Origin of the sequence: Microcoleus sp. AT9b-C3, assembly GCF_036705485.1 — a bacterium.
GTDB lineage: Bacteria > Cyanobacteriota > Cyanobacteriia > Cyanobacteriales > Microcoleaceae > Microcoleus.
On sequence record NZ_JAUBUR010000006.1, the window covers coordinates 70,161 to 175,350 of the forward strand.

Here is a 105,190-nt window from a genome sequence, read left to right on the forward strand (position 1 = left end):
TGGGATAGACGAATTTCTCTTCTGTTTCAGCGAATTCAAAGTTAGAGATTAGTTTTTCGGTGTTCTCAAATAAGATAAAGTCGGTGATGGTTAAAGCAATCACTGGATTTAACTTTAAATAACCTTCTCCGGCTTTGAGTTGAGTAGAATAGGTTTTGGCTGCATTGTACACTACCCGTTTTTCAAAGGCGGCGACGTTGAGTACCTGCATTTCCACAATCACGGTTTTGTTTCCGGTAATCTTGGCTTTGACATCTAGGTAAGTGTCTTTCAATCCTGTAACGCTTCCTGCTGAATAAGGGTCAATTATTTCTAATTCTTGGATGGTTGGTTCTCCGTTATACAGCATTGCATTTAGGAAGCTGATGAGAATTTCTGGATGTTCGGAAGAAGCGAATATTTTTTTGAATGCAAAGTCTGTTTTGGGGCTGATGAAACGCATAGATTTTATAGAAATTTTTTATGAACCGCAGAGGGCGCTGAGGACACAGAGGAGGAGAAAAGAGAGGAAGGTGGATATTGACAAATATTGGAAGGGTTGGGTTTTGTTGTCTCAACCCAACCTGTTATCTGAATGCTTTTATCAGCCTGTGGCTTGAGTAGTAGGTGCAGCGGACATCACTAGCTTTCCAGTAGTTATATCCATCGTCGCTACCTTCAGCACTTCATTAAAAGCTAAACCCCGAATTTTGAGTTCCCACCGAATGCCTTTTGCTTTCATTCGCTTGGCTTTCCGCATATCGACATCAGCAGCTTTTTGATGCAAGAGCAAATATTTCATTGCTGCTGTAGCTTCTACTTTTGTGGGAAATGCAATATAGGTGATAAATCCGCCGTCCCAATGATTGGCGTTGCGGACACTGCTGATAGTCGCAACTCTCGGACTAAAGCGGTTCCAGTACAAGTCGCTGTAGCCGATCGACTCTGTTTTTACTTGGAGTTTGTTTGCCATTTGACTTAACTCCTATAACCTTGTGTGTGGGGTTAGCAGCACCAATTTGCTGCTATTAACTATTATAGCAAATTACTGAGAAATTGGTAACTGTTGGCTGTGGGCTGTTGGCTGATGCCTAAAACCTCAATTCATATTCAGCAGTTACGCGATTGTCTCCTTGAAAATTACTCGAACCTCTGAGTAAAATTTTATCGCTCAATCGATAGCGCACAGTAAATTCTGTCGGTTGATTGGCTGACAGAACTCGAATGATTGATGCTGAAATATTGCGCGTGATGTCAAACCCAACTTCTAAACCTAAACCGAGAGAACCCGCACCTGAACTGGAACTAGCACTTTGTGCTTCGTTGCCTCTAATTCGAGTGGGAAATAAGCGAAATTCGCTCAATCCTGTGGCGTTTGTAACCGCAGATTGAAGGTTGTTTAATAAACCCGCACCGGCTAAATTTGCGATCGCCAGTGTACTGTCTCCCTGCCCCAAAGTCTGCACGAAACTGCCGCCTAATAGCGCTACAATCTCTGTTTCCGATCGACTCGGAGAACTCCTCAACTCCAGACTTTCCGCCAACTGAGAAGCCCTTCCCTGCACTAACGCTTGAATTCGGACACTCCGCACATTGCCGAAAGTTGTCGGTTCGTCTGCTATTTCAGAGGCTACAGATGTGCCGGGAGTGCGGAACCGCGTTACTTCCTGCACCGAAGTTGCTAATCTCACATCTAGCGTCGGATCGAGTCCTTGTGTTGGTACAAAGGTAGCAGTCTGCGGGTATCCTCGATCGAGTCTAAACTGCGTTGTAAACAAATTCACAGACCCGGAAGTCAACCGAATCGTACCCTCCGGGCGAAGGTCATCTAAAGTTCCATTCACCGTCAAACCCCCAGTCGCCTGAAAACTCAATATCGGCGCACTTGTTACCCGAATTCCCCGGCCCAAATTCAGCCGCAAATCGTTCAATCCAACTTCAAAGGAAGGGGAAGTAGCAGTTGCAGGAGAAGCAGAAACCTCAGTTGTAGGGGAATCAGAAACCTCAGTCGCAGGGGAAGGGGAAGATGTGGAATCAGAATCAGAAGAGGAAGAAGCTAACTCAGTTACGCCGCCGGCGCCGGGACTCCGCAGAAATACTTCACCGTTATACAGTTCAATATTACCGCTCAACTGCGGGCGTCTAGCCGTGCCCCTTGCCTGCACTTGACCGACTACGCCGCCACTGTACAATCCTCTGAGATTCACTGCCAACTTGTCGAGATTCACAGTCAGGGGATTAGCCACATCGACATCGCCCTCAGCAAAAGGCACAGACAGCGGAATTACACCCTGGGCCACAACTTGTCCCTGACTCAACTGTCCCCGAATTCCTTCTACCCGAATACGATCGCCCTCAAAGCGCACCGTTCCAGTTAGCCCTGTCAGCGGTTCTGGGAAGGCTTGCGCGCGGACGGTTGCATTTTCAAAATTCGCAATTCCTTGCGCTACAGGGTCTTGCAGCGTTCCTCCCACGCGAATTTGCACCTGTCCCTGGCCACTGACCCACGCAACTTGCGGAGTCAATACATTAATAATTGCCAAACCTTCATTTTGCAAATTCGCCCTCAAATCAATTTGATTGCTGTCAGCTTTCACGGCTGCAAACGGCAACTCAAAAGGCAAACTTCCCTGCACTTCAATTGGTTCGGTTTGAGTTACCAAAGCGCTGCCGCCAAAATTCAGGCGGGCATTGCTGTAACTGAAACTGGCGTCGGCTTGTTTAATCGGTTCTCCGTTTAGCGTACCCTCAACCAAACTCAATTCCCCGGTGGCTTGCGGGTTTTCCAAACTGCCGGCCAAATTCGCCCGCAAATTCAAATTTCCTGTGACATCCACAAAAGGCAATTCCACCAGTTCTGCTAACTCTTCCACGGGGACATTTTCTACCCGCAACTGCCCGGATTGAGCTTTTTGTCCGAGTTGTCCCGAAAAGCCGATCGCACTTTCGCCCGATCGAATTTCAAGAGGCAAAACAGTTAAAATCCCGTCCTGAAAACTGCCTTCAAGGTTGAACTTTTCAGCGACATATTCTCCCCACTGCCAGTTATCACCTTCCACATCAAATTGAGCTTCCACACCCGTTTCCAAAGAACCGGCGACAGCAATTTCCGCGTCAAAAGTGCCTTGCAATTGAGATAAGGGAGGCAATTTTTCTGATTTTTCCACTGCCTGCTGCCGCTGCTGCAAAAGTATTTCAATTTCTGCCAAACGGCGCAACTGTTCGATTAGCGGGGCTTCGGGTTCTCCCACTGCTACAGTTTGCACGTCGCCACTGTCACCGTAAACGGGAGGTTTTAGACCTCTAGCCAAGTCGCCTAAATTGAAATATTGCAAAGCGGCTAAAACCTGCTGCAACTTGCCTTCCTGTACCTTAACTTTCCCGGCAAATTTCGGGTTTTCGCCTGTTTCAACCTTGCCGGAAATTAAGTATTGACCGCTGCCTTGGCGGAATATCCCATCTGTGAGAGTAGCGACGCCGTTAGCGTAGCTGAATTCGGCTTGGAAACTGTCACCTTTAATGTAGCCGATCGCCGGTTGGGCGATCGCAATTTGTCCGCTTGCTTGCAAAGTCGCCGGATTTAACGGCATCTTCCAATCGAGCACATTTACTTGTCCCGAAACCGTACCAGTTATCGGCCCCAAACCCGCATCTTTACCGGGTGATAGATTCAAAGCAGCGAGGGGAAAATCGCTTAAATTAACTCGCAAAGTTTCTCCCTCGGTTTGGCCCCTAGCGACCGATTCCCCGCGTTGAATTAAGAAAGATGTCGGCAGAAAAGATTGATTTAAAGCTACTTCAATTTTGTCGCCCTCTCCGGCCAAACGCAAATCTACACTTTTCCCAGCATCCGCAGTCACACTCCCCGCCAGTACCGGATCAAAAGCGATTTGATTTACTGCTAAATTCCGCACTTCCACGTCGCCAACTAAGTTGAGGGCGGCGGGGGTTCCCGTGAGGCTGCCGATAAAATCGACATTGCCGCGCAGGGGTAGGTTTTGCTGTGAGGAATTTTTGTCCGCAATTGTAGACAAAAATCCTAGTTGTTCTGCTGGTAAGGCTGCCAGGTTAAAGTTGGCGAGTTTGACATCCAAATCTACGTTGGAAATTGAGGGCCCTCCTTTACCTTCGAGTTCGACGTTAACAAAGCCGTTTGCTGTCAAACCGGGAGTTGTGGCGTTCTCAATTTCCACCCGTTTGCCGTCCCAATTAAATACTGCCTCAAAAGGTTGTTTCAAAAACGGCAATTCCGAGATGCGGAAACTGCCACCGGCGCGAACTGTTTGCGGGGAAGCGGCAATCGGGCCGGATAAATTGATATTGCCGTTAAACAGTCCTCCAAGCTGGGGGAGATTTTGGGAACCAGAGACTACACCTTGGGCTTGCAAGCTTTGTCGCTGCGACTCAAAGGCTTGCTGGAAGCGACTTAGAGCAATTTGCTCCCCCTCGATTGAGGCGCGCCAATTCCCCGATGCGGCGCTGCCTTTAGCATTAACAATTCCTCCGCCGTTGGCGAGTCGAATTTGTCCGTCGCCGGTGGCGGTGATGCCGTTGGCGGTTAGATTATCTATTGTTCCCAAAATGCGAACTTGGCCGTCGAGGGTGCCCTCAATTTCTGGCGGTAAATCCGCTGTCAGCAAACCTGTTTGTTTGAGGGTTTGTTCTAAATTATTGACGGCAATTCCGTTTGTTTCCAGGAATGCTTGCAAGTTGCCGTTTTCTAATTTGGCCGTAGTATCGATCGCCCCTAGTCGATCGACCACAATCACTCCTTCTCCACTAGCACTAATTCCCTTGGCTGTCAAGTTATCCAAACTACCCGCTGCTTGGAATTCGCCGTTAATTCTGCCGTCTAATCCTTCAGGCAAAGTCGCCGCTAGGGTAATGAGTTGGGTATTGCGGATTGTTTGTTCTAAGCGACTGAGAATAACTCGATCGGCATCGGCGAAAGCTTGCCAGCGTCTGTCTTCTAATTTACCTCTAAAATCAATAGTACCGTCCGCTATATTGAGTTGGCCGCTGCTGTTGACGGCTATGTCGGGGGCGGTTGAATTATCAAGATTGCCGCTGGCTTGAATTTGATTAGATATTTGTCCGTCTAACGATTTGAGATTTTGGATTTGGGATTTTAGATTGTTGAGATTGGCGACTGTTTGGGGATTGTCAGCAGTGAAAGCTAAACCAACATCTAACAGCGGCAATCCTAAATTTACTAAGCGGTTGATGGAAGTGCGATCGGTTTCTGCTGTTGCTTGCCAGTTTCCCGCTGCCAATTCTCCTTTAAAATTAACATCACTGCCGGCAAGATTGAGTCTGCCGCTGCCACTGGCATTGATGCTGCTAGCAGTCAAATTGTCAAGACTTCCCGATGCTGTAAATTGACTCGATAGCTGTCCGTCAATCGATTTTAGATTTTGGATTTTAGATTTTAGATTGTTGAGATTGGCAGATTGCTGATTTTCGGGATTGAATGCTGAAGCCACATCTAAAATTGGCAGTGTCAAATCTACCAAGCGGTTGATGGAAGTGCCATCGGTTTCTGCTGTTGCTTGCCAGTTTCCCGCTACCAATTCTGCTTGTAAATTGACATTGCTGTCGGCAAAGTTGAGCCTACCGTTGGCATTAACATTGATTCCGCCAGCAGTCAAATTGTCAACATTTCCCGCGACTTGAAATTCACCTGCTAGTTGTCCGCCGAGCGATTTTAGATTTTGGATTTTTGATTTGAGATTGTCTAGATTTGCGGTCGTTTCCCGTGTTAAAAACGGCAAACCAATATCAATTAATTGATTGACAGCTACTTTTTCAGTGTTGCCAACAACTTGCCAATTCCCCGATTCTAGTTCGCCATTAACGTCAACTATACTGTCAGCAATATTCAGCGTTCCTTTACCCGTCGCAGCGATCGCATTTAAACTTAACTCGTCCAGAGTTCCCGCAGCTTCGGCAGTTCCGCTGAACAAACCCGCTAGTTCAGGAGGCAAATTAAGGTCTGGCAGGAGTTGCTCCAAACTGTTGAGATCCACGCCATTGCCCTCTATCATAGCTTGCCATTGACTGCCTGTTAACGCAGCATCCACGTTAACAGAAGCGTCGCCAATTTTCACAACCGTATTTTGCAAATCTGCCGAATTCCTTGCGGCTCGAATGGAGCCCGCAGCGGGGAAAGTTGCTTGCGGTGCTTGCCATTGAACTCTCGCTTGAATGTTGTCTAACGGGCCGAAAATTTGAGCTTTTGCGGAGACAGTGCCAATAGTAACAGTAGCAGGAATTGGGAGATCGTAAATTTGGGCGATCGCATCTGCGGGTACATTTTCAACTTGGAAGTCAAACACTAAACCAGATCGCGAATTCTTACTCGATAAAGCAATATCAACTTCACCTTGGCCGACAATTTTACCCCCCGCAGCCGGCACTACCAAAATATCGCTCAAAGTCAAAGCTAAAGAGGAAAACGGGGGAATAGAAGATTGAGAATTGGGAGGTGGGGTTTGAGCCATTCTCCCGCGTTCCAATTTAAAATTAGTGCTAATATTGTTTAATTGCAGTCGATCGACTATAGCGGGTTTTGTCGAGGCGATCGTACCTGTCAGCACCGGCATAGCAACTGTTCCAGTCAGCTTGGCATCCGCCTTCACTTCCCCCGCCACAGGCACGGGTAATACTACTTTCTGCCCTAACTCTGTCTCCACCGCACTGACAACACTTGCAAAAGCCACTGGTTGCACGTTAGTTGTCAGATTGAAGCTAGCGTTCTCCAAATTAAAATTATTTCCAGTGGCAACTGTTCCTGCTATTCTCAGCGGAATTAAACCGTAATTAGCTGCCAGACTATCGACAATCAAATTAGTTCCCTGAAACCGCAATTGACCGCTGCTATTTTGTATGATTTGTTTCAGCGGGGAAATACTCGCTTGCACTCCCCCAAAACTAGCCGCTCCGGTAATTCCCGATACTTTATTGTCTCGCAATTGCACGGTTAAATTGCCATTAGCCAGACCTTTTTGCAAATAAATGCCGGGAAGTTTCAGCAAGCGAGAGAGGTCGGGCAAAGGCAAATTTTGACCTTGCAACTGCACGTTAGTTTGAGCAGCAGGTAACAGAGAATCTGCTTTTACTATAAAATTATCGCTATTAGTAAACTGACCGTTTAGTTCGTAGAGAACTCGCTGATTTTGGTCGCGAAATAGAACACTGCCATTTCTCAGACTTACAGAAATCGGAGCCGAAGTTTTCTGTCCGACTGCGGGACTGGGTACCAAAACTGCGGCGACATTTTCAGCTCGAATTGCCTCAACTTCAGTTTTAAATAAACCAGGAGATTTCTCCTCCGCAGTTGGAAGATTAACCCAGCGGCCTTGAGCATCCTGTTCGATATAAGCGTTGGCTTTAACTAAGGTAATATCTAATTTGAGAGTGCGGGTGAACAGCAGTTGCAAAACCGAAAACTTTACTTCAACTGCTTCTGTAGAAGCATAATCGGGATCGGTAGGAGTTGCAGGTAAAGTCGATCGGCCAAACCGCAAACTTGTCGGAGAAAATCTCTCCAAACGTCCGAGTTGCACAGGCCGCTTCAGCAACTGACTGACTTCAGTTTCCACCAAAGGAGCTAACTTTTCCCGCACCCACTGGTATCCTAGCGCCGCCCCAACCAAGGCGATAATGCCCAATCCCGTACCGCTAAGCAGCAGCAGACGCCACCAGCGGCGGTGGGGACGGGGTGCGAGTTGATTTTTGTTATCGTCCGAGTTAGTCATGGGTGTTTCTCAAAAATCCGAGAATTCAGGAATTATAGGGAATCAGCCGATTTTAGACAGGTATAATCTCTGTGATTCGCCAGAGTGCCTTCTGCCTTTGGTAGACTCAGAACAGAGGCTGAAAGTGCCGATCGCGCGTTAGCAGAGTCCTCGCAAAGGCTCGAATTTCAAGATTCACGTCCTACTCCGGGGCAGAGTCCAATAACCTTTACTAAACTTAATCAAAACACGCAACACGACCTAACACCAAGTCCTCCAACTCCCCTAAATCCTCTCGATCCCGCTAGTGCTGGATCGATGGTCAATCTAAAATCTAAAATCTAAAATCTAAACACGTCCCCCTCCAGAGTAGACTCTAGAAACCTTTACCGAACTTAATCAAAACACGCAACACCACCTAAAATCGACAGTCAATCTAAAATCTAAAATCTAAAATCTAAAATCGCACGATCGCTTCTAAGATAAAAAAACGGTGGTTAAGAAGGTCTTTAAAACTTATGCGAGTGTTCGTCTTACTCTTCAATGCCCGCACCGAGAATGAGGGAATTCATACCATTCAACTCGGCGATCGCAATAAAGTTCTGATGTTTGAGTCAGAAGACGACGCCACCCGCTTTGGCGTGATGTTGGAAGCTCAGGATTTTCCCGAACCCGCTGTCGAGGCGATCGACGATGAGGAAATTAAGGAGTTCTGCGACAGTGTTGATTATGATTGGGAACTTGTGCCTGCGGGGGCGCTGGCGATCCCGCCCGAAGACAATGTAACACAGACTCAGTGGCAGCCGGAGCTTGAGCCGGAGTCGGAGCCGGATTCTGACGTTTCCCAAAACGAACTGGATTCTATTCGTCGCCGACTCGAAGGACTTTTATGAGAGTCAGCAGTCATTAGTCAGCAGTCATTAGTAGACTCCAATTGCAAAAATTGCTCTCCAATCTTGAAAAGCATCTGCGTTTATCTGCGTTTATCTGCGGTTTTCCTCTAAATCAATGACCAATGACCAATGACCAATGACCAATGACCAATGACCAATAACGCAGAAAAAATTATGAAGAATTTGGAAGAACGGGGCCATCTGCTGACTGAACAGGTGAATGCCAACAGCGAGAAATTAGACCAACTCAGTTCGATCGAATTAGTGGACTTGTTCAACCGCGAAGACGCCCAAACCTTAAGCGCGATCGCCCGTGCCCGCGAAGAGTTAGCCCAAGCGATCGACTTCGCAGCCGAGTCTCTGCGTCAAGGAGGTCGCCTGTTTTACGTCGGTGCGGGTACTTCCGGGCGTTTGGGGGTGCTCGATGCGGCCGAGTGTCCCCCCACCTTCTGTACACCGCCAGAACTCGTACAGGGCATAATTGCCGGGGGTGCGGGGGCTTTGGTGCGGAGTTCGGAGGATTTGGAGGATCGGGCTGAAGATGGGGCTGAGGCGATCGCCCACCGTCACATTACCAACTTAGATGTGGTTGTCGGCATTACGGCTGGAGGTACGACGCCGTTTGTCGCGGGCGCTTTGCAGGCGGCACGCCAGCGGGGGGCGAAGACTGTGTTTATGGCCTGCGTACCCGTCGAACAGGTGAATTTTGAGGCTGATGTTGATATTCGGTTGTTGGTTGGCCCGGAGGTAGTGGCGGGTTCGACGCGCTTGAAAGCCGGTACAGTCACAAAAATGGCTTTGAATATCCTTTCGACTGGGGTAATGGTGAAGCTGGGGAAGGTTTACGGCAATCGGATGGTTGATGTGGCGGTGACTAATAAGAAATTGCGCGATCGGGCTGTGCGGATGTTGCAGGATTTGACTGATTTAAGCCGGGAGGAGGCGGGTTTTTTGCTGGAAAAAAGCGGCAAGTCGGTTAAATTAGCTTTGATGATGCACTGGACTAATTTGGAGAAGGAAGAGTGCGATCGAATTTTGGGCGAGTTTCAAGGCAATTTGCGATCGGCTGTAGCATCAATTCGTCAGTAGTCATTAGTCATTAGTCAGTTGTTATTTGTTATTCCCCATTCCCCATTCCCCATTCCCCATTCCCCATTCCCCATTCCCCCTATGATTACCCTAACAAACTACAAAATCACCGCCCAAATCCATGAAAGCTTTAACTCCCTTGTTTATCGGGGAATTCAGCTTGAGGGTGAGACACCAGTTATCCTTAAGGTTCTCAAAGCGGACTATCCCACCCCAGCCCAACTCACTCGCTACAAACAAGAATATGAAATCAACCGCAGCTTAAATATTGATGGAGTCGCCAAAGTTTACAGTTTAGAAAATTATCAGAATACCCTGGTAATGAGTTTAGAAGATTTTGGCGGATCGTCACTCAGTATATTAATCAATGAACATAAATTTTCCCTGCTTCAATTTTTGGAAATGGCAGTCAATATCACCGCTATTTTAGGTGAAATCCATGCGACCAATATTATTCATAAAGACATCAACCCTTCTAATATTGTTCTTAACCCAGAAACGGGTCAAGTCAAAATCATAGATTTTGGTCTATCAACAGTTTTAACCCGCGAAAGCACCACTCTGAAAAATCCCAATGTCTTAGAAGGCACTCTTGCCTATATGTCACCAGAACAAACTGGCAGAATGAACCGCAGTTTAGATTACCGGACAGACTTTTATTCCCTCGGTGCAACCTTCTACGAACTCCTTACCCATCAACTGCCATTTGAGAGCACAGATGCACTAGAATTAGTTCACTACCACATTGCCAAACAGCCAACTCCACCCCATCAAATTAATCCAGAAATACCTAAAGTTGTCTCAGACCTCGTAATGAAATTGTTAGCCAAAACTGCGGAGCAAAGATACCAAAGTGCTTGGGGAATTAAAGCTGATTTAGAAGAATGTCTCACGCAACTACAATCTTTCGGTAGCATATCAGAATTTCCTTTAGGTCGTCAAGATATTTTAGATAAATTTCAAATTTCCCAAAAACTCTACGGCAGAGAACAAGAAGTTGAAACCTTACTAGCAGCTTTTGAGCGCGTAGCAGGAGAAAATATTGAGGTCGCGAGTTCAGGGAAAGGGGCGGTTGAAATGATGCTTGTAGCGGGTTATTCCGGTATCGGCAAGTCATCTCTAGTGCAAGAAATTTATAAACCAATTACCAAACAAAAGGGTTATTTTATTTCAGGCAAATTCGAGCAATACCAGCGCAATATTCCCTACAGGGCTGCGATCAAAGCCTTTCAGGAATTAGTGCGGCAACTATTAACTGAAACGGAATCTCAACTGGAACAGTGGAAAGAAAAAATCAACGCAGCTTTAGGGGAAAATGGCGGCATTATTGTCGAAGTTATTCCCGAAGTAGAAATGATTGCAGGCAAGCAACCTGAAGTAGTATCCTTGCCGCCTGCCGAAGCCCAAAACCGCTTCAATTTTGTCTTTCAAAAATTCATCCGAGTATTTGCTCAAAAAGAGCATCCCCTAGTAATGTTCATTGATGATTTGCAGTGGGCTGATGGGGCTTCCCTAAAACTTATGCAGCTTTTAATGACAGCAGCAGAAAGCGAATATCTATTTTTTTTAGGAGCTTATCGGGATAATGAAGTTAGTCCGAGTCACCCATTAATGATAACTATTGATGAAATTAGGAAAAGCGGTACGACAGTTAATTCTATCAGGATCTCGGCATTGAAAGAAGTTCATATCAATCAATTAATTGTTGATACTCTTAAATGCGAGCGCGAGCGCAGCCTACCCCTGACTGAATTAGTTATTGCCAAAACCCAGGGAAATCCCTTTTTTGTTAATGAATTTTTGAAGTCTATGTATGCTGAAAAATTATTGACATTTAATATCCAACAAGTTAGTTGGGAATGGAACTTAGAACAAATTAAAGAGCGAGGTTTTACCGATAACGTTGTTGAATTGATGGCAGGAAAAATTACAAAATTACCGGAAGCAACCCAAGAAGTTTTGAAAGTAGCTGCTTGCATTGGCAACCAATTTGACCTGAAGATTTTAGCTAACAGCATTGAAAATTCGCTAACAGAAGTGGCTTTATCTTTGCGGAATGCCACAGTCGAAGGGCTAATTGTACCTCTGAGCGATACCTACAAGTCAGTAGAATTAGAGGTAACACCTTTCGATTTAAAAGCAGAGTTAGTTGTGGAATACAAATTTATTCACGACCGAGTTCAACAAGCAGCTTATTCCTTAATTCCCGATCGGCAAAAATCCCTTGTTCACCAACAAGTAGGACGAACTTTATTACAAAATACCCCTCTTTCTCAAAGAGAAGAAAAAATATTTGATATCGTCAATCAACTCAACTTCGCTCCTCAATTAATTGATAACCAATCAGAAAAAAATGAACTAGCCGAGTTAAATGCGATCGCAGGTCAAAAAGCCTTAGCATCAGCCGCCTACGAATCAGCTTTCAAATATTTAACCTTTGGCATTGAACTGTTAGCCGAAGCAAGTTGGCAAACCGACTATAATCTGACAGTAAAATTGTATGCAGAAGCGGCAAAAGCTGCACAGCTAGTTGGCGAATTTGACCGCATGGAAAATTTAGCTGCGATCGCCTTGCAACAAGCTAAAACAATGCTAGATATTGCCGGAATCTATGAAACAAAAATTGCAGCGCTCACGACACAATCAAGACGATTAGAATTAGTTAAACTCGGTATAGATGTGCTAAAACTTTTAGGGGTTGATTTGCCAGAATCCCCTCATTTATCAGACATTCAACAAGCAATGGCAACTACAAATGCTGCCTTAAGTGGACGAAAAATAGAAGATTTAATTGACCTACCTTTGATGGTAGAACCTGTTCCGCAAGCAGCCATGCGGATATTATCATCTCTCTTCGCCCCTTCTTATCAAGTTGCTCCGGCGCTGCTGCCCTTAATAGCCTGCGAAATGGTAAATTTATCTATTAAGTATGGCAACACAACTAACTCTCCTTTTGGCTACGCTGGCTTAGGCACAATCTTAAACGGTGGATTCCAAGATATGGAGAGTTCTTATCAATACGGCCAACTAGCTATGCGTGTATTACAGCAGTTAAATGCCCTAGAAGTTAAAGCTAAGACATTTCATTTGGTGGCTGGATTCACAATTCACGTAAAGGCTCATATTAGGGAGTGTTTTGATATTTTCTTAGCCGGATATCAAAGCGGGATTGTCATGGGAGATTTTTCTTTTGCAGGCGAAGCGGCTAATGTAAGATGTCAATATTTATATTTCAGTGGCATGGAATTAGTATCCGCCGAAAGGGAGATTGCTATCTACGACAAAGCAATGGCGGACATCAAGCAAAAAACATCAATTAAATATAATCGCATGACTTGGCAAGCGGTGCTTAACTTGCTTTCTCCCTGCGAAAATCCTTGTAGTTTAGAGGGTGAAGTTTGCAAGGAGGAAGCATTTCTTGCTGAATGTTTAGAAATGGGCGATCGCGCTGGTACTGCCTACGTCCATATTATGAAACTCATTCTGTGTTATGTGTTTAAAAATTACCAGCAAGCTTTAGACAATGCGACCAGAGGGGAACCTTATTTAGATGGATTAACGGGAATTTTTGCCGTGATAAGTTTTTATTTTTACGACTCTTTAACGCGACTATCACTTTATCCAATGGCAGCGAATGCAGAAAGAGAAGAGCATCTTTTGAAAGTGGCTAGCAATCAAGAAAAAATGAAAGTATGGGCCGATAATGCCCCGATGAATTTTCAGCATAAATATGACTTAGTAGCAGCAGAAACAGCGCGAGTTACAGGCGATATCTCCAAAGCTATGGCAGATTATGACGGCGCTATTAAAGGAGCTCGAAAATCCTCATATACCCAGGAAGAAGCAATCTCTTACGAACGAGCAGCCGAATTTTATCTGGCTTTGGGAAGAGAAGAGATTGGCGAAATTTACATTAAAAAAGCTCATTATTGCTATCAACTATGGGGCGCCCAACACAAGCTTAAACATTTAGAAAAAACCTACCCATACTTGAAGGCGAGAACCTCTGAAGCCGCAACCACGAGAACTACTATAGCTAGCCGCACTACCAGTGAAAGCAACAGTTATGAGGTATTAGATTTTGCTACAGTAATGAGAGCGGCTCAAGCGATTTCTGGTGAAATTGTGCTAGAAAAGTTGCTATCAAAGCTGATTAAACTTGCTATTGAAAATGCCGGCGCGCAAAAAGGTTTTCTTTTATTGTTCGATCGCGGTGAATTAAAAATAGAAGCGGCTTTAGAAATTGCAAATAATGAAGTTAGCGTCCTGCAATCTGTGCCCATTAGCCATAGTAATTTGTTGCCAATAACTGTAGTCAACTATGTGACTAGAACTCAGTTAGATGTGGTTTTAAATGATGCTGTTAATGAGGGATTATTTACGAAAGATCCTTATGTATTAGAAAATAGCCCCAAGTCAATTTCGTGCAATGCGATCCTCAATCAAGGTAAATTAATCGGCATTCTATATTTAGAAAATAATCTAGCAACAAGTGCTTTTACTACAGACAGGTTAGAAGTTTTGAAAATCATTTCTTCCCAAGCTGCTATTTCTCTGGAAAATGCACTACTTTATCAAACTTTGGAACAAAAAGTAGAGGAACGCACGGCTCAATTAGCTGAAGCTAACTCTCACCTTGCGGAAGCCAATCAGCAAATTACTGTACTCAACGAACGACTGAAAGCAGATAATATTCGCATGAGTGCAGAACTAGACGTGACGCGCCGCCTACAGAAAATGCTGTTGCCAAGGGAACAGGAACTCAGCCAAGTTGAAGGGTTAGAAATTGCTGGTTTTATGGAACCAGCCGATGAAGTAGGAGGCGATTATTATGACGTGCTGCAACACAATGGTAGCGTCAAGATTGGCATTGGTGACGTAACGGGACACGGGTTAGAAAGTGGCGTGTTAATGATTATGGCACAAACGGCTATCCGTACTTTATTAACTAATAATGAAGCCGATCCTGTGAATTTTTTAAATATTGTGAATCGGACGCTTTTTGACAACGCAACTCGGATGAATTGTGAGAAAAATATGACGCTAGCTTTGCTGGATTATCAAGATAATATCCTGCGTTTGAGCGGACAGCATGAGGAAGTAATTATCGTGCGCGCTGATGGCGAAGTGGAGCAAATTGATACAATGGATTTGGGATTTATCATTGCGTTAGAACCGGATATAGCTGATTTTGTGAGTTCGACAGATATTGAGTTGCATTCAGGAGATGTTGTGGTTCTCTATACCGATGGGATTACAGAAGCGTTTGATATGGATCGCGAACAATACGGTTTAGAACGACTTATTGAAGTTGTCTGCGAGTGTAGGGAAGAATCGGCCGAAGCTATTAAAGAAGCTGCGATCGCAGATGTGCGGCGACATATTGGCAAGCAAAAGGTTTACGATGATATCACCATAGTCGTGATTAAACAGAAGTAGCGATCGGTAAGTTGTTTACGTTTAGGGTTAATTATAAATAAAAAATAATCTTTGGAAATTTTTGAGCCTCTGCCCTACAAACTATAAATACCCAGGAAGAAAAAGAGTAAATGTAATGTTGAAAGACGAAATACTCGACGTGGCGATCGTTGGCGGCGGTGTATCAGGAGTTTACAGCGCTTGGCGACTAATGACTAGCCAAACTCAAAAATCCGAACGACTCGAACAACTGCTCTCAAAGCGAGGAGAAGATCGGCTGAAAATTGCCGTGTTTGAAGGTAGCCACCGCATCGGTGGGCGATTGCTATCGGTAACTCCGCCGGGAATGCCAAACACCCGCTGCGAATTGGGCGGGATGCGTTATATGTCATCGCAAAAACTGGTGCGATCGCTAGTTGAAAATAAACTTAAACTAGAAACCCGCCCTTTATACGTCAGCGAACCTGAAAACATTGCTTATTTGCGAGGCCAACACCTACGCCTTTCTCAACTTACCGATCCGAAATTGGTGCCCTATGCCCTCAAAAGTGCCGAACAAGGGATAGATCCCAGCAATTTTATTGGTTTTGCCCTCGAACAGCTTATGCCCGGAATTAGCAAACTACATGGGGAAGAATTGCGGCATTTTGTGAGAACTCATAAATTTGAGGGCAAACATCTCTACAATTGGGGCTTCTGGAATTTGTTGGCACGATCGCTCTCCCACGAAGCTTACACCTTAGCCTACCAAGCAGGCGGCTACGATACCACCGCCTTAAACTGGAACGCCGCCGACACCATCTTATTAAACTGCGACTTCACACCGGATGTGACTTACAAAGCGATAGTTAAAGGTTACGAACAAATACCTTTAGAAATCTGCCAACAATTCGTCCAATCAGGCGGAGAAGTTTATCTGGAACACCGACTCAAATCCTTTGCAGCAGCAGAGTTGCCCGATGGTAGCAGCGGTGTCAAAATGAGTCTCATCTGGCAAAATCAACCAGGTGAAACCATAGAAATCTTCGCTCGCGCCTTAATCTTAGCGATGCCACGACGCTCCCTGGAACTACTAGATCCGACAGGCGAGGTTTTAGATCCACGAAACCGTAAAGTTCAAACACTGATCCGCACGGTGACACCAGTGCCTATGTTTAAAATGTTTGTCTCCTACCACACACCTTGGTGGGAAAAGGTTGAAGTCACGAAAGGGCGATCTGTTACCGACCTACCAGTGCGGCAATGTTACTATTGGGGCACAGAAGGAGAACAGCTCAAAGCCGATCGACAAAACCAGAATTCAGTGCTGTTGGCAAGTTACGACGATACCCTCAATGTCACTTTTTGGGAAGGACTGCGGGACAAAAAAGAAGAACCGCCCTTTGAGACGAAAGCAGGTTACTATGGCTCAGACTACTCCGGTTCCCCCGACTGGCATCATTACAAAGCGCCAGCGGCAATGGTGAGAGAAATCCAGCGCCAGCTCAAAGAAATGCACGGATTAAGTGAAATTCCAGAACCTTATAGCGCTGTCTACATGGACTGGGGCGACGATCCCTATGGCGGTGCGGTTAATTTCTGGAATATCCACGCCAAAAGTTGGGAAGTTATCCCGCAAATCGTCCATCCGCAAGAGAATGTCCCGGTGTATATTTGCGGTGAAGCTTATTCAGATGGTCAGGGGTGGGTGGAAGGAGCCCTATCTACAGCCGAAATTTTACTGCAAGACCACTTCGGCCTGCAACCGCCCGATTGGGTGACAGAAGAGGGTTGAACTATGGCTAACTATGATGGCATTGGTATCATCGGTACAGGCTATGCGGTACCGTCGCAGATTCGGACTAATGATGACCCGATTTTTGACTGGCTCAAACAACATCCTGTGCCGGGTCAGGATTTGTTTAAAGGCTACAAGGAGCGCCGTGTCTTGTCATCAGGGGAAAGTGTGACGGAGCTTATGGTACAGGCTGCCTTGGTAGCTATAAAGGATGCAGGATTGAACATCGGCGAGATTGACGCGCTACTAGGCTATGATTCGGTTTCTGAGTATCTCACACCCAATGGACTAGCTAAAGTTCACCAACAACTGGGTTTGTCGCCCACAACTTGGATATTTCCGATTAACGATGAATACACGAATTTTAATACAGGGCTGTTGATGGCAAATGCCCTAGTACGGGCGAGGCAAGTGAGAAACGCACTGGTTGTATGTGGCTGCAACTGGACTCGCTATGTGAGCTATCATACCCCCCAAAGTATTAGTGCCTCAGATGGAGCGGGGGCGGCAGTGGTGGGTGAGCTCAGAGATCCATCGCAATTTACTTTAGTGGACGCTGAAAACTCGGTGTATACAAAAGTATATGGCTGTATGTATATGCAACCAGATGCGATCGCGCGTGATGCCTTCGATTTTCAAAACAACCCCGAACAAATTTACACCAGACCGTACTTTCACATTACACCAACTGGTCAGCAAGCGTTTGTAGAATTTATAGAAAAAGAGCCACCGAGATTAATCCATCGGCTGTTAGAACGTCATGGTATTCGGGGTGCTGACATTGCCTTGATTACCCATCAAGCTTCGACTGTACTAATGGATGCTTGGGCGAGTGCGATCGCGCCTGCTCAATACTTACAAACCTTAGAAACATTTGCCAACATGACACTGGCAAGCATTCCCGTAAATCTTGCCTATTTCTATCGCGAGATTAAAACGGAGTACCTAGTATTGCTGGGTTTAGGAACTGAACTCAAGACAGCCGCACTATTGCTGAAGCGCAAGTAGTAGACGGGGCGGGTTTTTGAATTTTTACTACACATAATTAAAGCAGAGGTAGGGACACTCCAAGAGCCCATAGGTGCCAACTTAACTTCAAGCCCAGTCACAGAATGCTGTTTGACCATTAAACTTAGATCTCCCTGGCGCCCCCCTTAAGAAAGGGGGGACAAGAGCCTTCTCAAAGTCCCCCTTCTTAAGGGGGATTTAGGGAGATCTCAACTCGGGTATGAGCGAGATTTTTCAAGGGTTTTAGTCTTAAGTTGACACCAATGGGAGTGTCCCTACTACTAGGATCGCGAGCGATCGCAGTGTACTTCATAAACGTGGAATCTGCTGTAAATTGGGGAACTTACAACCAGATTTTCCTATCGCTCAGCTTTGTGAAGGTGGATAATAAGGTGGCACCTCATCGTTATTAATGTGAGCAACTATTACCTGCGGTTTGTTATTTTCTAGTGCATTTTTCATGGCTCTGGGAAATACTTCTCTCATCTCAGTAGGACTGTAAATATCAAAAGCATCAGCACCCAAAGCTGCTGCAAACTGCGCCAAATTGGGCTTACCAATTTTATAATAATCTTTCCAAAATCCCGGATTTCCAGGTTTAGGACAAAACTGGTTCATGTACTGGCTAATCATCCCCAAGTCGTTATTGTCCATGACCACCCAAATTGCGCCAACGCCGTATTGCGCGGCTGTTGAAATTTCGTTTCCGTGCATCATAAACGCACCATCGCCAACAATCGCAACGCAGGTTTTATACGGCGCTCCCATTTTACCGCCGATTACCGCAGCAGTACCAAAACCCATCGGCCCCATTGCCAGCGAATTGTGCATTTGCAAAGGCGGATTGGCAACAATATAATGCACCGACCAACCAACGCAGTTAGCACAATCTATAAACAAATGTCCGTCTTCTGGCATCATCTCATTGATGCACTTCATCAACGCTTGAGGAAAAATAGGGGAAGCTTCCGAGTCTCGTTTTTCTGGGTTGCGGAACGGAGATTTTGTACTTTTAATTTCGTCGATCAACCGCCTGCGGAAATCAATTCCTTTTTCATCAGCTTTTACTTGCTGACCTAACTCGCACAAGTAGTCGATCGCGCGGCCAACTTCCGACACAATTCCCAATTCAATCGGAAAAGAACGGGCGATCGCATTTTGATTCAAGTCAACTTGAATAAAAGGCCCGTTGGGAATCAAAATCGAGTCCCATTTGGAAGTAGCCAGTTGACCCAAAGTCGATCCCAAAACCATCAGTGCATCGTAGTGTGGTGGTAATTTAGGATTGAGAAGTTGTGGGTTTAAATAATACTTAGGCCACTCGCAACCCGCCAAACCGTAATTTCGCAGCGATAACTGGATATTTTCTGGAAAAATGCTCTTTGCGTCGGGAGTTGTCATCACCGGAATGGCAAATTTGTTAACAAACTCTACAAATTTTCGCAGGCGATCGCCATCTTGCAAAGCGCGGCGACAGCCATTTCCCAAGAAAAATAACGGCAGTTGCGCTGACAACAGCAACTTAAAAGCTTGCTCTATTTTCCCTGGGCTAAAAGCATCGGGAATGGCGCGATAATTATCAGGGCTATTGGGAATTTGGACATTGCTAACCGTACTCCCAGCAACATCGTCGGGAAGGCTAATGTGAGCGGCGCGGTTAGGAATTGAAAGCGCATCCCGTAAAGCTTGGGAAAACAGCGTTTGGAAATTGGTCGCATTAGTAATTACAGCACTGTACTGCGAGGCGCTGCGATAAATATTATCAATGTCTAGATTGGCATCAATTCCTTCTTGAAGATAACCTTTACCAAAATAAACTTCTGGCACTTCCCCAGTAATAGTCAACAGCGCCGAGTTACTATTGTGAGCGTTCACCGTTCCCGTCAAAGCATTGGTGGCACCAGGGCCAGAAGTTACCAAAACCACCCCTAAGTTTCCCGTTACCCGTGCATAACCATCAGCGATAAAAGCCGCCCCAGTTTCGTGGCGACAAATGATATACTCAAATTTATCTTGTTGCTCGCTTAGTTCGTCTAATAGGTGCGTGAGTGCGCCGCCTGGAAGACCGAATAGTTTATTTACTTGCTCAAGTTCGAGGTACTTGAGTAGAAGCTGGGCAACAGTTTTGTCTTGTACAGTTGTGTAGTATGTAGTCTGATTTTGAATCACAAGCGTGTCCTCTCCCGATGTGATATACCTAACTGCGTATAAATTATACAGTAAAATATATTTTACATCACTGCTTCGGCCTTGCTACATAGATTATTTCTAGAAGAAATGGTTATTAAATCAGTAGCGGACTAAAAGCTGAAGACAGAGCGAATTTGTAGCTTTAAAAAAAGTAAATTTCGGTGATTTTTGGCGCGCTCGTTGACGTTTTTGAGAAAGGCGATTAGAGTCAGTATATAAATTTGTTGTTGGGCGATCGCTCATTAGTTAGGAAAGCAGTTTCAGAAGCCAACGCACCTAGTACCAGACTGCTGGATAGCCTACCAACTTTGAATTTTCAAACCGAGTCCTATGAAACTAAAGCCTAACCTTAACCTATACTCATCCTTGGGGCATCTACCCTGACTGTCAACAGTCAACAGTCATTAGTCCTTTGCAATATCGATTCAAAAAATTGTGAAATCTCTTCAGTGGATCTGATGTGATAAACACTTTTTGTTTTTTGGGCGCGATCGACATACTCGCGATATCTGGGAGTCAAATACTTGTGACACAACCAAAGAGCACGGTAACTATTAATTGAACTCTTCAAGATCGGACTGTTTTGGGGCCAGCCTTCTGGCGGTATAAACTTACCTGTAATCAGCCGTTTAGTCACCCAGCCGAAATGCACGTATAGGGGCAGATCGACAAAAACCAGAGTATCTGCCTCGTTGAGTCGAAGCCAGACGGTTTCCATACAACCAAAACCGTCTATAATCCATCGGTCAGTAGCCAAAATTTTCTCATGGGTACGCTTATATTCTTCATTTGGAACCTCAGCGCCCCCCGATTGATATTGAATCTTATCCAAGGCGTAAAGTGGCAAACCAGTGATTTCTGATAATCTCTTGCTTAGAGTTGATTTACCGCCTCCAGCGTTGCCAAACACGGCTACTTTTTTCATAGTTACCCCTCTTAGTAATGATGCAGTTTGTAGCAAGATTTTGGAGAATTGCTATAACAACTGAAGTAGTAGGGTGCGTCAGCTTCGACAATCTGGGCTACCCATCGAATCCCTACGAACTGACGCACCTTACACGCTGCATAAGTGAAATTTTACACTACCCATTCCCCGTTAGGCATTCACAAAAACGCTCGATGTAAGTTGACTTTGACTTACACCCTGGACGATTCCTAAATAAGTGTTGCCCGACTTAAGCGCCCAAGAAGCGACACTTGCCCCTCCATCCAACTGCAAACTCACAGCTTCAAAAGTCAAGTTTGCAAACCCGATACCGTCCGTCAAACCAATTTTATCCCCAGCCCCAAAATCGACAATTACATCCGCACTTATTAAAGTAGCCGCAGCAGACAAACCTCCTGCTAAGATAAACGTATCATTTCCAGCACCGCCCGTCAGCATATCTTGCCCGCGATCGCCCGCCAACAAATCATCGCCGTTACCGCCAATCAAGACATCATCTTCTTTGCCGCCGCGAATAGTATTGTTACCGTCAGATCCGATTAGTCGATCGTTATCGTTGTTGCCGCTGATAAAATCATTGCCAACACCGCCATCAATTACATCGGATTCTTTGCCGCCGGATAAGCTGTCATTGCCGCCTGCGCCATTAATTGTATCCGCACCTTGCATTCCATTAATGCTATCAGCACCTTCTCCCCCGGTGAGATTGTCTTTGCCGGAAAGGGCAAAAATTGGCAATCCCGCAGCATTTGTCGGTATTTGAGTATCGGCACTATCTGATAGGAAATAATTGCCGTCGCTGGCTGTATTTTTGGGTGCTGTCGTCGGGCTGCCGTCCCCTGTAGCATTGGGTATTGGCGAAGTAATAGATATAGTGTTTGGTGTGGGAGTCGGTGTGGGAGTCGGTGTGGGATTGACACTACCGTCAAGAGAAGTCGCAAAAACTTGCGTCCAATAGTGATTCCAATTTTCTGTGCCAGTATCGTCGGCTAAGAAATAGTAACCAATGCCAATTTCTTTGAGATTGGGGTTAAGAATGTTAGTCCGGTGGCCGCTGCTGTTCATCCACGATGATACAACTTGTTCGGGTGTAGAAGATCCCGCAGCAATGTTTTCTGCCGCCGCTGAGAATTGATAGCCCGTTGCACTAATCCGGCTTCCTAATGACGAACCATCTTTTCCGGTATGCGAAAAGAAGTCTTGCAGTGCCATGTTTTGGGTGTGATTTGCGGCCGCATTTAGTAACTGAGTATTTAAAACTAGCGGGGACAAACCTAATTTGCTGCGTTCGATGTTGGTAAGTTCTAAAACTCTATTAATAAAGTTTTGATTAGTTGGGCTTGGTGCTACTTGAGAGGCCGATCGCTCTCCTGTTAAAATGTCCGAGGACTGAGAACCGGAATTTTCTAGTTGTTCAAGCATGGGGATGATAAACAGTTTTAAGACTTGGTTTTGCTGGTAGATTGCTTACCGTCTTAACGATAGTTTCCCCGATCGCTAGCTGGTTGGACACAATTCAATAATTATGTTAATCCCTGCCGCTACTGTATTTATTTTCATTATAGCTTTTGTCAAAGTGGGGATGTCAAGAGGGAGAATCTGGTTTGGATCTGGAAGAGTGCGATCGACTTTGAGGAGAGTTTTCAAGGAATTCGCGATCGCCCGTGGCATCAATACAATTTTAGATTTTAGATTTTAGATTTTAGATTTTTCCTGATGAGTAAGGTTGGCGCTACGCAACCAGCCCCCTGGCTGGCTAGAAACCCGGTTTCTACGAGTTTTGCAGACAGGAAAAAGAAATATAGGAAGAAACCGGGTTTCTGAATTATGTGTGCGATCGCGAACAGAGTTTTTAGTAGAATCTTCACAAAAAATTCTAAATTAATTCAAAATTCACAAGCGTGCAGGGTTGTTCGCGATCGCCAAAGCAATCTCAAGATTTCAAACTATTTTCTTGTCCGGCTTTCGCCTCCTGAGCAACTTGTTCAACCTCATCTTTGGCGAGAATTTCCAAAGCCGCCTCTGCTTCTTTACCGCCCAACCGCCCGAGAGCTTGGGCGACTCTATAACGGATTTGCCAATCAGCATTGGAAGCGTAGGGAAGCAGCAGCGGCAGCGCCCGTTTATCTCCCAATTCACCTAATGCGCTGATCGCAATGGTTTGGATCAATTCGTTTTCAGAGGTCAGGGCATTTTCTAACATGGGAAAGGCTTTCGGATCTCCCATTTCTCCCAAAGCAGCAACGATGCTCATTTGCACCAGCCATTCAGATGTACTGCTATAAACTTGCTGCAAATCTTCTAAAGCATCGGTTAATTTCAATGCGCCCAAAGCATCGGCTGCTGCTGCTTGCACGTCGGGTTCGGGGTCGTTGTTCAAGCTGTTTAGCAGTACCTCTAAAGCGTTCGGCAGATTCTGCGTACCGAGGGTTGATATCTGGCTGACTGCTGCGTAGCGAACCCGGACGTTTTTATCGCCGATCGCAATTTGAATCAGTTTATAGGCAATCGCGGGTTCTAGTTGCCGCAGTTGGTTAACTGCTCGCAGTCTTTCGCCAAAATCCTCGGAATTCAGCAATTGTTCGACAGACTCAGGGGTAATGCTCATCGGATTTTAGATTTTAGATTTTAGATTTGGTAATTGGTAATTGGTAATTGCCAAAAGTCAGGGAGATTGAAAGAGCGATCGGCTCATTTTCTGATACAGTCCTGGAACTGCAACAGTTAATTAAGATTCGGCAGCCATCGATCGGATAATATCTCCCCTAGTGAGGATGCCGATTACTTTGCCCGCAGAATCGACCACTGGCAATCGGTGGATGCTGCGATCGTGCATCAGTTTGGCAGCTTCTTGGAGAGATTTGTCGGGTTCGATGGTAACTGGCTCTGTACTCATCGCTTCTCCTACTGTTTGTCCTAAAGCCTTGTGGAGTTCTCGCTCGTAACGAGATGGATTTTCCAAATAAATTACGCTGTCGAGCACCATAATGTAAGCGGGCGGAGTTACGCCGGTTTCCCGCCACATCAAGTCGGTTTCGGAGATGACTCCTACCAACAAGTCATTCTCATCTACGACGGGAAGACCGCTAATGCGTCGATCGGCTAAAATTTTAATCGCTTCGTTCAAGGGCATTTCGGGTCGCGCCAAAATCGGCTCGCGGCTCATTACATCGGCTACTGTTTTTGGCATGATTAGCGGTTGATTGAGTTGTTGCTCTAAATCGATCATATAGGGAAATCGTGACACAGACTGAAGAAAGGCAGCTCTGCTGAAGGGATTCGTTAGAAGGTAGAAGGAAGGAAAAAGTTTGAATGCCAGAATTTTGCTGTTTTTGTCGATCGCACTATAAAATTCTGCCGTTTGCCTCCCTCCAGCGGGCGATCGACCTGACAAGATTGTTAAGATATCTTAAAGAGCGGATAAATCCTTACCAATGCCAGAATCTCCAACCTCAGAACCAGACTCCCAACCAGAAGCGCGCTGTGTATTGGTTTGCCAGTATGTATCTTGCCTGAAAAATGGTTCAGCAGCAGTGCTAGCTGCTTTTGAAGCTCAACAAGTTGCCGGGGTGAAAGTGGAAGCCTGTAGCTGTCAGGGACAGTGCACCACTGGCCCGACTGTACGAGTTACCCCGGACGAAATTTGGTATTGTCGAGTTAAACCGAGTGATGTACCGTTAATTGTGGAAGAGCACCTCAAAGAGGGAAAACCTGTAGAGGCGCTGTTCAATCCGAGAATTCATGCGCGTTATTATTATTAATATTGACTTGATTCGGTGAAACTTCCAAGCTGTCGGACATCTAATAGACCTTTTGCTTTCATTCGCTTTCCTATATTGAAATTATCTGCGTTTATCTGTGTTTATCTGCCTTAACTCTGCGGTTTTTGTATTTCAAAAATTCATGAAATCTTATCTATTATGGAAATTGAGCTTTGAGAATCAAAAAAATTGCGGTTAGTTTGTTAACCTTGCTGCTGGGGAATTCGCCGCAGGTGGTAGCTCAAATGCCGACGGTTGCTGGGGATATTTGTCCTGGGGAATTGGGGGCGCAAGTAGATGCGATCGCCAACCGTCCCGAATTTAGCCGATCGCGCTGGGGCATTTTGATTCAACCTCTATCTTCTACTACTACTCTCTACAGCCGCGACGCCACCAAATATTTTATTCCAGCATCAAATGCCAAGCTGCTAACTACAGCCGCTGCTTTGCAGAAACTCGGTGCAGATTTTCGGATTAAGACATCGGTTTACAGTGGCGAAAATGGGAATTTGTACGTTGCCGGCAGGGGAGATCCGAGCATTGCTGAGGCTCAGTTGAAATCCTTGGCGCAGCAGTTGAAGCAGCGGGGAATCAGTCAAGTTAACCAGTTGATTGGCGATGACAGCTATTTTCAAGGCAGTGCAGTCAATCCGAATTGGGAATGGGAAGACGCGCAAGCTGGCTACGGAGCGCCGATTAACAGTTTAATTTTCAATCAAAACGCGATCGACCTTCTCTTGTCCCCCCAGGCAATCGGGCAACCTCTGAAAGTTACTTTTGCCGAACCAAAGCTGGCAAATCAGTGGCAAATTCAGAACAATTCAGTAACAGTCGCTCAAAGCGAATCTGAGTTTATTGAAGTTGGCCGGGAGTTCGATCGACCTCTAATTCGAGTGAGCGGACAGTTGAAAGTTGGTGGCGAACCTGAATCAGCTTATGTCGCAGTTGTCAACCCCGCTAATAATTTTTTGCAGCAGTTTCAGCAAGTTCTGGCGGCTGAAGGAATTCCTGTTAAACAGGCTTTAGTTGCATCGGCTTCGCGCAATTTAAACCAAGAATTAGCCACCGTTGAATCGCCGCCGCTGGCGGAATTGGTGAGAGAAACTAATCGCGAAAGCAACAATCTCTATGCAGAAGTTTTATTGAGATTGCTGGGAAAAGTTACAGACAAGATGCCCCAGCAGCAAGAGGATACAGGTGAAAGCGGTTTGAAAGAGTTAAAAACCGCTTTAACTCAATTAGGAGTAAATCCAAACAGCTACATATTAGCCGACGGTTCGGGACTTTCCCGCCACAATTTAATTAGCCCAGAAGCCTTGGTGCAAACTTTGAGATTTATGGCCACTTCACCTGCTGCATCGATTTACCGCCAGTCACTGCCGATCGCTGGCGAGAACGGCACTTTGAAAAATCGCTTCAATAATACACCAAATCGCGTAATTATGCAAGCAAAAACAGGAACTCTGAGCGGAGTTTCCGCGCTGTCGGGATATATCGAAGTTCCGAATTACGAGCCGCTGGTGTTTAGCATTATCGTCAATCAATCTGACCTATCGGCTGCAAAAATGCGATCGGCAACGGACGAAATTGTGCTATTATTGAATCGCCTGCGTCGCTGTTAAAACAACAGATTTAAGGTGACAAAGTTAACCTCAGTAGTTACACCTAAAACACAGGACACCCAAAAACCCTACAAGTTTTAAGTTTCATTAGATTGGAGCGGCGGGGATCGAAAAGCAGCTACAATAAAAGTAGAAAAATTAACACCATTGGGACGTTTTAGCCTGCTACCAGTCGGCGGGTTCTGTACTTCCCGAAAATAAGTCTAACTTTCCAACTATGAATTCTTTCGATTCCGAACAGCAACACATCTTTGTCGAAACCAATAACATCCGCCTGCACTGCGTTTCTCAAGGAGAAGGCGAGCTTGTTCTTCTCCTGCATGGGTTTCCAGAGTTTTGGTACTCTTGGCGTCATCAAATCCCTGCTTTAGCGCGTCATTTCAAGGTAGTAGTCCCGGATTTGCGGGGCTACAACGATTCCGACAAGCCGGAAAGCGGCTATGATTTAGATACGCTGAGCGCCGATATTCGCGGTTTGATTGCGAGCCTCGGTTATACAAAAGCTCACGTTGTAGGTCATGATTGGGGAGGGGCGATTGCGTGGCACTTAGCTCAAAAATTCCCCGAACAACTCAACCGCTTGGCAATTTTAAACGCTCCGCACCCGCAGCGATTCATGCAGGAAATGGCGAGCAATTTAGATCAAATCCGCCGCAGTTGGTACGTTTTGGCATTTCAGGTTCCCGGCATTCCCGAATTGTTGATCCGGCAAAACTTGAAAGATTTTGTACACAATGTTTTCCAAGGACAAGCTGTTCGCAAAGGATCTTTTAGCGCGGAGGAAACTAAGATTTATCAGACTGCTTTAGAAAAGCCGGGAGTATTAGCCGCCGCTATCAATTATTATCGGCAGATGTTTCATCCGCAGAGGCTTTGGAATTTGGGGCAGAAATTAGAACCTGTGACAGTGCCTACTTTGGTGCTTTGGGGAGAAGAAGATGCGTTTTTGAGCCACAAACTTGTAGAAGGTTTAGACAGATTTATTACGGCTCCGTTTAAGTTGAAATTAGTTCCTCACTGCGGTCACTGGATTCAGCAGGAAGCGCCACAAACGGTGAATCGAGAATTGCTGAGTTTTCTGAGAAATTCTTCTCCTTCTGTGGCTTTGGCATAGAAGGTTTTAAACATTGCAAATTAAAACCCGGTTTTACAGCTAAACCGGGTTTTCATCTGTCTAGGGATAGGTTTTTTTTAGGGTGCGTCGTGCCTAGAGTTTCTCGATTACCAGAGAATTCAAGCTAGCTGAGGCACCCTAGTTATTTATTAGTCCCAGAGCAAATTTTCTTGGATCAGCAGTGCAATCATCGCAGTTCTGGAACAAACACCGAGTTTGATAAAAATCCGCCTCACGTAAGTAGCAACCGTCCAGTGACTGATATTTAAATTTTTGGCAATACATTTGTTTGGCAGGCCTTGGGCTACTAATTGTGCGATCGCTCTTTCCCGTGGGCTCAGGCTAATTTCCGGTTTATAACTTTGGCTTTGCATACTTTTGCAATGAGGTAATGAGTTAATATCTAATCAATGAATGGTTGAATTCCGAGTTTTTCTCGAACTTCAGATAAAGGAGTTTCCCAATCAGATGCAACGTCCCAATTAATTAGCCCAGTGGCTAATTTTCCGTGTTTTAAGCCTTTGATAATGTGTCCGATCGCGCAACTTGACCCGCTGATCAGTCCAACTAACACTAAAATCGCATAAGAAGGAGGAAATACTTGAGCGCGAGTAAACGCTTGAAGTACCAATTCATCTTCTGTTGAAGCTGAAAAACCGGTCAGCACGTGCCAAACGTCGTGGTTTCGCTGAATCCAGTCTCCCGATGCGATCGGCTCAAAGCCTTGTTCGTCTAGAAATCGCGCCACTTCGCACCCTAATGTTCCTGCTGGCAGTTGGCGCAATTTTGCCAAGTCTATTTCAAAGTGTCGATCGCTCTCAATTTGAGGATTAATTGTTTGAGCCATCTTTAATATAACTCCTAATTGACCGTCAGCCATAATTTATTCTCCCTTCAACAATGATTTAAGTTTCGAGCAAATTAATTTATGTTGGTCAAGTTCATTTTTGGGCTGAATCAATACGATTTTTTTACTGGCTGAACTTAGAAATCGTATTTTCTGTCTAAGCCATCGGCTGTCAGGAGCTTTTACATTTCTTTACAAGCATTCTTAGATTTGAAATCTGCTACCTGTAAAAATCGCCCTAGTGTTTGGAATCCCAACTTGACGCACCGGGAAGTACCAGTAAAATCCACAGTATTTAGCGGTGATTGGAACCCCCTTACTTACGTATATAAATTTATTCTGCTGCTAATTATTGGAACTTGCAATGAGTCAGAAGTGGAAGCTTGCAAGCATCGTGATGCAAGTGCATACAAGTGAAGAGAGTGGAAGGGAGCTGAAGCAAGGTGAAGTTATGCAGAGTTGATGCCGGGGATAGTCCGCACGCAGGGTCAGACGAGTGCGCTGTCGCTCAAATGAGTGTCACTCATTTGAGCGACTGGTCAAGTATTTTCACCAACAGCTATAAATAAAGTAGAGATTCATATCATACAAGGTGTTGCTGTGAAAAAACTTTCCATTTTGTTATCCACAGGAGTTGTGTCATTAATTTGGTGCGCTGCTGCTAACGCTACCACTTATGTTAATCCTAACGGTAAAACTACTTTAAACTTGTCAGAAAAAGGAAACAATCGCAGAGGCTTTTACTTAACCAAAGTAGGCAATCGGGATTTTTTGGGAAATATTCAAATTACCCGTTCCGAAGGAGCAGCAGGCTCTTACTATTACAATGGGACTTTCAAAGACAGTGCGACCGGCCCTGGCAAAAAAATTGTTTGTTCTGGGGATATTACCATTGTTAGGCGTCAACTTGGAAGGAGCAGCCAATTGGGAGCCGAAGTTACTTGGAAGGTGAAAGCAGGAGAAAATTGTCCTTCTATCGGCCAGACATTTAAAGTAAATTTAGTCGAATCTTTACCGCGTCCTAATGCAAGTGGCGACTATACTTCTAGCAATTCTAATACTTGGTTGACTGAAACTGCTGGTTCTGCAACTTGGCCTGCTTGGCGAGTCACCTCGCGAGATGGACAACTCAACTGCCGCAAGACCGCAAACGGAGCAATTCAACGAGTTTACCGCGCGGATAAAGATACAGTTGCTGCGGAACTCAGGGGAGTAAATGCGATTACAATGGCGAACGGTCAACCCTGGTTGCTCACAAGACAAGGCTGTTATGTGCGCGCTAATTCTCAATACGTTCAGCCAGTTTCTATGCCGGAATAAGTGAGCGTAAGTAGGGAGCATCTCAATGAAAGCAGCCAAGCCCAAAATTGGAGTTTTGAGGCAAGAGGCAGAAGGCAGAAGGAAGGAGCCAGAAGAAGTATTTTTACAAATATGAGAGGCTCCCAGTTCCGCTGTCAGAGCCACGCAGCTTACCACAAGACATGAATCCAGTTTAGAAGGAGTATTTTGAAAACAATTGTGTTGGGATAAGCTGTTGTGGATTTAAATGGTATGTCAAAAAACAATAAAACAATGAGTGGGGTGGGCGTCCCGCCCGCCTCGAATATGCAATTTAAATAAAAAGTCCGCGTTATTTTGTGGCTTCGCTACTAAACAATCGCTCGCTGCATAACAATTGCCATGCAAAGGAGTACCCTCTCATCCCTGTTTATCCTGCAAAAGTTACATAGCGTGACACAAGTTACGCTCGCCCGTTAAATACAAAGTCGCTATCGTCATTAAATTAAAATTAAACTGCTCAAAGAATCGCCGACTTTCCTGTTCAACAAAAACGCCGCAGCATAGCTAAGCAGGCCAAGGAGGATGTCAATGAGAATAGTGGTATCGACAAGTGATAATCGTTAGATACTCGTCATCCACAGCATAAACTAATCGATTCGTATCATCAATTCGCCGCGACCAAAAACCAGCCAGATTCTCCCTCCGTGGTTCTGGCTTTCCGATACCCTCAAACGGCAATCGGATTGTTGCCTCAATTAGCTTGTTAATTCGTTTTAACGTTTTTTTGTCTTGCCCTTGCCAATATAAATAATCGCCCCAAGCCTCATCCGTCCATGCTAACTTTCTAGTCATCCAACAAATTTCGCTCTACCACTTTCCCCTGCTTAAACTGAGCAATAGAACGCTCCAAATGGGCAGCATTGGCGGGAGATTTGAGTAAATGAACTGTTTCCAGCAAACTATTAAAGAACTCTAGCGACATCACCACGGCATCCTCCGCATCCCGTCTAGTGATGATGGTATAGTCCGTATCTTCCACTACTCTGTCTAAAACAGCCTTGAGGTTATTTCTCGCTTCGCTAAAAGAAACAATATTCATGTAGTTGACACTTGTACTACTTAATGTACAAGTATAGCAATCCGCAATATATTCGGCAATCCCGAACTCATATCAAGTCCGGTCAATTTACTGGTTCTATGGCTGGAGCCTGGGAACTGATACCTAGAGGAAGAGCCGAAGCCGAGCGAAGAAAATTAAATTCGAGGCTCGCTTGTCGCTGTTGAGCGTTACTTTCGCTAAGCGCCTGGTAACGAGTAAAACGAGTAAACCAGTAAATTCGATCGCGCCGAAGCATAATTTACTGGTTTTACTGGTTCCCAGGCTGTGTTACTGGTTTACTGACTGTGCCTCTTAACCCATGTAAGCGACAAGCGAGCCGAAGCCGAGGGAAAATTAAATTCGAGGCTCGCTTGTCGCTGTTGAGCGTTACTTTCGCTAAGCGCCTGGTAACGAGTAAAACGAGTAAACGAGTAATAATTGAGGACTAAAAAACTTAAATTTCTTCGTCCAAACCATCTACATCATCTACATCATTTACATCATCTACATCATCTACATCATCTACCTCAACAGGAGCGACAGAATTAGCAGAAACTACAGCTCCCGTATCAAGTTTTTCGCGCACTAACTTCTCGATCTCATTTTTAAATTCGGTATTTTCCTCCATGTGCCGAATCACGTTGTCGCGTCCTTGAGCAATGTTGTCGCCCTTGTAGCTGTACCAAGAACCTTTCTTAGTAATTACTCCCATTTCGTCGGCCAAGTCAGTCAGACAGCCTAAAGTAGAAATGCCTTTGCCAAATACAATGTCAAATTCGGCAATACGGAAAGGCGGAGCAACTTTATTTTTAGCAACTTTAACTTTCGTGCGGTTGCCGTATTCTTCTGTACCTTTTTTCAAGCTTTGAATGCGGCGAATGTCAAGCCGCACGCTGGCGTAGAATTTGAGTGCGTTACCGCCGGTTGTTGTTTCGGGGTTGCCGTAAGTTACGCCGATTTTCTGCCGCAATTGGTTGAGGAAGATGACGGTACAGCCGGATTTGCCGATGTTGCCGGTGATTTTCCGCAAAGCTTGGCTCATCAAGCGGGCTTGCAAACCCATGTGGGAGTCGCCCATGTCGCCTTCGATTTCGGCGCGGGGGACGAGGGCGGCTACGGAGTCAATTACTACGATATCGACGGCGACGGAACGGACGAGTTGATCGACTATTTCTAGGGCCATTTCGCCGGTATCCGGCTGGGAAACTAAGAGATTTTCAATATCGACGCCTAAAGCTGAGGCGTAGGTGGGATCGAGGGCGTGTTCGGCATCGACGAAGGCTGCGATACCGCCGGATTTTTGGACTTCGGAGATCGCGTGGAGGGCTAGAGTGGTTTTACCGGAACTTTCCGGGCCGTAAATTTCAATGACTCGACCTTTTGGCAAACCGCCGCCCAAAGCAATGTCCAGTGTCAGGGCTCCGGTGGGGATGGTTTCTACCTTCATGCGAGTGGAGTCTCCCAATCGGACGATCGCCCCTTTGCCAAAGCTGCGCTCGATTTGGGAGAGTACGGAAGTTAGAGCTTTTTGCTTTTCTGAGTTTTCAGTGGAAGTTTTTATAGACGTATCTCTTTTTGCCATTTGCGGTACGCGGGTAGACCCCTTGCGGAGCTTGTTGATTAACTGTACAACACGTATGTTAGCAGTTATTTTTTGGCTCTGGAGGTTCTGCGGGGATTTGGTTTAAGATTCTTGATTTTGGGGGTGGTTCAGCCTGAGCCAGCTTTCACAAGGCACTGAGGTAGAGGTATTCGGCATCCGGCAGAGGGTAGAATGATCGTCTGTTGGGGGATGTAGTTGGTATCGATCGCTCCTTGAGTGAGGTTATGGTCTACAGTTCCAAATTCCGTGAAGCGTAGCTATCCCGGAGGAAATCGCCACAATTAGGACAAGCATGGGATCTACAACACATCAAGACACATCTGTTAATACCCAAAATTCCCGCTGGCTGATGAACTTATTGGCGATCGGCATTTTACTAGGTATCGGATTTCGGTTTTTTGAGATCGAGCGCAAACTGTACTGGCACGACGAAGCTTACACATCAATCCGCGCCGCTGGTTTCACCCGCCAAGAAATCGACGACGAACTATTCCAAAACCGGATTGTTCCGGCACCAGAATTGCAAAAATATCAGCGGATTAAACCGGGAAGTACAGAAGCAGATACAATTCGTTCTTTAGCACTAGAAGACCCGCAGCACCCGCCTTTATACTTTCTCATGGCTCGTTGGTGGATGCAGCAATTTGGCAGTTCTCTAACAGCATCTCGCAGTTTGCCAGCACTATTGAGTTTGCTGTCGCTGCCTTTGATGTACGCTTTAGCTCAGGAACTTTTCGCCTCGAATTTGGCGGCCTTATTAGCAACAGCACTTTTGGCTTTATCTCCCTTTGACATATTGTTTGCTCAGACAGCAAGGCAGTACAGTTTGCTAACAGCCACAGTTATTGGCAGCAGTTGGCTGCTGCTGAGAGCAGTGCGGTTGCGGGGCTGGCAAGATTGGGTATTTTACTCGCTGGCGATCGCCCTTGGTTTCTACACTCACCCTTTCTTCAGTTTAACACTCATTGGACACGGAGTTTTTATAATTGCTTACTGGTTGTTTGTGAAAAAAACCAAATTGCCAGGTCACGTCACTAATTCCCAATTTTTCTTAGCAGTAACAGCAGCTTTAATCTTGTATATCCCCTGGATTTACGTGCTGGCAACCAACCTGGAACGAGCATCAGCTACGACAGATTGGACGCGAGTAGCTCCCGGTTGGCTGTATCTTGTCAAATTGTGGACACTCAGCTTTACAGCCTTATTTTTTGACTTCGACTTCGGGTTTTATAATATTTGGACTTATCTGCTGAGATTGCCATTTTTGCTGTTAATTGGGGCAGCCGTTTACAAAATCTGCCGCCGGGCTAGCAGTTCAACTTGGCTGTTTATTTTAACATCAATTTTTGTACCTTTTTTGATACTGGCATTACCGGATATCATCCTAGGTGGCAAACGCTCTGCCGTCAGCCGCTATCTGATTTCCTGCTTTCCGGGAGTGCAGCTAGCAGTTGCTTACTTGCTCGCCAGTAACGTGAAAACTCAGCAGCGGTTTTGGCAAGTCATTTTAGGCTTGGTATTTACAGCAAGTATAGCCTCCTGTACAGTTAGCGCTTTTTCTGATACTTGGTGGAGCAAAGACTTGAGCTATTTTAATGCTGAAGTTGCGAAAATTATTAACAAAGAGGCGATAGCTAATCGCTCGATTAAAGATACAATTGTAATTAGCGATCGTGGCAACGATTTTACGAACATGGGAGATTTGCTGTCTCTAAGTTATTTGCTCGACAAAGACGTGCGGCTGATGCTGATGAGCCAGTCGCCAGATATGGAGATGCTGAACCAATATTCGGCTCCCCTGGTGTTCCGCCCTTCGGAAAAATTGCGATCGGCACTCAAGCAAAATCAACGCCGCTTAGAGCCAATTTTGCAGTATGCCAGACTTTTTCGAGCGCGGCGAGCTTCTTAGAGCAGATTGAGAGAAATAGACGATCGTCCCCGGTAGGGTGCGTCAGTCGATTTTAGATTTTAGATTTTATATTTTAGATTTATTCCACAGATGAATCTGGGAGATTAAACTTTGATCTAAAATTTTTGGAGATTAACGACAGGAGTAGGTGGGACGGTATCGGTTTTTGGGGGGGGTCAGAAAAAACTGTTTGAGTTGCCTCAAATATTTCGACTGACGCACCTTAAATCACTATTTGGGCATTTTGGTCAAGATTCCCGGTAAAGTGCGTCAGACAAAAAAACTGTGTGAGTTGTCTCAACTATTGGGGCTGACACACCCGACATCATCAGCAATAATTATTTGAATACTTAGGATAAAACGCAATGCCAGAGTTAAATAATTCATCTTCCGAATCGGCGCAGAAGTTTCGCAATCTTCAGACAGAATTACGCGAACGTTGGCGAGCTATCGAAGAATTCGACAGCGGAGATTGTGACATTATTATCATTCCTTCTCTCAGCTTAGATCAGCAAGAAATGCAGAAAGTTGAGGGGGCTTACCACTACGAAGAGCGGCATTTATTTTCATTAATTCGCCTGCGAAATCCGCGCACGCGCTTAATTTACATTACCTCCGAGCCTTTGCACCCGATGATTGTGGATTATTACCTGCAATTGCTGCCAGGCATTCCATTTTCTCACGCGCGCGATCGGCTTGTGCTATTCAGTGCTTACGATGCTTCTGCCAAATCCCTCACCCAGAAAATTTTAGATCGTCCCCGCTTGATGGAGCGTATTCGTCAAGCAGTGCGCCCGACAAAATCTTATATGGTTTGTTATAACTCGACGCCCTTAGAACGCGAGTTATCTGTTCAATTGGGGATTCCTTTGTGGGCCAGCGATCCCGATCTGTTATACTGGGGAACAAAAAGCGGTAGCAGGCAAATTTTTAAAGAATGTGGCGTGCCTTATCCTGATGGTTCCGAGTTGGTTTGGAATGCGGAAGATTTAGCGGAAGCTGCGGCCGAGTTGTGGGCACGGCAACCGCATTTGCAGCGGATCGTAATTAAGTTAAATGAAGGTTTTTCGGGGGAAGGAAATGCAATTTTAGATCTGAAGTCCCTCGCAGGTAAAGCGCCGGCAGAAAGAGCGAAGGCAATTGGCGCTCACTTCCATAATTTGCGCTTTCAAGCAACGGGCGAAACCTGGGAAAATTTTAGCAGCCGGATTCCCGAATTAGGGGCAATTGCCGAAGCTTTTATCGAAGGAGAAGAAAAGTTCTCGCCCAGCGTTCAAGGCAGAATTGTCCCCAGCGGCGAAGTAGAAATTCTCTCCACCCACGACCAAATTTTAGGAGGCCCAGACGGTCAAATTTTCTTGGGTTGCCGATTTCCGGCGGACGAATCCTACCGGCTGGCCTTGCAAGAATTGGGATGGAAAGTTGGGAAAAATTTAGCCGAAAAAGGGGCTTTAGAGAGATTTGGAGTAGATTTTCTCGCGGTAAAGCAATCCGATGGGAAATGGGATATGCAAGCAATAGAAATTAACTTGCGGAAAGGAGGCACAACTCATCCGTTTATGGCTTTGAAGCTGTTAACAAACGGTCGGTACGAGCGTACTAACGGATTATTTTACAGCCAGCAGGGCCGTCCGAAATATTATGTCGCTTCGGACAATTTGAAAAAAGATCGCTATCGGGGGTTATTACCGAACGATTTGATGGAGATTATTGCTGACAATCAACTGCACTTTGACAGCGGTACAGAGACGGGCAGTGTGTTTCATTTAATGGGTTGTTTGTCGGAGTTTGGCAAATTGGGAGTGACGAGTATCGGCAATTCGCCACAAGAAGCTGAGGAGATGTATAACAAAGTTGTGAAAGTTCTCGATCGCGAAACGTCAGGCGATTTTAGATTTTAGATGTTAGATTTTAGATTTGATCCTGTCAGTCAGCTTATATCCCCATCCCCGGCTTCTTGAAGAAGTCGGGGCTCTAATATCCCTCGCGTTTTGTATAGCAACCGACAAGACGATTAGGATGTTCTTAATCACCCAAACCATTGCTATTATTGAATTTGCCTTCTTGCTTGTTGCTTGCTCCTTCCGCTAGAGCTAATTTTTAGCAGGATAAAGGGGCGTGGGATCGATCGAACCTGTGCGGTTGAGTGGCCAAAAACGCACTATTGCCCTACCGATGATATTTTGCTTGGGTACAAAGCCCCAGTAATGGCTGTCACAGCTTGCGTTGCGGTTGTCGCCGAGCACCAAGTAAGAATTTGGAGCTACAACTACAGGCCCGTAGGGATACTGCGGAATTTCTTCAATATATTTTTCCTGTAGCGGCTGCTTGTTAATAAAAACTTTTCCGTCTTTGACTTGCACAGTGTCCCCTGGAAGTCCAATAACTCGCTTGATATAGGCATCCTTGATCGGCGGTGGCTGTCCCGTACACAAACTAGCCGGATCGGGAGGCATAAATACGATAATATCTCCTCGCTGGGGATCTTGGAATCGATAGCTGACCTTATCTATAATTAATCGATCGTTAATTTGTAAGGTTGGGAGCATCGAGCCGGTGGGAATGTAGCGTGCTTCGGCAACCAGGGTGCGGATACCAAAGGCTAAAAATGCTGCTAAGCCGATCGTCTTAATTCCTTCGATCCAAGGATTTTCGGTGTCTTGCGGTGGTTTTTCGTCGGCTGACTTGTCTAGACGAGTCATAGGGTATTGTAGTGACTGAGCTGGATACGAATTATAAACTTAATAATGCTTCCATGCTAGCACGCTGTTTACTCAATTAATGATATCTTATGACTCCCCAATCAAGTTTGTTAATCCGTCGCGCTCGCATTCTTTTGCCCACTGGTGAGTTTTTGGTAGGAGATGTGCAAATCTGCGATCGCCAAATTGTCAAGGTTGCTGCAGAAATTGCCGAATCTGGCGATCGAGAAATAGATGCGAAAGGCTTAACTCTGTTACCCGGAGTAATTGATCCCCAGGTACACTTCCGCGAACCGGGTTTAGAACACAAGGAAGACTTATTTACCGCTAGCTGTGCTTGCGCGAAAGGCGGCGTGACATCGTTTCTGGAAATGCCGAATACGCGACCGCTGACCACCACCCAAGCTGCCTTAGATGATAAACTAAGTCGCGCTGCCGAGAAGTGTTTGGTGAACTACGGCTTTTTTATTGGTGCAACGCCTGAGAATTTGCCGGATTTGTTGACTGCGAATCCGACTCCGGGAATTAAAATTTTTATGGGTTCGATGCACGGGCAGCTTTTGGTGGATGGAGAAGCAACTTTAGAGGCGATTTTTGCTGCAGGCGATCGGCTAATTGCCGTGCACGCAGAAGACCAAGCTAGAATCAACCAGAGGCGTCAGGAATTTGCTGGGATTTCCGATGTTGCCGTGCACTCGCAAATTCAAGACAATCAAGCAGCGTTATTAGCAACTCAACTAGCAGTAAAACTTTCTAAGAAATATCAGCGCCGACTGCACATTCTGCACCTTTCAACGGGGGATGAAGCTGAGTTTTTGCGCCACGAAAAACCGAGTTGGGTGACAGCAGAAGTTACGCCACAGCATTTGTTGTTAAATACCAGCGCCTATGAAAAAATTGGCAGTTTAGCTCAGATGAATCCGCCTTTGCGCGAGCCCCGCGATAACGAAATACTTTGGCAAGCTTTACTCGACGGCGTAATTGATTTTATCGCCACCGACCACGCGCCGCACACATTAGCAGAAAAAGCTCAAGAATATCCAAATACGCCGTCGGGAATGCCCGGAGTAGAAACTTCTTTGCCTTTGATGCTGACGCAAGCAGTAGAGGGAAGATGTACAGTGGCGCAAGTTGCTAATTGGATGTCGGCGGCAGTTGCTAAGGCTTATAAGATTCCGAACAAAGGCCAAATTGCACCGGGTTTTGACGCCGATTTAGTCTTAGTTGATTTGGAGAAATACCGCCCGGTGGTCGGAGCAGAGATGGCGAGCAAGTGCGGCTGGAGTTCCTTTGAAGGTTGGAGTTTGACTGGGTGGCCAGTTGTGACTGTTGTTGGAGGAAAAGTTGTTTTTGAGGATGGTAAATTGGATACAAATGTGAGGGGAGAAGCCTTGACATTTGACGCTGAGTAAGCATGACTTTAACTCAAGTGTTATAATTGGGTATTCCTGCATCGCAAAGGCGATTTTACCCATGCTCCTCGAAGAACTAGAAACACAACTCCTGGCCTTAACTCCGACTGAGAAAGCTGAAGCCATCCGGCTTTTAACCCAAAGTTTAAACAATAGTTGGCCAGGAATTACTAAAACTCCCGACGTGTGTGGCGGCGATGCTTGCATTGCCAAAACTAGACTTCCCGTTTGGCTGTTCGTGAGTTTGCGCCGTCAAGGTTCAAGCGATGCTGAACTTCTACAATTTTATCCCCATTTGAATGCTGCAAACTTAGTAAATGTCTGGACTTATGCTGAGGCTAACTCAGAAGAAATTGAAACAGCACTCCGAGAAGAAGCAGCAGCAATGATGCAGGAAGTATAATTTATGGCACGTCTCTATGCAGATGAACAGTTCTCGTTTCCTGTTGTGGCATTGCTGCGAAATTTAGGTCACGATGCCCTGACTATTCAAGAGGCAGGAAATTCCGGAGATGATGACCCCGAAGTATTAGCCTTTGCTGTGAATAACGATCGGGCGGTTATGACGCAAAATCGTCGGCATTTCATTCGATTGCATACTCAACAACCCAATCATGCTGGTATTATCGTGTGTACAGACGATAAAAATCTAGAAAGGTTGGCAATACGCATCAATGATGCTATTGCTGGTGAGGAAAATTTGAGAGGTAAATTGATTCGAGTCAACCGCCCGCCGCAGTAAGTTCGATCGCCTTTTCTCAATTTTCCCATTGCCAATCCAATAAGTCGCCATTACCAATTAGTTCAACTTGCCGCCCGTTATCGAGATAACTTAAAGAAATTTGCAAATAATTTTCTGGTTTGTACTGCAATCTTTCCGCCCATTCGATCGCCACAATTCCCAAATCCATTTCTAACCCGTCCCAATAACTTTCTAAGTGCAAAGCCTCGGCTTCTTCGGGTTCCAGTCGATACAAATCTAGATGATACAGCGGAACTCGCCCTGTAAAATACTCGTTAATTAGGGTAAAAGTAGGACTTTCGATCGAGTCTGAGATTCCTAAGCCTTCAGCGATGCCTTGAACTAAGGTAGTTTTGCCCGCACCTAAATCTCCTTGTAATAAGATTACAGTGCCTGGGGGGAGCGATCGACCTAACGCAACACCAAACTTGCGCGTAGCCTCAGAATCGGGAAGCAAAGTTTTCATTTCAATAATTAGTCATTAGTCATTAGTCATTTGTTATTTGTTATTTGTTACTCGCTGGCGGCGGCCAATAACCAATAACCAATAATATTAGTCAACAGTCAACAGTCAACAGTCAACAGTTCACAGTTAACAGTCAGCAGCTTAAATGTTCTGCGCGCGGCCGTACCAACGCAGCAACATTCCCGCCAACCTTTGCGAATTGTGGCGAATTAAACCCGTATTTTCATCTTCATCCATGACATTGGCGATGACAACTCGCCGCCCCAATTGCGTTACGGCTTCTCGATCGAGTACAACCGGATAAGAATCCTCCTGAGAATAGCGGATCAAAGCCTTTGCAGAAGGGACTTTTCCTTGAACTACTACAGCATCGAACAGCGGCCGGCCGCAAGCCCGGTCGATCGCCCGAATGTGGTCTGCAACACTGTATCCGTCTGTTTCCCCCGGCTGAGTCATAATATTGCACACATAAATGCGCGGAACATCGGTGTTGGCGATCGCATCAGCAATTTCCGGCACCAACAAATTCGGAATGACACTCGTATAAAGACTCCCCGGCCCAATAATAATAAAATCCGCTTCCCGAAGACCTTCCACAGCCCTAGGTAATGCCGGAGGTTTAGCAGGAGTGCAGCCTATTCTGAGGATTTTTCCGTTAGCTTTTGTAATGCTGGACTCCCCCTCAATCCTCCGGCCGTCAGCCAGTTCTGCCCACAAAGAAACGTCGCTCAGAGTAGCCGGTAGCACCTCTCCCCTAACTGCTAAAACTTTAGAACTCGCGGCGATCGCCTGTTCCAAATCTCCAGCAATATCGCTCATCGCCGTCAAAAACAAATTCCCAAAACTGTGGCCCACCAAACCGTCACCAGCCCGGAAACGATATTGAAATAACTCAGTCAATAACTTTTCCTCATCTGCCAAAGCGGCCAAACAATTGCGAATGTCTCCTGGCGGCAATACCCCAATTTCCCGCCGCAGCCTCCCGGAAGACCCCCCATCATCGGCCACGGTGACAATAGCAGTGATTTTGGCACTGTAATCCTTCAATCCCCTGAGCAAGTTAGAAAGACCCGTACCGCCCCCTATTGCCACAATTTTCGGGCCGCGGTGCAAGCGGCGGTGGTTGAGGAGTCGATCGACCAGTTCCTCATTCCCTTCGGGCATCAGCACTTGGGTAATAGAGTTCAAACTGCGAGTTTGCCCCCACAGAATTAACAAAATCCCGCCAGCAACGATCAGCGGGCCCGACACGTAATTGGGAATAACATCTGCAATCCACGCCAAAAAATTTCTCAACAATTGCAATAAGAAGAAAATTGGAGTCATCCCAGTCCAAATCGCTAAACCCAAAGTGGCAAGTACCACGCCGCTAGCACTAATCAGCAGCCACCGTTTCACTAACAGTCCGGGGGCTAACCACTTAAACCACTGGTGAACTCGCCCGTTCCGCAAAGAAGGGGGGTAAGGATTTCTGGATTGGGCAAAAACCTGCTTGGCTTTAGCCAAGACGCGGAGGGCTTTAGGAAGTGAACTAATTGACATGGTTAATTAGTCTTAAGGGTATTGGAACAGCTCGATCTGACAAATTTACAATACAAGAGAGTTTTGATTCTGGCAGTCAATTTAAGTAATTAGTGATTAGTCATGAGTCATGAGTCATTAGGTAGACTGATGACTGAGGACTGACAACTTATTGATAACATGCTATGGCTGAGCCACTAATCGAACTCAAGGGGGTAAGTAAGTCCTTCGGCCAGAACCCGATCCTCGATCGAGTCGATCTGAGGATTTATCGGGGAGAGGCCCTGGCAATTATTGGCCCTTCCGGGACGGGGAAATCTACGATTCTGCGGATAATTGCGGGTTTGTTGGCCCCGGATGCCGGTGAGGTTTTTGTTCAGGGACAGCGCAGGGTCGGATGGGTGGACGACGTGGCAGATCCGATCGGAATTGGGATGGTTTTTCAGCAAGCGGCTTTGTTTGATTCGCTGACGGTGGAGGAGAATGTCGGTTTTTTACTGTACCAGCATTCTAAGCTGCCGCGCCGCCGCATTCGGGAATTGGTGGAGGAAAAGTTGGAGATGGTGGGTTTGCCACGAATTGGCGAACGCTATCCGGCGCAGTTGTCTGGGGGAATGCGAAAGCGGGTAAGTTTTGCCCGCGCTATCATGGCGAATCCTGATAATGACAGGGATAATCCAGAGGTTTTGCTGTACGACGAACCGACGGCGGGTTTAGATCCGATTGCTTCGACGGTAATTGAAGATTTAATCAGGGACTTGCAGACTGCCCAAGGTGTTTGCAGCACTTATGCGATCGTCACTCACCAAGACAGTACCATCCGCCGCACTGCCGATCGCATCGTGTTTCTCTATCGAGGCAAAGTGCAGTGGGAGGGAACTGTCAATGACATTGCATCGACAGATAATTTACTGATCCGACAATTTTTTAGCGGCAGTGTTACTGGGCCAATTCAAGCGCTTGGATAGTCAGCCAATTTTAGATTTTAGATTTTAGATTTTAGATTTTAGATTGAAATGACCAATAATTTCAAAGGTGGTACCCGCCACGTGATTTATCCGTGGAATCAATCCAAAATCGACAATCTAAAATCCTCAAGAAAGAGCATTTATCCGTGGGGTCGCCTCTAAAATCTAAAATCTAAAATCTAAAATCTAAAATCGATTGACCAATGACTAACGACTAATAACCAATGACGAATGACTGAGGAGAAAATATGCGATCGCGAACTGTAAGAGAAGGTTCTGTCGGGTTCTTAATTTTAGTAGGAATCGGTTTATTTGGCGGCTTAGTGCTCTGGCTGCGGGGCGTACAGCTAGGGAACCGCAGCTACAAATTCGCCGTAGAATTTGGCAGCGCCCAAGGAATGCAAATAGGCACGCCCATCAAATATCGTGGGGTTGCCGTCGGTAAAATTACCGCCCTCAAACCGGGTTCCAACGGCGTAGACGTGACGCTGGAGATTGCCCCCGGTACTTTAGTGATTCCCAGGGATGTTACGATCGAAGCGAATAAATCCGGTTTAATTGGCGAATCGTCGATCGACATTACCCCCAACTCGATTTTGCCAGAATCGTTACTTACCGCCAATCCCGTTAGTGCCGACTGTCCCCCAGAGATTATCTGCCAAAATTCGCGCTTAAAAGGTCAAGCAGGAGTCACTATCGACGAACTAATTAGATCCACAGTCCGCCTAGCTAATTTCTACACTGACCCCGCGCTGTTTAACAATATTAAATCTCTTGCCGAGAATACAGCCAACACAGCTAAAGGTGCAGCTCAACTCACTCAAGATTTATCGACTTTAACTAAAACTGCCCAAGCCGAAATAAAAACTTTAAATCAATCTGTAAGGGGAGACATTGGCAGCTTAAATCAATCAGTGAAAACTGAAATAGCAAGTTTAAATCAATCATTAAAGGGGGAAGCAAGCAGTTTAAATCAATCATTAAAGGGAGAAGCCAGCACCTTAAATCAATCGCTAAAGACGGAAATATCAGCAGTCGCCGCTGATGTTTCTAAAGTAGCAGCTACGGCGGACACTTCCACAAAAGCCGTATCTGCCGCTGCGATAAATTCTGCTAATTCAGTAACTCAAGCAGCCAATCAAATTACATTAACAGCCAACCAACTCAATTCTTTAGTAACAACCAACCGCGCCAGTTTAGTCTCAACTCTGAATAACATCAATCAAAGCAGTCAAGAACTGCGGGTAGCTGTCAGCAGTTTAAGTCCGACAATTAATCGAATCAACCAAGGACAATTGCTGAACAATTTAGAAGTTTTATCAGCGAATGCTGCCCAAGCTTCTGGTAATTTGCGAGATTTATCCAGCCAAGTAAACAATCCCGCCACTTTACTATTATTGCAGCAAACTCTAGATTCTGCACGAGCTACATTTCAGAACGTGCAGAAAATTACTTCCGACGTGGATGATTTGACAGGAGATCCGGCTTTCCGCAACAATATTCGCAGGTTATTCAACGGATTAGGAGGTTTGTTGGGTTCGACAGAACAACTGCGACAGCAAGTTAAAGTCACTCAAACATTAGCTCCCCTTTCTGAGAAAGTAAATGCGAGTACGCCTGCCAGAAATCAATCAGTAGAGCCTGGATTTCCCAGCTTGCAAAAACAGCCAAAATTGCCGGTTATACCTTCTAAAACTGCAAGTTCAGCAGAACCAGTGGCTCCCGAAAATACCCCTTAAAACAGGGTATCATTGAATAACCGCCGTTGCAAGATTCGCGACTTCCTTTAGTTAGTAAGGTGGCAATACGCACTTTGATTACAGCTAGTTAATAAGGTGCACCTTTCGCGATCGGCATTAAAGCTATTGTCCAAATCCTATTAACAAAAAAGTCTTTTACTCAAAACAAGGAAAACCAATGACGCAAACATTATCGAAACCGGACGAAACCAAAACCCAGTATAGTGTAACTTGGGAAAAATTGCCAGATGACTTTAAATTACCAGACGATCCTGTGGAAAACATCGACCAACCACTTTTAGCCGCCGCCCTGCGAGAAGCCTTGGATCTGGCAGGATTTATCCTAGCTTCAATGCTAATAGCTTCCAATTTTGGACTGTGTGCCAAAGTTAACGACAAAATAGTAGTAAAAGCACCAGATTGGGTGTACGTTCCCTCGGTATTGCCAGCAGAACCAGGAGAATTTCGCCGTAGTTATACGCCCAATGCTGAGGGAGAATTACCTACTGTAGTGATGGAATTTTTATCGGATGCAGACGGTAGTGAATATTCAAATAAACCGACATATCCTTACGGCAAGTGGCGGTTTTATGAGCGAATTTTGCAAGTACCGATTTATTTAATTTTTGAACCAAAATCTGGAGTATTGGAAGTGTACCGACTCTCGACACCGAGAGAATATGAATTGCAAGAACCGGATGCTAATCAACGATTCTGGATAGAATCAATGGGTTTATTTCTGGGGGTTTGGGAAGGTGAAAAATCTTAGAGAAGGGGTTATTGGTTGCGCTGGTGGGATGAGAATGGCAATTTGCTGCTGTGGGGTGCGGAACGGGTGGAACAGGAACGCCAGCGCGCCGAAGAGGAACGCCAGAAAGCCGATCGACTAATGGCATACTTGAGAAGTCAGGGTATCGATCCTGATGTGATTTGAAGGTGTGGGAGGGCGATATATCTTAATAAAAAAGTTTACAATAGAGCTACAACTCATAGGAAGCACGACCATGACAGCAGTCGTTCCCACCCTCAAATCATCTGAAATTGTCTACCCCAGTGCGGATGGAAAACCCGTGGCAGAAACCTACGACCACCTTTATGCAATTTTAAGCACTTTAGAAGTCCTAAAACAATACCTCGCCGGACAGCGCGCTACTGTTTTGGCAAACCAGTTTTTATATTATGCTGAAGGTTTCCCAAAATTGCGTACTGCACCAGATGTGATGGTAATTTATGATGTCGAACCGGGAGGTAGAGATAATTATAAAATATGGTTAGAAGGGCAAGTTCCGAAAATAGTTTTTGAGATTACGTCACCGAGTACGCAGTCGGAAGATAAAGTTACGAAAAAAGACCTGTACGAAAGTTTAGAAGTTCAGGAATATTGGTTGTTTGACCCCAAAGGACAATGGATACCGGAAAAATTGCGGGGATATCGACTGTGGGAAGATAGCTATCAATTAATTACTGACAGTCGCAGTGAAGTGTTGCAACTGCGTTTAGAAGTAGAGGGCAAACTCATCGGTTTTTATCGGGAAGATAATGGAGAAAAGTTACTGCTTCCTGATGAATTAGCCTCAGCATTAGAAGCGGAACGCCAGCGCGCGGAAGCGGAACGCCAGCGCGCAGAAGCGGAACGCCAGCGTGCTGCTGAACTCGAATCTTTGCTAGCACGTTACCGAGATCAGTTTGGCGAATTGCCTGAGGGTAACAGCTAAAAAATCAGCGGGCGATCGCGCTTCACCGAATCTCGATCGCCCGCGTGTTATTGTTACCTAAATGTCCTTGACAAATCTATGGTGTTGTGTGCTGGGCTAGAATTGGTCTCAAATTTTAAATGGCGGAGGGCGATCGTTTTGCGATCGAACTTGGGCATTCTAGAGATAGGTGCTTTGCGAGTGCCTGGAAAACAGCGATGCCAAGAGTTAACAATGGAAAGTACACAGAAAAAATCTAGTGATAGTCGGGTTCATCGGAGCGATCGAATTAAGCAGATTTTTGCGTTTGTATCGATGGTGTCGTTTGGTGGTTCTGCGATTTTTGGTATTGTGAGTCTGTTCAGCAGCGGTTTGAGCAGCGAGCACCAGCAAAAGCAGACGCCTGTGGCTGTTTCCCAGGAATCTTTGCTGGCGGCGCAAGAACGGGGCTATCAGACGGTTTTACAGCGGGAACCGCAGAATCAGACGGCTCTGGAGGGATTGGCAAATGTGCGGTTGCAGATGAATAATAAGGTGGGCGCGATCGAGCCTTTGGAGAAGTTGGTGAAGCTAAATCCTAACAGAGCTGATTATAAGGTATTGTTGGGGCAAGCGAAGGGGAAGTAGTAGGAGATAGGTCAATTTTTTTAGTAAGATCGATTGAAAATCCTTAAATTAAATGCAGATTCCTAATTAAAATACCCGACTTAGTTTCACAAAAGGATTGAATATGGGCATAGTACGCATGGGGCCACCAATAGAAATCATCTCCCAACTAAAAGCAGCTTACGGGATTAATAATTTTATTGAAACAGGAACCTATCAAGGTCATACAGCATACTGGGCAAGCCAAGTATTTGAACAAGTTTTTACAATTGAGTATTCTCAAGACATTTATCAAAAAGTTACCGAAACATACGGTCATATAAAAAACATAGAGTTTTTGTACGGTGATACCAGAAACCTTCTCGATCGTACAGTATCACAACTTCAAAGCCCAAGTTTATTCTGGCTTGACGCTCATTGGAGCGGAGGGCAAACCTATGGAGAAATCGATGAGTGTCCCTTACTCGCAGAAATCGAAATAATCAACAGCTCCGACTGCGAACACTTTATTTTTATTGATGATGCCCGCTTGTTTTTATCTCCTCCACCGCCGCCCCATTCACCTCAACACTGGCCGGATATTAGCGCAGTATTAAATTTATTGAATTCAGGAAAAAACAGCAGGCATCTTGTAATTATTGATGATGTTATTATTGCTGTTCCGGCGCAGGCCAAAAAACTAATTGTTCAGTCTTGCCAAAATTTAAACACAAGTTTAGGCAATACAGGCAGCGGGAAACAGGAACAAAATCATCAAAGCACTGGGGTGTCTGCTAATAATATTAATAACGGAGAGTCGCTCAATAACTATGAATTAAAAATTATAGAAAATTTTATTGCTTCCGGTAACGTGGTTTTCGATATTGGCGCCAACATAGGTAGCTGGACAAATCAAGTATTAAACATATGCCCCGACGTTAAAATCCATTTGTTTGAGCCCGCACCGCCGATATATCAAACACTTCTACAAAACCTGGCTGAACCGATTAAAACAGGTCAACTCGTATTAAACAACTTGGCAATAGCACACCAGCAGGAAATCAGAGAATTTTATTACTATGATAAATTTTCAGGATGGAGTACATTTCACCGCCGATTTGAAATCGAAAAACAATATAAGATTCAGTCGCCTAAGCCATTTGAAATTTTAACAGCTACCCTTGATGATTATGTCCAAACAAGAGGTATAAAGCGAATTAATTTTTTAAAAATTGATACAGAAGGCGGCGAACTAGAAGTTCTTCGCGGAGCAAGTAACCTCTTAAAAAAAGGCAAAGTAGATTATATTCAGTTTGAGTATGGCGGAACATTTGTTGATGCTAACATCACATTAAAACAAGTCTTCGAGCATTTACAAAAATTTCGTTATACAATATTTAAAATACTACCCAATGCTTTACAAGCCTTACCCGAGTTTTTACCAGAATATGAGAATTACGAGTATAGCAATTTTTTAGCGGTGAACGAGAGGTTCACAGCTTTGATTTTTAGTGAAGCACCAAATTTGCTCGATTTGCAGCAGCTTTGCGGAAAACATTCTGTTGCACCGCGCGGCATTATTCACATTGGGGCACACGAAGGCAAGGAAATTGCAAGATACCGAGAAATGGGAGTGCAAAGGGTACTGTTTGTTGAAGCCAACCCTGCTGTGTTTGAACGTTTGAAAACGAATATAGCGGGTTTTACTCACGTGCTAGCGGTGAATTGTGCAGTTAGCAACATCAACGGCAAAAGCACATTGTATGTAACTTCTATGGATCAAAGCAGTTCGATATTACCATTGAAGGAGCATCAAAACTTTTATCCAGAAATCAAGGAAGTTGAGCGTGTAGTTGTGGAGTCGAGAACTCTGGATACACTTCTAGAAGAACTTCAAATTAACCCAGCCGATTTTAATATATTAAACATTGACATTCAAGGTGCAGAGTTGTTGGCTTTGCAGGGAGCAACGAATGTTCTCAGATACATAGAAGCAATAAACACGGAAGTTAATTATGAAGAACTGTATGAAGGCTGCGCTTTAATTGACGAAATCGATGATTTTCTGGAGATGTGCGGTTTCGATCGCGTAGCAACGACAGCACCGTTCCATCCATCTTGGGGCGATGCGTTTTATGTGAAAAAGCCCGCAGTCACAATGTCCACCCTGGGTAGAAACGGGCGGTTTGCCAATCAAATATTTCAGTATGCTTTCTTGACAATATACGCAAAAGAACATAACTTGAGAGTAGAGACACCAGCCTGGATTGGTCAGGCTCTCTTTGGTTGCAAAGATCAGCCAATTTCTCAGGAGTTACCTGTAGTTAGCGAAGAAACTAATAACCTTTTAGAAGCTCGCATACCAAAAGCCAAAGAAACCTTCAAAAATGTGGATTTTTGGGGTTACTTTCAGTACCATACAAAGTATTATGCAGCGCACAAGGAGTATTTTCGGTCTCTGTTCAAACCTGTGTCGGCAATAGAAACTAAAATGAAGGAAGCCTTGGATTGCTTGCGATCGCGTGGCAAAACTATCGTCGGTTTGCATTTGCGGCGGGGAGACTACGGCTACAGCGATTTCTTCATCGCACCGAGCGAATGGTACAGAGAATGGCTAAAAGGTTTGTGGGAAACTCTGGATGAACCGATACTATTTATTGCCAGCGATGAACCGGAAAAAGTTTTAAGTGATTTTGAGGAGTATAATTCCATCACGACCAAAGATTTAGGTTTGGAGTTACCGGAAGCAGAATTTTATCCAGATTTTTATTTGTTGAGCCAGTGCGATCTCACAGCAATTTCAAATAGCTCATTTTCTTTTGCAGCTTGTATGCTCAACGAAAAAGGCAAATGTTTCTTTCGTCCGCACTTGTCGGCCCAAAAACTCATTCCTTTCGATCCGTGGAATAGCGAACCAATTTTGCGGCATGTCAACGTTATCGGTTCTACTAACGAAATTAACCCCGAATTAATAACAACTGCGAAAACAATTAATCTTGACTTGATTGAAGAAACGATCCAGAAATTAAACCTCAGAGAAGTTAATTTAATCATTTTCCCCAATTGGCATCAGCCAGAAGAGTCTCTCTCTGGCGAGTTGTCAGCAGTCATCAAAGCTGTTTTGGCTCATCGCGATCGCGATCGCATCACTCTACTGATAGACAGTAGCGAGATTGATGAAGAGGATGCTAACCTTATTTTGTGCAATGTTACCATGACTTTGCTGCTGGAAGAGGATTTAGATGTTGGTGAGGTGCCGGAAATTACCTTAATCGGACAGATGAGTGAAATACAATGGGAAATTCTCTGGCCCAGTCTTTGCGCTCGCATTGTATTAGAGCAAGAAAATAAACAAATGGCACACAGAGCAGGTAACTTACCGCATTGTAAAATAGAAAACTTCGCCAATATCAAATTATAAAAACTAAGTTTAAGCGGGTGCAACTTATGAACAATAATTTTTTTCAATCGTCGTTCAACAGGATAATTCCACCTGAGATTAAAAATGATGGATTTTATCGGGCAATTCAAAGGATTGTTCAGAACGAAGATATTAAAACTGTCTTAGAAATTGGCTCGTCATCGGGAGAAGGAAGTACAGAGGCATTGGTGACAGGGATTCGGCAAAATCCGAACGACCCAACGCTATTCTGTATAGAAATTTCACAACCTCGCTTTGCTGAACTAAAAAAGAGATATGCTAATGATGATTTTGTCAAGTGCTACAACGTCTCTACTGTTTCTTTAGAAGAATTTCCCGAGGAAGAAGAAGTTATAAACTTCTACAACAACATTAATACAGGTTTAAGAGTTTACCCACTAGAACAGGTAATAGATTGGCTGCGAGATAATATAAAATATGTTGAAGAAGCCGGGGTTGAGCAGAACGGAATCAAAAAAATAAAGCAAGAAAATAACATCGATATTTTCGATCTAGTGATAATAGACGGCTCTGAATTTACGGGACGAGGGGAGCTTGACGAAATATATGGAGCCAAGTTTATTATGCTTGACGACATCGATACGTTTAAGAACTATCAGAATCATTGCAGATTACTTTCAGATTCCAACTATGTACTGGTAGAGCAAAATCTATTTTTGCGTCACGGTTATTCGGTTTTCAAGAAGACTGAAGCAATAGAAAAAAATCGCCAAGTTTCCGATATGCCCCTACATTTTTTCACAATCGTTCTCAATGGACAACCGTTTATTCGTTACCATATCCAAGTTTTAAAAGAGTTACCTTTTCAGTGGCACTGGCATATTGTTGAGGGTGTAGCAGACTTGAAGCACGATACAGCTTGGTCTTTAAGCTCAGGGGGAAAAATTGCGGACGAAATTCACAACAACGGACGCAGTAATGACGGAACTGCTGAGTACATTGACGAACTGGCAAGACAATACCCTGAAAACATTACAGTATATCGCAAACCGGAAGGTGTTTTCTGGGAAGGAAAACGCGAAATGACGAATGCGCCATTGACAAACATTAGAGAGGAATGTTTGCTGTGGCAATTGGATGTAGATGAACTGTGGACAGCCGATCAAATTTGTACGGCGCGACAGATGTTTATCAATCATCCTGAAAAAACAGCAGCTTTCTACTGGTGCTGGTATTTTGTTGGAGAAAATCTGGTTATTAGCACTCGCAATTGTTATGCTCAGAATCCTCAACAAGATTGGTTGCGTACTTGGAGATTTAAGCCGGGAGCATTTTGGGTCGCACATGAACCCCCAATATTAGCGGAACCTAATCCTGACGGTTGGCGCGATGTGGCTAAGATCAATCCTTTTTTACACAAAGAAACTGAAGAAGCCGGGCTAATTTTTCAACATTTCGCTTACGCCACAATAGAACAGTTGCGTTTTAAAGAGGAATACTACGGTTATGCTAATGCTGTTGCTAAATGGACCCAGTTGCAGCGGCAAACTAGATTCCCGGTTTGCTTGAGTCAGTATTTTCCCTGGGTTAAAGATTTAACGGCGGTCGATACTGCAAAGGCTTGTGACATCCAGCCGATCGCGCAGAAAGAAAAAGATAGCAATACCTGGAAGTTTGTACAAGTACCTCAGCAACAAAAGTCGGCCAAGCCTCACCAGCTATTTCCCAAAATAATTGTAGACGGCGTATTTTTTCAGCGCTATAAAACTGGAATTGCTCGGGTATGGAAATCTCTCTTAGAAGAATGGGTAGAAAACGGTTTTTCCGAAAACGTAGTTGTTATTGACAGAACGGGAACAATGCCGGAAATTCCCGGTATCCAGTACCGTCCTTTGCCGGCTTACAACTATGACACAGTGGATGCCGATCGCGCAATGCTACAGCAAGTTTGTGACGAACAGAGTGCAGACTTATTTATCTCGACTTACTACACAACCCCCCTATCAACTCCCTCTGCATTCATAGCGTATGACATGATTCCAGAAGTTGAAGGAGTAAATTTAAGTACACCGATGTGGCGTGAAAAGCATTTCGGGATTCGCCACGCATCTGCATACATCGCAATTTCCGAAAATACAGCCCGTGACTTAGTAAAGTTTTTTCCAAATATTGCCTCAGATTCAGTAACTGTAGCTCATTGCGGAGTTAACAGTAAATTTTCACCAGCGAGTCCAGAGGCAGTTAATCATTTTAAAAACAAGTACGGTATCTCAAAGCCATACTTTCTTTTGATCGGACCTGGAATTGGTTATAAGAATGGAACTTTGTTTTTCCAGGCTTTTGCTCAACTTGAAAGCAGACAAGGGTTTGAAATTGTCTGTACGGGGAGTGATTTGTTATTAGATACAAAGTTTAGATCCTATACGTCAGGCTGTGCGGTACATATTGTACTGCAACTGAGCGATGAAGAGTTGATAGCTGCTTATTCGGGTGCTGTTGCACTGGTTTATCCCTCGAAGTATGAAGGTTTTGGCTTACCTGTGCTGGAAGCGATGGCTTGCGGATGTCCAGTCATTACTTGTGCAAATGCGTCTATACCTGAAGTCGCAGGAAAAGCCGCATTATATGTGAACGATACTGATGTTAGCGGACTGGCGAATGCGCTTTGCGAAGTGCAAAAGCCGGATGTTCGCAAGGCCTTAATTGCTGCAGGTCTCAAACAAGCGCAAAATTTTTCGTGGTCGAAAATGGCGAAAACGGTGAGTTGGGCTTTGATAGATGCAGCATTCTTGCCTTTAAAGCTGCGGTCAATCAATTTAATCATTTTCCCAAATTGGCTAGCATCAGAACAGACGATTTGCGAAGAATTTACACAAGTTATCAGGGCGATCGCCTTTCACCCCGATCGAATGAAGATGACATTACTTGTAGATACTGGCAACATTTCTGACGACGATGCAAATCTGATTTTATCCAGTGTCGCCATGAATCTGCTGATAGAAGAAGATTTGGACGTTACTGAGTGTGCCGAAATTTCCTTGGTAGGACAACTGGAGGAAAAACAGCGGGAAGCGCTGTTGAGTCGCATCCAGGCTAGACTTGTCTTAGAGAACGAAAATAAACAGGCGATCGCAGCAGCAAAAGCACAAAACCTTCCCTGCTGCGATCTCGCTAGCTTCAGTCGCAAGCGAGCCGTCCAATCAGAAACAGGAGATTGGCAGTTCATTTTACCAGAAAGTTTATTTCTCACAATTTCTCAAAGAGAAAATAATTTTAACGAAAAACCCCCCGCCATTTTCTACTTAGAATACCTCCAAAGAAACTGTCCGACTATCGATTTAGATACCTGGTCGCGGGTAGCTTCAATTCTTGAGAATACATCTTGGGACGAACCTGTATCAGCGACGGATTTAAACAATTTTGCTGTAGTCGCCTTGATAGAAGCAGAGCAGTGCCAGGAATCATCCCTCAAAGAAATATATATTAATACAGCTTTAGAAGCCTTAAAGAGTGCAGTAGATTTATACCATCATCCACTCTGTGCAGCTCATTTTGCCCTAGTTCTTGCCCTGACTGGAGAATCCGATGAAGCAATTAAAGAAGCTTTTCATTTTTTGGTATCCATTGGTATTCAGCAGTCTGCGGGCGGCTCACTAGAAAAAATTCCTCCAGCTCTTGTTTATCGGCCGCCGACTGGTAGTAGTTTGAAGACGTACCAAGCAGAACAGCTAATTCAAATTTTACAAGCCGAAGACGCTCGCAGTCAATCGATATTATTGTTAATTGAAGCCCTAGGTCGATCGCAGATAATTTCTTACAATGAATTCGGAATGAGGCTGCTGCACCTAACGGCTCAAGTTTTACCAGATTCGGGTTCCATAAATTTAAAAATAGGAGTATACAGTCTACTAAACGATCAATCGGAAGGAGTCATGTATTTGCACCGTGCAAAACAAATTTATTCGGATTCAGCACCCGTCCTGCAAGCTCTATACATCGCCTGTAAAGATTTAGATCAGATAGAATATGCCCAGCAATGGCTAAATTTTGCTCGACAATTGGCTCAACAGCATCCCAATTCTCTAGAGTGGAGATGGACTGAGTTAGAAGTTAACAGTCCCTTCACTTATGTGCCTTTTGAAACTCAACTTTTATTAGCAGTTGAACCGAGGTTTTACGGTTGTATAACCAGCAGCGTATTGATTGCCGAAAGAGATTGGTTTGAAAAAGAAATGGAATTTTGGCGCAGTGCGATCGCACCAGGCATGACTGTTATCGATGTGGGTGCTAATGTAGGAGTTTACACCTTTAGCGCTGCTCTCCGAGTCGGTTCCCAAGGCCGCGTGCTGGCAGTAGAGCCTTTTTCTGGCTGCGTTAGCTATTTGCAAGAAACCTGTAGAATAAATCATCTAAACTGGGTGAAAGTTTGTGCCGGTGCTGCCAGCGATCGCTCTGGAACAGTTCGCTTATCTCTTTCTCCTGCCAGTGAATTAAACAAAATCGTCACTGGCGAAGCTGTCGCAGAAATGCAGTCAGACTCTTTTGAAGAAGTCACCTGCTTTACTCTAGACAGCTTGATTGAGCAGGAAAACTTGAGCCGACTAGATTTCCTCAAAATAGATGTTGAAGGGCACGAACTGTCAGTATTGACAGGCAGCGACAGAATCTTATCTGAATTTGCTCCCGTCATCATGTATGAAAATATCGCTGCGGGGAGTAAAGACAGCAATGTACCTGTTGCTGACTACCTTAGAGGGAAAGGATATCGATTATTCCGCTATCAACCTTACCTGCAGAAACTAATTCCTGTAAACTCCGCCGAGGAGTTGCACGGAAACATGAATATCATCGCTTTACCTCCCAATCAAAGTTACCTAGTAACTCAAGAATAATCTGTTTTGGAAAAAGAAGAGGATACTTTGATTATGACATTTTTTATTGAAAGCTTAAACAAAAGTGGTCATTTAGAACAAATTCACATGACAGTTTGTAATGTTGGCTGTCGTAAATTAACAAGCCAAGATGACTATGGCAGTCAGGGATGGAATATTTTTGCACCTCGGCTGACTATCTACGGTTTTGATGCAGATGCAGATGCTTGCGAAGCCGCCAATGCTGACCTTGAATCACGACAAGTCAATTGGACTGAAAAACATATTCCTCTAGCCTTAGCAAAGTCTGTAGGTGAATCTACACTTTATGTCACACAACATCCCATGTGCAGTTCGCTTTATCCACCGAATGAACCTTACTTGGAGCGTTTTTCAGGACTACCCGAACTTGTGAACTTAGATTTTTGTATAGAACTTGAAACCACCACTTTAGATGAGTTCTGCCAGCAGGAAGGAATTGATGAAATAGATTTCCTGCAAATTGATGTTCAAGGTGCCGAACTTTTGGTATTAGAGGGTGCAGTAGAAATTTTAAAACAAAGTCTTCTAGCTGTTCAAGTTGAAGTCTCGTTTTCAAATTTATACTTAAATCAACCTTTGTTTGCAGATGTAGATATCTATCTCAGGAACCAAGGTTTTACACTATTTGACTTAACAGGTGCTCGCCGTTTCCGCAGTCATTCCCCTATTGGTTCAACACTACGCGGCGGACAATTACTGTGGGGAGATGCGTTTTACTTCCGCGATTTAATTGGAGAAGACATTAATCAAAATATGGTAACACCTGACAATATTCTTAAATTGGCTTGCATTGCCGATATTATGAATTTCCCGGACTACGCTTTAGAATTATTGGAATATCTGACTTTGCAACATGGCAATAACCCCCAATATAACTTGGCCAACAATATCATTGAGGGCCTAGCTCAATTTCCCGAGCTAGTTAAGCAGGGACTAGGTTCCCTGCCTATAGTTGCCCGAATTCGGGATTATATTAGTGATTGTGATATTGACTCGTTTGAGAGTATAGCTTAATAAGGCTAACTTTGGAGATAAATTTGCCACATCTGCTCGTATGCTTTTTCCATCTCTCGCGTAAACTGCTGGGCATTCCAAAGCGGAGAAGTTTGCCTTGACTGCCGCAGTTTCCACGAAATTTGTTGCCGCAAAGCAGCATCTTTTCCTAAGCGAATTCCCCATTCGACATATTCTTCATCAGTCCAAGAAATTCCCTCTGTTACCCCTGCATTCATCATCATAGTATAGCTGTTGCGCGCTGCAAATTGCTGCCCGACTCGCGTCACCAAGGGAATGCACATCCAAAGAGTCTCTAGAGTGGTTGTGGCTCCATTGTAAGGATAAGTATCCAGAACTACATCCGCAATACCTAAGTTAGCTCGGTGAACTTCCTCTGAAGTAACGGTTGCCAAAAATCGCAAGCGATCGCTCTCCAAACCCTCTTCTTCCGCTAGCTGGTTAAACAACTGTTTAATTGATTTTTCGTCTGCCCCCCCCTTAATTAAAAAATAACTATTTGGTACTTCCTTCAAAATCTTCAACTGTAGTCGCGCTGTGTCCTGATGGCGCTTGTAACCGCTCTGACTGCTGAGATACACAATAGCATCGTTAGGAATCTTCAACTGATCGCGGCGTAATGTTGGCACTGCCACTTCAAAACCATCGACAGCTATGTAAGTCTGGGGCAAGCGCCAGATTTTTTCACTGTAATAATCCTGTGCTGATTCCGGCAGCACGTATGGATCGGCAATATAATAGTCAATTGCAGGCACTCCTGAAGCATCCCAACCCAACCAAGTGACTTGAACGGGCGCGGGTTTCATCGCCATCACTTCACAGTTAATGTCTAGAGTAATGCTGTCGAGATCGATCAGAATATCAATCTCATCTTTATCGATTTGATCGGCAACGTTGGTACTGACAATCCCGCACCGATAGGCTTTATCAACGTGATTGACATACCATTCTTGTAAAAAGTGATCGGTATTAACATAATTGAGAAAATAAGCATGAATTTGAAAGCGATCGCGATCGTGGTGCTGAAACAGCCATCGGGCTAGCCAGCCCACAGAATGCCTTCTCAGGCAGTGAGACAAATAGCCAATCTTCAGTGGCTTAGCAGAAATCCCCCGGCTTTTTCGAGCTAACTGTCGCTGTCGGTACCCCTCTATCTGCTCCTTGCTGTTGTTTTGAACGTTGAGTTGGCATAGCTGAGCCAATTGGTTGCTAATGTTTCTAGCATTTCTTGGCTCGTCCTGAAAGTATGGGTAAAAAAAGCTAGTAACAAATAAGTCGTCAACAGTCGATAAGTTAAGCGATGTCGGCTGCTCTGCTATCAGCAACTCCTGATCTGACTTGAGCCGCTTGAGTATCGCACAAGCTTCTTCCCAGTATCCGCCTGCACTCATCAACCCCCGCAAAATCAGGTGATTCGCATAAACTTTAGCGGGTAACTCTTGTATTAATGAATAGAAAAGCTTAGCTTTCTTTATCCCCTCATCGTATTCACCCGCATTCTGATAAAAACAAGCCAAGTGGCGAACCATCTCTGGATGCTCTGAATCTAAACGCAAAACCAGTTCACCCAAGCGTATTGCTACTCTAGTTATTTTTAATATATAGCCTAGCTCGCAAGCAGTTTCTAATAGAATTCTGATATAAACTTGAGGTTCGCGGACGTGACCGAGACAAGCTTCTGCAAACTCCAGCGTTGACGGATGCGAGGGTTCGCGAGCCAAAACACTTTGCAATACTTGCATCAATAGAGCTGCCTCAACCTCAATTGCAGGCTCTACCTGTAGCAACTCGATTAAGCCAACAGAAGTCAGTTCCTCTCCTGTAAAAGTTTCAAGCCGGATGAAAAGCTCAATCAAACGCAACAAGTTGTTAACATCCGCCGGATTAATTTCCCTGATATGATGCCGAATTGCCCAAGCAACAGAGTAGTCTGACAAAACCTCCCGGCGCTCTGCTTCCATTTGCAGCACATCTAACAGTTGAGCAGTCCATTCCTCAACTTGTTCCGGTTCCCCCTCGGCCATGCCCAGCAGCCAAGTCGTTTGGGCTTCCATCTCTTGCCCCTGCAACAGCAACATCAACCCCAAGTACCAGTAGTGGGACTTAGTTTCCGGCTCCGCTGCAATTGCCTGCTCGTAGAGGTTTGCAGCCTGAGTGCAATCTCCTTGGATTAGATATTGACGGGCTTGTTGCTGCCAATCAGCTAGAACAGTCGATGAAATGTTTTCTAAAGAGATTGTCATAGTAATAGTTATTGAAGCTTTCCAGTTTTTATAAACCTCCTGAATAGCAATGGGTAGTGTAAACAACACTACCCACTTTCTTAAAAGATTCAGGTTAGGCTTGCAGGAACAATCCCTGCTTTGATGGCTTTCCTACTTCGACACTACGGTATAGTTAGTGTTGTCGCAAGCTAAGGTAGCAGCAGTAGCCGGCGTATTTGTCAATGTCGGTCCCGGAGCAGCTACACCAGCCCCAGTACTTTCGCACAATACTGCTGTGCTGCTTTTGTCAGATGCGCCTGCCGCTTGAATTAGGGCTACCCCTCCTATATACGATTTGAGCGCTGTGCTTAGACCTAACGCGACATTTCCAACCTGGGTAGTGGTTGAGTCAATAGTCGCTCCTGTTCCTATAACAGTGTATTTATAGTTCTCCGTCTGAGTTCTAATGCCCAGCCCCAGAACCTCCACGTTTGAGCCAAATTTACCTTGCTCGGCGAATGACGCTTGCTGGGCACGGTTCATAGAACCAGCGTACTGCTTAGCTTCTGATTGCTTGGCTTTGTTAGCTTGGTTCAGGAAGGAGGGCAAAGCAATAGCAGAGAGAATACCGATAATGATGATAACGACCAGCAGTTCAATCAGGGTAAAACCCTTATCCTGTCTTTTTTGATTGAGGTGTTGCAGGAATCTGGCTTTAAATTCAGTTTTCATTGGTTGTTTCTCCTAGAGGGGTGGGATGCTTGATTTCTAACTCTTGTATGTAACTTACCCAGTTACCAGCCCTTTAATATCACCCCAAACTATTTTTTTTTTCAACTCCTGGCTTTAATGCTCCAAAAGCACATACAGAAAGACTTCTAGGCTCATCAAGAGTTCCTTGATTTCATTGAAGGCTCTCTCCTGATTCACAGGTTCCAGGGTTACAAGGTCTAGGGGTCTGAGGTTGAGCCAGCGCTCCGCTAACGATCTCACAGGCTGCACGCCTTCCCACAGAGGCAGCAAGCAAGCTGCCACACTGCTCTCTATTAAAATCGGCACTAAGGTTGGCGAAGTGACATAACGGCTAATCTCGAAGGAACTCTGGTTAGTGATAGATTTAAGCAAATCTTCTTTTAACTGGGGAGTTCTGAGCTGAGGATGCAGATGCACCTTTGCCTGCTGCCAGTCAGTCACAGTCCATTCTGAAACTGGTACAAACGACTGAGCTTGGTTGGGAATACCGCACCAAAAGTCTATCAAACGATGAACTGGATGTAAAAGTTCAAACAGGTGCAGCCGTTGTTCCACAGGAATGTCTGGCAAGCTCATTGCCAGAAACGCAGGTATGTTATTTGGCTCCTTGAACAAATCCGTCAAGTCCCACAACCGCCAACTCACCATGCTAATAAATTCTAAATCAGCAGCTCTTAATGCTGAAAACACTTCAGGTACAGTATAGCCTTTATCTCCCAGCAGCAAATAGTTAGCCAGCATCCATTCTTCGTTTTTTTCGGCTGGAGAACTCCATGTTCTTGACTTAATAGCCACGTCATCTTTTAGGTCCTGTATAATTTCTTTGGCTAGCTCTATCTCCATCTCCCTAGGATTATCATCCATCAATCCCATGATTTTGAATACTTTTTGAACTGCAAAGTAAGAACTTCGCTGGAGGGAGCTGTGGAGGTTGGTGCGAATAATTCCATCCGGTTTCAAAACTGATTTCATGGCTTGCAATCCGACAACTGCGTCTGGCAAGAGATAAAGCACCTCGTCATTGTTGATATAATCAAACTGCTGGTTTAAGCTAGGCAGTTCTTCAATTGACAGAGCATGAAACTCCATATTCTCAAAGCCGTGATATTGCAAGCGCTGTCGGGCTAGCTTAACAGACTCTTCGGATAAATCGATGCCAACAATTTTGGCTCCCGGATTTGCCTCTGCCAAAATTAACGATTTGTACCCGCTGCCGCAGCCGGCATCTAAAATAACTTTTCCTTTGGTTTCTATGACTTTCTGATTTCTTATATAGTAAGCTGTTACCAAATTATGGAGATACAGAATCTGATAGTTATTCTTAGGAGATGTCTCTAGGGGAATTCTAGGATAAGGGGCATTGTCAAATTGTTGACGAATTTTCTCTATTAACTCTGATTCTTGGGTATCCATCCTGAATCGCTCCTGATGTTGCTAAATTGTGCTGTGGTACTCCCTATTCTAAGATGTAAAGGTATCTCATCAGCGCCTCGCCTAGGAAAAGCGATCGCCCCCACCTCACGCCCAAACTGCAAGCCCACCCGCAACACATACTTGCAATAATAGTGTGAAAACCGATCGCCCAACCAACTACCACGTCCATGAACACCAACATCAGCCCCATCCTCAAAGTATTCACCCTTTCCGCCGCCCTTTCCCTGGCCATCAAGTACGCAGGGCCCAGCTTATCCATACCCTCTACGGACCTCAACGCCCTAATCGCCGTCTTTACCCCCAGTATCATCCTCGCTGCCATCCTCGGCTGGCGATCGCGCCAACAGCAGCAGTAGAGACACAATCAAAAAGTGCGATCGCTACTTGGTCTAAAGACTGTGTTTTTGCCAAAATATTAATTCCCCGTACAGCTTATCAAAACCCAAGTTGAGCCATTCACCATGATTCAAATCATACCTGAATTAGTAACATTCGATGAATTCATTGACTGGTATCCTGAAAACTCAGAACACCGCTACGAACTGCACAATGGAGAAATTATTGAAATACCAAAAGCAACAGATAAACATTCTAAAATGGCCGGTTTTACCGCACTGCAAGTCGGAATAGAGATTGAGCGTCTCAATTTGCCCTACTTCATCCCCAAAGAATGTGTCATCAAACCCATCAGCGAGGAATCTGGGTATGAGCCAGATATCATTGTACTTAACGAACAAACCATTGGCAACGAGCCGCGATGGGAGAAATCATCAATCACCATGGGTTCATCAGTCCCCCTAATCGTCGAGGTAACTAGCACTATTGGGGTGATGATTATGCCCTAAAGCTTGAGGCCTATGAGTCAATGCGTATTCAGGAATATTGGATTATAGACTATCTAGGATTGGGCGGCAGACGATTTATTGGCAACCCCAAACAACCCACTTTTTCGATTTACCAACTAATTGACGGGAAATACCAAGTCAAACTGTTCAGAGGCGGCGAGGGTATTGAGTCCCGAACTTTCCCAGAATTGAAGCTGACAGCGCAGCAGGTGTTCGCAAAAGAGAAGTGATGAGGCTGCTTATGCTGAAGTCTGAGTAGGGGTATGTGATTAAAGATGCGATCGCGCCCATCTGCTGTATCTTGTATAGAGGCGATTCATCGCTTCTGGGCTGCTGAACAATTAACAAGCAGCCATTCCCAATACCGTATTCCTCAATCTAAAATCTAAAATCTAAAATCTAAAATCTAATGAAGCTAGGACAGTGGATGGGCTTATTAGCCCTCATCGCATCTTGTTACATCCTGTGGCAAATCAGGCAGGCCTTACTGCTGCTGTTTGCCGCCGTCGTCTTAGCCACAGCCTTAAACAGACTAGCACGCTACTTGCAAAAATTCGGGCTCAAAAGATCGATCGCTGTACTCTTATCAGTTAGCTTCCTAATCCTCGTATTCGTAGGCTTATTCCTGATAATTGTACCGCCCTTTACCCAACAGTTTCAACAACTTACCCAAAGAGCTCCTCAAGGAATAGAAAGATTAAATCAGTGGATAGATCAATTTGAGGGTCGCTTTTCAGGACAATTTGGCCAGCGGCTACCAAATCTTGATGTTAACGACATCATGCAACAACTGCAACCTTTATTCAACCAACTCGTCGGCGGTGCAGGAGCCTTTGTCGGCAACACATTAGGCGTTATCCTCAGCTTTTTGCTCGTCATAGTTTTGACCTTGATGACATTAGCCGAACCTCTATCTTACCGCAAAGCATTCATCCAACTATTTCCCTCTTTCTATCGGCGACGAGTCGATGGCATCTTAGATGAATGCGAAATAGCTCTCGGTCGATGGGTAATCGGCGCTTTAATTAGCATGAGTGTCATCACTTTTCTGAGTTTAATTGGTTTGTCAGTATTGCAGGTTCCCCTAGCTCTAGCTCACGCTGTTTTAGCGGGCTTGCTGAATCTAATACCCAATATCGGGCCTGGTTTGAGCGTCATTCCCCCAATGACGATCGCACTTTTAGACTCTCCGTTAAAATCAGGTTTTGTACTGATACTTTACTTTCTAATTCAACAATTTGAAAGTAACCTCCTCACCCCCTACGTCATGGCACAACAAGTATCACTGCTGCCCGCAGTAACATTAATAGCTCAAGTATTTTTTGCCACCTTCTTTGGATTTTTAGGCTTATTGCTAGCCCTACCCCTCACCGTTGTAGCTCAAGTTTGGATTAGGGAAGCCCTCATTAAAGATATTCTAAACCAGTGGAGTGCCAGTCCTAAAACCTTAGCAGCAATCGATTCTGCTATGAATGAAAAACATGAATCTATAGGAGTCACCGAAACCCTGCAAGAAAAATATTTACCAGAACAGAAACCCAACATCCCGGATCATGCTGAAAATGAGGCTCATGACAATCAATAGTTAAGGTTCATAATGACTTCACTCCTGATTAATTCCCAGTTCTAGGACAGAAGTATTCACTACAAACGTAGAAAATTTGTGGTACGAACACCCTCAACTAACTATCTTCAAGCCTCGCATTTTCTACCGTATCTCTGTCGGCGCTAAAAATCTGTTTAACACTCAAATTCAACTGCCCAAATGTGGGTGACACAACCCTATCACTACCCCGAAACTGACTGACTGGATACTCACCGTCAATCAACTGGTAAACAGAAAAAGTAGGTTGTTTAGGATTGCCAATATAGCGTCGCCCGCCAAGTCCAAAATAGTCCGCAATCCAGTATTCAGAAATGCCCAAAGCTTCGTAGTCAACCAATTTGTAGCCCTAATCATCCCGCCAATTGGTACTGACAACTTCGACAATTAGCCGGACAGAACTCCCCATTTTAATGATAGATTCCTTTTTCCATCTCGGTTCGCTGTCCGTCCCTTGCCTGTCCAAAACGATCGCATCCGGTTCGTAACCAGATAACTCATTATCAGCTTTGACAACGCATTCTTTGGGAACGAAGTAAGGAAGTCCTAGTCGTCGGATTTCAAAGTTGAGTTCAGCGACAAGGAAGCCCGCTACTTCTGAATGTTTTCCGGTGGCTTTAGGCGTTTCAATAAGAGTTCCATTGTGCAGTTCGTAACGGTTTTCAGAATTTTCAGGATACCAGTCAATAAATTCATCGAAAGTGACTGGTTTTAATATCGATTGAGTCCTGGCGATCGCTCTTTATTTTATTTATAATATAATCCTGATATCTGTTATAGCATTTTGCGGTCTTATCAAACGGAGGTCGATCGCCAAAACAGCATTCGCTCGATCGACATTCCATCAATCCAAAGTCAATCCAAAATCAATCAATTCAAAATCTAAAATCTAAAATCCAAAATCTAAAATATATGAGATCGATCGACGAAATCAACGATAAAATCAGCCAAGGCAAAGCCACCGTCTGGACAATCGAAGAACTCAAAACTAGAGTTCAAGAAACCAGCATTACCCAAGCAGCCAAAGAAGTCGATGTGATTACCACCGGCACTTTCGAGCCGATGGAATCCTCCGGTGCAATCATCAACCTCGGCCATACCGACCCGCCGATCAAAATCCGCCAGTGCTGGCTAGACGGCGTTTTAGCCTACTCAGGCTTCGGGGCAGTAGACCTGTACCTGGGAGCCACCCAAGTAGCCGAAGACGGCGAAGAATCCCGCGAACGGGGCGGCGGACACGTCATCGAAGACTTAATAGCAGGCAAACCCGTGCAGTTGCGCGCCCTCGGACAAGTAACAGACTGCTACCCCCGCGCCTCCTTTGAAAGCACGATTACCCGCGATACCATCAACCAGTTTTATTTATTCAATCCCCGTAACGCATATCAAAACTTTATTGTTGGCGTCAATGGGGGCGATCGCCCGCTGTTCACCTACCTCGGCCCCCTGCAACCAAACCTCGGCAACGCCGTCTACTCCAACCTTGGAGCCATGTCTCCCCTGCTAAACGACCCCGACCTCGAAATCATCGGCATCGGCACCCGCATCTTCCTAGGAGGCGCTCAGGGCTACATCACCTGGGAAGGAACCCAGCACTTCCCGCTGCAAAAACGCCAGCCCAACCGCACCCCCATCGGCCCGGCCGCCACCCTCGCACTCATCGGCGACGCCAAACAGATGAACTCGAAATGGGTGCGCGGGTGCTACTTCAAAAACTACGGCCCATCCCTGATGCTGGGAGTCGGCATCCCGTTTCCCGTCTTAAACGAAACAGTCGTCGCCCACTGTGCAGTATCCGACAAAAAAATAGTAGCGCCGGTGGTAGATTTCTCTATCCCCCGGCGCGTTCGTCCCACCTTCGGTTTAGTCAGCTATGCTCAATTAAAGACTGGCCGCATCCTGATAGAGGGCAAACCAGTACGGGCCGCCCCCCTTGCGAGTATGTTTCTCTCCCGGCAAGTAGCATTGGAATTGAAGCAGCAAATTGAAGCGGGTCAATTTACCCTCACGGCCCCAGTTGCTCCCCTACCCACCGACAGAGTATTTCTCCCGCAAGATTTGTGGGGGGCCCAAGTGAGGCTGGAATAGACAGTCGCTAGACTAAACTCACGAATTGTCATTGATGCGTCCAGGAATGACATCGAGCGGGCCCTCGTCCCCGCTGGCGAGCCACTTCAGAGAAAGCGAAATCAAAGCGATCGAAATTAGATCGCTTCTGACCCAATTTTCCCGCTTATTCTACATTCTGAGAAACTGGCCGACAGCCAGACAATATTGAGTGCAAATTGACGACGTTTCCGATGACTGCGATCGCAGGTGCTGCAAATCCAACCGCCTCAACTTGCTCTACAATGGTACCCAAAGTTCCGACCAATTCTTCTTGTTCCGGCCGCGTTCCCCAGCGCACTAACGCTATGGGCGTTTCTGCACTCAATCCTGCATCTGTTAACTGGCCGATAATGTAAGGCAAATTGTGGATTCCCATGTATACTACAATGGTTTCGGAGCCGCGGGCGATCGCCTGCCAATTTACCTCCGGTCGATATTTTCCCGCTGATTCGTGACCGGTGACAAAGGTGACAGAGGAACTGTACGATCGATGTGTTAAAGGAATTCCCGCATAAGCAGGGGCCGCAATTCCAGAAGTGACACCGGGGACGACTTCTACTGACACTCCTGCTTTTACCAACTCTTCCATTTCTTCGCCGCCGCGACCGAAGATAAACGGATCGCCGCCTTTGAGACGAACTACGATCGCATTATCTCCAGCTTTTTCTATCATTAACTGAGTTGTTTCATCTTGCATTAACGAGTGGCGGCCTTTGCGTTTTCCGGCATCAATTCGTTCTGCTTGGGGGTTGATTGCTGCCAAAATTTGAGGGCTGACTAAAGCGTCATAAATCACCACATCCGCACACTCTAACAAAGCTTTTCCCTTCAAAGTCATCAAACCCGGATCTCCGGGGCCCGCACCTACTAAATACACTTTTCCTAAAGACATTTTTCTTTCTTCCTTTACCTCTTCTGTGCCTCTACGGTTCATTTTTGAATTAAATTCTCAATTAAGTCTGCTAATTGTACACTTGGGCCTAGAGGATTTGCGAGATGAAGTTCCGCCGCAGGAAATTGCTGCTTTAGCTGTGCGACATTTTTGGCGATCGCATCTGTAATTCCTCCATTAAATAAGAAGTATGGCACAATTCCAATTTGCTGCTGTCCACCACGAACCAAACTGTCAATTTGCTCTGACAAACTCGGCTTTACCGACCAATAAGCTGTCTGTGCACCGAGTTTGCTGGCAATTTGCTCAACAATCGAGTTACCTCCGGGGCGACGGCTGCCGTGAGATAATAAAATCCATTTTGGCAATAGCAGATTGGGGAGAAAATTCACCTCTTGCATCTGACTTTTTACCAATTTTGTTAAGCCTGCTTCCTGGGAACCTAAATGCGGGCGCAATTCAATTTTTAACTTATCACCAAAAGTTTTTTGGGCAATTTCCACCTCGGCCGGTATGTCTTCAGCGACGTGAACTCCCGGCAATAAAAATACAGGCAGGATTTGCAATTGTGTCAGTCCCAGCGACAGGGTACGTTCGCCAAAACTGCAAATTTGTTCGTGTAGCGGTGCGGGCCCGAGTTCTAAAGTGGCGGTTGCTACTGCGGGGAAGGAGTCAGCCAAATTTTGAGACAGCAGTTGACCTAGGTTTTCCAAAGCTAGTTGGGGTCTGGGGTCGCGGCTGCCGTGAGAGACTAATAAATAGGTGGATGAGCGCAATTTCAATATGGATTTGATGTTAATGTTCGATCGGGATTTCAAATAATTGTAACATTCTAGGGCGCGTGACTTGAAAAATACTCAACCCTCAACCCGAAGCTTCGGAGTCGCGCACCTCTAACAACTAAAGCAAAGTACCCGGCTTGAAAATTACTCAACACACGGCTTAAATCTTCTAAGCCGCCCACCTTACAAAAGAAGGTGCGCGACTTAAAAATTACTTAATAATGGGCTTAAATCTTCTAAGCCACACACTCTAAACAACTCTCAAATTAACCTTTGGGAGCGGGGTCTGCAATGTATTTGAAAGTAGGTTCCGAGTTCCAAGGGCCGCGTTCGTCCTTGCCATTTGTGGACAAGTTAAAGTAGAGATCCACAGTGGAATCTGGCGGAATATTGCCGAACATCGGATCGGTGAGTTTACCCAAGGATTCCAAAGCTTTCATGAACATTTGAGTGTGAGAAATTTCGCGAGTCAGCAGAAACTGCAACGTCTTTTTCGTTCCCATATCCGGTGCTAGTTTAATCAACTCTTCGTAGGTTTGGCGAGCTCCTGCTTCCGCACCGATATTAGCGCGCAAATCGCGCACCACATCGCCACCTTCGTTGACATAAGCACCAGTCCAAGCTTGACCTTGGCTGTCCAACAAGTGCGGGCCTACGCCGCGCACGGCAAACAAAGTGCTTTTATAAGCTTCTGTTTGGTCAACATTTTTGGTGTGCATTTCGATGAGTTTGCCCACCATTTCTAAGTGGCTGAATTCTTCGATCGCAATATCTTGAAGCATATCCTTAATCCCTGCATCTTCACAGTGAAAGGACTGCACCCAGTATTGCAAAGCTGCTGTCAGTTCTCCGGTTGCTCCGCCAAACTGTTCTAGCAGCAATTGGGCAAAACGGGGGTTGGCTTCGTCTACTCTGACTGCTGCCATTAATTCTTTTTTGTGAAAAAACATGGATCGGTACCTCTTTTTAGTTCTGTTGTTAAAGTCTGAAGGATTGCAGACTTTATCTGTGTTCGCCTTCAGAATCCATTGTGCGACAAGCGATCGCACCGAGCCTCGGTCGATGGATACATCTAGCTCGACAAATTTCTCTGCTTTCAGGTAGAGTTTAAATATGAAATTTTACTTAGTGAGTCGGTAGACCAAATTACAATTTAGGAGCAGGATTATTGTCGCACTCGGTTAATTTGGCAGACAGGGCATCGAGATGCCGCAGCCACTGAATGCCGCCAACCCAACTGCGAGATGGGAGGTGTCCGATTGGTGCTTGCTGACTAAATTTAATCTGCCCTAAAGTAGTAGCAGAATTGTAGGTTTGCCAGTTAACCCGATCGCAAAATCTGATATAGTCTCCCTTAACGCTTTCATAAATCTGCTTTTGGACGCTGAAGCCAAACCGACCTTGACTGTAGCGCAACCAAAGGCGATCGAGTGTTTGCAAATCTTCGCAGGGTAGCTGGTAAATTTGGCTAATTTCTAGCTGAGTTCCCGGTGGCTGGGAAAGAGATTGACACATCAAGCCCCAAGTTTCGCGATCGGCTTCTTTCCATTTTTGGTTAGACAAAAAATTTCGCAGTTTGGTATAATCAACTCCCCGTGACGAAATCATAGTCTGATCGAGATTTGAAGTAACAGATAAGGAAAAATCTTCTGCACAATCGGCGACGGCATTGGTCGGTAAAATGGGAGAATCAGAAGTTTGTAGGACGCTGAGATCGGTTGAGTTGTTGCTATTACTGAGAGCAGGAGCGATCGGCGTTTTGGGCGAAAGCAAATTTTGATGACGAATATCTAAAGCTGCTTGGATATCTTGCAAAACTTCCGTAGCAAAACTGTACCGCTGAGTGAGACGAGTTTGCAGCAATTTATCTAAAATTTCACCTAACTCCTCGCTAATACTCGTGGCTTTGGGGAGAAACTCGCGCCACCACCAGCGCTCGTGGTTGCAGTCGTACATATCCAAGGGAGGAACTTGCGTCATTAGGCGAATGCAAGTAACACCTAAACTGTAAAGGTCGCTAGCAGGAAATACTTTGCCACGCATTTGTTCGGGAGCTACATAATCTTGACTGCCGATGAGCGTTGCTGAACGGAGTATCGCTGAATCAGTCAGCAGTTTGGCAATGCCGAAATCGATCAATACGAGTTTGTTGTCCGACTGGCGGCGGATAATATTTTCGGGTTTGATGTCCCGGTGAATGACGCGCTTCTCATGGATAAATTGCAGCACCGGCAATAAGTCTTGCAGCAGTTGCCAAATTTGATTTTCATCGTAGACACTCTTGTCTAATTCTTGTTTAAGAGTCGGCCCCTCTATAAACTCTTGAACTAAATAAATATGACCTTCTTGTTCAAAGCAGGCTAATAATGTGGGGATTTGCGGGTGTTTTCCGAGTTCGTCTAAACGGACGGCTTCTTGGCGAAATAATTCAACGGCTTTGTTGAAAATTTCGGGGTCACGGTCGTAAAAATAAAATTGCTTGACTGCACAGCGGGGTACAGATGGGATGTCTTCATCAATTGCTAGGAAAGTTTTACCAAATCCGCCTCTACCTAAAAGTTCAATCGGGCGATATCGCTGTCTCAGCAACAGGTTAAAACCGCAGTTTAAGCAAAATTTAGCGGTGTGGGAGTTTTGAGGATTTTGACATTCTGGGTTGACACAGTAGCTCATATCGATTTTAGATTTTAGATTTTAGATTTTAGATTGCACAGAAGACTTTTTTTAAACGAACCGCGAAGACGCGAAGCTGCGCGAAGGAAGAGGGATGGTTGATAACTCATGCGGTGTGGGATAAGCTGTCCCGCTTCTTGCATTGGATTTTTCGGGCGGGCGGGACACCCCACAAGCATTTCATCTGAGATTTTGCACCATTCTCAATAAGGCTTTTAGGGGCTGGATGCCCAACCCCTACTCCCCACAAGAAATTCATTCTTTGTGGAACAGGCCGGAGAGCCTGTTCTTGAAAATGGTGCCAGAGGTGAGTTTTATCAAACAGGACTGTAAAATGTAGATGCGCCTGAGCTGATAAGGCTATTTTAATGCGCTGGATCGAATCGGGACGCTGCCCGATCGGCCTAACCCAGGCTACATTACCGAAAGCATCCAGGATACAAGCCCCCAGATTCATCCGTCCATAAATAAAAAACCTGTATCCGATAAAAGAGCCCCCGAATTTATCCGTGGGGTCAATTCTAAAATCTAAAATCTAAAATCTAAAATCTAAAATCGATTGACTGCTGGGAGCGAGATTATTGCCGATCGCACAGGCCGATCGCACAGAGCGAAAATTGTGCTAAACTCTTACTGTGCTTGGAATTTGAGGCACAATCGATCTGTCCGGTTCAGGGACGCTCAGAAATATTTCAAAATATTTTTGCCTTACCCCTAGACTTGTGCTGAGATCTGATGCTATAGTTAAAACTGATACGGCGAGCGTAGCCAAGTGGTTAAGGCAGTGGTTTGTGGTACCACCATTCGTGGGTTCAAGTCCCATCGTTCGCCCTTTTGATTCTCAACTGTTTAATTCGATCGCCCGTCACCTGTACGGTAATTTGTGATTGGTCGTAGGGTGTGCAATGCACACCTTAATTTTTTTTGGGATGTCGCGGTTCTGTCGTCACAAGTTCCAATGTGCTAATCTTAAATCCAATCTAAAATCTAAAATCTAAAATCAAAATATGCCATCTTTAGTAACAGAAGATTGGGGATATAAATTTAGTGGCGATCGCACAATTAATAAGTTTATTCGGGATGTAGAAGGGGAAGCAGCTTTAGGGAAATATTGCGATTGGGAATGCAAAGAACGTGCGGAAATTCTGATGTCGGAGATAGCCGGGAAATCCCACAATCTGTTCTACGTGCGCCGCCAAAAGGTAAATGAGAGATATTCCGAAGAAGAAATCTGGGAATTGTTGCTTGCTACGGATGGAGATGATTTTGAATTACCTCAATTGTTGCAAAAAGCCGATCGCACTTTGCGGTTGTTAGCAACTGTACGCTGTGAAGACGGAATTGGCGGGTTAAAACTGCTGGATGCTGGTTTGGTGGCGGTTCCCAGAGGGAGGAAAGATGGGTATGCTTTGCCGGTGCAGTTGCGACTTTTGGCTAATAATCGATCGCCAATTCCTGTAAAGTCGATCGCCCGCGTCCAACAAATGCCATTTTGGGACGACAGACACATACCAACTACCGAACAACTAAAAGTTTGGCACACTTTTTTAAATGTGGAAAAACGCATCGCGGAAGCGCGTCAATTTTGCGTGCCTTTTCGCGGTCATAATTACGGTTCCGGCTTCAAAATCGTCACTTTTGAAATCGAGCGTAATTCCGCAACTCTTGACGGCTACGAGGAAAATCCCTTAGAAGTGAGCGACTTTCGCGACAGGCTAAAAAAAGCCAGAAATGAAGAAATTATCCTATTTGATTCGCCGCCCGGAAGCAGAAGCAGCCGCGATGGAGAGACATTGGGTAGCATCGCTGAAATTGACTTTGAACATGGTAAATTACGGATTAAGTTAGATGTTGATTTAGGATCTCGCATGGCGGGCGGCAGATATCAAATGCCCAAACAAGGATTCTTGTATTTTGAGGCGGCGGGCGATATCAGTCAGATTGAACGCAAGAAGAAAGCTTTAAAAATGCTGACCGATGGTCGGGCTCAAAATCCCTATTTGAGTGAGTTTTTATTCGACTCTTCTCAGGCGAGAATGCCAGAAAAACTGATTAAATTGGAGCGGGAAAACTTATTAAATCGCAATGCTAATGACGACCAACTTGCAGCCGTAGAAACGGTGCTTTCGGCGCGGGATTTAATTTTGATTCAAGGCCCGCCGGGAACTGGAAAAACGACTGTGATTGCGGAGATTTGCTATCAAATTGCCCGTCAGGGTGGCAAAACGCTCATTGCTTCGCAAGCAAATTTGGCTGTAGACAATGCTTTGAGTCGGTTAGTTCACAATCCGGCGATTCGGGCTTTGCGGAAGGGAAAAGCTCATAAGGTGCAGGAAGAAGGGCAGCCGTTTTTAGAGGAAAATGCGATCGGCACTTGGCTGCAAAATACGGCGACTGACTGCGAAGAAAAGCTCTCGCAGCGCCTGAATAATGTCAAATCTTTGCGGCAGTTGGTGGCAGAATCCGACCGATTTACCGCCTACTGTGCCGCCGAGAGAGATTTTTTCAATGGACTAAAACACCTGCACGACAGTAAAGCCAATCTTGAGGAAAAGTGCAACCAGCAAGCAGCAGATTATGAACTGATTTTAACCAAAAAAAGCGAGATTGAATCTCTAGTTAGTGGGTTGGAAAATCTGCTGGATTCGCCTAATGTCAATTGGGAATCTCCAGAAGTTGCCGATTTTATGCCCAGACTAAAACCCTATTCAGAAGGCAATGTTTTAGTAGAAAACTTTATGGCAAATGTTCGCATTGCCGCCAGCTATGCTACTCAAATCGGCTTCGATCGCCCTGCTTGCGGCGCGTTTGGGATTGGGGTTTGGCTGCAGGAAACTGTAGCAGCGCAAATATCGGAATTTAAGACGGCATTCGATCGCGCTGATGATGTTTGTCACGCTATGTCGGCGGTTGCGGAGTCGTTGCGGGTGTCGCGGCAGATGTCTGAGGCTGTGAATCAACTCGAATTGGGCGATCGACAAAATCAGACACACCGCCACAATCTGGAACAGAAAATCAAGAATTTGGAACTGCGAAAAGCGGAAATTGCAGCCGTTGTCGTCGCCGTTGCACAGTGGATTGAGACAGCGGATACGGGACTCTATGAAGTCGTAAAATCTTGCTGGGAAACGGGCGCAATGCTCACGGATGATATGGTAGGATTGCCCGCAGGATTGCTGAAAATTGCCCGATCGCTCAAATTGCCGATCGTGCCTCCCAAATGCAAAATCAATTTGCCCGATTTGGATCGGTTGCAAAAGGCAATATCCCACGAAGAAAGCGCAGGTTTTAAGGACATACAAGGGCAACAGTTCCGGTTTAGCGAGTTTCTGCACCTAAATTTGAGTCAAACGCCGATCGTGCTCTCTGCGGGCGATCGTACACAGTGGCAGCAACTCGCCAAAGACTTCGCCAGCTACTCCCAAGTCAGCCAAAGTCAGCGCAAATTTATCATCGAAAAAGCTCGCACTTTCTTAGGCAGCATTCAACAATTTTATAGTGAATCCTTGCATCCAAATCATATCCAGGCTACCTTCGATCGCCTAGTCAAAGAATTGCTGCACAGTATCCTCGCAAATGCGCGTCAGTGCGTGGTTCCCCTGAAAACCGAAACCGAACAGCAGCTTATCAAACAGCAACAGTTATTAGATAAAATCGGTCAAACCTTAAACCAGCAGCAAATATCCGCCGCTAAACTTCAGGTAGAAACAGCGCAGCAAGAGGCTAACTTAAAAATTAGCGAAGTTACTAATTTGTTGCAAGCAATTGTCCAACAGCCAAATGTACCTGAAAAATTGCGGATTTTATCCGAACAATATCTCGCCCAAAAATCGAATATTTGGGAGCAACCGCAGCAGTTTGTCAAGCAAGTTGAGGCTTGGAAAGCAACCACGATTCAGCTTGAAAGATCCCTGGCTGACATAGACCCTTTTGGGGTTTTGGAGACAATCAAAAAGACTCTTGACGAGCATCTATCTCCGCTACAAACTGCGGCTGCAACTTTGCAGCAACAACTCGCCGAACTTCAAACAGAATTGAGGGAAATTACCGCTCAACTGCAACAGCAGCAACCGACAGCAGCATTACTGTTTGAGAGAAATTGGTGGGAGTCAGCATGGCAAACGATCCCGACTCAATATCAGCCCGAAGTTCCGAATACAGGATTATTCACCGTAGCTTTTTTAAACAAAATTAAGCGTTTATTCAAAACTTGGCAGCGGAAATTAGAACAAGAAGAAACAGCCCTAAATCGTTCTCAAACGTTTGTGACTGATTGGATTCAAAAACTCCGCAATCCCTCAGAAAAAGATCGCAACGATTTAAAGCAAATTTATATTGACAATGCCAACGTGATCGGCATTACTTGCGTGCAGGCTGCTAGTTTCGATTTTACTAAAAACTTTCCCAGCTTTGATGCAGTCATCATTGACGAAGTTAGCAAATGCACTCCCCCAGAGTTATTAATTCCCGCTTTGAAAGGCAGAAAGTTAGTATTAGTGGGCGATCACAGGCAATTGCCGCCGATGTTTAATCAAAGTACGATCGACGATATTGCCGAAGACATCGGCTGTACCGGAGACGAACTTAGCTTTATCAAAGAATCGCTGTTCAAAGTTTTGTTTGAAAATGCCAGCGACAGCATCAAAAAAATGCTGACAACTCAGTATCGAATGCACCCACAAATTATGGGCGCAATCAATCAGTTTTACCAGCAAAAACTCAACTGTGGCATTCAGGAAGCTGACGCCAAGCGCGCCCACAACCTGGCAGGTAGAATCATTCAAGAAAATAATCACATTCTGTGGGTGAAAACGCCCATCGGACAAGGATTTGAAGAGGAAAAACAGGGCACTTCACGGTTGAATGTCAAGGAGATTGATGTGATCGAGCGTTTGTGCGAACAAATGGAGACAGCTTGGCGGCCCAAAGTTGCCGACGGTGAACCACCGAAAGAAATCGGAATTATCACTTTTTATGCGGCTCAATTAAATGCTATTAAAGACAGAATCGAAGGCGAAAGATTCCCTGCTTTGAGCATCCGCACTGGTACGGTTGACATATTTCAAGGCATGGAAAGACCTGTAATTATTGTCAGCACCGTGTGCAATAATGTTAGGGGCGATATTGGATTTGCTAAGGAACCGGAACGGGTGAATGTGGCATTTTCCCGCGCTCAAGAATTGCTGGTAGTTGTCGGCTGCCACGATTTATTTACTCAACAAACAGGTACAGTGGGAAAAATGTATCAGGAAGTTTCAAAAACGGTACGTCACTGCGGAGGTTTTGTAGATGTTTCTAGCGTCCTCAACTAAACCAATAGACTCGAATTTAAGTTCGCTAGCCGAACAGATTGAGCAACAAAATCCGGGTTTGTCAGTGTTGGCGGCGCGTCAATTCCGCTTTGCAATCCGCCAAACTCCGCTGGAGGTGACGATTAGCGAACCGCGCGAGTTTAACGTGTTGGAAGAGTTCATTTTGCGGGCGGGCGTTGAGTTTGAACCTGCGCCAACTTTGAAGGAATTGGCGGATTTGCTGGGGTTGGACGAGATTTTTGTGAAGACTACGGCGGCGACGCTGGTTAGTTTGGAAAGCTTGGAGGTGGCGGAAAATGGGCAAATTGCGATCGCCCCGCAAGGTAGAGATTTTTTCGAGAAAGGTGCAGTTAGTCGATCGCAAATTCAATCAATTTATGCCATTTCCGATCCGCTGAATCAAACTCTTACCTTTAAATTCGATGCTTTAGCCGCAGAATCGGTCAACTTGCCAGATTTAGCAGATTTAGTATCCCTCGAACATAAAATTAGCGACCTTGCGAATTTAAGTCTAGCAGAAATCCAGCCGTTAATTCAAGATTCCGGCTTAGGAATTCATGCCCCACAAAACGGCAAAATTGTCTCTGCTTGCGATGTCGTCGGCGACGATTTAGATATTTGGCAAACAGTCTCGATTTTTGTGTTGCTAGATGCGATCGAAAATAAAACTACTATTCAAGCCAGACAGGGGAAGCAAATATTAGAAACCGCATCAAACTTGCTAAACGAACTTGAATCCCAGCAAAAACTTTCCTTGAACGACTTGTGTAAAGTAACCCCAGACCTCGCACAGCAAGAATCCGAGACAATCCCCGTCGAGAAAACTCCTAAAAAGCCATCTAAGAAGAAAACCAAGAAAACGATATGATAAGCACTACACTCCCGAACGACTTAAAAATTAAAACTATTTAGAAAATTAGGATGGTACCGATTGACAATATACCGCGATTTCGGTATAATTAATAGTTATTTGCAGTCGCGCTGAGAATTTGTCTGTGTCTGCCAAAGATACTTTCCACGAATCCGTAAAGCGAGCCCTTCAAAAAGAATAGTGGGTGATTACTGCCGATCCACTAAGGTTTAAGTTTGGCAATGTTAAATTTCAGGTTGATTTGGGAGCCGAAAGGTTAGTGGCAGCGGAGCGAGGGGGGGAGAAAATTGCAGTCGAAATCAAAAGCTTCCTCAATCCTTCTGTAATTACAGACTTTTATGCTGCATTGGGACAATTTCTCAGTTATCGGCTAGGGCTGGGATCTGTTGAACCTAATCGGAAATTATACTTGGCAGTACCAATTGACGTGTATAGAACATTTTTTCAGTCTGAGTTTACTCAAGCTGCGGTACAACAGTAGCAGGTATTGCTAATCGTATACGATGCAACAAATGAGGTAATTGTACAATGGACAAACTAGCTCAATATCGTCAGTACGTTCAGACATTAATGAGCCGTTATGCCGAAGATGATGTTTCCGATGATGAAGTCGAAGTGCAACTAATTTTAGACACAGAGCGAGATCATTATCAGTGGATGAATGTCGGCTGGGAACACTTAACCCGGATTTATCAAACCATTATTCACATTGACATCAAAGATGGAAAAATCTGGCTTCAACAAAATTTGACCGAGGAAAATCCTGCGGAGGAATTAGTTGCAATGGGAGTACCGAGAGAGGATATTATTTTGGGATTGCAACCGCCATACAAACGGCCGTATACTGACTACGGCGTCGCGTAAAAAATTAAGTAAAAGAAACAGAATACTCCGATACCAGACTTCGCCAAAGTTGTCTGGTATCTACTTTTTACTACTGAGCCTTAACGCATTTCAGCATCCGCCAAGTAGCCACCACCGCATAATTCCGCTTTGCAGAATCATCGAAAGCAAACCGATCGCCAATTTCGTTAATAGCGGCAGCAACAGAACAATAAGCAGACAGTTGAGTAATAATAGACGCAGCCCAATAATTCTGAGTGTCTGAAAAAGTTAAAGTTTTAGACGGCTCTTTAACAACTAAATTCGGCTGCTTTCCCGCCGACAAGCCAAATTCCGCCGCTCTTGGCAGCACCGCCATCAATTCAGCGCGAGTGACGGGCTGGGTAGATTTAAAAGTTCTATCTTGATAGTAGCTAACTATCTTGTTGTTCCGCGCCAATAGAAGTTTTCCGGCACTCCAGCGGAAAATATCAACGTCGCTAAGTGGACGGATAGAAACATTACTAGGAAAGGTGATATTAGCACCTTGTATTCCTTTCAAAGATTTCCAAACTAAAGATATCAATTGCTCTCTGGTAACAGCAAGTTGCGGCCGCAAAGCATTATTTTGAGAAAACCGGGCTACAAACCCAAGGCCCACAACTTCTTTAATTTCCGAAGCGTAGATATCATTGGTAGCTATCTCCGAATTGTAGAAAAGCGAGTATGGCCTACGGTATTGGTATTTCCTGCGGTATGGGCTGCGGTATTGGTATTTCCTGCGGTATGGGCTGCGGTGATGGCTGCGGTATTGGCTGCGGTATTGGTATTGGTATTGGTATGGGCTGCGGTATTGCCTGCGGTGTTACTTCGGTATTGCCTCCGGTATTGCTTCCGGTATTGCCAATTTCTTCCGGCGCGGGTTGATTGGTAGTGAAATAAAAGTGACCTAATGTGCGGCCTTGATAAGCTCTTTTACTCAAGCGCCAAGCAGGATCGAGACTGATTTTCATGAAGTCGTTAACATCGCCGTTTGTGCGACCTATAATCACCGATTTACCTTGGTAATCTACCGGACTTCCCATTAGAAGAACATTGCCATCAACCATTTCCAAACTTAGGGTGTATTTTAATGCTAAATCAGTGCCTGCCATGCGAATTGAAAAGCCGTTGCTGTCTGTTGCGCGGCCACAAATACCGGTGAAATCAAAACTAACTAATAATGGATCGACTTTCACGGGATTAGAGCCACTTTCGCTCCAGCATTTTCGCTTGTCAGATACTTGTTCTACAATTAACAATTGGTAGCCGCCGTAAGGGCGGGGTTGGGCGATGACAATTACTCGGTCTTGGTTAATGTCGGTTTCGTCAAATGTAAATGCTTTAGCCGAACCCATCGCGCCAAGTGTTAAAATTGCTGAACCTGCCAGTGCGGCCACTGTTCGTACAAGTGAATGTTTCATGATTTTTCCCTATTGGCCCCTTATTGTGATGAGACTTATCTAGAATATAAAAAATTCGCCCTCTTCAGACAACAAGATAGAATTTTAGCATCTCTTGTTCCGGTGGTACCAAGTGCGATCGATCGCCGATCGTCACATTGGTTCGTAGTGAAAACTCAAGTCCGAGCGAATTTTATGAGGACTTGAGTCCTCCCTAAAAAGTTATAACCGTTATTTTAGCGAGAAACTTGATAAGCTGTTCGACCTCTAAATTGTATTTTCCGGGCGGGCGGGACGCCCACTCCCCAAGAATTTAAGGGAAGTTGACAGTAAAATTTAGATGCGCCTGGGCTGATTACTTGCGGGAAACGATCGCACTATTCACAAAAAAAACGGTGCGTTACACTCTTGTTAACGCACCCTAAAACAAACATTCAAAAAGTGTTTTTGCCCTCTAGCGGAACATACTGCTAACAGAACTATCTTCGTGAATCCGCCAAATAGTTTCTCCGAGCAAATTGGCTACCGAAAGCACCGTCAACTGCTGAAAACGGTTCTCTTCCGGCACAGGAATTGTATTCGTAACAATTACCTCTTCCAAAACCCCGCTAGACAAACGCTCGATCGCCGGAGGCGAAAACACCGCATGAGTAGCACAAGCATAAACCTGCCTCGCACCCTCGCGGCGCAACAATCGGGCACCTTCAGAAATCGTGCCGGCAGTATCGATCATGTCGTCCACCAACACAGCAGTTTTGCCCCTGACATCACCGATGAGGTTCATCACTTCTGCCACGTTGTGAGCTTGGCGGCGCTTGTCAATAATTGCCAGGGGAGCATCACCAAGTTTTTTGGCAAAAGCTCTCGCCCTAGCGACTCCGCCAACATCCGGCGAAACCACAACAATATCCGTCAATTGCTTGCTCGCCAGATAATCCAAAAGCACCGGCGAACCGTAAACGTGATCGAAAGGAATGTCAAAATAACCTTGAATCTGAGCTGAGTGCAAATCCATCGCCAAAATGCGACCGGCCCCAGCTTCCGTAATCAAATTAGCCACTAATTTTGCAGTAATCGACTCTCTTCCGGCCGTTTTGCGGTCAGCCCTAGCATATCCGTAATAGGGGATGACGGCAGTAATTTGTCTGGCCGAAGCGCGGCGACAAGCATCGATCATAATTAACAATTCCATGAGGCGATCGTTTACCGGACAGCAAGTTGGCTGAATCAAGTAAACATCGCAACCCCGAATCGATTCTTGAATTTGAACGTAGAGTTCCCCATCAGCAAACCGCTTGCGAACCATCGGCCCCAAATCGATCCCCAGATAGCGAGCCACCTCTTGGGCGAGGGGAATATTAGCAGAACCGGAGAACAGCCGCAGACGGTCATGAGCGGAAACCGGCGGATCGGGAAGCGGAAGCGGTAAAGTAGCAGAACGGATCACAGCAGGCCTCTTGCAGGACGTTTATTCCATCGCTATCTTACCATCTGAAACTAGAAATATTCAGCCAATTTTTTAATAGATTTAACATTCGGGGCGGCCACAAGTGTGAAGTTAGGCGAATTGAATAGGACTTGCAGAAATATGTCCGAGAAACCGGGTTTCTAGCCCTCTTTCGGCACCCTCAACGGTCACAATCGGTTTTTACTTATTTTTATCCACCTATAAAACTATAAGTTATACTAGAATACCGTACATTAACGGATAAATTACTTTTTAAAGGCATAATTTATTACTGTAAAGATAGAGCATTCTGCGTAATTATGCTGTGTGACAGCCCAGGGTGCGGAATGGGGGTTCTAGCGAACTCTGTACTGGCAGAAGTACGATCGCACTTGTGCCCCTGCGTCTAAAAGTTCTGGCGTGAGTCAATTTGGGGCCGAGGCTGGAAGTGCAGCCACCCCAAATTCAGTCGAAGGCCGAAGGCATCCGGGTTCAATGCGATAAAAAAGCCACCACCAGGCAATAAACTGGAAAAATACTGTAAAAAAAGTTAAGAATCGGAGCATACTCCAGATTTTTGATATCGGGCAAAGCAAGGTAGAAATCGATGAGCTTAAGAGAACGCATTGACGAAGAAATCAAAGCAGCCATGAAGTCCAAGGACAAAGTTCGCTTGGAAACAGTTCGCGGCATCAAGAAATTTATTCTCGAAAAAGAAGTCAGCCTTCGTCCCTCCGGCCAAGAGACGCTGACAGAAGCTCAAGAAATGGAAATTTTGATGCAAATAGCCAAACAGCGCCGGGATTCGATCGAACAATACCGCAAAGGTGGCCGCGAAGATTTAGTGGCACAAGAGGAGGCGGAGTTGGCAATTGTTGAAGAGTATTTGCCGCCGCAGATGTCAGACGAAGAGGTGAGTCAAGTCGTTGACGAAGTGATTGCTTCGGTTGGCGCTACTTCTGCAAAAGATATGGGCAAGGTGATGGGCAAGGCAATGCAGCAGCTTAAAGGCAAAGCAGACGGTAACAGAATTCAAGACATGGTGAAAGCAAAGCTTAACAGTTGACAGTTGACAGTTGACATCTCCCATAAATAATCTCAAGCTTTATAGAGATGTATGGCTTAGGCCGAGGGACGACAATTTATTAGGGCTAAGGCCAAAAAACCCGGTTTCTACGAAAAATCGTGCATTTCTCCCGTGAGATATTGACGCAGAAACCGGGTTTTCGATCGGATATGCGGGTTGCAACCTGTGTATTTTCGTGAAAAAACTCGGTTTCTGACCATCCTGGCGTCCAAGAATGTCAAAAAAATGTAAAATACTAACTTTGGTCGGGACTGGGGACTACAGATAGTGAAGTATGCTCAAGAGCATTAAAGACATAGCATTACTAAGTCTGTGAGCGATCGTCTATTTTTTAACAGTTTCTACTTAAACTTATGCAGCCACCTATTGCTATTGGAACTCTCCTACAAAACCGCTACCGCTTGGTGAATATTTTAGGTCAAGGAGGATTTGGCCGGACTTATTTAGTAGAAGATTTGGGGCGGTTTCAAGAACGCTGCGCCCTGAAGGAATTGATTCCGGTGCAAAGCGGGCCTTACGTTTTGGAAAAATCGAAGGAATTGTTTCAAAGAGAGGCGGCAATACTTTACCAAATTGGGCACCCACAAATTCCCCAGTTTCGGGCAATATTTGAAGAGAACCAGCGTTTGTTTTTAGTGCAGGATTACGTGGAAGGGATGACTTACCGCGAACTGCTGCTCGATCGAACTTCAAGTGGTCGCAGCTTCACCGAAGCCGAAGTCTTGGTATTTATCCGGCAAATGCTGCCGGTACTCGCTCACATCCACGCCCGCGGCATCATCCACCGGGACATCTCCCCTGAAAATATCATCCTCCGTGAAAATGACAAGTTGCCGGTGCTGATTGACTTTGGAGTGGTGAAGGAACTCGCCACCAAAGTCCAGTCTCCCGAAGGAACAGCCCACGCGACAACTGTCGGTAAAATTGGCTACGCGCCGATGGAACAGTTGCACAGCGGGCGGGCAACTGCCAGCAGCGACCTCTACGCTTTAGCTGTAACGGCGATCGTCCTGCTGACAGGCAAAGAACCGCAGGAATTGCTCGATCAAACAACGCTGCAGTGGAATTGGCAGCAGCGAGTCCAGGTGAGCACGGGTTTGGCTTTGGTGCTGAATCGGATGTTGAGCCGGTCTCCGGGCGATCGATATCAATCTGTCAGCGAAGTCGCCCAAGCACTCGACGCCCAAACTAATCCTAAGCCTAGCCAGCCCACTGTACCGCCCGCGCCGCCAGCAGTGGTACCGACAAACCCTTCGCTAATAGCAACGGTGGCCGTGGGCAGGCCGCCAGAGCCAGTCGCCCAGAGTTCCCCCCCGCCAAACCAGCCAGACCCGTTAAGTGAGCCTGCTGGCGACACTTTTTGGGACAATCCCATCGCTGCGATCGGTCTGCTGGCGGGCTTAGTAATCTTGACGGGCTTTGGTTCCTGGGCTTTAGTCGGCTCATTTCTCAACAATTCCCGCCCCAAACCCACTCCGACACCGCCAGCACTTACAAATCCGACGCCGACACTAACTCCGATACCAAACCCGCTACCTTTGCCAACCCCAACCCCGCAACCTTTACCAACCCCAAGCCCAGAACCTGTGCCGGAACCTGTGCCCGAACCTGTGCCGGAACCTGTGCCAGAACCTGTGCCGGAACCTGTGCCGGAACCTGTGCCGGAACCTGTGCCGGAACCTGTGCCGGAACCTGTGCCAGAACCTGTGCCAGAACCAAGCCCAGCGCCAACTCCGACACCCAAACCGACGCCCGCGCCGACTCCCGCGCCGACTCCCGCGCCCAAACCGACGCCCGCACCAACTCCCGCACCAAAACCGACGCCCGCGCCGTCGCCAACACCAGCACCAACTCCCGCGCCAACACCCGCACCAACACCGGAACCGGCCCCAACACCCGCACCATCGCCGGAACCGGCCCCAACACCCGCACCGTCACCGGAACCGGAACCGGAACCCGCGCCGTCACCGGAACCGGAACCGGAACCCGCGCCGGAACCGGAACCAGCACCAACACCCGCACCATCGCCAGAACTCTAAACTTCTGGCAAAATTCCCCTAAACTGAGGTTGAGGCCAATTATTTGTTAGCTTTTTGCCAATGAACTCGCTGCTAATTACTGGAACTGATACCGACGCGGGCAAAACTGTTTTGACCAGCGCTCTGGCTGCTTATTGGCAAATGTATTTTCCCGATCGCAGTTTGGGACTTATGAAACTCATGCAAACGGGAACGGGCGATCGCGAACTCTACACCCGTTTGTTTTCCCTCGACCAATCCCCCGAAGAACTCAATCCGCTGCACTTTGATGCGCCTCTAGCACCGCCGATTGCGGCCGAACGGGAGGGGAGACGTATTGAGTTAGAAAAGGTCTGGACGGCGCTGCAAAGCCTCTCTGAGCGCAAGGATTTTGTATTGGTGGAAGCATTGGGAGGGCTGGGATCGCCTGTAACGCGGGAACTGACGGTGGCCGATATTGCCCGCGATTGGCGGCTGAGAGGGGTTTTGGTAGTACCTGTGAGGTTGGGGGCGATCGGGCAAGCTGTGGCGAATGTTGCTCTCGCCAGACACACTGGTTTTAAGCTGACAGGTATTGTGCTCAATTGCGTTAAAGCTTATTCCGAAGAAGAAATTGCCGATCTAGCGCCCGTTGATTTGATCCAGTCGCTGACTCAAATACCTGTGTTGGGTATTTTGCCGCATTTAGATGACCCGACTGACCTTGCTAAATTAGCTAAAATTGCTTCTGATTTAGATTTAGAGCGGTTGCTACCAGGGGTTAATTTAGTTGCTCAAACTTCTAAATAACCCTATTCTAAACACCTCTCTTTCTCATTCTTCTCTTCCTCCGCGTACTCTGCGCCCTCTGCGGTTCATAAAAAAATCTCCTGCACAACAGGGATAGGATTGAAGAAGATTTTATTTTAACCGCAGAGACCGCAGAGACCGCAGAGAAAGAGAAGAGAGAGTTTCACAACTTATTTAGAGTTGCTATAATTAGTGATTACCATTTATTAAGTGATTAAATCTAAAACCTAATAAAATAAAAAAAAAGGAGAATAAAACATGGTTTCTACTTTACCGAATTTAACGTCTGTCGATTTATCTCAATTGCGGCTGGAGATTAGAAATTTGCAGCCTCAGCTAGTCGAATGGCGTCGCCTTTTGCACCAAAAGCCGGAGTTGAGTTTTGATGAAAATTTAACGGCGCAGTTTGTCTCGCAAAAGTTGCAGGAATGGGGAATTGAGCATGAAACTAATATTGCTAAAACAGGTATTGTCGCCACTATAGACAGCGGCAAACCGGGGCGGGTTTTGGCAATTCGGGCTGATATGGATGCTTTGCCTATTCAAGAGGAAAATGAGGTGGATTATCGATCGCAGCATGATGGAATTATGCACGCTTGCGGTCACGACGGCCACACTGCGATCGCCCTCGGTACTGTTTGTTATCTGGCAAAGCACAAACACAGCTTTTCGGGTAAGGTAAAATTTATCTTTCAGCCCGCTGAAGAAGGGCCAGGAGGGGCAAAACCGATGATTGAAGCGGGAGTTTTGAAGAATCCTGATGTTGATGCGATCGTCGGCTTGCATTTGTGGAACAATCTACCTTTGGGTACTGTAGGCGTCCGCAGCGGCGCGCTGATGGCGGCTGTCGAAGTTTTTGACTGCACGATTTTTGGCCAAGGTGGGCACGGCGGAATGCCACATCAGACTGTGGATGCGATCGTAGTTACAGCCCAAATTGTCAGCGCTTTGCAGGCAATTGTCGCGCGGAACATTGACCCGATCGACTCAGCGGTAGTAACTGTTGGCAAATTCCACGCAGGCCACACCCACAACGTCATTGCCGACACCGCTCAAATCGGTGGCACGGTGCGCTATTTCAATCCTGCATATCAAGGTTATTTTGCCAAGCGAATCGAGCAAGTAATTGCCGGAATTTGTCAAAGTCACGGGGCAAATTACCAATTAGATTATTGTTCGCTTTATCCGCCAGTTATTAATGATTCGAGAATAGCTGAATTGGTGCGCGGCGTGGCAGAATCGGTTGTAGAAACTCCTGCGGGAATCGTGCCCGAATGTCAAACAATGGGCGGCGAGGATATGTCGTTCTTTTTGCAAGAAGTTCCCGGTTGTTATTTCTTTTTGGGCTCAGCCAATCCAGAGAAAAACTTGGCTTACCCGCACCATCACCCGCGTTTTGATTTTGATGAAACTGCGCTAGGAATGGGTGTAGAAATGTTTGTGCGGTGTGTGGAAAATTTTTGCGGTTAGCTTTATATGTAGGGTGCGCAGTGCGCACCTTACCGCTATCTAATTATCGAGTTTGAAAGATATTCTGCACCATTTTCTTATCTACACTCGCCGCCGCTTTATCCAATTCGGCAATCTCGCCCGAGTCTAACTCCCACCCCAAAGCACCGATATTTTCCCTCGCCTGTGCCGAAGATTTAGCCCCAGGAATCGGAATAGTTTCTTTGCAGATGCACCAGTTGATAGCTACCTGCGAAACAGTCTTGTTTCTGAATGCCGCTATTTCTCGCAAACACTCCAAAAGCGATCGCATTCCTGGAAGTAGCTGCTTGCACGCCAAACCTCGGATACCTTTAGGAAGAGAGCCATTTTCTGAGTATTTACCTGTCAGCAAACCCAAGGCTAGAGGACTGTAAGCAATCAATTTTATCCCCAATTCATCGCAAACATCTTTCAATCCGAGTTCTGTCACCGGATAGGTAGAAAGTAGTGAATATTGGACTTGTAAAGTAACAATAGGAATTTGGCGATCGCTAAATTTCCGATGCACCCATTTCAGCCGTTTCGGCCCGTAATTAGACAAGCCCACTCCCTTGACCAATCCTTGCTTGTAAAGGTCAGCCAAACCGTCTAAAAGAGCCCCCTCTTGCCAAGGAGCGTAATTGGCTGTAGACCAGTGCATTTGTACCAAATCTACATTTTTTCCGAGGCGCGCAGCAGAGGCTTTGCAAGCCGATATCATTGATTGTCGCGTCAGCCTCCAAGGATAAGCAGCCAGTTTTGTCGCAATACAAATACTGTCTTTATTTGCACCTTGATATTGTTGAGAAAACTGCCCCAAAAGCTGTTCGCTGCGTCCGTTTAATTTCCCTGTTCCGTAAGAGTCGCCGGTATCGAATAAAGTGACGCCGTTACTCACACAAAGATTGAAAACTGCTTGCAATTCGTCGTCCATACTTTCATTGTAGCCCCAGAGAAATCTGTTGCCCCAGGCCCAAGTGCCACAGCCCATTTTTGGCAGTAAAATTTTTTGGTTAGTTGGCATTTTTATTGAATGATTAATGATTGAGAGCCCGGTAAGGTGCGCAATGCGCACCCTACTCTTTAAATCTTGTACGTGGTTGGGGAGGGCGAAGGTGGGCTGTTTTTGGTAGGTTGCTCTGGCTTAGCTTTCGGGTCTGGTTTGGGTGGCGCAGGCGGAGGGAAAGTCGCCGCGCGTCTGGGTATTTGTAGTGCTGTTCGGAATGCAGAAGACGGGAAGAAAGCACTAAATTGAGAAAGTCGATGGGCGATGGGTTCTGGCGCATATTCCCACAAGCTTTCGTAGTAGAAGAAAGCGACGCCTAAGCCGTATCCTTGGACTGCTTGCACCTGAGATTTAATTTGCTGAATCGGTACTGGGTTATTTCTCAAACCTGTCATAATCCCGATGCCCGTGGGAATTTTTTGCTGTGTTTCTTGCATTTCGGGACGGTTAATTTTGTCCACAAATGATTTTAGATTGGGACGGTAGACTTGCACGATTAGCTCGTCGGCAATATCCAAACGCACCCAAGCCAGCCAATCTTGCAGGTGATGTTTGTAAGCAAAATCGTAATAATTGGGAGAAATCGAGAAAATTGCATTTGGTTTGACGGCTTTGACGGCTTGGTTTAGCTGCGACATAAAAGCGGTAATTTTATTGGCTCGCCACTGCACCCATGCTGGATTTTGAAAATCTTTGGGCGGCGCTTTTTTGGTTTCTTTGGTATACAAAGCAATTGTGTAGTCATCATATCCAAATTCCGACGGCAAACTCATGTGGTCGTCAAATTGAATGCCGTCGGCGTTGTATAGAGTGGTGATTTCTAGTACAAGATCGGTAATAAATTTCTGCACTTCTGGATGAAAGGGATTTAGCCAAACTACTTCCCCACCTGCGCTGGTTGATGTTTGGCTGCCGTCCTGTTTTTGTGTCAGCCAATCGGGATGATTTAATGCTAATTCTGAGGTGGGAGGAGCCATGAAACCAAACTCAAACCAAGGAATTACTAGCAGGCCTTGGCGGTGAGCTTTATCAATTAAATCGGCAATCATATCTTGTCCGTCTAACCCTCTGTAAACAAAGGGTTGAATGTCTCTTTGCTGTGCTACATAGCTGGGATACATTGCATAGCCAGAATTCCACACAACGGGATAGATTGTGTTAAAATTTAACCGTTTTAGTTTGCTGACAGCATCTCCTAGTTTGCGACTATCTCTGAGGATGTCTTTGTCATTTGTAGTCATCCAAACGCCGCGAATTTCCTGGCGGGGTTGCTGGGCGATCGCCGGAATGAAGTTGTTCGCCAGCAATACTATAATGAATGACAGGGCAAACAGAAGCGGGAAAAGAGTTTTAATCGATCGCTGCCAACTGCGCGGAATGATGCGTAATGTCATAGTTTTGAATGGTGAGTTAGCTATTGAAACACACCCCGACATAATTTGGTGATAAAATTTGCTTGCTCTACAGTCTACAGCCATTGGCGCTGAATGTGGAATCGGTTAAGCGAAATGGGTAGATTGATGTGCTCCGATCGCAACTGAGCTAAGTATAATCTCTGAGACAGAGGGTAAGTGACAGCATTCTGTCTAACTGCTGGGAAATCATTAATTACGCACTGCCAGCTCTCCTTACCGGACTTTGCGGCCCAAGGAGTGCGAGTGCTGTACAATATCGGTGCTGCAACATTTCGATCGAACATCTGTAATTGTGAAAGATTTAGTGTTAATTGGTGGCGGTCACAGTCATGCTATTGTATTAAAAATGTTCGGCATCAAACCGCTGCCTGGAGTGCGTTTGACTCTGATTAGCGATGTCCTGCACGCGCCTTATTCGGGGATGCTGCCGGGGCACGTTGCCGGGTTTTACGATTACGATCAATGTCACATCGATTTGCGATCGCTCGCGGAATTTGCCGGGTGTCAAATATTGGTCGATCGGGCGATCGCGATCGACTTTAACAAAAACTTAGTTATTTGTCAAACTCGCCCTCCGGTTAATTTTGATGTGCTTTCTGTGGATATTGGCAGCACTCCTGCGACTTTATCTGTACCGGGTGCCACAGAATATGCAATTGCAGCTAAACCCGTACCGGAGTTTTTAGCTAGCTGGAATCAGTTGATAGAATATAGGCAAAATCATCCCGATAAACCGCTGCGGATAGCGATTGTCGGCGGCGGTGCAGGAGGGGTAGAATTAGCATTAAATATGCAATCTCGATTGGGGAAGGAAGAGGGAAGAAGGAAGAGGGAAGAAGGAAGAGGGAAGAAGGAAGAGGGAAGAAGGAAGAGGGAAGAAAATTTAGAAAATTTATCATCAGAAATTCATTTGTTTCACAGCGGTGCTGAATTGATGCAGGGACACAATCAGCGGGTGCGTCGCCGCCTTAAAAAAATTCTGATTAATCGTGGCGTTAAAGTGCATTTGCAGGAAAAAGTGTGTGCAGTAAAAAAGATTGAGAGAGAAACCAACCCTCAATTCCCTACCAATTACCAAATTTCTTGTAAATCAGGTTTAGAATTAGAGTGCGATCGCATTTTTTGGGTAACACAAGCATCGGCAGCCAATTGGATCGGAGAATCCGGTTTAGCAGCCGATTCAAACGGCTTTATCCAAGTCAACGATTGCCTGCAATCAGTCTCTCACCCCAACGTATTTGCGGCTGGAGATATCGCTGCGATGGTTAATTATCTCCGTCCCAAAGCAGGCGTGTTTGCCGTGCGTCAGGGCAAACCGCTGTTTGAAAACTTGCAGCAGTTTTTATTGGGAAAACCCCTCAAACCCTTTGCACCGCAGGAACAATACTTAGGGTTAATTGGTACTGGGAATAAAAGGGCGATCGCATCTCGCGGTAATTTCATGTGGGAATCACGGTTGTTGTGGTACTGGAAAGATTGGATCGATCGCCAATTTATGCAAAAATTTAGCAATCTGCCCAAAACCCGCAATACCAAATAACAATACATTCAGATATTCTCCTCTCTTCCTCTGCGGTAAATAAAAAAAGTCTTATTGAAAAACCCTTTAAGCTTGCTATAGTAATATCAGAAGTAAAGAAAACTAACTATGTTCCGAAAAATTGGATTTTGGCTGATTTGGATTGCATTTACCACCTACGCCTTTGTATTTGCACCACCCGATAGCCCAGAAACCATCACACTCATTACTAATCTTTCCACAGGCAAAATAGCAGACATCAACCCTTTAATTGTAGCGTTGTTCAACATCATGGGAGTATGGCCGCTCATCTACAGTTGCCTCTTATTTGCTGACGGCAGGGGCCAGAAAATACCTGCATGGCTATTTGCCACTTTATCCTTTGGCGTCGGTGCCTTTGCCTTGCTGCCTTATTTAGCCCTGCGCGAACCTAATCCAGAATTTCGCGGTCATAAAAATATCTTTTTAAAGATATTAGACTCCCGTTTTACTGGAATTTTCTTAACATTAGCTGCTGTTGGTTTAGTTGCCTTTGGCTTGACAAAAGGCGATTGGTATGATTTTTTTGCCCAGTGGCAAACCAGCCGTTTTATCCACGTAATGAGTTTAGATTTTTGTCTGCTTTGCCTACTATTTCCGGCTTTGTTGGCAGACGATATGGCGCGCCGCGGAATGCAGAATTCTACAGCATTTTGGGCTGTAACATTAGTGCCGCTGTTCGGGCCGCTGGCTTATCTGTGTACGCGCAAACCGCTGCCGGAAACTAATACTGAAACTGTTACGAATTAGACAGCCGTGCAGGGAAGTTTCAGTGTAATGTAGGAATTAATCACAAGTAATCAGACAAGAAACAGGCAAGATGCCTGTTTCATAACAATAAGTAAGTTTTATTGTGGACCGTTGCTCCTAGTTGCCCGCCCATGAAACACTGATTACAAATAGTGCAAAATCTGAGTATTAATCTAAGTAATTATCTCCCAACCTCTAGCAAATGAAAAAATTTCCGATTGTTGGCATCACAACATACAACCGCTGTCCAGCCGGCGAATATCGTTTAAATGGAACTTATATTGATGCAGTTCAGGCGGCTGGTGGCATTCCGATTTTACTGCCGCCCAATCAATTAGATCCGGCTAGTATTTTGGATGCAGTAGATGGTTTGATTTTTTCCGGGGGCGGAGATATAAACCCAGAACTTTATGGCGGTTATGTCGATCGCACAGTTTACTCGGTTAATGCAGAACGCGACAATTTTGAATTAAACTTAGCAAAGCTAGCTTTGAAGGCTGACATACCTGTGTTGGGGATTTGCCGGGGAATGCAAATCCTGAACGTAGCCAGCGGTGGCAGTTTGGTGATTCACGTACCGGATGCTTACGGAGATGAGGTTAACCACGGATCGGGAATTCCGCCACGTGCGATCGAGCATACCATTGAAATTGAGCCAAACAGTCGGCTAGCAAAAATTATGGGAAAAACTTCAACAACAGTTGTTTCCTGGCATCATCAAGCAGTGCGGAAGGTAACATCCGATTGGCGAATTGTAGCCGATGCACCTGACACTTTAGTAGAAGCAATGGAACACTGCTATCACCCTTGGATGATAGCAATTCAATGGCACCCGGAAATGTCGCCAAACTGCTCGGTAAACTCTCGAATTTTTCGGGCTTTCGTAGAAGCAGCAGCTTCAAGATTTATGAATTCTACCAAGTCGGCATCAAATGCAATTCATACATTTTCATAGTCACTTATTCTTGATAGTCAGTATCTATTTCAATATCCAGGGTATCTTCATCTATTCTGACATACAGAACATTCGGGCGACAGCAAACCTGACAATCTTCGATATAAGATTGCTCCATACCACCGCTGATATCAACAAAAGTTGTACTCGGTTCGCCGCAGAAAGCACAGTAATATTCAGCCGTTGTTTGCATCTTTCTCGCACTCTCTTTTTGTGACTTCGTGGCGGTAGCGAAACATATCTGTTAACCGCATTTCCACCCACCAACCTAACAACAAATCCACAATCGGGCCGCCCGGTATTGAAAATGCGATCGCATCTGTCAATCTAGTCTTGCCATTTTCTGAGGTAAACTCGTGACGGTGAGTCCAACGTGCCATCGGCCCCTCAGTTTGTTCATCAACAAACAAGCGATATTGTTCGCACTTAGTGTGAGTCGCCACCCATTTTACAGGAATCGGCCCCAATAACAGGCGAAATTCTGATACAGCACCCACATCGAGTCCCCCTTCACGGCGAATGATTTTCACCGGTTGCCAAGGCGGAGTCAAAAGTTGCAGAATATCCGGCCTTTCGTGAAAGTTCCAGACTGTTTCAACAGTGGCATTAATCAGCGACGAGTATTTAAAATTGGGCATTTTCTAGATTAAGTTAAACAGTTATTTCGGATTTCGTTTCAGCATTTGCAGTATGATCCTCTGTATCATTACAAACAGCAACTGTTAGTTTCAATCCCAAAGCATTCAGCCAAGTTCCCAGATTGTAAATCGCATCGCTTCCTTGCTGCGAAAGCAATTCATCCAGTTTTTTTAAGTGTACTTCATATTGTTCAGGAGTCATTTTTGGTTGACCTAGAGCTTCTGCTACATCGCCCAGAGCAAGTCTGATTAATGCTTCGTCTGCTTCTTCGCCTTCGTCTAATTCAAAATGAGTTTCGAGATAGATAGCCGCATAACTGGGGTCTTTTAGCCGCGCCATCAAAAAGTCATGATACGGTAAACTTTTAGGCATTTTTTAACTCCTATAATTTGTCCAGTATTCTATTGCTTGGGCAATGTCTCTGTCTTGAGTGCTTTTATCTCCTCCGCACAGCAGAAGTATAATTGTTGTTCCTACTTGTCCAAAATAGATTCGGAAACCAGGGCCATAGTCTATCCTTAATTCAAAGACTCCTTCTCCAACAGATTTACAATCTCCCAAATTTCCCAAAATAACTCGGTTAAGTCTTTTATTAATAATTGTGGGAATTTTACGATCTCGGAAGGAATCACACCAGTTATCAAACGGCACTTGACCGTCTGAGGTAACATAACGCTGAATTTCCTTGGGTTGGACTTCTGGCATAATTGTATTATAGTACGTCGCTCCTTATTTTATATTGTTAAGTTAGCTTTCAATCTACTTACTTGCAAAGATGCGATCGCACTTTCCCATCCCACTATTTCCTAACTCGTCAACTGTAAATCCTTCGTCCTAAAATGACTCGTCGCCTCAGCCAAATGCTTCTTCAAAGTCGCCTCCGGTAGCGGCCCTTTTAAATGACTCCAAGGCAAAACCTGCTCCAATTCCCACTCTTGAAAAACATAAAAATCCATCTCAGGCAACTGTCCGCGTAACTCCTTAAATGCCCGCCGATAACTGCCCAAAGTATCGCCGTAATGCCGCACTAATTCCAACAGCCGAGACAACCGCCGATCGCCCCTGGAGAGCAACCCCTGAATCACAGACCAGTTGTAGCTTTCAGGTCTAAATTCTAAACCTAACTTCCGCAATTCTTTATCTAAAAACTTCAGCCTCTTCTCGGCATCTTTATTCACTCCAAACCACTGAAAAGGAGTGTGAGATTTCGGGACAAAAGTGCTGCATCCCAGAGTCAACCGCAAACCGGGAACAGCTTTTCTAATCGCCCGCATCATCTCCACCGTCTCCTCTAAATCCTCCATCTCTTCGCCAGGAATTCCCGCCATCCCGTAAAGTTTAATTCCCTTTAAGCCGCCAGCCTTAGCATTGATAGCCGCTTGAATAATTTCGTCATTTGTGAGTTTTTTGTTAACGATTTTGCGGAGGCTATCGCTCCCGCTTTCCACCGCAATCGTCACCGATTTGCTGTCTCTGTTCGTCAATATTTCTGCCAATTTAACTGTCACCGTATTCGTCCGTACCGAAGAAAGACTCAGCCGCACGCCGTCGTATTTCGGATGATTCAAATGATCCAGCAACGCTTCAAATTCCGGGTGCTGAGTGACCGAAGCACCCAACAAACCCAAACGATTAGTCACAGCTAAACCGCGATCGATCGCTGGAATTAGCGAACCCTCCAAACTCGCAGTTCTAAACGGCAAAGTCAGATAACTTGCCAAACAAAAACGGCACATTTCTGGACAACTCCGAACCACTTCCACCATGTAAATATTTTCCCAAGCCGCTTTTTCTGTCACCACAGTGGAAGCAGATAAAGTATTGCCGCGATAAGTCTGTTTTTCAACCACACTGGGAATTCCCGAATCGACAGGCTGAATCGATTTAATACCCTCAGCCGCATCCAGATAAGTTACTTCGTACAAACTGGGGACGTAAACTCCCGGAACTTGGGCTAAATGCCGCAATTTAGTTTGTCTGTCGGCGGTACGGACTTCTTTACAAGCATCAATAAAACTGTCTATGAGATGTTCGCCATCTCCCAGCAAAATCACATCAAAAAAATCGGCAAAAGGTTCTGGATTAGCAGTAAAAACCGGGCCACCGCCGAAGACGATCGGATGATTATCAGTTCGTTTTGACGCCCAAATCGGAATTTCTAGAGATTCCAATAAATTGAGAATATTTACATAGTCTAGTTCCCAAGAAAGGGAAAATCCCAGTAATTCTGGATGTCGGGGAAGTTGTTCGCGGATATCAGTAAATAAACGGCCCACTTCAATATCCGCTCGCACAGCCAAAGTTGCCCACACTATCTGATAGCCGAGACTGGTAATCCCCACCGTGTACTCGTTGGGAAAAGCAAAAATAGTCGGGATAGCATCAGCCTCGGGGGTTGCTGGGGCAAATAGTAAGCGTTCTTGAGCAAATGGATTAGGAGTCATTCGATTTTAGATTTTAGATTTTAGATTTTAGATTTGGGAATTTAGATTTGGGAATTTAGATTTTAGATTTTAGATTTGGGAATTTAGATTTTAGATTTGGGAATTTAGATTTTAGATTTTAGATTTGGGAATTTATCCGACGGATAAATTCTGGATTTTCAACCAAAGTGTTTTGAAGGGGGAGCGAGTTTAGCATTAGCAATAAAGAATATAATTATAGCTCATAAATCACTCTAACTTTAAGTTGATACCTATACCTTCTGACAACAGACAACGGACAAATGACCGAAAGCAATTGGTGGCGAGGCCCCTGGCTTCCTTAGTGGATAAGCAAAAAAAATCTCCGCACCCGATAAACCTGACAACGGTACAACCGGTGCGTGGGTTAATCTAAAATCTAAAATCTAAAATTGATTAACTTGTTGAAAGTTACTCTGAAATAGAATTGCGATCGTCCTGAGTTCTCGGAGTAGTCGGAGTAGGCGGTGTACTGTTAAAAGTTGCAATCAACAAACAGATAATCCCAGCATTAATAAACACATCCGCCAGATTAAATACTGGGAACCGAATTATCCGAAAATCGATAAAATCTACAACATGGCCCGAAACAAATCGATCGATCCCGTTTCCCAGTGCTCCCCCCAAAATCAAACCGTAGCCAGCTTGTTCCCAGCGGTTAATTCGCGGCCCGAACCAAGCCAGCACTATCAATCCCACACTAACGCCCAAAGACAGCCAGCGCAACCAAATCGCCCCGCCATTGCTGAACAGACTAAAAGCCGCACCGGTATTAACAACATAAGTGAAGTGAAACACTCCGGGTAACAGCGGCTGTGTCTGCGGAGGAACCGTCAAGTCAAAATTTTGCACCACCCAAAACTTAGTCAGGTGGTCTAAAAATAAACTGATAACAGCAGCAATCCAGAACAAGGGATTTCTTTTAAAACGCATGAATTAAGCAATAGAATAGGGGGCATCGGGCATGGGATAATTTACTCAAATTTCGCTAATTATTGTCAGCAGAATGCCGTGCAACAAAGCAATCCCAGCCGCAGCGAGATGACTCTCCCGTTGGGCAATGATAGTATAACCTTATTTTGCACAATTACCAGTTACCTCATCCTTCATCCTTCATCCTTCATCCTTCATCCTTCATCCTTCTTCCTTCTTCTGTCTTCCGTCTTCCTTCATCCTTCATCCTTCTTCTGTCTTCCGTCTTCCTTCATCCTTCATCCTTCATCCTTCTTCCTGACATCCGTTACATCCCGTACATTGCTCGTTGCCGAACTTCCTTGGCAATTAATAAAACATCAAGCGGCGTAAAGTAAATGACAGCACTGCGATCGCACAAACTACCGCCAATTGTCCCGGCAGGGGATAAACCGAATATTTAAGAATCTCATCGAATAAAGGTGTTTTTTTTGCCGGAGGCAGCCAGTAAGTAAAAATTAGATAAATTAAGCCGATCGCGTGAACAGTGAACAAACCGCACAAACAGCTAAAAGCCATAGATTCCAGCCGCGAAGCCACCTTAAAAGCCACCCAGCCGCACACCCAAGCACCAGGCACAAAACCCAACAAATACCCAAAACTCGCTTCTTTGAGATAGCCGATGCCGCCGCCTTGAGAAAAAACTGGCCACAAAGTTAATCCTAATGCCAAATAGGCAATTTGCGAGAGAGCGGCAGCATTTTTCCCCCCCATGCAGCCTACTAGCAAAACGGCTCCAATTTGATAGGTAACACCTAAAGAGTAGGCCTGAAGTCCTCGATCGTCCCACAACCCAATCGGAATTGTGACCGATGCAGGCAAAAAAGTGCCTCCTATCGTCAGGAGCAAACCAATAACAGCCCAGATTAATTCAATAGGAGCAGGCATTATAGCAGAAGAAAGAAGGAAGACCGAAGTTGCAATCGACCGTTTATGTTTGTGCAATTAAGAACGTCCTAAGCGTCAGGGCGGTTGCTATATCATCAAACAGCATTCTTGACACTCCCCGTCCTATAAGGACGGGGATTCTTGGTTCAATGAGTCGCCATAACCTAGCAGGGTTTTCCCAACTAAACTAGAGGGCATCTCTCCCCAAGCGTTAATTTCGGCGTGCCCCGCCGTATTTTGGGCGCGTTTCAAGATGTTAATTGCTGCGTTGGTGTCTCGATCTGCCGAATACCCGCAATGCGGACAAATGTGCGTTCTAGTTGATAGAGACTTACGGACTTTTTTGCCACAATTCGAGCAATTCTGACTGGTATTGTGGGGCGATACAGCTACGGTTTTTGTTCCATAGACGCTCCCAAAATAATCCAACCACGTCCGAAACTTAGACCAAGCGGCATCACTAATCGACTTAGAGAGTTTTCGGTTCTTTACCATGCCCTGAACAGTTAAGTCTTCATAGGCGACCAAATCGTTAGATTGGACGTAACGGAGTGCCACTCTCTTGACAAACTCTTCTCGCTGCCTACTTACTCTTAGATGTTTCCGAGCATACCGATTTTTTGCCTTCTTGTAGTTATTAGATTGCGGTTTACCCTTTTTGAACTTTTTGGACTTTTTCCGGTTGGCGCGGTTTAATTGCTTTTCTGATTTGCGATAAAATTTAGGATTTTCGACTATCCCTCCCTCACTATCAGCCAAAAAGTATTTAATTCCGACATCAATTCCTACCGCAGGATTGGATGACTTGCAATCTTTGAGAGCGCTCCGAGGAGCATCGACACAGAATTGCACGTAATACCCATCACTACGTCGGACAATCCGTACCCTTTTAATTTGCTCTATCTGATAAAAATGCAAGTCTCGACTGCCTTTTAATTTCAGCATCCCGATACCTTTCTTATCAGTAAAGTTAATGCGTTTCCGGCCTGATGAAAGTTTCCAGCCACCAACCTTGTACTCGATCGAGCGACTGTTTTTCTTGAACTGCGGATAGCCCTTTTTACCCGGCTTTTTGTTTTTACAGTTGTCGAAAAACCGATTGATCGCGCGTTGGGCATTTTCAACAGCAGCTTGACAAGCATGACTGTACAAGTCTTTGACAAAGCCCAACTCTGCTCGCAATTGAGTGCAATATTTATACAGTTCTTTTCGGCCGACACCGCGATTGTCCATCCAGTACCGCAGGCATTTATTCCGAATAAATTGCCCCGTGCGAATAGCTTCCTCGATCTTGTGGTATTGTTGCTTTTTCCCGTAGGCTTTGAGCTCAAAAACTAGCATGGTTCGACCTTGGCAGGCTGCTGTCTCATACTACCATATATGTCAAAATAACCACCATTGTAGGGCTTTCTGGTTCTCAAGCCTGGATCTTGGGATAATTTAATCGGGAATTTTTCGCGATCGGGCGATCGACTGCTTGTTTCCGTAGTTATTTCTCTGCCCTTTATCTTATATATTTATTATTGTCAAGCTCATCAATAAGTTTGATAATATTAATTAATATTAAATTGGGATTAAGTGTAAAGATTCTTAACCTAACCTTTACTTTTGCGCGCTATGCTGATGCGGGACACCCCTATAACGATCGCAGATTTTTTATACCTATGCTTTTTCGTCTCAACTTGATTAATCCAAAGCGTCTGACTACAGCAATTACCGTAATGGCGATCGCCCTCAGTGTAGCGGCTTGCCGCAGTGACAGCCCAAACACGAGCAGCAGCCCCAGCCCCGGCGACACCGCAGCATCACCCGGCGCTTCCCCCGTTGCAGCCACCGGCACAGCGGAAAACACCAAACTCGCCCTAGCCTCAGACGTAGCCATCACCGCAGCCGGCGCCTCATTCCCCGCCCCCCTGTACCAACGTTGGTTTCAAGACTTCAACAAAATCAACCCCAAAGTACAAATTAACTATCAATCAGTAGGCAGCGGCGCCGGAGTCGAACAATTTACCAAAGGCACAGTAGACTTTGGGGCCAGCGACACCGGCATGAAAGACGACGAAATCGCCAAAGTTCCAGCAGATAAAGGCGTGCTCTTACTGCCCATGACAGCCGGCAGCATCGTCATCGGCTACAACCTGCCAGACTTAACCGAACCACTGAAACTGCCACGGGATGTTTACGCAGATATCTTCGCCGGTAAAATTACCAACTGGAACGATCCCAGAATTGCAGCGGCCAACCCGGGCGCTAAATTGCCAGACCAAGCCATCACCATCGTCCACCGTTCCGACGGTAGCGGTACCACCGCCGTCTTCACCAAACACCTGAGTGCCATCAGCCCCGACTGGAAAAGTGCAGTAGGCGACGGCAAAACAGTAGAGTGGCCCGTAGGCGTAGGCGCAAAAGGCAACGAAGGCGTCACAGCCCAACTCCTGCAAACCGTCGGCAGCATCGGCTACGTAGAATATGGCTACGCCAAAAACAACAATCTCAAATTTGCATCTTTGGAAAACAAAGCAGGCAGCTTTGTCGCACCTACCGACGAATCAGCTTCTCAAGCTTTAGCAACTGTGCCGATGCCGGAAAACCTGCGAGCATTTATCGAAGACCCCGAAGGCGCTCAATCCTATCCAATTGTCACCTACACTTGGATGCTCGTCCCCAAAACAGTTACTGACCCCAACAAAGCCAAAACCATCGAGGCAATGGTTGAATACGGCTTAAATGAAGGTCAAAAAGTTAGTTCCGAATTGGGCTACGTTCCTCTACCCCAAAGCGTTAAAGAAAAAGTAGCCGCGGCCGCTGACGGCATCAGCGCAGACTACAAGATTGAGGTTGCCAAATAGTAACTGTTGACTGTTGACTGTTGTCCGTTGTCAGAGGGAAAAAAGCCCTTCGGCATATTGCGCGTGCGGGTAAAAATCAGCAAGAACGAAGATAGATATTTCTGTGGGGCGGGTTTTACCAGAAATATTTGTTAAAAAGTCAGGGGATTAATAAATCCGCCCCTCTTCTATGTAACAATCGGTGCATCTGTGTAGGGGTGGGTTTGACCAGAAATACTTGTTGAAAAGTCAGGGAATTAATAAACCCGCCCCTCTTTGATTTTATTTATGGTCTTTCTTTCTGCTTCGTTCTAGCTTTTTCCGAAACAGGCTATTTTCGGCTACTATATATTTGGTTTTTTTTTCTATGATTTCAGATAATAACAGCGCTCGATCGCAGACCCGATCGCGCTCTCAAGCAGAAAAGTCCTTAGACCAAGGCTTTATCTGGCTGACGCGGATTTTGGGCATAGGAGTTGGTGTAATTTTGCTGGTAATCGCGCTCACCGTTGCTTATCGGGCTTTACCGGCGATTCAACAGTACGGTTTGGGCTTTCTGTTTGGCAGTAGCTGGAATCCGGTTAAGGAAGAGTACGGTGCGCTGCCGATGATTTACGGGACGATCGTCAGTTCGGCGATCGCGCTCCTAATTGCAGTACCATTAGGAGTAGGGACTGCCATCTTCTTAAGTGAAGATTTTTTGCCGCTGCCAGTGCGTACAGCTTTGGTTTTTTTAGTAGAACTTTTAGCCGCCATTCCCAGCGTAGTCTATGGTTTGTGGGGAATTGCTGTATTGATTCCCATTATTACCAGTCTCGGCAAGTTTCTCAACGGCACTTTCGGATGGCTGCCGATTTTTAGCACCCCGCCAGTGGGCCCGGGAATGTTACCAGCCGGAGTAATTTTGGGAATCATGACTTTGCCCATTATTACTGCTATCTCCCGCGACTCTTTGGCAAGTCTCCCCCCCGAATTGCGGCAAGCATCTTTAGGTTTAGGAGCTACTCGCTGGACAACAATTTTTAGAGTGCTCGTACCCGCAGCTTTTTCCGGCATTGTCGGCGGAATTATGCTCGGGCTCGGTCGCGCCATGGGAGAAACAATGGCTGCAACTCTGTTAATTGGCAATTCCAATCAGTTAAGTCTTTCTGTGCTAGCTCCGGCAAATACTATTGCTTCTCTGATGGCAAATCAGTTTGCAGAAGCCTCCGGGTTGCAAGTAGCAGCTCTGATGTACACTGGGCTAATCCTGTTTATTATGACACTGATTGTTAATATTTTGGCAGAGTGGATTGTTTCTCAAGTAAGAGCGAAGTACAACTAGAAGTTTGCTGCCATTTCCTACATTGTTTTAGTTTATGTCAAATAGCGTATCCGACGAGAATCGTTTAGTATCGAAAACAGGCAGTTTAAAAAAGGTTAAAAACAGCCCGCAAGCGCTGTTTAGTCTGGCGATGACTGTACTCGCTGGAGCTAGTCTGACCCTGACTCTGCTACCTTTGTTTGCAGTGCTTTCCTACGTCACGGTACAAGGTTTTAATCGCCTGAATTTAGACTTGTTTACCAAGCTGCCACCGCCGCCCGGACTATCGGGAGGCGGAATTGCTAATGCAATTGTTGGTACGTTAATGACCGTAGGAATTGCTTCTTTAATTGCTGTTCCTTTTGGTGTATTGGCCGCCGTTTATTTGTCGGAGTTCAGCAGTGGCCAAGTAGCTCGCTGGGTGCGCTTTGCTACTAATGTCCTCAGCGGCGTTCCTTCGATTATTGCCGGGGTATTTGCCTACGGTTTGTTCGTGGTAAATATGGGAGGTTTTTCGGCAATTGCAGGGGGTGCGGCGCTGGCTGTGCTGATGTTGCCCACGATTGTGCGGACTACTGACGAAGCTCTACAAATCGTCCCGCAAGATATTAGATGGGCGTCGGTTGGTGTGGGTGCTTCTAATTATCAGACGGTGTTGCAGGTGGTTTTGCCTGCGGCAATTCCGGCTATTTTAACGGGTGTGACTCTGGCAATTGCTCGCGCTGCTGGAGAAACTGCTCCTTTGATTTTTACGGCGCTCAATTCGCCTTTTTGGCCGGCAGGATTTGATAAGCCAACTCCGAGTCTTTCGGTTTTGGTGTACAACTTTGCAACGGTTCCTTTTAAGGCACAGAAAGAATTGGCCTGGGCGGCATCTTTGATTTTGGTGATTATGGTTTTGCTGACGAGTATTCTTTCTCGCTGGGCTACTCGCCAAAAAGTTTATTAATCAGTTGACAGTTGACAGTTGACAGTTGACAGTTGTTATTGGTCATTTGTCATTTGTAATTGGTCATTTGTAATTGGTCATTTGTAAAATTCGATTGGATTGTTACCTGTATGATGATGGATTTAGACAAGCAAACGGAAACAGTTTTACGGACAGAAAATATCAATATTTTTTACGGCGCTTTTCACGCGGTGAAAAATGTTTCAATGGAGATTCCTAAAAATCGCATTACTGCCTTGATTGGGCCGTCTGGCTGCGGCAAAAGTACAATTCTGCGATGTTTTAACCGGCTCAATGATTTAGTTAGCGGTTTTCGTTTAGAGGGTAGAATTGATTACCACGGTCAAAATCTTTACGATCCTGATATTGATGCTGTGGCGGTGCGCCGCAAGATTGGGATGGTGTTTCAAAAGCCGAATCCTTTCCCGAAGTCGATTTATGACAATATTGCTTACGGTGCGAGGGTGAACAATTATAAGGGAGATATGGATGAGCTGGTGGAAAAATCGCTCAGCCAAGCTTATTTGTGGGATGAGGTGAAGGATAAGTTAAAGCAAAGCGGTTTTTCTCTTTCGGGTGGCCAGCAGCAGCGTTTGTGTATTGCTAGGGCGATCGCGATTAATCCTGATGTAGTGTTAATGGATGAACCTTGCGCTTCTCTTGACCCGATTTCTACGATTAAGATTGAGGAGTTGATGCGGGAACTCAAGGAGAAGTATACGATTGTGATCGTTACTCACAATATGCAGCAGGCTTCTCGGGTTTCTGACCTGACTGCTTTTTTCAATGCTAAACTTTCTGACGATGGGAAGCGGTTTGGCTATCTTGTGGAGTGTGACAAGACTGAGGTAATTTTCCAAAGTCCAAAGGAAGAGTCTACTTTAGATTATGTGAGTGGCCGTTTTGGTTGATTCCGTGACAGGTTTTAACCTATCGCTACACAAACGAAGTCCCTTTCTAAGAGACTAAAAATATTGAATTTGCTGAGTCTGGTAGTGACAAAAAAAACCGCGTAAAACTTTTCTGAATTTAGAATCCCGCTTTCTTGGAGGAAGCGGGATTCTGGATTTTATGATTAAAAGCTCGATCGTACTTTTTGCAGATACAAGCCGCTGATTTTTGTGAAGAAATGCTCGAAGAGTTCACATATTCTTCATCCAATGCTTGAACAGGTTTTCTTTGACCATACTTTGCCGCATAACTTCGAGCAAGTATTCCTGAGCTTGGTCTTGGCTTAACCTTTTGACTTCTTCGCGCAGCACTTGAAGTTTGAACTGCTGTTCCATGCTGAGGCTGGTTGTAGGCATATCCATAAATCGCTCCTCCAGTTTGCTGAGATTGATGCGAAATTGATCGGAATGACGTTTCGCAGGATTTGTTGTGTCTCCTACATTGTAAACTATCATAACATTCGCTTGACAATATGTCCAAAGTAGACATTTTGAGACTAATTTGTGTAGCAAAAGTACATCTAAGTGGGGGGAGCTTTATCATAAAAAGGCGTAAAGACAGGGAAGCCTAAGCCAAAGGAGCTAGTTCGTATGGATGCCATGAAGTTTTTTCAAAGCAGTGCTGGGGAGTGGCGTTCTCAGCGCAGCACTCACCACCTCGCTTTCCGCCAAGCGGAGATTGGGGATTCAAATATTCAGGTAACAGCCCTGGCCGCAGATGACGCGCGAGTCGCGGAGATTTGCAAGATGCACGAAGTCGATCCGAGCCGGGCTGCTGGGGGGGCTTTTGTAACCTGGCACGGCTCGATGGCGTGGGATAAGGATGATGAGAATCATAAAGGGTCTACGGTGTTCGCGATCGTCCCCGATCCTGAAAATCCCCGGCAGGGCTTGATGTTGCGGGAACGGGGCTATGCGGAAATTGTGCCGGTGGCTGGCCGTTTTGAGATGGATGATGAGGATGGGCTGCTGCTGATTACGGAATACGAGACGATGAGTTCGATCGAGCGTTTTTGGTTTGCTAATCCGAACGTGCGGATGCGGACGAGTACGGTAAAGCGCTTTGGCGGTTTCAGCACATCGACTTTTTGTACCGAAATTCGGGTGCAACCCGACTCGGATGCAACATCAGAAGCAGCAGGAGCTCAAGTACCCGCCAGCGAGTTTTATTCGGCTCTGGGCTGGTAATTTGTAAGCTCGTTCCCCAGCTCTTAAGCTCGTTCCCCCAGCTTTGCCTGGGAATGCTTGGTCGGAGCCGTTTGCCTCCTGTTTGACGAGGCAGAGCCTCGCCGAGCAGCGTTCCTGCCCGCTTCCGGGGAACGAGCCTTCTTTCTGCATAACTTCCCTCTCCCCTCTTCCTTCTTCCTTCTTCCCTCTTCCGACTTCCCTCGGACTGACATCCGTTACATCCGTTACATCCCATACATTGCTCGTTGCCGAACTTCCCTCTTCCTTCCCGAAAGTCAACAAATGTTACAGATTGTTGCAAAAATTCAGGAAAATCAGATTTAGATTGCGGGAATCCCCTAATCTGTATGTTGGTTAGTTGTATCCGTTATGCTGGCAGCTCACGGTGTCAACTATTTCTGAAATTTGAGATAACGGAGATTTTAACGTGGCGCTACCTTTGATAAACTACGCCCCCAAAAGCCAAAACCAGCGCGTAGCTGGTTTTGAAACAGGGAGCGACGAGCAGCCCAGAATTTTCACAACTGAAAATGTGCTCTCGTCTGGAGACATGGAAAATTTGATTTGGGCTGGATATCGCCAGATTTACAGCGAACACCAAATCCTCAAGAGCAACCGCCAAAAGTCTTTGGAGTCGCAACTCAAGTTCGGCCAAATTACTGTGCGGGACTTTATTCGTGGTTTGGCGATTTCAGCTCCTTTCCTAGAGCGGAATTACCAAACTAACAGCAACTATCGGTTTGTAGAAATGTGCGTGCAGCGCATTTTGGGCCGGGATGTGTACAGCGAGCGCGAAAAGATTGCTTGGTCGATCGTGGTAGCAAATAAGGGGCCTCAAGGCTTTATTGACGAGTTGGTCAATAGCGAAGAGTACCTGGATAAGTTCGGCTACGATACAGTACCTTACCAGCAGCGCCGGATTTTGCCTCAGCGAGTTGGAGGGGATACTCCTTTCAACTTGAAAACGCCCCGCTACAGTGAGTACCACCGTTCGCAGCTTGGCTTCCCGCAAATCATCTGGCAGACAAGTGTCCGCCGTTTTGTTCCTCAAGAACAGCAGCCGAAAGCTGGCGATCCGTCGAACTATTTGGGTATGGCGCGCAATATGCCCATGCCTGCTACTCCGCCGCAGCGCGTGCCTCTGGCTAATATCAATATCGACACGATGGTTCCCCGTCGCCGGTAATTGATGCTGCCCTGATGCGATTATTTGTGTCGGGCCTACTGAATCGATCGGCTTTTAGGCTGAGAGAGTTTTGAGTCTTGAGTTTTGAGGTTTGAGTTTTTTACTAAACTTGGAATCCAAAATTCGGGACTCATAATTTTTGGGGAAAGAAGCAAGTTCGGCAACCAGCAATCTACAGAATTTAACCGATAAATATTAGACTTGAATTCAAGCCCTTTTTCGCTCTCCTATATTTAAATGTATCTGCGTTCATCTGAGTGCATCTGTTTCCATCTGCGGTTGCCCTCTTACGTCAAAGATTTAGGCAAGAAGTTTAATCAAGAAAAAAGGCAGGGGAAAAAAGGTTTATAGTAAGGAATTTAGTCATTAAAAAGGTAGAGGATCGGGTTCTGACGGTAAGAGACTTACGCCAGTATAAGCTGATAGGAGTCGATCAAAAATGTATTCAAAAGCTTCTTCAAAGTGTCTGGGTTCATCAATGAGAATCTTGAATTCGTGACCCCAAGGATAAACCGTGACAATGAAATTGTCAATAACTTTGTTAACACTCAAAGATATTTCGACTGTTTCGCGATCGCCCTTTTCGGGATTGTCGGGATTTTCGCAAATATCGATCGCACCATCAAAATACAGTATGCCATTGTCATCAAACTTCTGATTTTGGCTTGGAATCGGGCAGTCAAAATAATCGCTCAATTGCTTGATAAAAATTTCACTAAAATCCTGACAAGCTTCGCAGGATTCGCGGTATGCTTGCCGGGATGTGGCGTAAGCTTTGCAAATTTCCTCAAATTTCGACATAGAAATTACCAGTTTTAACTGCCCACAATATCAAATATTAGCTCGCAGGCGCAATATTTTTAGCAGCGTGTTGAATTGATCTGGTAAAGGTGCGATCGCCTCTATTAATTCTCCGGTTAGGGGATGCTGCAATGTCAGCCGCCATGCGTGGAGGGCTTGTCCGGTTAAATTGACGCCGATAGAACGGTTGGAACTGTACATCGGGTCGCCGACAATGGGATGTTTGATCTCCGCTGTATGCACGCGAATTTGATGAGTGCGGCCGGTTTCTAATTGATAGTGCATTAAGCAATAGTTGCCGATTCTTTCTTTGATTGTCCAGTGAGTAACTGCGGGGCGACCGCCTTTTTCTACTGGTACTACTGCCATTTTTTTGCGGTCTGTGGGATGCCGCCCGATGGGTAGGTCTATTGTGCCTGTTTCACTGCTGGGAGTGCCGTAAACTATGCCTAAATATTGACGGCGGGCGGTTTTGGTTTTGAGTTGGGCTTGCAGGTGTTGGTGCGCGATGTCGGTTTTGGCGATCGCGATCGCACCCGTTGTATCTTTGTCTAATCTGTGTACGATTCCCGGCCGCTGAACTCCGCCTATTTCTGCTAGGGGACAGTGGGCTAAGAGGGCGTTGACTAATGTACCGTCTGCGTGTCCGGCGGCTGGGTGGACGACTAATCCGGCTGGTTTGTTGATGATAATTAGGCTGTCGTCTTCGTAGAGGATGTCGAGGGGGATTGCTTCGGGCTGCAACTTTGTGGGCTGGGCTTCGGGTAATGTGAGGTGGATGCGATCGCCCGCTTTTACTGATATTTTTTTCGAGGTGCAGGTTTCGTCGTTGACTTTGACGTTGCCTTGTGATATGAGGCTTTGGATTCGCGATCGGGATAAGTCCGGTATCTGGTTTGACAGCCAAATATCTAATCGCTGATTGACATTACTGCGATCGAATTCCTCTGTATTTTCTACTGTGTAAATCTGTGCCGCAGTGTCTGTTTCTATCATTTACTTTTTACTATTTTTTGCCACTTTGGGCGCTTACGAATGGGGGGGGAGAAACCAGGTTTTTACGAGTTTTTAATCGTTCCCAGGCTGGAGCCGGGGAACCAGTTAATAATTAGCTTACTGCTTATACCGTAAGGTGCGCACTGCGCACCCTACATCAAGAATTTTTGCGTAATTTCTGTAAAGTAAAGTAAAGGCTTTCATTATAACATCTTTTAGTTTAGTAATACCGTAAGGTGCGCACTGCGCACCCTACATCAAGAATTTTTGCGTAATTTCTGTAAAGTAAAGGCTTTCATTGCTTATACCGTAAGGTGCGCACTGCGCACCCTACATCAAGAATTTTTGCGTAATTTCTGTAAAGTAAAGGCTTTCATTGCT

General features: G+C 45.5%; 81 protein-coding genes, 1 tRNA gene and 3 pseudogenes (1 of these 85 running past the window's edge). 43 read left to right on the forward strand and 42 right to left on the reverse strand.

What is annotated here, in order from left to right; genetic code table 11:
• From QUB77_RS07755 to QUB77_RS07765, 3 genes are all read right to left on the reverse strand, one after another.
• A protein-coding gene (locus QUB77_RS07755; protein WP_333170996.1) for an Rpn family recombination-promoting nuclease/putative transposase crosses the window boundary here: on the reverse strand, nucleotides 1-442 show its 5' end (the start). The gene continues 533 nt to the left of window position 1, outside the view; the window shows 442 of its 975 coding nt (coding positions 1-442); the start codon lies at nucleotides 440-442; its stop codon lies off the left edge, out of view.
• 141 nt (nucleotides 443-583) lie between these two features.
• Complete coding sequence (locus QUB77_RS07760) at nucleotides 584-952, reverse strand: hypothetical protein (RefSeq protein WP_333170998.1); 369 nt, start codon at nucleotides 950-952, stop codon at nucleotides 584-586.
• Nucleotides 953-1,070: 118 nt separating this feature from the next.
• Complete coding sequence (locus QUB77_RS07765; protein ID WP_333171000.1) at nucleotides 1,071-7,736, reverse strand: translocation/assembly module TamB domain-containing protein; 6,666 nt, start codon at nucleotides 7,734-7,736, stop codon at nucleotides 1,071-1,073.
• A 497-nt stretch (nucleotides 7,737-8,233) separates the two neighbouring features.
• Here QUB77_RS07765 and QUB77_RS07770 point away from each other — a divergent pair, with 497 nt between their 5' ends.
• The 5 genes from QUB77_RS07770 (at nucleotide 8,234) to QUB77_RS07790 (ending at nucleotide 17,900) form a co-directional block, all read left to right on the forward strand.
• Complete coding sequence (locus QUB77_RS07770) at nucleotides 8,234-8,608, forward strand: DUF3110 domain-containing protein (RefSeq protein WP_006633173.1); 375 nt, start codon at nucleotides 8,234-8,236, stop codon at nucleotides 8,606-8,608.
• Nucleotides 8,609-8,782: 174 nt separating this feature from the next.
• Entirely contained in the window at nucleotides 8,783-9,697 is a 915-nt protein-coding gene (gene murQ, locus QUB77_RS07775; protein WP_333171003.1) for an N-acetylmuramic acid 6-phosphate etherase, read from the forward strand.
• Between the two features lie 81 nt (nucleotides 9,698-9,778).
• Nucleotides 9,779-15,136, forward strand: coding sequence for an AAA family ATPase (locus tag QUB77_RS07780; RefSeq protein ID WP_333171005.1), 5,358 nt, complete (start codon nucleotides 9,779-9,781; stop codon nucleotides 15,134-15,136).
• Nucleotides 15,137-15,251: 115 nt separating this feature from the next.
• Entirely contained in the window at nucleotides 15,252-16,889 is a 1,638-nt protein-coding gene (locus tag QUB77_RS07785) for an FAD-dependent oxidoreductase (protein ID WP_333171008.1), read from the forward strand.
• A gap of 3 nt (nucleotides 16,890-16,892) precedes the next feature.
• Nucleotides 16,893-17,900, forward strand: a complete 1,008-nt coding sequence (locus QUB77_RS07790) for a 3-oxoacyl-[acyl-carrier-protein] synthase III C-terminal domain-containing protein (protein WP_333171010.1) — start codon at nucleotides 16,893-16,895, stop codon at nucleotides 17,898-17,900.
• A 366-nt stretch (nucleotides 17,901-18,266) separates the two neighbouring features.
• Here the strand turns inward: QUB77_RS07790 and QUB77_RS07795 are convergent, their stop codons facing one another.
• The 5 genes from QUB77_RS07795 to QUB77_RS07815 all read right to left on the reverse strand — a co-directional run bounded on the left by QUB77_RS07795 (nucleotide 18,267) and on the right by QUB77_RS07815 (nucleotide 24,265).
• The gene (locus QUB77_RS07795) at nucleotides 18,267-20,069 is read right to left on the reverse strand and encodes a thiamine pyrophosphate-binding protein (protein ID WP_333171012.1); all 1,803 of its coding nucleotides are present in this window, start codon (nucleotides 20,067-20,069) and stop codon (nucleotides 18,267-18,269) included.
• Nucleotides 20,070-20,484: 415 nt separating this feature from the next.
• Entirely contained in the window at nucleotides 20,485-21,015 is a 531-nt protein-coding gene (locus QUB77_RS07800; RefSeq protein WP_333171014.1) for an adenylate kinase, read from the reverse strand.
• Nucleotides 21,016-21,186: 171 nt separating this feature from the next.
• Nucleotides 21,187-22,458, reverse strand: coding sequence for a CAP domain-containing protein (locus tag QUB77_RS07805; RefSeq protein WP_333171017.1), 1,272 nt, complete (start codon nucleotides 22,456-22,458; stop codon nucleotides 21,187-21,189).
• A 511-nt stretch (nucleotides 22,459-22,969) separates the two neighbouring features.
• Nucleotides 22,970-23,644 (reverse strand): phycobilisome degradation protein NblB, encoded by a 675-nt coding sequence (nblB, locus tag QUB77_RS07810; protein ID WP_333171020.1) that lies wholly within the window; start codon nucleotides 23,642-23,644, stop codon nucleotides 22,970-22,972.
• 120 nt (nucleotides 23,645-23,764) lie between these two features.
• Nucleotides 23,765-24,265, reverse strand: coding sequence for a CBS domain-containing protein (locus QUB77_RS07815; RefSeq protein ID WP_333171022.1), 501 nt, complete (start codon nucleotides 24,263-24,265; stop codon nucleotides 23,765-23,767).
• Nucleotides 24,266-24,470: 205 nt separating this feature from the next.
• Between QUB77_RS07815 and QUB77_RS07820 the strand changes: the two genes are divergently transcribed.
• The 3 genes from QUB77_RS07820 to QUB77_RS07830 all read left to right on the forward strand — a co-directional run bounded on the left by QUB77_RS07820 (nucleotide 24,471) and on the right by QUB77_RS07830 (nucleotide 27,533).
• Complete coding sequence (locus QUB77_RS07820) at nucleotides 24,471-24,797, forward strand: (2Fe-2S) ferredoxin domain-containing protein (RefSeq protein ID WP_333171024.1); 327 nt, start codon at nucleotides 24,471-24,473, stop codon at nucleotides 24,795-24,797.
• Nucleotides 24,798-24,976: 179 nt separating this feature from the next.
• The gene (dacB, locus tag QUB77_RS07825; RefSeq protein WP_333171309.1) at nucleotides 24,977-26,419 is read left to right on the forward strand and encodes a D-alanyl-D-alanine carboxypeptidase/D-alanyl-D-alanine endopeptidase; all 1,443 of its coding nucleotides are present in this window, start codon (nucleotides 24,977-24,979) and stop codon (nucleotides 26,417-26,419) included.
• Nucleotides 26,420-26,636: 217 nt separating this feature from the next.
• Nucleotides 26,637-27,533 (forward strand): alpha/beta hydrolase, encoded by an 897-nt coding sequence (locus QUB77_RS07830; protein WP_333171027.1) that lies wholly within the window; start codon nucleotides 26,637-26,639, stop codon nucleotides 27,531-27,533.
• A 149-nt stretch (nucleotides 27,534-27,682) separates the two neighbouring features.
• On the opposite strand, the gene QUB77_RS07835 is transcribed toward QUB77_RS07830, so the two are convergent.
• Nucleotides 27,683-27,907: a helix-turn-helix transcriptional regulator gene (locus QUB77_RS07835; protein ID WP_333159671.1), complete on the reverse strand. Its 225-nt coding sequence runs from the start codon at nucleotides 27,905-27,907 to the stop codon at nucleotides 27,683-27,685.
• A 29-nt stretch (nucleotides 27,908-27,936) separates the two neighbouring features.
• Entirely contained in the window at nucleotides 27,937-28,413 is a 477-nt protein-coding gene (locus tag QUB77_RS07840) for a Coq4 family protein (protein WP_333171030.1), read from the reverse strand.
• A 567-nt stretch (nucleotides 28,414-28,980) separates the two neighbouring features.
• Between QUB77_RS07840 and QUB77_RS07845 the strand changes: the two genes are divergently transcribed.
• Nucleotides 28,981-29,700, forward strand: a complete 720-nt coding sequence (locus QUB77_RS07845; RefSeq protein ID WP_333171032.1) for a hypothetical protein — start codon at nucleotides 28,981-28,983, stop codon at nucleotides 29,698-29,700.
• A 546-nt stretch (nucleotides 29,701-30,246) separates the two neighbouring features.
• On the opposite strand, the gene QUB77_RS07850 is transcribed toward QUB77_RS07845, so the two are convergent.
• The 3 genes from QUB77_RS07850 to recA form a co-directional block, all read right to left on the reverse strand.
• Nucleotides 30,247-30,513 carry a Txe/YoeB family addiction module toxin gene (locus QUB77_RS07850; RefSeq protein WP_333171034.1) on the reverse strand — a complete coding sequence of 89 codons (267 nt, stop codon included), beginning with the start codon at nucleotides 30,511-30,513 and terminating at the stop codon, nucleotides 30,247-30,249.
• Entirely contained in the window at nucleotides 30,506-30,760 is a 255-nt protein-coding gene (locus tag QUB77_RS07855; RefSeq protein ID WP_242720579.1) for a type II toxin-antitoxin system Phd/YefM family antitoxin, read from the reverse strand. The genes QUB77_RS07850 and QUB77_RS07855 overlap by 8 nt, the downstream gene beginning before the upstream one ends.
• A 454-nt stretch (nucleotides 30,761-31,214) precedes the next feature.
• Nucleotides 31,215-32,342: a recombinase RecA gene (gene recA / locus QUB77_RS07860; RefSeq protein WP_333171038.1), complete on the reverse strand. Its 1,128-nt coding sequence runs from the start codon at nucleotides 32,340-32,342 to the stop codon at nucleotides 31,215-31,217.
• Between the two features lie 313 nt (nucleotides 32,343-32,655).
• Here recA and QUB77_RS07865 point away from each other — a divergent pair, with 313 nt between their 5' ends.
• Nucleotides 32,656-34,272, forward strand: coding sequence for a glycosyltransferase family 39 protein (locus QUB77_RS07865; protein ID WP_333171041.1), 1,617 nt, complete (start codon nucleotides 32,656-32,658; stop codon nucleotides 34,270-34,272).
• A gap of 365 nt (nucleotides 34,273-34,637) precedes the next feature.
• The gene (locus QUB77_RS07870; protein ID WP_333171043.1) at nucleotides 34,638-36,173 is read left to right on the forward strand and encodes a peptide ligase PGM1-related protein; all 1,536 of its coding nucleotides are present in this window, start codon (nucleotides 34,638-34,640) and stop codon (nucleotides 36,171-36,173) included.
• A gap of 192 nt (nucleotides 36,174-36,365) precedes the next feature.
• Here the strand turns inward: QUB77_RS07870 and lepB are convergent, their stop codons facing one another.
• Nucleotides 36,366-36,974, reverse strand: coding sequence for a signal peptidase I (lepB, locus tag QUB77_RS07875; RefSeq protein WP_333171045.1), 609 nt, complete (start codon nucleotides 36,972-36,974; stop codon nucleotides 36,366-36,368).
• A gap of 89 nt (nucleotides 36,975-37,063) precedes the next feature.
• Between lepB and QUB77_RS07880 the strand changes: the two genes are divergently transcribed.
• From QUB77_RS07880 to QUB77_RS07890, 3 genes are all read left to right on the forward strand, one after another.
• Nucleotides 37,064-38,386, forward strand: coding sequence for a dihydroorotase (locus QUB77_RS07880; protein WP_333171047.1), 1,323 nt, complete (start codon nucleotides 37,064-37,066; stop codon nucleotides 38,384-38,386).
• Between the two features lie 61 nt (nucleotides 38,387-38,447).
• On the forward strand, nucleotides 38,448-38,789 hold the full coding sequence (locus QUB77_RS07885) for a DUF433 domain-containing protein (RefSeq protein ID WP_333171049.1): 342 nt from the start codon (nucleotides 38,448-38,450) through the stop codon (nucleotides 38,787-38,789).
• Nucleotides 38,790-38,792: 3 nt separating this feature from the next.
• Complete coding sequence (locus tag QUB77_RS07890) at nucleotides 38,793-39,128, forward strand: DUF5615 family PIN-like protein (RefSeq protein WP_333171051.1); 336 nt, start codon at nucleotides 38,793-38,795, stop codon at nucleotides 39,126-39,128.
• Between the two features lie 16 nt (nucleotides 39,129-39,144).
• On the opposite strand, the gene tsaE is transcribed toward QUB77_RS07890, so the two are convergent.
• Together tsaE and QUB77_RS07900 are read right to left on the reverse strand one after the other, a co-directional pair.
• Nucleotides 39,145-39,594 carry a tRNA (adenosine(37)-N6)-threonylcarbamoyltransferase complex ATPase subunit type 1 TsaE gene (gene tsaE / locus QUB77_RS07895; protein ID WP_333171053.1) on the reverse strand — a complete coding sequence of 150 codons (450 nt, stop codon included), beginning with the start codon at nucleotides 39,592-39,594 and terminating at the stop codon, nucleotides 39,145-39,147.
• Between the two features lie 141 nt (nucleotides 39,595-39,735).
• Nucleotides 39,736-41,136: a gluconeogenesis factor YvcK family protein gene (locus QUB77_RS07900; protein WP_333171055.1), complete on the reverse strand. Its 1,401-nt coding sequence runs from the start codon at nucleotides 41,134-41,136 to the stop codon at nucleotides 39,736-39,738.
• Between the two features lie 164 nt (nucleotides 41,137-41,300).
• Here QUB77_RS07900 and QUB77_RS07905 point away from each other — a divergent pair, with 164 nt between their 5' ends.
• From QUB77_RS07905 to QUB77_RS07940, 8 genes and pseudogenes are all read left to right on the forward strand, one after another.
• On the forward strand, nucleotides 41,301-42,083 hold the full coding sequence (locus QUB77_RS07905; protein ID WP_333171057.1) for an ATP-binding cassette domain-containing protein: 783 nt from the start codon (nucleotides 41,301-41,303) through the stop codon (nucleotides 42,081-42,083).
• Between the two features lie 248 nt (nucleotides 42,084-42,331).
• Entirely contained in the window at nucleotides 42,332-43,822 is a 1,491-nt protein-coding gene (locus tag QUB77_RS07910) for an MlaD family protein (RefSeq protein WP_333171059.1), read from the forward strand.
• Between the two features lie 178 nt (nucleotides 43,823-44,000).
• A pseudogene (locus QUB77_RS07915) lies at nucleotides 44,001-44,756 on the forward strand (Uma2 family endonuclease).
• A 70-nt stretch (nucleotides 44,757-44,826) separates the two neighbouring features.
• On the forward strand, nucleotides 44,827-45,537 hold the full coding sequence (locus tag QUB77_RS07920) for a Uma2 family endonuclease (RefSeq protein ID WP_333171061.1): 711 nt from the start codon (nucleotides 44,827-44,829) through the stop codon (nucleotides 45,535-45,537).
• Between the two features lie 102 nt (nucleotides 45,538-45,639).
• A complete protein-coding gene (locus QUB77_RS07925; protein ID WP_333295789.1) occupies nucleotides 45,640-46,143 on the forward strand; it encodes a tetratricopeptide repeat protein in 504 nt (167 codons plus the stop codon).
• A 103-nt stretch (nucleotides 46,144-46,246) separates the two neighbouring features.
• Nucleotides 46,247-49,522, forward strand: a complete 3,276-nt coding sequence (locus tag QUB77_RS07930; protein WP_333171065.1) for an FkbM family methyltransferase — start codon at nucleotides 46,247-46,249, stop codon at nucleotides 49,520-49,522.
• Between the two features lie 26 nt (nucleotides 49,523-49,548).
• Nucleotides 49,549-54,375 carry an FkbM family methyltransferase gene (locus QUB77_RS07935; RefSeq protein WP_333171067.1) on the forward strand — a complete coding sequence of 1,609 codons (4,827 nt, stop codon included), beginning with the start codon at nucleotides 49,549-49,551 and terminating at the stop codon, nucleotides 54,373-54,375.
• A 6-nt stretch (nucleotides 54,376-54,381) separates the two neighbouring features.
• Nucleotides 54,382-55,410 carry an FkbM family methyltransferase gene (locus tag QUB77_RS07940; protein ID WP_333171069.1) on the forward strand — a complete coding sequence of 343 codons (1,029 nt, stop codon included), beginning with the start codon at nucleotides 54,382-54,384 and terminating at the stop codon, nucleotides 55,408-55,410.
• Nucleotides 55,411-55,415: 5 nt separating this feature from the next.
• Here QUB77_RS07940 and QUB77_RS07945 read toward each other — a convergent pair whose 3' ends face one another.
• The 4 genes from QUB77_RS07945 to QUB77_RS07960 form a co-directional block, all read right to left on the reverse strand.
• Entirely contained in the window at nucleotides 55,416-57,653 is a 2,238-nt protein-coding gene (locus tag QUB77_RS07945) for an O-linked N-acetylglucosamine transferase family protein (protein ID WP_333171072.1), read from the reverse strand.
• A 132-nt stretch (nucleotides 57,654-57,785) separates the two neighbouring features.
• Nucleotides 57,786-58,346: a type IV pilin-like G/H family protein gene (locus QUB77_RS07950; RefSeq protein ID WP_333171074.1), complete on the reverse strand. Its 561-nt coding sequence runs from the start codon at nucleotides 58,344-58,346 to the stop codon at nucleotides 57,786-57,788.
• A 114-nt stretch (nucleotides 58,347-58,460) separates the two neighbouring features.
• Nucleotides 58,461-59,780, reverse strand: coding sequence for a methyltransferase domain-containing protein (locus tag QUB77_RS07955; RefSeq protein WP_333171076.1), 1,320 nt, complete (start codon nucleotides 59,778-59,780; stop codon nucleotides 58,461-58,463).
• 43 nt (nucleotides 59,781-59,823) lie between these two features.
• Complete coding sequence (locus QUB77_RS07960; protein ID WP_333171078.1) at nucleotides 59,824-60,060, reverse strand: hypothetical protein; 237 nt, start codon at nucleotides 60,058-60,060, stop codon at nucleotides 59,824-59,826.
• A gap of 202 nt (nucleotides 60,061-60,262) precedes the next feature.
• On the opposite strand from QUB77_RS07960, the pseudogene QUB77_RS07965 reads away from it, so the two are divergent.
• A pseudogene (locus tag QUB77_RS07965) lies at nucleotides 60,263-60,876 on the forward strand (Uma2 family endonuclease).
• Between the two features lie 179 nt (nucleotides 60,877-61,055).
• A complete protein-coding gene (locus tag QUB77_RS07970; RefSeq protein WP_333171080.1) occupies nucleotides 61,056-62,231 on the forward strand; it encodes an AI-2E family transporter in 1,176 nt (391 codons plus the stop codon).
• 97 nt (nucleotides 62,232-62,328) lie between these two features.
• Here the strand turns inward: QUB77_RS07970 and QUB77_RS07975 are convergent.
• Nucleotides 62,329-62,985: pseudogene (locus QUB77_RS07975) on the reverse strand (Uma2 family endonuclease).
• 176 nt (nucleotides 62,986-63,161) lie between these two features.
• Here QUB77_RS07975 and QUB77_RS07980 point away from each other — a divergent pair.
• Entirely contained in the window at nucleotides 63,162-64,337 is a 1,176-nt protein-coding gene (locus QUB77_RS07980) for a homocysteine biosynthesis protein (RefSeq protein ID WP_333171082.1), read from the forward strand.
• A gap of 145 nt (nucleotides 64,338-64,482) precedes the next feature.
• Here the strand turns inward: QUB77_RS07980 and cobA are convergent, their stop codons facing one another.
• The 4 genes from cobA to QUB77_RS08000 all read right to left on the reverse strand — a co-directional run bounded on the left by cobA (nucleotide 64,483) and on the right by QUB77_RS08000 (nucleotide 68,705).
• Entirely contained in the window at nucleotides 64,483-65,292 is an 810-nt protein-coding gene (cobA, locus tag QUB77_RS07985) for a uroporphyrinogen-III C-methyltransferase (protein ID WP_333171084.1), read from the reverse strand.
• The gene (locus tag QUB77_RS07990; RefSeq protein ID WP_333171086.1) at nucleotides 65,289-66,032 is read right to left on the reverse strand and encodes a sirohydrochlorin chelatase; all 744 of its coding nucleotides are present in this window, start codon (nucleotides 66,030-66,032) and stop codon (nucleotides 65,289-65,291) included. Before QUB77_RS07990 ends, cobA begins: the two co-directional genes overlap by 4 nt.
• Nucleotides 66,033-66,298: 266 nt before the next feature.
• Entirely contained in the window at nucleotides 66,299-66,982 is a 684-nt protein-coding gene (locus QUB77_RS07995) for a manganese catalase family protein (RefSeq protein WP_333171088.1), read from the reverse strand.
• 196 nt (nucleotides 66,983-67,178) lie between these two features.
• Nucleotides 67,179-68,705 (reverse strand): serine/threonine-protein kinase, encoded by a 1,527-nt coding sequence (locus QUB77_RS08000; RefSeq protein ID WP_333171090.1) that lies wholly within the window; start codon nucleotides 68,703-68,705, stop codon nucleotides 67,179-67,181.
• 758 nt (nucleotides 68,706-69,463) lie between these two features.
• On the opposite strand from QUB77_RS08000, the gene QUB77_RS08005 reads away from it, so the two are divergent.
• The 5 genes from QUB77_RS08005 to QUB77_RS08025 all read left to right on the forward strand — a co-directional run bounded on the left by QUB77_RS08005 (nucleotide 69,464) and on the right by QUB77_RS08025 (nucleotide 75,752).
• Nucleotides 69,464-69,536 (forward strand) — tRNA-His (locus QUB77_RS08005).
• Between the two features lie 176 nt (nucleotides 69,537-69,712).
• Entirely contained in the window at nucleotides 69,713-74,017 is a 4,305-nt protein-coding gene (locus QUB77_RS08010; protein ID WP_333171092.1) for an AAA domain-containing protein, read from the forward strand.
• Nucleotides 73,995-74,885, forward strand: a complete 891-nt coding sequence (locus tag QUB77_RS08015; protein ID WP_333171094.1) for a hypothetical protein — start codon at nucleotides 73,995-73,997, stop codon at nucleotides 74,883-74,885. Before QUB77_RS08010 ends, QUB77_RS08015 begins: the two co-directional genes overlap by 23 nt.
• 187 nt (nucleotides 74,886-75,072) lie before the next feature.
• The gene (locus QUB77_RS08020; RefSeq protein WP_333171096.1) at nucleotides 75,073-75,369 is read left to right on the forward strand and encodes an element excision factor XisH family protein; all 297 of its coding nucleotides are present in this window, start codon (nucleotides 75,073-75,075) and stop codon (nucleotides 75,367-75,369) included.
• 47 nt (nucleotides 75,370-75,416) lie between these two features.
• Complete coding sequence (locus tag QUB77_RS08025) at nucleotides 75,417-75,752, forward strand: XisI protein (protein WP_333066553.1); 336 nt, start codon at nucleotides 75,417-75,419, stop codon at nucleotides 75,750-75,752.
• A 70-nt stretch (nucleotides 75,753-75,822) separates the two neighbouring features.
• Here QUB77_RS08025 and QUB77_RS08030 read toward each other — a convergent pair whose 3' ends face one another.
• The 3 genes from QUB77_RS08030 to QUB77_RS08040 form a co-directional block, all read right to left on the reverse strand.
• A complete protein-coding gene (locus tag QUB77_RS08030) occupies nucleotides 75,823-76,371 on the reverse strand; it encodes a hypothetical protein (RefSeq protein WP_445251700.1) in 549 nt (182 codons plus the stop codon).
• A 70-nt stretch (nucleotides 76,372-76,441) separates the two neighbouring features.
• On the reverse strand, nucleotides 76,442-77,173 hold the full coding sequence (locus QUB77_RS08035; RefSeq protein WP_333171098.1) for a DUF3747 domain-containing protein: 732 nt from the start codon (nucleotides 77,171-77,173) through the stop codon (nucleotides 76,442-76,444).
• A 433-nt stretch (nucleotides 77,174-77,606) separates the two neighbouring features.
• A complete protein-coding gene (locus QUB77_RS08040) occupies nucleotides 77,607-78,599 on the reverse strand; it encodes a ribose-phosphate pyrophosphokinase (protein ID WP_333171100.1) in 993 nt (330 codons plus the stop codon).
• Between the two features lie 607 nt (nucleotides 78,600-79,206).
• On the opposite strand from QUB77_RS08040, the gene QUB77_RS08045 reads away from it, so the two are divergent.
• From QUB77_RS08045 to QUB77_RS08060, 4 genes are all read left to right on the forward strand, one after another.
• Nucleotides 79,207-79,665: a GatB/YqeY domain-containing protein gene (locus tag QUB77_RS08045; RefSeq protein ID WP_006635515.1), complete on the forward strand. Its 459-nt coding sequence runs from the start codon at nucleotides 79,207-79,209 to the stop codon at nucleotides 79,663-79,665.
• 374 nt (nucleotides 79,666-80,039) lie between these two features.
• Nucleotides 80,040-81,725 (forward strand): serine/threonine-protein kinase, encoded by a 1,686-nt coding sequence (locus tag QUB77_RS08050; RefSeq protein WP_333171102.1) that lies wholly within the window; start codon nucleotides 80,040-80,042, stop codon nucleotides 81,723-81,725.
• A 60-nt stretch (nucleotides 81,726-81,785) separates the two neighbouring features.
• A complete protein-coding gene (bioD, locus tag QUB77_RS08055; protein WP_333171104.1) occupies nucleotides 81,786-82,493 on the forward strand; it encodes a dethiobiotin synthase in 708 nt (235 codons plus the stop codon).
• 258 nt (nucleotides 82,494-82,751) lie between these two features.
• Nucleotides 82,752-83,963 carry a M20 family metallopeptidase gene (locus QUB77_RS08060; RefSeq protein WP_333171107.1) on the forward strand — a complete coding sequence of 404 codons (1,212 nt, stop codon included), beginning with the start codon at nucleotides 82,752-82,754 and terminating at the stop codon, nucleotides 83,961-83,963.
• A 43-nt stretch (nucleotides 83,964-84,006) separates the two neighbouring features.
• On the opposite strand, the gene QUB77_RS08065 is transcribed toward QUB77_RS08060, so the two are convergent.
• The 3 genes from QUB77_RS08065 to QUB77_RS08075 are packed head-to-tail and all read right to left on the reverse strand — an operon-like array spanning nucleotide 84,007 to nucleotide 86,668.
• Complete coding sequence (locus tag QUB77_RS08065; protein WP_333171109.1) at nucleotides 84,007-84,987, reverse strand: aldo/keto reductase; 981 nt, start codon at nucleotides 84,985-84,987, stop codon at nucleotides 84,007-84,009.
• 59 nt (nucleotides 84,988-85,046) lie between these two features.
• On the reverse strand, nucleotides 85,047-86,447 hold the full coding sequence (locus tag QUB77_RS08070; RefSeq protein ID WP_333171111.1) for a glycoside hydrolase family 10 protein: 1,401 nt from the start codon (nucleotides 86,445-86,447) through the stop codon (nucleotides 85,047-85,049).
• Entirely contained in the window at nucleotides 86,438-86,668 is a 231-nt protein-coding gene (locus tag QUB77_RS08075; RefSeq protein ID WP_333171114.1) for a hypothetical protein, read from the reverse strand. Before QUB77_RS08075 ends, QUB77_RS08070 begins: the two co-directional genes overlap by 10 nt.
• An 8-nt stretch (nucleotides 86,669-86,676) precedes the next feature.
• On the opposite strand from QUB77_RS08075, the gene QUB77_RS08080 reads away from it, so the two are divergent.
• From QUB77_RS08080 to QUB77_RS08090, 3 genes are all read left to right on the forward strand, one after another.
• The gene (locus tag QUB77_RS08080; RefSeq protein WP_333171116.1) at nucleotides 86,677-87,924 is read left to right on the forward strand and encodes an FAD-dependent oxidoreductase; all 1,248 of its coding nucleotides are present in this window, start codon (nucleotides 86,677-86,679) and stop codon (nucleotides 87,922-87,924) included.
• 108 nt (nucleotides 87,925-88,032) lie between these two features.
• Nucleotides 88,033-88,692 (forward strand): DUF2834 domain-containing protein, encoded by a 660-nt coding sequence (locus QUB77_RS08085; protein ID WP_333171118.1) that lies wholly within the window; start codon nucleotides 88,033-88,035, stop codon nucleotides 88,690-88,692.
• A gap of 202 nt (nucleotides 88,693-88,894) precedes the next feature.
• The gene (locus tag QUB77_RS08090; RefSeq protein ID WP_333171120.1) at nucleotides 88,895-89,647 is read left to right on the forward strand and encodes a gamma-glutamyl-gamma-aminobutyrate hydrolase family protein; all 753 of its coding nucleotides are present in this window, start codon (nucleotides 88,895-88,897) and stop codon (nucleotides 89,645-89,647) included.
• A gap of 4 nt (nucleotides 89,648-89,651) precedes the next feature.
• Here the strand turns inward: QUB77_RS08090 and QUB77_RS08095 are convergent, their stop codons facing one another.
• The 8 genes from QUB77_RS08095 to QUB77_RS08130 all read right to left on the reverse strand — a co-directional run bounded on the left by QUB77_RS08095 (nucleotide 89,652) and on the right by QUB77_RS08130 (nucleotide 95,949).
• Entirely contained in the window at nucleotides 89,652-89,840 is a 189-nt protein-coding gene (locus QUB77_RS08095; RefSeq protein WP_006635525.1) for a CPXCG motif-containing cysteine-rich protein, read from the reverse strand.
• Nucleotides 89,824-90,285, reverse strand: a complete 462-nt coding sequence (locus QUB77_RS08100) for an SRPBCC family protein (protein ID WP_333171123.1) — start codon at nucleotides 90,283-90,285, stop codon at nucleotides 89,824-89,826. Before QUB77_RS08100 ends, QUB77_RS08095 begins: the two co-directional genes overlap by 17 nt.
• A gap of 13 nt (nucleotides 90,286-90,298) precedes the next feature.
• Complete coding sequence (locus QUB77_RS08105; RefSeq protein WP_333171125.1) at nucleotides 90,299-90,658, reverse strand: transcriptional regulator; 360 nt, start codon at nucleotides 90,656-90,658, stop codon at nucleotides 90,299-90,301.
• Nucleotides 90,659-90,661: 3 nt separating this feature from the next.
• Nucleotides 90,662-90,991 carry a type II toxin-antitoxin system RelE/ParE family toxin gene (locus tag QUB77_RS08110; RefSeq protein ID WP_333171128.1) on the reverse strand — a complete coding sequence of 110 codons (330 nt, stop codon included), beginning with the start codon at nucleotides 90,989-90,991 and terminating at the stop codon, nucleotides 90,662-90,664.
• Nucleotides 90,992-91,092: 101 nt separating this feature from the next.
• Nucleotides 91,093-92,730: a radical SAM protein gene (locus tag QUB77_RS08115; protein WP_333171131.1), complete on the reverse strand. Its 1,638-nt coding sequence runs from the start codon at nucleotides 92,728-92,730 to the stop codon at nucleotides 91,093-91,095.
• 429 nt (nucleotides 92,731-93,159) lie between these two features.
• Nucleotides 93,160-93,681, reverse strand: coding sequence for a signal peptidase II (lspA, locus tag QUB77_RS08120; RefSeq protein WP_333171134.1), 522 nt, complete (start codon nucleotides 93,679-93,681; stop codon nucleotides 93,160-93,162).
• 348 nt (nucleotides 93,682-94,029) lie between these two features.
• A complete protein-coding gene (locus QUB77_RS08125; protein WP_006635529.1) occupies nucleotides 94,030-94,608 on the reverse strand; it encodes a biotin transporter BioY in 579 nt (192 codons plus the stop codon).
• Nucleotides 94,609-94,731: 123 nt separating this feature from the next.
• Nucleotides 94,732-95,949: a transposase gene (locus QUB77_RS08130; protein WP_333171137.1), complete on the reverse strand. Its 1,218-nt coding sequence runs from the start codon at nucleotides 95,947-95,949 to the stop codon at nucleotides 94,732-94,734.
• A 323-nt stretch (nucleotides 95,950-96,272) separates the two neighbouring features.
• Here QUB77_RS08130 and pstS point away from each other — a divergent pair, with 323 nt between their 5' ends.
• The 4 genes from pstS (at nucleotide 96,273) to pstB (ending at nucleotide 100,599) form a co-directional block, all read left to right on the forward strand.
• Nucleotides 96,273-97,457 carry a phosphate ABC transporter substrate-binding protein PstS gene (gene pstS / locus QUB77_RS08135; protein ID WP_333171139.1) on the forward strand — a complete coding sequence of 395 codons (1,185 nt, stop codon included), beginning with the start codon at nucleotides 96,273-96,275 and terminating at the stop codon, nucleotides 97,455-97,457.
• A 346-nt stretch (nucleotides 97,458-97,803) separates the two neighbouring features.
• A complete protein-coding gene (gene pstC, locus QUB77_RS08140; RefSeq protein WP_333171141.1) occupies nucleotides 97,804-98,760 on the forward strand; it encodes a phosphate ABC transporter permease subunit PstC in 957 nt (318 codons plus the stop codon).
• Nucleotides 98,761-98,794: 34 nt separating this feature from the next.
• Complete coding sequence (pstA, locus tag QUB77_RS08145; protein ID WP_333171143.1) at nucleotides 98,795-99,688, forward strand: phosphate ABC transporter permease PstA; 894 nt, start codon at nucleotides 98,795-98,797, stop codon at nucleotides 99,686-99,688.
• A gap of 110 nt (nucleotides 99,689-99,798) precedes the next feature.
• Nucleotides 99,799-100,599, forward strand: coding sequence for a phosphate ABC transporter ATP-binding protein PstB (gene pstB, locus QUB77_RS08150; RefSeq protein WP_333036858.1), 801 nt, complete (start codon nucleotides 99,799-99,801; stop codon nucleotides 100,597-100,599).
• 231 nt (nucleotides 100,600-100,830) lie between these two features.
• Here pstB and QUB77_RS31705 read toward each other — a convergent pair whose 3' ends face one another.
• Complete coding sequence (locus QUB77_RS31705; protein ID WP_445251110.1) at nucleotides 100,831-101,094, reverse strand: NblA/ycf18 family protein; 264 nt, start codon at nucleotides 101,092-101,094, stop codon at nucleotides 100,831-100,833.
• 135 nt (nucleotides 101,095-101,229) lie between these two features.
• Here QUB77_RS31705 and QUB77_RS08160 point away from each other — a divergent pair, with 135 nt between their 5' ends.
• Nucleotides 101,230-101,826: a phycobiliprotein lyase gene (locus QUB77_RS08160; protein ID WP_333171147.1), complete on the forward strand. Its 597-nt coding sequence runs from the start codon at nucleotides 101,230-101,232 to the stop codon at nucleotides 101,824-101,826.
• Nucleotides 101,827-102,253: 427 nt separating this feature from the next.
• The gene (locus tag QUB77_RS08165; protein WP_333171150.1) at nucleotides 102,254-103,012 is read left to right on the forward strand and encodes a phycobilisome rod-core linker polypeptide; all 759 of its coding nucleotides are present in this window, start codon (nucleotides 102,254-102,256) and stop codon (nucleotides 103,010-103,012) included.
• A gap of 366 nt (nucleotides 103,013-103,378) precedes the next feature.
• Here the strand turns inward: QUB77_RS08165 and QUB77_RS08170 are convergent, their stop codons facing one another.
• Nucleotides 103,379-103,813 carry a hypothetical protein gene (locus tag QUB77_RS08170; RefSeq protein WP_333171153.1) on the reverse strand — a complete coding sequence of 145 codons (435 nt, stop codon included), beginning with the start codon at nucleotides 103,811-103,813 and terminating at the stop codon, nucleotides 103,379-103,381.
• A gap of 30 nt (nucleotides 103,814-103,843) precedes the next feature.
• On the reverse strand, nucleotides 103,844-104,809 hold the full coding sequence (locus QUB77_RS08175; protein WP_333171155.1) for an RluA family pseudouridine synthase: 966 nt from the start codon (nucleotides 104,807-104,809) through the stop codon (nucleotides 103,844-103,846).
• Nucleotides 104,810-105,190: the final 381 nt, after the last annotated feature.

What these genes read in the sequence shown, in the direction of transcription:
- QUB77_RS07760 (WP_333170998.1), bottom strand. Translation starts at nt 952, where the DNA reads ATGGCAAACAAACTCCAAGTAAAAACAGAGTCGATCGGCTACAGCGAC.
- QUB77_RS07765 (WP_333171000.1), bottom strand. Translation starts at nt 7,736, where the DNA reads ATGACTAACTCGGACGATAACAAAAATCAACTCGCACCCCGTCCCCAC.
- QUB77_RS07770 (WP_006633173.1), top strand. Translation starts at nt 8,234, where the DNA reads ATGCGAGTGTTCGTCTTACTCTTCAATGCCCGCACCGAGAATGAGGGA.
- murQ (WP_333171003.1), top strand. Translation starts at nt 8,783, where the DNA reads ATGAAGAATTTGGAAGAACGGGGCCATCTGCTGACTGAACAGGTGAAT.
- QUB77_RS07780 (WP_333171005.1), top strand. Translation starts at nt 9,779, where the DNA reads ATGATTACCCTAACAAACTACAAAATCACCGCCCAAATCCATGAAAGC.
- QUB77_RS07785 (WP_333171008.1), top strand. Translation starts at nt 15,252, where the DNA reads ATGTTGAAAGACGAAATACTCGACGTGGCGATCGTTGGCGGCGGTGTA.
- QUB77_RS07790 (WP_333171010.1), top strand. Translation starts at nt 16,893, where the DNA reads ATGGCTAACTATGATGGCATTGGTATCATCGGTACAGGCTATGCGGTA.
- QUB77_RS07800 (WP_333171014.1), bottom strand. Translation starts at nt 21,015, where the DNA reads ATGAAAAAAGTAGCCGTGTTTGGCAACGCTGGAGGCGGTAAATCAACT.
- QUB77_RS07805 (WP_333171017.1), bottom strand. Translation starts at nt 22,458, where the DNA reads ATGCTTGAACAACTAGAAAATTCCGGTTCTCAGTCCTCGGACATTTTA.
- nblB (WP_333171020.1), bottom strand. Translation starts at nt 23,644, where the DNA reads ATGAGCATTACCCCTGAGTCTGTCGAACAATTGCTGAATTCCGAGGAT.
- QUB77_RS07815 (WP_333171022.1), bottom strand. Translation starts at nt 24,265, where the DNA reads ATGATCGATTTAGAGCAACAACTCAATCAACCGCTAATCATGCCAAAA.
- QUB77_RS07820 (WP_333171024.1), top strand. Translation starts at nt 24,471, where the DNA reads ATGCCAGAATCTCCAACCTCAGAACCAGACTCCCAACCAGAAGCGCGC.
- QUB77_RS07830 (WP_333171027.1), top strand. Translation starts at nt 26,637, where the DNA reads ATGAATTCTTTCGATTCCGAACAGCAACACATCTTTGTCGAAACCAAT.
- QUB77_RS07835 (WP_333159671.1), bottom strand. Translation starts at nt 27,907, where the DNA reads ATGCAAAGCCAAAGTTATAAACCGGAAATTAGCCTGAGCCCACGGGAA.
- QUB77_RS07840 (WP_333171030.1), bottom strand. Translation starts at nt 28,413, where the DNA reads ATGGCTGACGGTCAATTAGGAGTTATATTAAAGATGGCTCAAACAATT.
- QUB77_RS07850 (WP_333171034.1), bottom strand. Translation starts at nt 30,513, where the DNA reads ATGACTAGAAAGTTAGCATGGACGGATGAGGCTTGGGGCGATTATTTA.
- QUB77_RS07855 (WP_242720579.1), bottom strand. Translation starts at nt 30,760, where the DNA reads ATGAATATTGTTTCTTTTAGCGAAGCGAGAAATAACCTCAAGGCTGTT.
- recA (WP_333171038.1), bottom strand. Translation starts at nt 32,342, where the DNA reads ATGGCAAAAAGAGATACGTCTATAAAAACTTCCACTGAAAACTCAGAA.
- QUB77_RS07865 (WP_333171041.1), top strand. Translation starts at nt 32,656, where the DNA reads ATGGGATCTACAACACATCAAGACACATCTGTTAATACCCAAAATTCC.
- QUB77_RS07870 (WP_333171043.1), top strand. Translation starts at nt 34,638, where the DNA reads ATGCCAGAGTTAAATAATTCATCTTCCGAATCGGCGCAGAAGTTTCGC.
- lepB (WP_333171045.1), bottom strand. Translation starts at nt 36,974, where the DNA reads ATGACTCGTCTAGACAAGTCAGCCGACGAAAAACCACCGCAAGACACC.
- QUB77_RS07880 (WP_333171047.1), top strand. Translation starts at nt 37,064, where the DNA reads ATGACTCCCCAATCAAGTTTGTTAATCCGTCGCGCTCGCATTCTTTTG.
- QUB77_RS07885 (WP_333171049.1), top strand. Translation starts at nt 38,448, where the DNA reads ATGCTCCTCGAAGAACTAGAAACACAACTCCTGGCCTTAACTCCGACT.
- QUB77_RS07890 (WP_333171051.1), top strand. Translation starts at nt 38,793, where the DNA reads ATGGCACGTCTCTATGCAGATGAACAGTTCTCGTTTCCTGTTGTGGCA.
- tsaE (WP_333171053.1), bottom strand. Translation starts at nt 39,594, where the DNA reads ATGAAAACTTTGCTTCCCGATTCTGAGGCTACGCGCAAGTTTGGTGTT.
- QUB77_RS07900 (WP_333171055.1), bottom strand. Translation starts at nt 41,136, where the DNA reads ATGTCAATTAGTTCACTTCCTAAAGCCCTCCGCGTCTTGGCTAAAGCC.
- QUB77_RS07905 (WP_333171057.1), top strand. Translation starts at nt 41,301, where the DNA reads ATGGCTGAGCCACTAATCGAACTCAAGGGGGTAAGTAAGTCCTTCGGC.
- QUB77_RS07910 (WP_333171059.1), top strand. Translation starts at nt 42,332, where the DNA reads ATGCGATCGCGAACTGTAAGAGAAGGTTCTGTCGGGTTCTTAATTTTA.
- QUB77_RS07920 (WP_333171061.1), top strand. Translation starts at nt 44,827, where the DNA reads ATGACAGCAGTCGTTCCCACCCTCAAATCATCTGAAATTGTCTACCCC.
- QUB77_RS07930 (WP_333171065.1), top strand. Translation starts at nt 46,247, where the DNA reads ATGGGCATAGTACGCATGGGGCCACCAATAGAAATCATCTCCCAACTA.
- QUB77_RS07935 (WP_333171067.1), top strand. Translation starts at nt 49,549, where the DNA reads ATGAACAATAATTTTTTTCAATCGTCGTTCAACAGGATAATTCCACCT.
- QUB77_RS07945 (WP_333171072.1), bottom strand. Translation starts at nt 57,653, where the DNA reads ATGACAATCTCTTTAGAAAACATTTCATCGACTGTTCTAGCTGATTGG.
- QUB77_RS07950 (WP_333171074.1), bottom strand. Translation starts at nt 58,346, where the DNA reads ATGAAAACTGAATTTAAAGCCAGATTCCTGCAACACCTCAATCAAAAA.
- QUB77_RS07955 (WP_333171076.1), bottom strand. Translation starts at nt 59,780, where the DNA reads ATGGATACCCAAGAATCAGAGTTAATAGAGAAAATTCGTCAACAATTT.
- QUB77_RS07960 (WP_333171078.1), bottom strand. Translation starts at nt 60,060, where the DNA reads ATGGATAAGCTGGGCCCTGCGTACTTGATGGCCAGGGAAAGGGCGGCG.
- QUB77_RS07970 (WP_333171080.1), top strand. Translation starts at nt 61,056, where the DNA reads ATGAAGCTAGGACAGTGGATGGGCTTATTAGCCCTCATCGCATCTTGT.
- QUB77_RS07980 (WP_333171082.1), top strand. Translation starts at nt 63,162, where the DNA reads ATGAGATCGATCGACGAAATCAACGATAAAATCAGCCAAGGCAAAGCC.
- cobA (WP_333171084.1), bottom strand. Translation starts at nt 65,292, where the DNA reads ATGAACCGTAGAGGCACAGAAGAGGTAAAGGAAGAAAGAAAAATGTCT.
- QUB77_RS07995 (WP_333171088.1), bottom strand. Translation starts at nt 66,982, where the DNA reads ATGTTTTTTCACAAAAAAGAATTAATGGCAGCAGTCAGAGTAGACGAA.
- QUB77_RS08000 (WP_333171090.1), bottom strand. Translation starts at nt 68,705, where the DNA reads ATGAGCTACTGTGTCAACCCAGAATGTCAAAATCCTCAAAACTCCCAC.
- QUB77_RS08010 (WP_333171092.1), top strand. Translation starts at nt 69,713, where the DNA reads ATGCCATCTTTAGTAACAGAAGATTGGGGATATAAATTTAGTGGCGAT.
- QUB77_RS08015 (WP_333171094.1), top strand. Translation starts at nt 73,995, where the DNA reads ATGTTTCTAGCGTCCTCAACTAAACCAATAGACTCGAATTTAAGTTCG.
- QUB77_RS08025 (WP_333066553.1), top strand. Translation starts at nt 75,417, where the DNA reads ATGGACAAACTAGCTCAATATCGTCAGTACGTTCAGACATTAATGAGC.
- QUB77_RS08035 (WP_333171098.1), bottom strand. Translation starts at nt 77,173, where the DNA reads ATGAAACATTCACTTGTACGAACAGTGGCCGCACTGGCAGGTTCAGCA.
- QUB77_RS08045 (WP_006635515.1), top strand. Translation starts at nt 79,207, where the DNA reads ATGAGCTTAAGAGAACGCATTGACGAAGAAATCAAAGCAGCCATGAAG.
- QUB77_RS08050 (WP_333171102.1), top strand. Translation starts at nt 80,040, where the DNA reads ATGCAGCCACCTATTGCTATTGGAACTCTCCTACAAAACCGCTACCGC.
- bioD (WP_333171104.1), top strand. Translation starts at nt 81,786, where the DNA reads ATGAACTCGCTGCTAATTACTGGAACTGATACCGACGCGGGCAAAACT.
- QUB77_RS08060 (WP_333171107.1), top strand. Translation starts at nt 82,752, where the DNA reads ATGGTTTCTACTTTACCGAATTTAACGTCTGTCGATTTATCTCAATTG.
- QUB77_RS08065 (WP_333171109.1), bottom strand. Translation starts at nt 84,987, where the DNA reads ATGCCAACTAACCAAAAAATTTTACTGCCAAAAATGGGCTGTGGCACT.
- QUB77_RS08070 (WP_333171111.1), bottom strand. Translation starts at nt 86,447, where the DNA reads ATGGCTGTAGACTGTAGAGCAAGCAAATTTTATCACCAAATTATGTCG.
- QUB77_RS08075 (WP_333171114.1), bottom strand. Translation starts at nt 86,668, where the DNA reads ATGTTCGATCGAAATGTTGCAGCACCGATATTGTACAGCACTCGCACT.
- QUB77_RS08085 (WP_333171118.1), top strand. Translation starts at nt 88,033, where the DNA reads ATGTTCCGAAAAATTGGATTTTGGCTGATTTGGATTGCATTTACCACC.
- QUB77_RS08090 (WP_333171120.1), top strand. Translation starts at nt 88,895, where the DNA reads ATGAAAAAATTTCCGATTGTTGGCATCACAACATACAACCGCTGTCCA.
- QUB77_RS08095 (WP_006635525.1), bottom strand. Translation starts at nt 89,840, where the DNA reads ATGCAAACAACGGCTGAATATTACTGTGCTTTCTGCGGCGAACCGAGT.
- QUB77_RS08100 (WP_333171123.1), bottom strand. Translation starts at nt 90,285, where the DNA reads ATGCCCAATTTTAAATACTCGTCGCTGATTAATGCCACTGTTGAAACA.
- QUB77_RS08105 (WP_333171125.1), bottom strand. Translation starts at nt 90,658, where the DNA reads ATGCCTAAAAGTTTACCGTATCATGACTTTTTGATGGCGCGGCTAAAA.
- QUB77_RS08110 (WP_333171128.1), bottom strand. Translation starts at nt 90,991, where the DNA reads ATGCCAGAAGTCCAACCCAAGGAAATTCAGCGTTATGTTACCTCAGAC.
- QUB77_RS08115 (WP_333171131.1), bottom strand. Translation starts at nt 92,730, where the DNA reads ATGACTCCTAATCCATTTGCTCAAGAACGCTTACTATTTGCCCCAGCA.
- lspA (WP_333171134.1), bottom strand. Translation starts at nt 93,681, where the DNA reads ATGCGTTTTAAAAGAAATCCCTTGTTCTGGATTGCTGCTGTTATCAGT.
- QUB77_RS08125 (WP_006635529.1), bottom strand. Translation starts at nt 94,608, where the DNA reads ATGCCTGCTCCTATTGAATTAATCTGGGCTGTTATTGGTTTGCTCCTG.
- QUB77_RS08130 (WP_333171137.1), bottom strand. Translation starts at nt 95,949, where the DNA reads ATGCTAGTTTTTGAGCTCAAAGCCTACGGGAAAAAGCAACAATACCAC.
- pstS (WP_333171139.1), top strand. Translation starts at nt 96,273, where the DNA reads ATGCTTTTTCGTCTCAACTTGATTAATCCAAAGCGTCTGACTACAGCA.
- pstC (WP_333171141.1), top strand. Translation starts at nt 97,804, where the DNA reads ATGATTTCAGATAATAACAGCGCTCGATCGCAGACCCGATCGCGCTCT.
- pstA (WP_333171143.1), top strand. Translation starts at nt 98,795, where the DNA reads ATGTCAAATAGCGTATCCGACGAGAATCGTTTAGTATCGAAAACAGGC.
- pstB (WP_333036858.1), top strand. Translation starts at nt 99,799, where the DNA reads ATGATGATGGATTTAGACAAGCAAACGGAAACAGTTTTACGGACAGAA.
- QUB77_RS31705 (WP_445251110.1), bottom strand. Translation starts at nt 101,094, where the DNA reads ATGATAGTTTACAATGTAGGAGACACAACAAATCCTGCGAAACGTCAT.
- QUB77_RS08160 (WP_333171147.1), top strand. Translation starts at nt 101,230, where the DNA reads ATGGATGCCATGAAGTTTTTTCAAAGCAGTGCTGGGGAGTGGCGTTCT.
- QUB77_RS08170 (WP_333171153.1), bottom strand. Translation starts at nt 103,813, where the DNA reads ATGTCGAAATTTGAGGAAATTTGCAAAGCTTACGCCACATCCCGGCAA.
- QUB77_RS08175 (WP_333171155.1), bottom strand. Translation starts at nt 104,809, where the DNA reads ATGATAGAAACAGACACTGCGGCACAGATTTACACAGTAGAAAATACA.